This is a genomic window from Streptomyces sp. NPDC018964 (assembly GCF_044390325.1).
In the GTDB taxonomy this organism is placed as follows: Bacteria; Actinomycetota; Actinomycetes; order Streptomycetales; family Streptomycetaceae; genus Streptomyces.
In genome coordinates this window covers 1-113,119 of the sequence record NZ_JBIRYZ010000027.1, presented here as the reverse complement: position 1 = coordinate 113,119, position 113,119 = coordinate 1, and the positions used below count along the sequence as shown (strand labels likewise).

Below are 113,119 nucleotides of genomic sequence, written 5' to 3'. Positions count from 1 at the left end.
GCCGAGCACGCCCCCGCGGGGGAGGACGCGGAGCTGGCGTGGAACCCGGAGTTCCTGCGCGAGGGCTTCGCCGTGCGGGACACGCTGCACCCGGACCGGATCGTGGTGGGGGTGCGCGGCGAGCGGGCGGAGAAGGTGCTGCGGGAGGTGTACGCCACACCGGTCGGGGAGGGCTCGCCGTTCGTGGTGACGGACTTCGCGACCGCGGAGCTGGTGAAGACCTCCGCGAACTCCTTCCTGGCCACGAAGATCTCGTTCATCAACGCGATGGCCGAGGTGTGCGAGGCCGCGGACGGCGACGTCGCCAAGCTGGCGGAGGCGATCGGCTACGACGACCGGATCGGCGCGAAGTTCCTGCGGGCCGGGATCGGTTTCGGCGGCGGCTGCCTGCCGAAGGACATCCGGGCGTTCATGGCGCGCGCCGGTGAGCTGGGCGCGGACCAGGCGCTGACGTTCCTGCGGGAGATCGACTCGATCAACATGCGTCAGCGCGGCCGGATGGTGGAGCTGACCCGGCAGGCGCTGGGCGGCGGGTCGTTCCTGGGCAAGCGGGTGGCGGTGCTGGGCGCGACCTTCAAGCCGGACTCGGACGACGTCCGGGACTCGCCGGCGCTGAACGTGGCCGGGCAGATCCACCTGCAGGGCGGCCAGGTCACGGTGTACGACCCGAAGGGCATGGACAACGCCCGTGGCCTCTTCCCGACCCTGGGGTACGCCGACTCGGCGCTGGAGGCGGTGCGCGGGGCGGACGTCGTGCTGCACCTGACGGAGTGGCGGGAGTTCCGCGAGCTGGACACGGCGGCGCTGGGCGAGGTGGCGGCCCAGCGGCTGGTCCTCGACGGGCGCAACGCGCTCGACCCGGAGGTGTGGCGGCGGGCCGGCTGGCGCTACCGCGCGATGGGACGTCCCACCGCCTGACGGCACGGGTGACGCCGGTTCGGCCGAGGCTCAGTCGGCCGAACCGGCGTCCTGCCGCATTCTGCCCCACCGGGCGCGGGCGCGGTGCGGCTACGCGCCCTTCCCGGCGCGGTTCACTGCGGCACGGCAATACCCTGCAGGGGCGCGGGGCCGTATTGACGTGCGGCTACCGCCGCGTGGGCGCGACCAGCCACGACGGCGCGGCAGACGACCGACGGCACACCCCCGGCGGGGCGTCTAAGCACCCTTCGCCCGGTAGCGCCGCATCTTCGCGCGGGCCCCGCACACCTGCATGGAGCACCAGCGGCCGCGTCCGGCGGGGCTGCGGTCGTAGTACGCCCAGTGGCAGTCGGCGGCCTCGCACGCCTTCAGCCGGCTCCAGGTGCCCGCCGTGACCGCTTCCGCGACGGCGGCGGCCACGCGGGAGAGCAGGGGGCCGTCGTCGACGGGGGCGAGTGCGGCGGAGCCGTCCGCCGGGTCGACCGTGACCACCAGGGGCGCCCGGGCCAGCAGCTCGCCGAGCGGGGTGACCGCGCGGTGCGGCGGGTGCCCGGCGTGGGCGAGCAGGGTGGCGCGCAGGGACTCGCGCAGTTCGCGGGCGGAGGCGGCGGTGTCCTCGGTGAGCCCGAAGGGAGCACGGCCGTCCGCCGTGTCCAGCGCGTCGGCGCCCGACTCGACGTCCAGCGTGTTGACCAGGGCCTGGACCAGGGCCAGCCTCCCGGGCGGGGCCGCTCTCTCGCTCATGCCTGGACCGTACCTCCCGTTATTCCCTTGCGACGTTACCGCCCATGGGGCAGCATGCGGTAACGGATACCGGTTGACCGGATCTACCGGTAACAACAAGGAGGAAGTCATGTCCGTTGCCAAGGTGGGCGCCGTCGTCCTGGACTGTCCGGATCCGCGCGCGCTGGCCGGTTTCTACGCCGGGATCGTGGGCGGCACGGTGGTGGACGAGGGCGACTGGGTGGACCTGAAGGTGGACGGCGGCCCGGTCCTCGCCTTCCAGGCGTCCCCGGGGTACGTACCGCCGCGGTGGCCGTCGGACGACGGTTCGCAGCAGTTCCACCTGGACCTGACGGTCGAGGACCTGGACGCGGCCGAGAAGGAGGTGCTGGCGCTGGGCGCGAGGCCGCTGGACGCCGACGACCACTCGCGGACCTTTCGGGTTTACGCGGATCCGGCCGGGCACCCGTTCTGCCTCTGCGCCTGCTGACCCGCTGAACCCTGGAGGACCCATGGCCCCCGTGGCCCGTCTGCGTTCCGTCGTTCTCGACTGCTCCGACCCGCGTGAACTGGCCGTCTTCTACGCGGCCGTCGGCGGCGGCACGCCCGTGGAGGAGGACCCGGACTGGGTGGTGCTGCAGATCCCCGCGGGGCCCCGGCTCGCCTTCCAGCGGGCGCCGGGGTACGCCCCGCCGCAGTGGCCGCGCGCCGACCACGACTCCCAGCAGTTCCACCTCGACTTCGACGCCGGCGGGACCTGGGAGGAGATCGACGCGGCCGAGGCGAAGGTGCTGGCGCTGGGGGCCCGGGTGCTGGACCGGGAGGACTACGAGAGCAAGGGCTTCCGGGTGTACGCCGATCCGGCAGGGCATCCGTTCTGCCTCTGCCGAATCGAACAGCCCTGACCTGAGGGCCCTGGCCGCTCAGCCGTCCAGGGAGGCCAGGGTGGCGTTGGACGGGGCGCGGGTTTCTTGGAGGTGCCGGGCCACGTCCTCCGCGGCGCCCAGGACCCGTACCGCGTTCTTCCACGTGAGCTTGGCCAGGTCGGCCTTCGACCAGCCGCGGTCGAGGAGTTCGGCGATCAGGTTCGGGTAGCCGGAGACGTCGTTCAAGCCGTCGGGGGTGAAGGCCGTGCCGTCGTAGTCGCCGCCGATGCCGAGGTGGTCGACGCCGGCGACCTCGCGCATGTGGTCGAGGTGGTCGGCCACGGTGGAGACGGTGGCGACCGGGCGCGGGTGGGACTCCTCGAAGGCGCGGTGCACCTTCATCCCCTCGGCGGTGGTGTCGAGGTGGTGGAAGCCGTGGGCGCGCATGTTCTCGTCGGCCGCGGCCGTCCAGTCGACGGCCGCCTGGAGCACGAACTTCGGCACGAACGTCACCATCGCGACACCGCCGTTGGCGGGCAGCCGCTCCAGCACGTCGTCGGGGATGTTGCGCGGGTGGTCGCAGACCGCGCGGGCGGAGGAGTGCGAGAAGATCACCGGCGCCGAGGTGGCGTCCAGCGCGTCCCGCATGGTCGTGGCGGCGACGTGGGAGAGGTCGACCAGCATGCCGAGCCGGTTCATCTCCCGCACCACCTCGCGGCCGAAGGCCGACAGGCCGCCCACGGCGGGCTCGTCGGTCGCCGAGTCCGCCCACGCCACGTTGAAGTTGTGGGTGAGGGTCAGATAGCGCACGCCCAGGCCGTACAGCCCGCGGAGCGTACCGAGGGAGTCGGCGATGGAGTGGCCGCCCTCCGCCCCCATGAGGGAGGCGATACGGCCCTGGCTCCGCGCGGCCTCCATGTCCGCGGCGGTCAGCGCGGGCGCCAGCTCCCGCGGGTGACGGTCCAGCAACTGCCGTACGCAGTCGATCTGTTCCAGCGTGGCCGGTACCGGGTCGGGCTGGTCCGCGCGGACGTACACCGACCAGAACTGCGCGCCGACCCCGCCCGCGCGCAGCCGGGGGAGGTCGGTGTGCAGGTGGGCGGACTGGTCGTCGGCGATGTCGCGGGCGCCGAGGTCGTAGCGGACCTGTTCGCGCAGCGCCCACGGCAGGTCGTTGTGCCCGTCGACGACGGGGAACTCGCGCAGCAGCTCCCGGGCCCGGTCCAGCGAGGTCATCCGCGTCACTTCCCGAAGCCGAAGCCGGCGGCGGAGCCCTCGGCCCTGGCGCGCAGCCGCTTGCCCTTCTCGGTGGCCTGGTCGTTGAGCTCCTGCTGGAACTCCCGCATGCGGCCGAGGAGTTCCTCGTCGTGGGCGGCGAGCATACGGGCCGCGAGCAGGCCCGCGTTGCGCGCCCCGGCGACGGAGACGGTGGCCACGGGCACGCCGGCCGGCATCTGCACGATGGACAGCAGGGAGTCCATGCCGTCGAGGTACTTCAGCGGCACGGGCACGCCGATGACGGGCAGCGGGGTGACCGAGGCGAGCATGCCGGGCAGGTGGGCGGCTCCGCCCGCACCCGCGATGATCACCTTGAGTCCCCGGTCCGCGGCCTGCTCGCCGTACGCGATCATCTCGCGGGGCATGCGGTGCGCGGAGACCACGTCGACCTCGTAGGCGATCTCGAACTCGTCGAGGGCCTTGGCCGCCGCTTCCATGACGGGCCAGTCGGAGTCCGACCCCATGACGATGCCGACAACAGGGCTCATTCGGTGATCGTGCCTCTCAGGTAGCCGGCTGCGTGACGGGCGCGCTCCAGCACGTCGTCCAGGTCGTCGCCGTAGGTGTTGACGTGGCCCACCTTGCGGCCGGGCTTCACGTCCTTGCCGTACATGTGGATCTTCAGCTGGGGGTCGCGGGCCATGCAGTGCAGGTACGCGGAGTACATGTCCGGGTAGTCGCCGCCGAGGACGTTGACCATGACCGTCCACTTCGCGCGCGGGCGGGGGTCGCCGAGCGGGAGGTCGAGGACGGCGCGGACGTGGTTGGCGAACTGCGAGGTGATCGCGCCGTCCTGGCTCCAGTGGCCGGAGTTGTGCGGGCGCATCGCGAGCTCGTTGACGAGGACGCGGCCGTCGCGGGTCTGGAACAGCTCCACCGCGAGGTGGCCGACGACGCCCAGCTCCTTGGCGATGTTCAGCGCCATCTCCTCGGCCTTCAGGGCGAGGGCCTCGTCGAGGTCGGGGGCGGGCGCGACGACCGTGTCGCAGACGCCGTCGACCTGCCGCGACTCCACGACCGGGTAGGCGACGGCCTGCCCGTGCGGGGAGCGGACCACGTTGGCGGCCAGCTCGCGCACGAAGTCGACCTTCTCCTCGGCGAGGACGGCGACACCGGCCTTGAACGGCTCGGCGGCCTCCTCGACGGAGCCGACGACCCACACGCCCTTGCCGTCGTAGCCGCCGCGGACCGTCTTGAGGACGACGGGGAAGCCCTCGCCCTCCGCGGCGAACGCGGCCACGTCCTCGGGGTCGGCGACGATGCGGTGCCGCGGGCACGGCACCCCGATCGCGTCGAGCTTCGCGCGCATCACGCCCTTGTCCTGGGCGTGCACCAGCGCGTCGGGGCCCGGCCGGACGGGGATGCCGTCCGCCTCCAGGGCCCTGAGGTGCTCGGTGGGCACGTGCTCGTGGTCGAAGGTGATCACGTCGCAGCCGCGCGCGAACGCGCGCAGCGTCTCCAGGTCGCGGTAGTCGCCGACGACGACGTCGCCGACGACCTGCGCCGCGGAATCCTGCGGAGTGTCACTGAGGAGCTTGAACCTGATGCCGAGCGGGATGCCCGCCTCGTGTGTCATACGAGCGAGCTGGCCACCGCCGACCATGCCGACTACCGGGAACGTCACGCCCCCAGGGTATCGGCCGAGCCACCGTGGCCGGTTTACGGGCCTCTTCCCGGACGGTTCCGGCCGGTCCACGGCCGCGGTCTCCGTCCGCAGGAAGATCGCGAGGACGGGTGGTTAGCATGGTCTGGTTGACGCCGAACGACGGACGGGGGCCAGCACGACCATGGGACGCGGTTCCTCCGGGCCTCCGGCCACGGCCCCGGCACCGGCCCCGCGCGGCACCGTGCGGGAGCGGATCGACCGGCTGGTCCGCGAGGTCGTGAAGTTCGGTGCGGTCGGCGGAGTGGGTCTGCTGGTCAATCTCCTCGTGTTCAACCTGGTCCGGCAGGTGACGGACCTCCAGGTGGTGCGGGCGAGCGTCATCGCCACCGTCGTGGCGATCATCTTCAACTACGTCGGCTTCCGCTACTTCGCCTACCGGGAGCGCGACAAGTCCCGGCGCACCCGGGAGATGACGCTGTTCCTGCTGTTCAGCGCGGTCGGCCTGGTGATCGAGAACGGCGTGCTGTACACGGCCACGTACGGTTTCGGCTGGGACAGCCCGCTGCAGAGCAACATCTTCAAGTTCTTCGGCATCGGCGTGGCGACCCTGTTCCGCTTCTGGTCGTACCGCACCTGGGTGTTCCGCGCGCTGCCGGTCCGGGAGCCGGTGGCGCGGGGCGGCGCGTCCGCCGACGGCTCCCGTACGACGCAGCGCGTGCCGTAGCCGTATCCGGCCATAGTCGGCCGTGGCCGTCAGCGCACCGTCTGGCGGGGCTCGTCGTCCGGGGACCTCTGCGGTGGCGTGCGGGAGAGGAACAGGCCGAAGACGGCCGGGCTGGCCTGGAGCATCTCCAGCCGGCCGCCGTCCGCCTCCGCCAGGTCGCGGGCGACGGCGAGGCCGATGCCGGTGGAGTTGCGGCCGCTGATCGCCCGTTCGAAGATCCGCGCCCCCAGGTCGGCGGGAATGCCCGGTCCCTCGTCGGTGACCTCGACGACGACCTGGTTGCCGGTGACCCGGGTGCGCAGGGCGACCGTGCCGCCCCCGTGCATCAGCGAGTTCTCGATCAGCGCCGCCAGCACCTGGGCGACCGCGCCCGGCGTGCCCACCGCCCGCAGCTGCCGCTTGCCCGAGGTGACGATCGCGCGGCCCGCGCTGCGGTAGGCGGGGCGCCACTCGGCGAGCTGCTGCTGGATCACCTCGTCGAGGTCGAAGGTGACCGCGGAGCCGGTGCGCGGGTCGCGGGAGTTGGTCAGCAGCCGCTCCACCACGTCCGTCAGCCGCTCCACCTGCGTCAGCGCGATCGTGGCCTCCTCCTTCACCGTGTCCGGGTCGTCGGTGAGGGTGATCTCCTCCAGGCGCATGGACAGCGCGGTGAGGGGGGTGCGCAGCTGGTGGGAGGCGTCGGCGGCGAGGCGCCGCTCGGCGGTCAGCATGCGGGCGATGCGCTCGGCGGAGTGGTCCAGCACGTCCGCGACCCGGTCCAGCTCGGGAACGCCGTAGCGGCGGTGGCGGGGGCGGGGGTCGCCGGAGCCGAGGCGTTCGGCGGTCTCCGCGAGGTCGGTCAGCGGGGAGGCGAGCCGGTTGGCCTGGCGCACCGCCAGCAGCACCGCCGCGACCACCGCGAGCAGCGCCACCAGGACGATGATCAGCAGCGTGCGGCCGACCTCCCGGGTCACCGAGGAGCGCGGCTCCTGGACGGTGACCGTCTCGCCCTCCTCACCGGGTTCCGTGGCGCTGATGACGTCGCCGTCCGGCTCGGTGCCGACCTCGATGGGCGGTTTGCCGGGGATCTTGATGACGGCGTACCGGTCCTCGGTGATCTGGTCGCTGATGATCTCGGCGGTGACCTTGTCCTCGACGAGCAGCCGGCTGTCGACGATGCTGGCCAGCCGGACCGCCTCGGACTCCACCCGCTCCTTGGCGCTCTCGCTGATGGTGCGGGTCTCGACGATCACCAGGGAGACGCCGAAGACGGCGATCACGACGAGCACCACGGCGAGCGTGGACTGGATCAGGCGGCGGCGCATGTCCTCTTACCCAAGACGGAAGACCCCACGGGGTTGCGGCCGGCTCTTCCGGCTCCTCTGGTTCTTCTGGTTCTTCTTCTGACTCTTCTGGCTCTTCTTCTAGCTCTTCTCGAAGCGGAAGCCCACGCCGCGCACGGTCGCGATGTAGCGGGGGTTGGCGGCGTCGTCGCCCAGCTTCTTGCGCAGCCAGGAGATGTGCATGTCGAGGGTCTTGGTGGAGGACCACCAGGTGGTGTCCCAGACCTCGCGCATCAACTGGTCGCGGGTGACGACCCGGCCCGCGTCCCGCACCAGGACCCGCAGCAGGTCGAACTCCTTCGCGGTGAGCTGGAGCTCCTCGTCGCCCATCCAGGCCCGGTGCGACTCGACGTCGATGCGCACCCCGTGGGTGGCGGGCGGCTGCTGGGGGTCGGCGGAACCGCGCCGCAGCAGGGCCCGGACCCGGGCCAGCAGCTCGGCGAGCCGGAACGGCTTGGTGACGTAGTCGTCGGCGCCCGCGTCCAGGCCGACGACCGTGTCCACCTCGTCGGCGCGCGCGGTCAGAATCAGCAGGGGAACCGTGTGCCCCCCGGCGCGGAGCCGGCGGGCGACCTCGAGGCCGTCCATGCCGGGCAGTCCGAGGTCCAGCACCACCAGGTCGACGCCGCCCTGCATGCCGGCTTCGAGCGCGGTGGGTCCGTCCTCGCGCACCTCGACTTCGTATCCCTCCCGGCGCAGGGCGCGGGCCAGCGGCTCCGAGATGGACGCGTCGTCCTCGGCGAGCAGTACACGGGTCATGCAGTGATGGTAATCCCGCCGCCACGGGGCCCGGGGTGTGATCGCGAGCGCTGCCCCTCACCTCTCTCACACCCGTTTCTCACCCGCGGCGGTCACGATTCGCGCCTGCGGGTGTGAGGTGTGAACCTTGAAGAGACCTTCGAATGGGTGATCGCGGTTCCGGTAGAACCTGTGATCCGTGTCTCAAGTCCTTCCATATCCGGCACTGTCCTGCCGTATGGTGAATCAACGCCTGTTGCACCACGGGGACCTTTGGCGCAGTCGACGCCGAGGGTCTCTTCTGTGTGCGGGCCGGCCTGTGCGCCGGCCCCGGAAGGAATGACCTGTGGCCGGGCCCCGTCGCGCGCAGACGCACGGCGGGGCGTGGATCCCGGTGGTCGCCGTCCGCCGTTCCGAGACCTGGAGCGGCCCTCCCCCGGGCGTGGGGCGGACGGTACGGCCCCGCCGGTGCCGGCCGCCCCCCACCGGGCGCGTACACGCTCGCGCGACGCGTCCCGACCAGCAAGGAACGACCATGGCGTCCAGCCTGACGAAGGACTCGGTCACTCCGGGAACCCCCGGCTCCGAGAAGACCTTCTTCGGCCACCCCCGCGGACTGGCCACTCTCTTCATGACCGAGATGTGGGAGCGGTTCTCCTACTACGGCATGAGGGCTCTGCTCCCGCTGTACCTCGTCGCGCCGGGCGGTCTGGGGCTGAGCGCGGGCACCGCGACCGCGATCTACTCGGTGTACCTCTCGCTGGTGTACCTGCTCACGATGCCGGGCGGCTGGTTCGGCGACCGCGTCTGGGGTCCCCGCAAGACCGTCGCCGTCGCCGGCGGCGTCATCATGCTGGGCCACCTGACGCTGGCCCTGCCGTCCTCCGGCACCTTCTACGCGGGGCTCGGCCTGGTCGCCATCGGTTCCGGTCTGCTGAAGGCCAACATCTCCACGATGGTCGGCCAGCTCTACCAGGGCCCGGACGACCCGCGCCGGGACGGCGGCTTCACCGTCTTCTACATGGGCATCAACCTGGGTGCCTTCGCCGCGCCGCTGATCATCGGCACCATCGGCGAGAACGTGAACTGGCACCTGGGCTTCGCGCTCGCCGCGCTGGGCATGGGTCTCGGTGTGGCGCAGTTCCTGATGGGCAGCCGCCACCTGGACGCGCGTTCCGGTGTCGTCCCGAAGCCGCTGTCGGCCGAGGAGAAGTCCGCGACGCTGCGCAAGGCCGCGTTCTGGGCGGGCATCGCCGTCGTCGCGTACGCCGTCATCGGCCTCACCGGCAACTACACCCTGAACTGGGTCCTGGTCCCGCTGACGCTGCTCGGCGTGATCGTCCCGGTGATGGTGATCGTCCGGATCAAGCGCGACAAGGACCTGGACCGCGCCGAGCAGTCGAAGATGTCCGCGTACATCTGGTTCTTCGTCGCCGCCGCGATCTTCTGGATGATCTACGACCAGGGCGGCTCGACCCTGTCGATCTTCGCCGACTCGTCGGCCGAGAACAGCGTCCTCGGCTGGGACTTCCCGGTCTCCTGGTACCAGTCGGTCAACCCGGTCCTGATCATGGCGCTGGCCCCGGTCTTCGCCTGGATCTGGCTGGCGCTGAACCGGCGCGGCAAGGAGCCGAGCACGATCGTGAAGTTCGCGTCCGGTCTGGCGCTGGTCGGCGTGTCCTTCTTCCTCTTCCTGGCCCCGCTGTCGATCGCCGAGGGCGGCCACAAGGCCGCGGCGCTGTGGCTGGTGGCGATCTACTTCACGCAGACCGTCGGTGAGCTGCTGCTCTCCCCGGTCGGCCTGTCGGTCACCACGAAGATGGCGCCCGCGAAGTACGCCTCGCAGATGATGGGCGTCTGGTTCCTGGCCGTCACCGCCGGTGACGCCACGACCGGTCTGCTCTCCCTCGCCGGCGTCGACCTGAACAAGGCGGGCATCGTCGCGATGGAGGCGACCCTCGCGGTGGTCGCCGGTGTCGCGGTGTGGATGTACCGCAACAAGGTCAAGGCCCTCATGGGCGACGTGCGCTGAGCCTTCCCCCACGGCTCGGTACGAAGGGCCCGCATCCGGTGGATGCGGGCCCTTCGGGCGTCCGTGGGAGGGGCGGGGCGTGTACGGCCACTTGCTTCGCTCCGCCCCGCCGCCCCTTCCCGGAGGGGCCGGATATCGGCCTCTCCGGCGTTCGAGGAGCGGGGTCCGGGGCGGAGCACCGGATTCGGGACGGGAAGGGGCGGCGGGGGCGAGGAAACCCCCGGGCCGGAACCGGCGTGGGCCGGTGCCGGACTCCGGCCGCGGCGGCGGCCCGGAGGGGCTACGCGGGTGCCCCGAGTTCCGCCCAGACCGTCTTGCCCGCGACGTCCGGGGCCCGTACGACCCCCCAGTCCAGGCAGAGCCGCTGCACGATGAACATGCCGTGGCCACCGGGGCGGCCCGCCCGGTGCGGGGTGCGCGGGGCCGGCTGGCCCGCGCCCCGGTCGGTGACCTCGATCCGGATCACCTTCTTGTCGCAGGTGATGGCCAGACGGTCCGGCCCCTCGGCGTGCAGGCAGGCGTTGGTGACCAGCTCGGAGACGACGAGCAGGACGTCCTCCGCGGCGGCCCGCCGGTCGGCGGTGGCGGCGGGCAGCCAGCCCCACGCGTACAGCGCCTGGCGGGTGAAGTCACGGGCGAGCGGTACGACGCCGCTCTCGCCGTCGAAGCTCAGCCGGCGGACCTGGCCGCCGTCGCCCGACGGCCCGGAGGACCCCGACGGCCCGGAGGACCCCGGTGACGCGGTGGGCACGGCGACGCCCCGGTCGGACGCGCCCTCCACCGGCGCGCCGCCCCCGGGCGGCGCGGAAGCGCCGCCGGGCTCCGGACCGCGGTCGCCCGGCGAATAGGGCCGGGTGGTGCTCATCAGCGCTTCACCTCACCGTGTCACCAGTTCACGATTCAAAAGTTTCCGTACTCGATCGGTCACGCGCGGACGGCGCGTCCGGTTCCCGACACCCCCGCCACCACCGCGTCCCGCACGTTCAGGGTGTCTCCTGCCCGGGCGGGCCGAGGGGACACCCCCGTATTCGTACGAAAGGGCTCGACGGAGGCGCCCCACCGATGGCGGGGGCGGCGCGAGGGCCCAGCCGGGCCTGCCCGCGCGCGTCACGCGGAATCGTCGGCCAGTGCCGCCTCGAGAGTGTCGTGGACCGCGAACACCGCGTCCGCTCCCGTGATCTCGAAGACGCGCGCGACGACGGGCTGCATCCCCACGAGATGCACCCCGCCCCCGGCCGCCTCGGCCTTCAACCGGGCGCCGAGCAGCACGTTCAGCCCCGTGGAGTCACAGAACTCCAGCCGGGAGCAGTCAATGACAAGCCGCTTGAATCCCTTGGCGAGGCAGTCCTCCAGTGGCTCCCGCAACAGATCGGCGGTGTGGTGATCCAACTCACCCGCCGGAGTCACGACGGCACTGGGGCCCTCTTCCCGCACCTCGACCAGAAGCCGGCCAGACTGTGCGCTGCCGACCGTCCCGCGGTCCATGCCGTCTCTCTCTCCCGACGTCGTGGCTGCCTACTGACGTCCTCGAACATTACGCCTTATGGCCACGCTTCAACAGCCGAACAATCGCACGTAAACAGACATATGTGAACATAACGCACTTGCGATCGGCTCAGGAAAGCGGGTAGGGCTAGTAAGAACACGTAACCGACACGGCCGGCTTTGGAGGCGCCGCACACCGCAGTGCACGTATCGGCTTCGGCAGCCATATGCCGAGAACGATGGAGGACATCATGTCACCCCGGCTCGACGCATCGCGTACCCCGAAAGCGACGTCGACACTCCCTCCGGAACATCTGGATCCCATCGAGCAGGACGACGCGGACGTCGTCCCGGACGACCTACTCGCCGGACTTCCGGAGATCCCCCCGTACGACGAGGTGGGTCCGGTCGACGCGCGGGCTCTGTCCAAGACCCTCTTCGAGCGCCTGGAGTCGCTGGAGGAAGGCACCCACGAGTATTCGTACGTACGCAACACGCTCGTCGAGCTGAACCTCGCCCTGGTCAAGTTCGCGGCCTCCCGCTTCCGTTCGCGCAGCGAGCCGATGGAGGACATCGTCCAGGTCGGCACCATCGGCCTGATCAAGGCGATCGACCGCTTCGAGATGTCGCGCGGCGTGGAGTTCCCCACCTTCGCGATGCCCACCATCATCGGCGAGATCAAGCGCTTCTTCCGCGACACCTCGTGGTCCGTGCGCGTACCGCGCCGGCTGCAGGAGCTCCGGCTCGACCTGGCCAAGGCCGGTGACGAGCTGGCCCAGCAGCTGGACCGGGCGCCGACGGTGGCCGAGTTGGCCGAGCGGCTGGGCATCAGCGACGACGAGGTCGTCGAGGGCATGGCGGCGTCGAACGCCTACACCGCCTCCTCGCTGGACGCCCAGCCGGAGGAGGACGACTCCGAGGGCGCCCTGGCGGACCGGATCGGGTACGAGGACCACGGTCTCGAAGGCATCGAGTACATCGAGTCGTTGAAGCCGCTGATCGCCGAACTGCCGCCGCGGGACCGGAAGATCCTCTCCCTGCGCTTCGTCGCGGGCATGACCCAGTCGGAGATCGGCGAGGAACTGGGCATCTCCCAGATGCACGTCTCCCGCCTGCTGTCCCGGACGCTGGTGAAGCTGCGCAAGGGGCTCACGGTCGAGGAGTGATCCTCACCGGGTGACGCTCGTCCTCCAGGGGGCGGTCCGGAGCCGGGCCGCCCCCTCCGGGGTGCCCGGGGAGCGTCAGGCCGCTCCCGCCCCGCGCACGCCCCGTCGCCACACCTCCGCGACCAGCGGCACACCGGGCCGGTAGGCGAGGTGGACGTGACTCGGCGCGTCGAGGAGGACGAGGTCCGCATACGCGCCCGGGGTCAGGCGTCCGACGTCGGTGCGGCGCAGGGCCGCCGCGCCGCCCGCCGTGGCCGACCAGACCGCCTCGTCCGGCGTCATCCCCATGTCCCGCACCGCGAGCGCGACGCAGAAGGGGACGGAGGACGTGAAGGACGAACCGGGGTTGCAGTCGGTGGACAGCGCGACCGTGACCCCCGCGTCCAGCAGCCGGCGGGCGTCCGGCCACGCGGCGCGGGTGGAGAACTCGGCGCCGGGGAGCAGGGTGGCGACCGTGCGGCTGTTCGCGAGGGCGTCCACGTCGGCGTCGGTGAGGTGGGTGCAGTGGTCGGCGCTGGCCGCGTCGAGCTCGACGGCGAGCCGGACGCCGGGGCCGTACGACAACTGGTTGGCGTGGACGCGCGGGTGCAGGCCCCTCGCCTTTCCGGCGGTGAGGATCGCGCGGGCCTGGTCGCCGTCGAAGGCGCCCTCCTCGCAGAAGACGTCGATCCAGCGGGCGTGCGGCGCGCAGGCGTCCAGCATCTCACCGGTGACCAGGGCGACGTATCCGGCCGGGTCATCGGCGTACTCGGGCGCGACGACGTGGGCGCCGAGGTAGGTGACCTCGTCGGTGTGGCGGGCGGCCAGGCGCAGGGCGCGGGCCTCGTCCTCGACGGTCAGGCCATAGCCGGACTTGGTCTCGAAGGTCGTGGTGCCCTGGCGGAGCGCCTCGTCGAGGAGACGGGTGAGGTTCGCCTCCAGTTCCGCGTCGCCGGCGGCGCGGGTGGCGGCGACGGTGGTGCGGATGCCGCCCGCGCCGTACGGGCGGCCGGACATCCGGGCGTTGAACTCCTCGGTGCGGTCGCCCGCGAAGACCAGGTGGGAGTGGGAGTCGACGAAGCCCGGCAGGACCGTCCGGCCCCCGGCGTCGACCCGGTTGTCAGTGGCGGGTGCTTTGCTTGATTCACCGGTCCACACGACGCGGTCGCCCTCGATGACGACGGCCGCGTCCCGGACCAGGCCGAGGGGAGAGGTGTCACCGAGGGAGGGGTCGTTGGTGACCAGCGTGGCGATGTCGCTGATGACGGTGCTGCTCATGATGGCGTCCTCATGGGTGGTCGTCAGGCGCGCAGTGCTTCGACGGCCCGCGCGAGGGCTCCGGGCACATCGGGTACGAGCGTGTGCGTCCCGTCGCGTACGACGTGCCGGCCCGCGACGACCGTGTGCCGTACGTCCGCTGCCGTCGCGGCGAATACGGCCGTCTCGGCGCCGAGTCCGGGCGGCGGCCCCGCTGTTCTGACCGAGTCGAGGGCGATCGTGACGAGGTCTGCGCGCGCACCGGCCTCGATGCGGCCGGTGTCGTCCCAGCCGAGGGCGGCGTGGCCGTCGACGGTGGCGGCCCGCAGCAGCGCGGCAGCCGTCCAGTGGCCGCGGGTGCGGGTGCGCAGCCGCTCGTCGAGCTCCATCGCGCGTGCCTCTTCGAACAGGTCGATCACGGCGTGGCTGTCGGAGCCGAGACAGAGCGGGGAGCCCTCGTTCTGCAGGGCGGCGGCGGGTCCGATGCCGTCGGCGAGGTCGCGTTCGGTGGTCGGGCACATGCAGGTGCCGGTGCCGCTGCCGCCGATGAGGGCGATGTCCTCGGCGGTGAGGTGGGTGTTGTGGACGCCGGTGGTGCGCGGTCCGAGGACGCCGTGCACGGCCAGGAGCTGCGTCGGGGTGCGGCCGTGAGCCTCCCGGCAGGCGTCGTTCTCGGCGGTCTGCTCGGACAGGTGCACATGGAGCGGGGCCCGCCGCTCCTCGGCCCACCGTGCCACGGTCGCCAACTGCTCCGCCGGTACGGCCCGGACGGAGTGGATCGCCGCCCCGATCCGTGCGTGATCCCGTTCCTTGAGAGCTGAACAGCGTGTGGCCCAGGCGTCCGCGTCGCCGTCGGAGAAGCGGAGCTGGTGGGTGGTGGGCGGCTGTCCGAAGCCGGAGGAGAGATAGGCGGTGTCGAGGAGGGTGATGCGGATCCCGGCTTCGGCGGCGGCCTCGATCAGCGCCTCGCCCATGGCGTTGGGGTCGGCGTAGGGCGTGCCGCCGGGGGCGTGGTGGACGTAGTGGAACTCGCCGACGGTGGTGATGCCGGCCAGCGCCATCTCGGCGTAGGTCGCGCGGGCGAGGGCGTGGTACGTGTCCGGGGTGAGCCGGCCGGCCGTGGCGTACATGACCTCGCGCCAGGTCCAGAAGGTCCCGGACCCCACCTGGACGGTGGAGCGCAGGGCGCGGTGGAAGGCGTGGCTGTGGGCGTCGGCCAGTCCGGGGAGGGTCAGTCCGCGCAGGACCTCGGCACCGGGCGGCGGGGCGGGGGTGTCCGGGCGGACGACGGTGATGCGGCCGTCCGCCCGGACCTCGACGGTCACGCCCGGCTCGACGTGGGTGCCGAGCCAGGCGTGTTCCAGCCAGTAGGTCCGCGGGGTGGCAGTCACGTGCGGGCCAGTCCTTCCAGTACGTCGGCGAGGGCGAGGACCCCGGCCACGCAGTCGTCCTCGGTGGCGGACTCGGCCGGGGAGTGCGAGACGCCGGTGGGGTTGCGCACGAACAGCATGGCGGTCGGGGCGCGTCCGGAGAGGATTCCGGCGTCGTGTCCGGCGCCGGTGCCGAGGACGGGCACCTTGAGGTCCGTGGCGCCGCCCAGGATGCGGGCGAGTTCGTCGCGCAGGGCGTGGTCGAACTCGACGACGGGGGTGAAGGACTCGCGTTCGACGTCGAGGGTGACGCCGTGTTCCCGCGCGTGGGCGCGGGCGGCCTCCCGTACGGCCTCGACCACGGTGTCCAGGCTCTCCTGGTCGGCGGCGCGGGAGTCGAGCCAGCCGCGCACCAGGGAGGGGATGGCGTTGACGCCGTTCGGCTCGACGGCGATCTTGCCGAAGGTGGCCACGGCACCGGCGAGTTCCGCCTCCCGGCGGGCGGCGAGGACGGTTTCCGCGTACGGCAGCACGGGGTCGCGCCGGTCGGCGAGCCGGGTGGTGCCGGCGTGGTTGGCCTCGCCCCGGAAGTCGAACCGCCAGCGGCCGTGCGGCCAGATGGCGGACGCGATGCCGATGCGGTCGCCGGACAGGTCGAGGGCGCGCCCCTGTTCGACGTGGAGCTCCACGAAGGCACCGATGCGGGCGAGCCGTTCGGGGTCGGCGCCGAGGGCGTCGGGGTCGTGTCCGGCGGCCTCCATGGCCCGTGGGAGCGTGATGCCGTCCGCGTCGGTGAGCCGGTGGGCCTGCTCGACGGTGAGCACGCCCGCGGTGAGCCGGGAGCCGACACAGGCGAGCCCGAACCGCGCCCCCTCCTCGTCGCCGAAGTTGACGATGCCGAGGGGCTTGGTGAACCGCGTTCCCCTACGGCGCAGTTCGTCGAGGGCGGCGAAGGCGGACACGACCCCGAGGGGCCCGTCGAAGGCCCCACCGTCGGGTACGGAGTCCAGGTGCGACCCGGTGACGACGGCGTCCCCGTCGGCCGGGTCCCCGAGCCAGGCCCACTGGTTCCCGTTCCGGTCGACCTCGTAGGCCAGCCCGCGGCTGCGCGCCTGCGCCTCGAACCAGTCCCGGCAGTCGGCGTCGGCCCCACTCCAGGCGAACCGCCGGTAGCCCCCGGAAGCGGCATGGCGCCCGATGGGCCACAGCTGAGCCCACATCTCATGAAAGGAAACCCCACCGAACCCCGAACCAGCCCCAGCCCACACACCGCCGACCCGCCCAGGCCGCTCAGGCTGTGGGCAGTCGTTCCGCAGGGCGGAACGGGTGGGCACAGCCGGACCCGCGGGCGGCGACGACGCGCCCGCCCCCACCGAGGAGTCGCCGCCGCTCACGCCGGGTCACCCTCACGCATCGGCACGCGCACGCCCCGCTCGTCGGCCACCGACTCCGCGATGTCGTACCCGGCGTCCACGTGCCGGATGACGCCCATGCCGGGGTCGTTGGTCAGCACCCGCCGGATCTTCTCTCCCGCCAGCGCGGTCCCGTCGGCGACCGTCACCTGCCCCGCGTGGATCGACCGCCCCATCCCCACACCCCCACCGTGGTGGAGGGACACCCACGACGCCCCCGAAGCCACGTTCACCATCGCGTTCAGCAGCGGCCAGTCGGCGATGGCGTCGGACCCGTCCAGCATCGCCTCGGTCTCCCGGTAGGGAGAAGCCACCGAACCGCAGTCGAGATGGTCCCGCCCGATCACGATCGGGGCGGCCAGCTCCCCGCTCGCGACCATGTCGTTGAAGCGCTCGCCGGCCCTGTCCCGCTCCCCGTACCCCAGCCAGCAGATACGCGCGGGCAGCCCCTGGAAGCGCACCCGCTCCCCCGCCATCCTGATCCACCGGGCCAGGGACTCGTTCTCCGGGAAGAGGTCGAGGACCGCCTTGTCGGTCCTGGCGATGTCGGCGGGGTCACCCGACAGCGCGGCCCACCGGAAGGGTCCCTTGCCCTCGCAGAACAGCGGCCGGATGTACGCCGGGACGAACCCCGGGAAGGCGAACGCGCGGTCGTACCCGGCGAGCCGCGCCTCGCCGCGGAGGGAGTTGCCGTAGTCGAACACCTCGGCGCCGGCGTCCTGGAAGCCGACCATCGCCTCGACGTGCCGGGCCATGGACTCGCGGGCCCGGGTGGTGAAACCGGCCGGGTCCTTCGCGGCGGCGTCCGCCATGTCCTCGAAGGCGACGCCCACCGGCAGGTACGCCAGCGGGTCGTGGGCGGAGGTCTGGTCGGTGACGATGTCGACGGGCGCGCCCATGGCGAGCAGCCGCGGCACCAGCTCGGCGGCGTTGCCGAGGACTCCGACGGAAAGGGGGCGGCGGGCGTCGCGGGCCTCGACGGCCAGCCGCAGGGCGTGGTCGAGCGAGTCCGCCTTCACGTCCAGGTACCGGTGCTCGATGCGGCGTTCGATCGCACGGGGGTCGCAGTCGACACAGATCACGACGCCGTCGTTCATGGTGACGGCCAGCGGCTGGGCGCCGCCCATCCCGCCGAGTCCGGCGGTGAGCGTGATGGTCCCGGCGAGGGTGCCGCCGAACCTCTTCGCGGCGACGGCGGCGAAGGTCTCGTAGGTGCCCTGGAGGATGCCCTGGGTGCCGATGTAGATCCAGGAACCGGCGGTCATCTGCCCGTACATGGTCAGGCCGAGGGCCTCCAGGCGGCGGAACTCCTCCCAGGTGGCCCAGTCGCCGACGAGGTTGGAGTTGGCGATCAGGACCCGCGGTGCCCACTCGTGGGTCTGCATGACGCCGACCGGGCGGCCGGACTGGACGAGCATCGTCTCGTCCTGCTTGAGGGTCCTCAGCGTGCGGACCATGGCGTCGAAGGAGCGCCAGTCGCGGGCCGCCTTCCCCGTGCCGCCGTAGACGACGAGCTTGTCGGGGTGCTCGGCGACCTCCGGGTCGAGGTTGTTCTGCAGCATCCGCAGGGCGGCTTCCTGCTGCCAGCCCAGGGCGCTCGGTTCGGTGCCGCGCGGTGCTCGGACAGTGCGGGGTCCGGACATGGTCTGCCTCCTGTGCTGCCGTACTGCGGACGATCGCTACAGATATTCACATGTTCATGCCCTGAATAGAACTAGTCAAGACGGGGACGGGGCGGCGCGGCCGGGCGGGGGATGTTCGGCTGGAGGCATGCGCTCGGACACGGGGAACGCGGACGGGACGGAGGACGTGGTGGCCCACGACGACGGCCGGACGGACGAGGTGGACGCGTACGCCGAGGAACGGGCGGACGAGGTGGACGCGTACGCCGAGGAACGGGCGGCCCGGCGGGACGCCGCGGTGCGGGCCGCCGTGGAGCAGGGGCTGCTCGACGCCGGCACCCCCTTGGTGGCCCTGCTCGACGTGACCGGCGTCCGGAAGTCGGCGGCCGGGCTGCGGGCGGCGTTCGAGGCGGTGACGGCGCCCGGCACGCCCGCGCGGGAGCACGACACGAACCGCCCCCAGGGGCGCGGGGCGTATGGGGTGGGCGGCCCTGATGAGGCTTGCCCATGGGAACCGCCCCCAGGGCGCGGAGCGTATCCGCGTGCGGCTCCGCCGCGCGGGCGCGGCCGGCTCCCGGCGCGCCCGCGCGGGACCACCGTGCTCAGGCCGGCACGGCGACCCTGCGGCGGGAGCCGCCCGGCGCCGCGTCACCCGCCGCGACACCGGTCGTCCGGTACCCCTTGACCGCCTTGCCCGCAGGCCGCCCCGCTCCCGAGCCGAGCCAGTCGACGCGTACCCACAGCAGGACCTCGTCGGCCCGCTCCAGGCGCCCGATCCAGGCCGCCTTCAGCCACAGGCCCGCGCCGCACCCGGCGAGCAGCAGACCACCGGCCGCGGGTACCGCGAACGCCGTGCCCAGCGCGGCGAGGAAGGCGAGCAGCAGCCACCAGCGGTGCCCGCGACGCCAGTTGCGGACGGTCACCGCCCGGTCCTGGAGCACGTCGTGCCGACCCGCCCGGGCCGCCGACCGGGCCAGTGCGCGGTACCGTCCCCGCCGCCCGTACGCCACGACGGCCGCCGCCACGAGGAACAGCGCGGCACCCGCCAGTACCCCGATCCGGCGCCCGGTCAGTCCCGGCACCAGTGCCCCGGCGCCCGCCGCGACGACTCCCAGCCACCACAGTGGCGCGGCCCCCGCCCGTACGACGACCGCCACCCGGGCCAGCCCTTGTCCTCCACGTGTCATGTCCGGCCTCCCGTCTCTCACTCCAGTGGGAGACGGGAGGGTAGCGGAACAAGGTGAGACGAGTCTGAGAACACGGGCGGGTACCGCCACCGCCGTCGCGCGGGCCGTCAGTCCACGAACAGCCCGCGCGCCGCCGCCTTCGCGTCGAACTCCTCCAGCCGTGCCTGCGCGTCGGGCAGGTCGTCGCACATCGCCTCCAGCAGCACCCGACCCAGCAGCATCGGCGCGCACGCCGTGTCGAAGGCCAGCCCGGTGCCGACGGCGGCGGGCAGCAGCAGGTCGGACACCTTGGCGACCGGCGCGAACGGGGAGTCGGCGACGGTGACCACGGTCAGCCCCGCCTCCTTGGCACGGTCGAGGGCGTCGACGACCTCGCGGGGGTGCCGGGGCAGCGCGAAGCACAGCAGGGCGCTCGCCCCGGCCCGCGCGGCGGCGTCGATCCGGTCGTGGAGCATCGTGCCGCCCTCGTTGAGCAGCCGGACGTCCGTGTGGACCTTGGCGGCGAAGTAGGCGAACCCGTGCGCCTGGGCCGCCGCGGCCCGCAGTCCCAGCACGGGCAGCGGCCGGCTTCCGGCCAGCACCCGGCCCGCCCGCCGCACCGGTCCGGGGTCGGCCAGCACCTCCGCCAGGTGCCGCAGGTTCTCGATCTCGGCCTCGACGGCCTGCTGGTACGCGTTGTACGAGCCGGATTCCGGTGCCGGTTCGGCGGGGGCGACCTCGCGCAGGTGCCGCCGCAGGGCGGGGTAGCCGTCGAAGCCGAGGGCGACGGCGAACCGGGTCACGGACGGCTGGCTGACCCCGGCCAGTTCGGCCAGCTCCACGCTGGACAGGAACGGCACCTCGGCGGCGCGCCGCACCATGCTGTGCGCGATGCGCCGCTGGGTCGGCGTCAGCCGGTGCCCCTCGAAGAGCGCCTGGAGGCGCGCGGCGGGGCTCTCGGTGCCGCTCATGACCTGACTCTCCCTCGACCCCTCGACCTATTCACCCGTCGAAATCCCTGCATACCGTTATACAGGGGCTCGTGGGGCCGCGCCGCCCGCGCGTCGTGAGAGGCGGGGATCGCACTCTGTGTCCGTTCCGGCGACAGATCCGGAACTCGACGATTTTGTTACGAAGTCGCCACGTCCCGAACCGGCCGGATAGCGTAACTCATCGAACAGTAGAGCGCCTTGAGACGGAGGCGACCCATGTGGCACCCGACGGAGGACTGGTACAGGCGTGGACGCGCGAAGTCGTGGGCAGGCGGACGGGACCGATCCCGCCGACCAGTGGGTGCTCAACCCGGAGACCGGTGAATACGAACTGCGGCTGAACGATTCAGCGGAGCAGCCGAGAACGCCCCGCCCCCGCAGTGCCCCCCGCACCGGTCCCGCCCCCACCGCCCCCACCGCGCCCGCCCGCGTCCCCGGCCAGCGCGGTCGCCGCGCCGCGCCCGCCGCGGAGGACACGCCCGGCCCCGGCAGCCGCAAGCGCAAGCAGAGGAGGAGCGGCAGGAAGAAGACGCTGATGTGGACGGGGGGCGTCCTCGGCCTGGTCCTCGTGGGCGGTTCGGCGTTCGCGTACTACTGGTACGACCGCCTCTACGGCAACATCGACACCGTCGACATCGGTGACGTGGGCAGTGACGAGGCCGTGGCGGACGGGCCGGTCAACCTCCTGATCATCGGCAACGACGTCCGCACCGGCGAGGGCAACGAGGCCTACGGCAACCGGACCAACGTCACCGGCCACGCCGACACCACGCTCCTCTTCCACGTGTCCGAGGACCGCACCAACGCGACCGTGATGAGCATCCCCCGCGACCTGATGATCGACATCCCGGACTGCGAGTCCAAGCAGTCCGACGGTTCCGTCAAGAAGATCCCCGGTTCGACGGTCCCCACCAAGTTCAACGAGTCCTACGGTGTCGACGGCCGAGATCCGGGCTGCACCATGCTCACCGTCGAGGAGATCACCGGCCTCGAGCTCGACCACTTCATGATGTTCGACTTCAACGCGGTCAAGACGCTGTCCACCGCGGTCGGCGGCGTCAAGGTGTGCCTGGACAAGCCCATCAAGGACCTGGACGGCGGCTCCGGACTCGATCTGCCGGCCGGGGAGAGCACCATCCAGGGCGAGGACGCGCTCTCCTTCCTCCGCAACCGGCACGGTCTGAAGAACGAGAGCGACCTGGACCGGATCGAGATGCAGCAGAAGTTCGTCGCGTCGATGCTCCGGCAGCTCAAGGAGGACACGCTGGACAGCCCGTCGAAGATGCTCGACGTCGCCGACGCGGCCACCAAGTCCCTCACCGTGGACAAGGGCATAGGCAGCCCCAGCAAGCTGCTCGCCCTCGCCAAGGAACTCGGCAAGATCGATCTGAAGAACATCACCATGATGACCATGCCGGTGAAGGACAACCCGGACGAGCCCACGCCCGTCACCGTCGTGCCGGATCCGGACAAGGCCCCGAAGGTCTTCAGCATGCTGCAGAGCGACGTCTCCTTCACCGAGGTGAAGAAGAAGGAGAAGGACGCCAAGAACAAGCAGGCCAAGCTGCTGGAGGGCACGCGGGCGGAGGCGTCCGAGATCCGCGTCGACGTCCTCAACGGCGGCGGCCCGGCCGGCGCCGCGCAGGACACCCTGAACTGGCTGCAGACCAGCCAGGGCGTGGCCGGATCCTCCAACAAGGGCAACGCCCCGGCCGACGTCGACAAGACCCGGCTGGAGTACGCCCCGAACCAGGCCGACCAGGCCCGCAAGCTCGCCGACCTGATGGGCCTGCCCGCCTCGGCCATGAAGCCCGGCACGACGGACGCCGACGCGACGACCTCGATGACGCTCACCCTCGGCCCAGACTTCACGAAGGCCGGCGTCTCCATCGCCCCGCCGAAGAAGGTCGACGTCGAGCAGTCCCGGGCCGACGAGAAGATGTGCGAGAAGTAGCGGCGCGGCGAACCCGAGACCGAGTGGGGGGTTACCCCCAGTGCCACCGGACTTCCGCCTCCCTACCGTGGGACGCATGACCGGAATGGACGCGCGGGACACCGAGCTGAAGAAGGAACTCCACGCCTCCCTGCAGGCCCGCAGGGAGCTGGGCGAGGAGTACGAGTCCGCGCTGGTCGACTCGTTCCTGGAGAAGGTCGACCAGCGTATCGACGGTGAGGTGGAACGCCGGATGCGCCGGCGGTCCGCCGAGCGGCAGATGACGGCGGCCCGGGACTCGCGGTCGCCGAGGGCCACGGACACCTGGGGCGAGCGCTTCGGCTTCGGGATCGTCTCGCTGGTCCTGGCGGTGCCGCTGTCCGCCATCGGCGGGAGCCTGGGCCATCTGCCCGGTCTGGTGGCCGCCTGGCTGGGCATCGTCGGCGTCAACGTCGTCCAGGCCGCCCGGACCAATCCGGGCCTGTTCGGCCGCCGCAGGGCCTCCCGCGACGACGACTGGGCGGACTGAGACCGTCTGCGCGGGGACCGCCGCACCCCCGTCGCCGGGGGGCGGGACGACGGCGGTCCCCGCGGGGGACGCGCACCCGTTGAGGCAGGCTGCGCGTCCGAGGCGTCCGTGGAGGTCCGGGAGCCGCTCCGGAGGTCCTTCGACGCCGTTCGGTCGCCGGCCGGAACGGGGAGCCGCTCCCGTTCCGCCGACACCCACCAATCTGCCGGACCCGTGTTAAGCGAGTGCTGCGCGGACGTGACACGCTCGTACCACTTCCGCGAAGTCCACGAAGATCATCATCGCGTCGGCACCCCGCCGTTCACGGCGGGTCCACCGTCACTTCACCCGACGGACCGTCACTTCACCCGACGGGCTGTCACTTCGTCCGACGGTCCGTCACTTCCCCGTCTTGGCGAGGAAGGACAGCAGGTCCTGGCGGCTGACCACACCGGTCGGCTTGCCCTCGACGAGGACGATCGCCGCGTCCGCCTCGCCGAGCACGGCCATCAGGTCCGCGACGGGTTCGCCGGAGCCGACCTGCGGCAGCGGCGCGGACATGTGCTTCTCCAGCGGGTCGTCCAGCGAGGCGCTCTTGCTGAACAGCGCGTCCAGCAGCTCCCGCTCCACCACCGAGCCGACGACCTCGGCGGCCATCACGTCCGGGTGGCCGGCGCCCGGCTTGACCACCGGCATCTGCGAGACGCCGTACTCGCGCAGCACCTCGATGGCCTGGCCGATCGTCTCGTCGGGGTGCATGTGGACGAGGGAGGGGATGTGGCCGCCCTCCTTGTCGTTCAGGACGTCGGCGACGCGGGCGCTGGGACCGGCGTCCTCCAGGAAGCCGTAGTCGGCCATCCACTCGTCGTTGAAGATCTTGCTGAGGTAGCCGCGGCCGCTGTCCGGCAGCAGGACGACGACCACGTCGTCCTCGCCGAGCCGCGAGGCCACCTCGAGCGCCGCCACGACCGCCATGCCGCAGGAGCCGCCGACCAGCAGGCCCTCCTCCTTGGCCAGGCGCCGGGTCATCTGGAAGGAGTCCTTGTCGGAGACGGCGACGATCTCGTCCGCGACGTCACGGTCGTACGCGGTCGGCCAGAAGTCCTCGCCGACGCCCTCCACCAGGTACGGCCGCCCGGAGCCGCCGGAGTACACCGAGCCCTCGGGGTCGGCGCCGATCACCTTCACCCGGCCCTCGCTGGCCTCCTTCAGGTAGCGCCCGGTCCCGGAGATGGTGCCGCCGGTGCCGACGCCGGCCACGAAGTGGGTGATCTTCCCTTCCGTCTGCTCCCACAGCTCCGGGCCGGTGGAGTGGTAGTGGGAGAGCGGGTTGTGGGGGTTGGAGTACTGGTCCGGCTTCCAGGCCCCCGGCGTCTCGCGGACCAGCCGGTCGGAGACGTTGTAGTAGGAGTCGGGATGCTCGGGCGCCACGGCGGTCGGGCAGACGACGACCTCGGCGCCGTAGGCCCGCAGCACGTTGATCTTGTCCGTGGACACCTTGTCCGGGCAGACGAAGATGCACTTGTAGCCCTTCTGCTGGGCCACGATGGCGAGCCCGACCCCGGTGTTGCCGCTGGTCGGCTCGACGATGGTGCCGCCGGGCTCGAGCTCCCCACTCCGCTCCGCCGCCTCGATCATGCGCAGGGCGATGCGGTCCTTCACGGAGCCGCCCGGGTTGAAGTACTCCACCTTGGCCAGGACGGTGGCCCTGATGCCCTTGGTCACGCTGTTGAGCCGCACCAGCGGGGTGTTGCCGACGAGGCTGATCATCGAGTCGTGGAATTGCACCGTTGTCTCCGGATGCTGCAAAAGGTGTGGTCGTAGTGGTGATGCCAGCCTAGGCCCTCGCCGGTCCGAACCCGGCCGGGTCGTTCACCCGGCGTGAGGATTGGACCACGGTCCGTACGGGGCAAGCACTGGGTGTACGGGGTTCGAGGAGGTGGCGGCGAGGCATGACGGGCTTGTCGAGGGCGAGGGTGGCCCGGCGGATCGCGGCCGGCGCGGCGTACGGCGGCGGGGGAATCGGTCTGGCCGGGGCGGCCACCGTGGGACTCCTGATGGCCGAGGCCCAGCTGGCGCGGCGCCGCGTGGGCAACGGTACGACTCCTCACGTGCCGAACGCGGACGGGCTGTACGGGGCGGCGTACACGGTGCCGGGCGAACCGGCGCTGCGGCTGACGATGCTGGGCGACTCCACGGCGGCCGGGCAGGGCGTGCGCCGGGCCGGGCAGACGCCGGGCGCGCTGCTGGCGTCGGGCGTCGCGGCGCTCGCGGAACGTCCGGTGGGGCTGAGCACGGTCGCGGTGCCCGGGGCCTGTTCCGACGACCTGGACCGGCAGGTGACGCGGGCGCTGGCGGATCCGTCCCGGGTGCCGGACGTCTGCGTGATCATGGTCGGCGCCAATGACGTCACCCACCGCATGCCGCCCACCCAGTCCGTGCGCCACCTGTCCTCGGCGGTACGACGACTGCGGACGGCCGGTGCGGAGGTGGTCGTCGGCACCTGCCCCGACCTCGGCACGATCGAGCCGGTGTGGCAGCCGCTGCGCTGGCTGGCCCGCCGGGCCTCGCGGCAACTGGCGGCGGCGCAGACGATCGGGGCCGTCGAGCAGGGCGGGCGCACGGTGTCGCTGGGCGATCTGCTGGGGCCCGAGTTCGCGGCGAACCCGCGCGAGCTGTTCGGGCCGGACAGCTACCACCCCTCGGCGGAGGGGTACGCCACCGCCGCGATGGCGGTGCTGCCGACGGTGTGCGCGGCGCTGGGGCTGTGGCCGGCGGAGGAGGAACGTCCGGACGCCGCCCGCCGCGAGGGGTTCCTGCCGGTGGCCCGGGCGGCGGCGGAGGCGGCGTCGGAGGCGGGCACGGAGGTCACCGCGGCGATGCCGGCGGGCACGCGGGGGCCTTGGGCCCTCATGAAACGCCGTCGGCGCCGCAGGGTCACGGAGGCGGAGCCGGAACCTTCGACCCAGCCGTCGTGACACCGGGCGCCTGCGGCGGGCATTCGTGCCGCACCCCCGCAGCTGCGGGCAGTCGTGCCGCTGGGGCGGCACGGGTGGGCGCAGCGGCACCCGGCAAGCGCCGGCGAGCGAACCCACTCCCGGCCCGCACCAGTCACGGTGCCGGTGCGGAACGGGGGGAGTCGCGCAGCTCGGCGCCAACGGGGTGCCGTCGCGCCCACCCTCCCCCACTCTCGGCTTCGCTCGAGCGGGGGGACCCCCATCGCCCTGCGGCACGACTGCCCGCGGCGAGCGGAGCGCACGGCACGGATGCCCGCGGCGAGCGGGGCGTGCGACGCGGCTGCCCGCGAGGAGCGGGGTGTGCGACGTGGTTGGCTATGGGCACGCCGCACACCCAAGCAAGCGCTTAGACAGTTGCGGTCCATGTCACATCGCGTCAGTCGTGACCCCGCCCATACGTCCGGGTAACTTCCCAAGAAGTCCCGCACCAACCGACTGGTATGCCCTCCCGCCGCCCCTCACCTCTGGAGCCGTGATGCCCGAAGCCGTGATCGTCTCTGCCGCCCGCTCCCCCATCGGCCGCGCCTTCAAGGGCTCCCTGAAGGACCTGCGCCCGGACGACCTGACCGCCACGATCGTCCAGGCCGCCCTCGCCAAGGTCCCCGAGCTGGACCCGAAGGACATCGACGACCTGATGCTCGGCTGCGGCCTCCCCGGCGGCGAGCAGGGCAACAACCTCGGCCGCGTGGTCGCCGTGCAGATGGGGATGGACCACCTCCCCGGCTGCACCATCACCCGCTACTGCTCGTCCTCGCTGCAGACCTCCCGCATGGCCCTGCACGCCATCAAGGCCGGCGAGGGCGACGTGTTCATCTCGGCCGGCGTCGAGACCGTCTCCCGCTTCGCCAAGGGCAACTCCGACAGCCTCCCGGACACCCACAACCCGCTGTTCGCCGAGGCCGAGGCCCGGACCGCCGCCGTCGCCGAGTCGGAGGGCTCCAGCTGGCACGACCCGCGCGAGGACGGCCTGGTGCCCGACCCGTACATCGCGATGGGCCAGACCGCGGAGAACCTGGCCCGGCTCAAGGGCGTCACCCGCCAGGACATGGACGAGTTCGGCGTCCGCTCGCAGAACCTCGCCGAGGAGGCCATCAAGAACGGCTTCTGGGAGCGCGAGATCACCCCGGTGACGCTCCCCGACGGCACGGTCGTGAGCAAGGACGACGGCCCCCGCGCCGGCGTCACCATGGAGGGCGTCGCGGGCCTGAAGCCGGTCTTCCGCCCCGACGGCCTGGTCACCGCCGGCAACTGCTGCCCGCTCAACGACGGCGCCGCCGCGCTCGTCATCATGAGCGACACCAAGGCCCGCGAGCTCGGCCTCACCCCGCTCGCCCGGATCGTCTCCACCGGCGTCTCCGGCCTCTCCCCCGAGATCATGGGCCTCGGCCCGGTCGAGGCGAGCAAGCAGGCGCTGGGCCGCGCCGGCCTCACCATCGACGACATCGACCTGGTCGAGATCAACGAGGCGTTCGCCGCCCAGGTGATCCCCTCCTACCGCGACCTCGGCATCCCGCTGGAGAAGCTGAACGTCAACGGCGGCGCCATCGCCGTCGGTCACCCCTTCGGCATGACCGGCGCCCGCATCACCGGCACGCTGATCAACTCCCTCCAGTTCCACGACAAGCAGTTCGGCCTGGAGACGATGTGCGTCGGCGGCGGCCAGGGCATGGCGATGGTCATCGAGCGCCTCAGCTGAACCCCGCACCACGGGCGCACCGTAGCCGTCGCGGTACGGTCGGTGAGGCCAGGGCCAGGGCCACCGGGAGCTCCGGGGGCCCGGATCGTTTCGTGATCCAATCTCCCCCAGGATGTGACCTATCTCCCTCGCAGGAGGGATTCGCGCAGGTCAGGACCGGACCCCTTTCGGGCTCACCCTCAAAGACCTGTCCGTTTCGTGACGTTACGCACTGACAGACGGTTAGTCCGCCCTTCAAGCTGATGTAGGAAGTCGGGGGTCGACTTTGAACCGGGAGTACGTCAGTGAGCGCCATGCCGATCGCCCTGCTGATCACCACGGCCGCCACCGGCGCCGTGGGCGTCGCCGTCCTGCGCAGCATCATGGTGCTGCGCCGACAGGTCGCGGCCCTGCACACCGCGCTGGCCGAGAACGGCGCCGCGGCCGCGCGCGCGCACGTTCCTCCCGCCCGCACGGCCGGCACCGACGAGATACGCGCCGCCGTGGCGGAGGCGCTCGCCGAGGAGCGGGAGCGCGAGCTCGCCGAGGCACGGGCCTTCTGGGCCGCCCAGGAGGCGCGTGACACGTCCGACGCGCCGTCCCTGCTGGGTCTGGCCGACAGTGAGCTGTTCCTGCCCCGGCAGGCCGATTTCGCGGGTCTGGAGCCGGTGGGCGAGCCGGGCGCGGAGGCCGAGGAGTACTCCGGGGACTCCCCGGAGCTGGCCGCGGCCCGCCGCCGTCACCCCTCGCACCCGGACTTCGTGCCGAACCCCTCGCCGGGCGTGAACGACCACGAGCGCACGGTGGCCGCCCTGGAGGAGCTGGCCGCCGACCGGACCGAGCTGACCGACGTCCGTCCGGGACCGCTGGGCACCCTCGACGTCTACGTCTTCGCCGACGGGACGACGCTGTGCATGACGCCGGGCCACCGCGAGACCGCGGAGCGCCTGGCAGCGGCCCTGCGCGCGGGCGAGACCCCGTTCCTGCTGGGCGGTTCCGGCATCTCGGGGGCGTACACGCTGACGTTCTCCTGCGGTGAGGAGAACATCTACATCCTGGCGGACCGCGTCATCGCGTCCCTCTGACTCCGGGCCGGCTCCGGCCGGCTCCGGGCCGGCTAGACCCCGGCGCGCTCGCGCGCCTCCTCCACCAGTCGTACGGCCTCCCGTACCTCGTCCTCGTTCTTCAGTACGAGCGCCAGGTCGTGGCCGGCGACGGTGATCTGGTCGGCGGCGGCGAACATGCCCGCGTCGGGCATCTCGCGCGGCTCGGTGCCCGGCTCCTCGACGAGCTGGGTGCGCCGCGCCAACTCCCTGGCCAGGGCGAGCGCCTCGGCGGCCCCGCCCCGCTGCAGCCTGCTCTGCGGCGCGGCCCGCAGGCGGTCGGCGAAATGATCCACGGCACGGGTGAAGGGCGTCGTATCAACCACGCGGCGAGCGTACGCGGCGCGGCGGGACTGTTGCCAACGGGCGAACGCTCAGGCACGGTGACCTGAAGGACCGGCTCACACCCCATGCGTCCGGAGGCGCCGATGTCCCAAGTCTTCTCCGCCGAGACCCACCGCAACATGCTCGCCCGCATCCCCCACTGCACCGGTCGTGAGATCTCCGACTGGCTGCGCACCGTCGAGGAGGGCCCGTCGCTCTTCCGCTTCGAGGAGAAGGTCAGCTGGCTCCGGCACGAGTACGACCTGGCGTACGGCCACGCCAAGGCGATCGTCCACGAGTACGACCTGAGGAGGGCCGCGCGCAAACTGCTCTGACGCGCGCCGGTACGGCGAAGGGCCCCGGGTGGGAACCCGGGGCCCTTCGCCGTACGAGCGGTGAGCGTCGTCAGTCGCTGCTGTTGAGGATCGAGATGAGCCGCAGGAACTCCATGTAGATCCACACCAGCGTCAGCGTGAGGCCGAAGGCGGCGAGCCAGGCCTCCTCGCGCGGGGCACCGTAGGCGATGCCGTCCTCGACCTGCTTGAAGTCCAGGGCGAGGAAGCAGGCACCGAGGATGATGCCGATGACGCCGAAGACGACGCCGAGCGCGCCGCTGCGGAAGCCGAGGCCGTCACCGCCGCCGAAGACCGCGAACAGCAGGTTCACGGCCATCAGCAGGATGAAGCCGAGCGCGGCCGCCATCACGAAGCCGTAGAAGCGGCGGTTGACGCGGATCCAGCCGGCCTTGTAGGCCACCAGCACACCGGCGAAGACCGCCATGGTGCCGATCACGGCCTGCATGGCCGCGCCGTCGGCGATGCGGTTGTCGACGATGTTGGAGATGACGCCGAGGAAGACACCCTCGAACGCGGCGTACGTCAGGATCAGCGCGGGCGTGGGCTTGCGCTTGAAGGACTGCACCAGCGCCAGGACCATGCCGATCAGCGCGGCGCCGATGCCGATGCCGTAGGACCGGTTGATGTTGGCGTCGTCGACCGGCAGCAGCGCCCAGGAGAGCGCCGCGGTGACGATGAGCACGCCGAGCGTGGTGCCCGTGCGCATGACGACGTCGTCGATGGTCATCCGGCCAGTGGTGGCCGGCGCCTGCGGCGGCGCGCCGTACTGCAGGTCCTGCTGCGCGTAGGGGTTCTGGGCGTACGGGTTGCCCGTCGGCTGCGCGTACGGGTTGGCCTGCGTGGCGACAGCGGGGCCCCCGGCCTGCGGCGCGGTGTTGAAGCCCGCGTAGCCGTTGTCGCGGCCGAACCCCCGTCGCGAGAAGACCGGGTTACTGCTCCTCATTTCACTCCTCCATGGCCACACGACGCGGCCTTGGCTCAAGAGTAATAGGTAGGCAAAGGAATGACCCTAGTGCTCAAGAAGGATCTTTCCCTCGTTGTGCTGCGCAACACGCTACGCGGCCGGGTGATTCCCTTCACTGGGCGGCACCGAACCATGACCGACCCGGTACCTCCCCGGAACCGGCAGGAGATCATCCGTTCATCTCCCCGCCGGCCGGCGACGGCACGGCGGCCCCGGCGACCGCCACCCGTGGCGGGGGAGCAGGCGTGCTCAGGTGCCGCGGGCGGCAGAGGAGGATCAGGCGGTGGCGGAGACCGAGAACTTCTCGCTCAGGACCCGTTCGATCGGGAGGCCCGCCTCCTGAGCGACCTTCTCCACCGCCTCGATCATGCCCGGAGGACCGCACACGTAGAGGTCGGGCAGTTCCCCGTGCTGTTTCCGGAGGGCTTCCAGGTCCTCCGCGAGGGCGGCCACGGGGCTGCCGGCGCGGACGTCCGCACGCTCGCAGGGCCGGCTCACGCACAGCTGTACCGAGAAGTCCGGCAGTTCTCCGCCGATCTCGGCCAGGACGTCCTCGCCGAAGATGTCGGCTTCGCCGCCCACCCCCAGATATAACCGCAGCGGGTGCGGCTCCTGGAACTCGGCCATGCGGCGGGCCATGGAGAACAGGGGCGAGACCCCCGTGCCGCCCGCGACGAACCAGCGGGGCCGCGGCCCCGTCTCGACGAGGCCGAAGGCCCCCTGGGGGCCGTGCACGGTCAGTGTGTCCCCGGTCTTCGCCGTGCGGTCCAGCCAGGTGGAGAAGTGACCCCCCTCACGCAGCCGGATGTAGAACTCCAGTTCGCCGTCCCAGTTGGGGGTGTTGGAGTAGGAGTAAGCACGGGTCTCCTCCTCCCCCGGGATCCGCAGCTGGGCGAACTGGCCCGGTTCGAACTCTGCGGTCCCGCCGTCCTCGGCGTCGACGTCCAGCCGGAGCAGGAGACGTACGACGTCGTGCGTGCACCGGTCGACGGCGGCCACGGTGGCGGAGTGCACGGAGATGGCCCCGGTCAGCACACGGGAACGCTCGTACGGCAGCGAGATCGTCAGCGGGCCGCCGGCGTAGGTGCGGCACAGCAGGGCGCCACCGGATGCCGCCCGCTCGGGGCTCAGCGCGAGTTCGCCGTGGTCGCCGAGCGTGTACTCGCCGTCGACGACCGTGGCCACGCAGGCACCGCACGTCCCCTTCCGGCACAGCGCGGGCAGCAGGTGTCCGGCGTCCGCGGCCGCGTCCAGGACGGACTGCCCCTCGGCGGCGGTCGCCTCGACGACCTCCCCGTCAAGGGTGGTCATGGTCAGCGGGTACCCGCCGGGTGCCGCGGGCGTCGGTCCGGGGGACGGCACGGCGGTCACCGGGCCGCTCCCAGCACGTCGGCGAGGTCCTGCTCGGCGCTCCGGCTGGTGCGCAGGCCGAAACGCTCGGACAGCAGGTTCCACACCGGCTCCGTGACGAACGCCGGCACGCTCGGGCCGGTGCGGACGTTGCGCAGGCCGAGATGGAGCACGGTGGCCAGGATCGCCAGCGCCTTCTGCTCGAACCAGGCGAGGACCAGGGTGAGCGGCAGGTCGTCGACCGTGCGGTCCATCGCCGTGGCCAGCGTCTCGGCGACCCGGATCGCGGAGTACGTGTCGTTGCACTGGCCGACGTCGAGCAGCCGGGGCAGGCCACCCGGTGTGGTGCCGTGGGTGAGCCTGTTGAACCGGTACTTGTTGCAGCCCAGCGTGAGGATCACGGATTCCGCCGGGGTGCTCGTGGCCAGTTCCGTGTAGTAGTCGCGGCCGGGGGCGGTGCCGTCGCAGCCGCCGATCAGGAACATGTGCCGGATGTCGCCCGACTCGATGGCGCCGACGATGTCGTCACCGATCTCCAGCAGGGCCCGGCGGCCGTAGCCGATGGTGATCTCCTTCTCCGGTTCGTCCGCCGGGAATCCGGGGGTGCCCTTGGCGGCGCGTACGACCGCCCTGAAGTCGTGGTCGTCGATGTGCCGCACCCCCGGCCAGCCGACCGGGCCGGTGGTGAAGGTACGGCTCCTGTAGGCGGGCAGCGGTTCGATCAGGCAGTTCGAGGTCATCACGATCGGTCCGGGGAACGCCGCGAAGTCCTGCTGCTGGTCCTGCCACGCGCCGCCGTAATTGCCGGCCAGGTGCTCGTACCTGTTCAGCTCCGGGTAGGAGTGGGCGGGCAGCATCTCGCCGTGGGTGTAGACCTGGATGCCGGTGCCCTCGGTCTGCCTGAGGATCTCGAGCAGTTCGTCGAAGCCGTGGCCGCTGACGAGGACGGCCTTGCCCCGGACGGCGGAGACCTTCACCTTCGTGGGGCGCGGCGTCCCGAACGTACCGGTGTTGGCGCCGTCCAGCAGCTCCATCACCTTGAGGTTGGTGGAGCCGACCGCGAGAACCCGTCGCAGCAGTTCCTCCCGGTCGCGCGGGCCGTCCGCCAGGTAGGCGAGGTGTTCCTCGATCTCGCCGTCGACCTCGTCGCTCCGGTAGTCGACGACACGGGCGTGGTGGGCGTACGCGCACACCCCCTTGAGGGCGTAGAGGACGAAGGCGCGCAGTCCCGTGACGTCGGCGCCCAGTTCCTCGGCGTCCGCCAGGATGCCGGCCTCCGCCGCCTGCAGGAGCAGGTCGTCGACCTTGGCGGCGGGCCGGAACGCGGCCGGACCGGACAGCTCGGCCGGCTCCTCCCCGGCCTCCCGGGCCGCTCGCTCGTGTGCGGCCCGGACACGGTCCCGGAGCGCGGCGCCTTCGTGGATCATCTTCACGAACCGGGTGGCGTTGAAGTTGACGTTGGTGAGGGTGGAGAACATGCCCCGGACGACGAAGGCGGCCGCCTCCCGGTCCGGTTCGACCCCCCGCTCGGCGGCGGCCCGCGCGTGCTGGGAGATGCCCTTGCAGACGTGGATCAGCAGGTCCTGCAGGGCGGCGGTGGTGGCGTCCTTGCCGCAGTTCCCCTTGACCGTGCATCCGACCGTGCCCCCGGTACGGTCCGTCTGTTCGCACTGGTAGCAGAACATGTCATGCGCCATGGGGCTGTCTCCTCTTTCGATCGCTCACGCGGCAGGCCGTGGCAGCCGGTTCCGGCGCCTGCCGACGCGATCAACTTAGGAAGCGGGCAACGGAGTTGCCTTGACGCAGGTCAATTCGGCGGGGATTTCACGGACGATAGAATCCGGAGCATGGCCCTCCGCCGGGAGTCTCCTCGCAGCCTGCTCCGCTCGATACCGCTCTTCAACCAGCTGGACGCGGAAAGTCTGACCCACCTGGCCGCCTTCACGCGGACCTTCCCGGCGGCCAAGGGGCAGGTGGTGGTGGAGGCGGGAACCCGGCCCGGAGCGTTCTACTGCCTCATCACGGGGCAGGTCCGACTGGTCGTCTCCGCGGCGTTCGGGGAGGAGAAGGTCATCTCCATCGTCTCCCCGGGCCAGACCTTCGGTGAGGCGCTCCTGTTCACCGGGGCCCCTATCCGGTCAGCGCCGTCACGCTCTGCGACTGCCTCCTGCTGTCCGTTCCCTTCGCGCCCGTGCTCGAACTCGCCCACAGCCGGACGGGGTTCGCGTTCCAGATGGCCGCCGGGCTCGCCGTCCGCCTCCAGCACTTCGTCATGGACATCGAGCAGTACGCCCTGCACAGCGGGACCGAGCGCGTCCTCGACCTGCTGCGCCGGCTCGCCGAGGAGAGCTGTCCGGCTCCTCACCCCGCCCCCGCCGTGGTCACCCTCCCCGCCTCCAAGAACGTCGTCGCGTCCCGGCTCAGCCTCAAACCCGAGACGTTCTCCCGCATCCTGCGGCGTCTGACGGACATGGGCGCGATCCGGATGAACGGCCGCACCATCGTCCTCGTCGACCTGGACGCCGCGGGCACCCCGGACCTGATCTGAGGCGCGGGCCCCGCCCTCGCACACGGCGCCCGGCACGCCGGCGGCACGGGCGGCCGAGGCCCTCTCCACGGCTCGGGCCGAGGCAGTCAGACGCCGACGAGCCCGACGAGGAACTCGCCGTTCACGGCCACGTCGTGGCCCAGGACCACGCGGTGGTGCGGCAGCGTTCCCAGCCGCCGGTCTTTCACCCGGCCGGGCGATCACCACCGGCCTGTCGCGTTGCCGGCCCCGCGGAAGGCGGCCGCCGCCTCCGCCCCGGCCCACCTCACCGGTGAACCGCTCGCTCCGCCGGTCACCGTCTCCCGCGCCTTGGGACGTCGGCGCACGCGGTGACTCATGACCACGCCGTCCGCGTTCTTCATCGGTTTCGCATACGCCATGGCGGCGAACCAGAGGCGTCGTGCGCCGACGGTGCGGTGGTGAATGCCCGCCTTTCCCGCAAGCAGGCCGTGCAAGCATGTTGGTGCCCGGAGCCGGACTTGAACCGGCACGCCCGCTCAGGGGCAGCGAGGTTTAAGCTCGCCGTGTCTGCATTCCACCATCCGGGCAGGCCATGGGCTCCGCTTCGCGGTTCCGAGCCTATCGGTGACCACCCCTCAGACATCGGCGGGGTAGGCCGATCTTGTCTTATTTTATTGCCGCCTGACTGTCTGTCAGGGCTTGTATCTCCCTGTCAGTACGCGCCAACAGCCTTGCGTGCAGCGCGTCACCGCACATACGGAATGACGGAATTTCACCTGCTCTCCCGATGAGGGAGAGCCCGGCATTCACGCCTGGGCGTGAACGGCATCCCGTGAGAGCCGCGCGGTACGCCGCCGTGCGGGGCTTCCGGGCCGTGACAGCCCCTCCGATGGGAGCCGTACAAATACGAATACATACTCTTACGTTCACCAGTTGGGGTGGTTACACCAACCGAGGGGGACAGGTGTGCCGACGGGACGGGAGGGCGGCGCAGGCGGCCACGCCCGATTCACGTACCGGTCGTGAGTGCCGGCCACGACCCGGGTGGGGCTGGAGGCAGAGTAAGGGACGGTGCCGGTGTGCGGAGCCGCCTCCCCCGGAGACAAGGACCCCGCCCGCGTGATGCTCGTCCGGGCAGGGCTGGACCCGTCTGGTGTCGAGGGCTCGGGCCGCCTTCCGGAGTGCCGCTCCGGAAGGCGGCCGGAGCCGGGAATCCGCTCCCCTCGAGGAGGAGAGCGGTCGATGTCCGGACAAGGAGGCTCCACCCGTTCCGTACGCCCCGGCTCAGGGTCCGGTGTCATCCCCAGGTATGACACCGCGCCCGGCGGTCCCTCCCGAGTCGACCCCCGGAACCGGAGCTGCGGGTGACTACACGGCGGTGAAGGGACGGAACGATGGACGACGTCCCCGAGAACACACCGTCCCGACAGGAGCGTCCATCCCGTGACCACCGCATCCCTCGCCGACCGGACCACCGCCGTGGCCGCACGCGCCACGGAGCTTTCGAAGATCTACGGCCAGGGCGAGACCCAGGTGGTCGCCCTGGACCGGGTCTCCGTCGCCTTCCAGCAGGCCGAGTTCACCGCGATCATGGGCCCCTCCGGGTCCGGCAAGTCCACGCTGATGCACTGCGTGGCCGGCCTCGACACCTTCTCCTCCGGTTCCGTGCGCATCGGTGAGACCGAGCTGGGCTCGCTGAAGGACAAGCAGCTGACGAAACTGCGCCGGGACAAGATCGGCTTCATCTTCCAGGCGTTCAACCTGCTGCCGACGCTGTCCGCGCTGGAGAACATCACCCTCCCGATGGACATCGCGGGCCGCAAGCCGGACAAGCAGTGGCTGGACACCGTGATCCAGATGGTCGGACTGTCGGAACGGCTGAGTCACCGGCCCACGCAGCTCTCCGGCGGCCAGCAGCAGCGGGTCGCGGTGGCGCGGGCGCTGGCGTCCAAGCCGGAGATCATCTTCGGTGACGAGCCCACCGGAAACCTCGACTCCCGCTCCGGCGCCGAGGTGCTGGGCTTCCTGCGCAACTCCGTGCGCGAACTGGGGCAGACGGTGGTCATGGTGACGCACGACCCGGTCGCCGCCGCCTACGCGGACCGCGTCGTCTTCCTCGCGGACGGCCGGATCGTGGACGAGATGCACGGGCCGACGGCCGACTCGGTGCTCGACCGCATGAAGCGGTTCGACGCCAAGGGCCGCACCAGCTGACCCGTCCCCGCCGCCCGCTCGCCCCCTCCCCCGTACCGTCTGGACAGAGAAGACCCATGTTCCGTACCGCCTTGCGCAACGTCTTCGCGCACAAGGCCAGGCTGTTGATGACCGTGCTCGCCGTGATGCTCGGTGTGGCGTTCGTGTCGGGCACCCTGGTCTTCGCGGACACCCTCTCCAACGCCTTCCGCAACCAGTCGGCGAAGAGCTACGACGACGTCGCCGTCGCCGTCACCTCGTACGCCGACCCGGACAACCCCGAGGAGGCGCCCGGCCTCTCCGACGAGGACCTCGACCGGATCGCCGCCGTGGACGGCGTCGCCGGGGTGTACGGCCGCGTCGAGGGCTTCGCCGGGGTCGCCGACCCCGACGGGAAGCTGATCGGCGTCGGCTGGTCCAACAAGGGCTCCAACTTCGCGCCCGGCGAGGACGGCAAGGACACCGCGTACACGTTCACCGACGGCTCCGGCCCGGTGAAGGACGACCAGATCGCCCTGGACGAGGAGTCCGCCGCCAAGGGCGAGTACGAGGTCGGCGACCGGGTGCGCGTCGCGACCAACGGCCCGGTGAAGGAGTACACCCTCAGCGGTGTGTTCACCACCGAGGACGGCGCCGTCAACGCCGGCGGCAGCCTCGTCCTCTTCGACACCGCCGTCGCCCAGAAGCAGTACCTCAAGGAGGGCTACTTCGAGGACGTCACCGTCGTCGCGGCCCCCGGCGCGGACGACGCGAAGATCCTCGCCGCGGTCGAGCCACTGCTGCCGGACACCGCGGAGGCGCGGACCGGCACGGCGCTCGCGGACGAGCAGGCCGACCAGATCGAACAGGGCATGGGCAACCTCAAGCAGGTCCTGCTCGGCTTCGCGGGCATCGCGCTCTTCGTGGGCGTCTTCCTGATCTCCAACACGTTCACGATGCTGGTCGCCCAGCGCACCAAGGAGGTCGCCCTGATGCGCGCCGTCGGCGCGTCCCGCAGGCAGATCACCCGCTCGGTGCTCGCCGAGGCCGCGCTGGTGGGTCTGGTGGCCTCCGCCGTCGGCTTCGCCCTCGGCGTCGGTCTGGCCGTCGCGCTGCGCTCCGGCATGGCCGCGTTCGGCATGAAGATGCCCGACGGTCCGCTGGTCCTGTCCGCCACGCCGGTGGTCGCGGCGTTCGCGGTGGGTGTGCTGATCACGGTGTTCGCCGCCTGGCTGCCCGGCCGCCGGGCCGCGAAGATCCCGCCGGTGGCGGCGATGAACAGCGTCCACGCGGTGGCCACCACCAAGTCGCTGGTGGTGCGCAACTCCATCGGTGCGGCGATCACCGCCCTCGGCGCGGCGGGAATCGTGGCGGGCGCCTCGACCGGCGGCGACGACGGCCGGATGTACATCGGCGCGGGCGCGTTCCTCGCCCTGATCGGCGTGATCATCCTGATCCCGCTGCTGTCCCGGCCCGTGATCGCGCTCGTCCGTCCGCTGCTCGTCGGTCCCTTCGGCGTGGCCGGCAAGCTGGCCGGCCAGAACGCGGTCCGCAACCCGCGCCGCACCGGCGCCACCGCCTCGGCGCTGGCGATCGGGCTGACGCTGGTGACCGGCCTGTCGGTGCTCGGCGTCACGGTCGGCGCCGCCATCGACAAGATGACCACGGACAACATCAAGGCCGACTACATGGTCTCGATGGCCAACGGCGGCGACCTCGACCGGTCCGCGCTGACCGCGCTGGAGAAGGCCGAGGGCGTCTCGGCTCTCTCGCCGCAGCAGGACGTCTACCTCCAGGCCGGTGACGACTACGTCTCCGCCTCCGGGATCACCCCGGGCGACATCGAGCGGGTCCTGAACGTCGACGTCGTCAGCGGCGACGCCGGCACGCTCGCCGAGGGGCGGATCGCGGTCGCCGACAAGACGGCGAAGAGCAAGGGCTGGAAGCCCGGCGACCGCATCCCCTTCACCTTCGCCGACGAGAAGAAGGCGACGCTGACGGTCGGCGCCGTCTACAAGGACAGCGAGTTCCTCTCCCCCGTCCTCGTCGACACCGCCGTGGTGGACGAGCACGAGACGAAGCCGTCCATCCGGCAGATCTTCGTGAAGGTCGACGGCGGTCAGACCGCGGCGAACGAGAAGGTCCTCGTCGACGCGCTGGGCGACAACCCCGCGATCACCGTCATGGACCGGCAGGACATCCGCGACGAGTTCGGCGGCGCCATCAACACCCTGCTGAACGTCATGTACGGCCTGCTGGCGATGGCCCTGATCATCGCGGTCCTCGGCGTCGTCAACACCCTCGCGATGTCCGTCTTCGAACGGCAGCAGGAGATCGGCATGCTGCGGGCGATCGGTCTGGACCGGCGCCGGGTGAAGCGGATGGTCCGGCTGGAGGCCGTCGTCATCTCGGTGTTCGGCGCGGTGGTCGGCATCGGTCTCGGCACGTTCCTCGGCTGGGCGATCGGCGAGACCATCGCCGAGGAGATCCCGGGGTACGCGCTGGTCCTGCCCTGGGACCGGATCGGGATCTTCGTGGTGCTGGCCGGTCTGGTGGGCGTCCTGGCCGCCCTGTGGCCGGCCCGCAACGCCGCCCGGCTGAACATGCTGAGCGCGATCAAGACCGAGTGACCTCGTCGCGACGCGGCACACCGAGGGCCGGGCTTCCCGTACGGGGAGCCCGGCCCTTCGCGTCGGGTGCGGACCGGGCTCAGCCGGGCGTGCCCCACACGCGGGCCCGCAACGGCATCCCGGAGGCGCCGGAGTCGGGGGTCCTGACGGCGAGGACCTGGTTGACGCCGATGCGGTTGCGTTCGAAGGCGAGGGCGGACGCGGCCATGTACAGCAGCCAGACGCGGGCCCGTCCCGGGCCGGCGAGCGACACCGCGCGGGTCCAGTCGGCCTCCAGGTTCGCCACCCAGCGGCGCAGGGTGAGCGCGTAGTGCTCGCGGATCGACTCGACGTCGCGCACCTCGAAACCGGAACGTTCCAGCAGGGACACCGTGGTGCCCAGCGGGGCGAGTTCGCCGTCGGGGAAGACGTAGGCGTCGATGAACGGGTCCACCCGGTACGACTCCTCGTCCCGTTGCGGGCGGCGCGCGATCTGGTGGTTCAGCAGCCGTCCGCCCGGCTTGAGGAGGCGGTGCAGGGCGGTGGCGTACTCCAGGTAGCGCTCGGAGCCGACGTGTTCGGCCATGCCGATGGAGGAGACGGCGTCGTACGGGCCGTCCGTGACGTCGCGGTAGTCCTGGACGCGGATCTCGACGCGGTCGGTCAGGCCCTCGTCGGCGACGCGCTTGCGGGCGTAGGCGGCCTGTTCGTGGGAGAGGGTGACGCCGACGACGTTCACGCCGTGGTCGCGGGCGGCGTGGACGGCCAGGGAGCCCCAGCCGCAGCCGACGTCCAGCAGGCGCTGACCGGGCTTCAGGGCGAGCTTGCGGGCGACGAGTTCGAGTTTGTCGTGCTGGGCCTGTTCGAGGGTGCCCCGCGGGGGCGGGGCGGGCCAGTAGGCGCAGGAGTACACCATGGACGGGCCGAGGACGATCTCGTAGAAGTCGTTGCCGACGTCGTAGTGGTGGCTGATGGCGCGCCGGTCGCTGTGCCTGGTGTGCAGGCCGCGGCGGGGGCGGCGGGCCTCCTCGCGGGGCGGGGCGGGCGGCAGCGGGGGGCCGGCGAGGGCGATCAGTCCGCGGGCGGCGGAGCGGAAGGCAGGGTCGCGCAGGGCCTGGGTGAGGGTACGGGCGTCCTCGCCGCGCTCCCAGACGAGGCCGGCGATCCGGTCGAGGGCGGTGTAGAGGTCGCCCTCGACGGTGAGGTCGCCGGCCACCCAGGCGCGGGCGAGGCCGAGTTCGCCCGGCTTGAGGAGCAGGTGGCGCAGGGCCCGGCGGTTGCGTACGACCAGGGTCGGGGCGTCCGGGGGGCCGGCCTGTGAGCCGTCCCAGGCGCGGACGCGGACGGGGAGGGGGGCGTTGATCAGCTGTTCGACGTGACCTTTCAGCCGCGAGGCGGCGTCCGGCATGGTGTACACCTCCGTGACGGGGAATCCCGGAATGTCCTCCTCACGTAAACACTTGAGAGGGGGCCGGCAGTCCCCGGCGCGCGTCATCTCTGGGCAAAACACCGGGTCGCGCGTGAGGGCGGGCCCCGTGGGCTCCTGGTCCGGGCCGTCCGTCGGCCCGCCGCCAGGTGCCCGGCTCGGTGCGTCGGCTCGGTGCGTCGGGAGTACCGCTGGGGCTCCGTCCGTCAGGGGACTCCGCCCCTGGCCCCCGGTGTCCTTCGCCCGTCCGCCACTCGGCTCGGGATCCGGGAACGCACCCCGCCGAGGCCGCTCTTCGGAACTCGGGCGGGGCCCGTGAGTCCGGGGTGGAGCGCCGGTGGGGTCCGGGTCAAAGCCCGGGCGGGGCCGGTGGCAGAGCCCGGGCGGGGCCGGTGGCAGAGCCCCGGGACAGGCTTTCGCCCACCGGGGCGGACGAGCCGGGACCGGGGCCCGGGGCCCGGGGCGAGCCCCGGGGACACTTCTCACCCCACCGAGTCGGACAGGCGAGCCGGCACCGGGACTCGAGGCGACGTCCCAGGGGTGGCCTTTCGGCTCGGCGAGTCGGGCGGCCCCGTCGGCCCCGTCGCCCCCACGGGAACGCCGAAGGGGCCGCCCGCACCACGGATGGCGGGCGGCCCCTTCAGAGGGTGACCGGAGGTCAGGAAGCCTTGGCCTCGGTCTTCTTCGGTTCCTGCTGGGCGGCGGCCGGAGCCGGCGCCGGCTTCGCGGCCTCGTAGAACTCGTCGCGCGGCGACTCGATCGCGCCCAGGGACACGACCTCGCGCTTGAGGAACATGCCGAGGGTCCAGTCGGCGAAGACGCGGATCTTGCGGTTCCAGGTCGGCATCGCCATGCCGTGGTAGCCACGGTGCATGTACCAGGCGAGCCGGCCCTTGAGCTTGATCTTCATCTTGCCCATGACGATCATCGCCACGCCCTTGTGCAGGCCGAGGCCCGCCACCGCGCCCTTGTTGGCGTGGCTGTACTCCTTCTGCGGGAAGCCCCGCATGCCGGAGACCACGTTGTCGCCGAGGACCTTGGCCTGGCGCAGCGCGTGCTGGGCGTTCGGCGGGCACCAGGCGTTCTCGTTGCCGGCCTTGCGGCCCACGAGGTCCGGGACCTGGGCGTTGTCGCCCGCGGCCCAGATGTAGTCGGTGCCCTTGACCTGGAGGGTCGGCTCGGTGTCGACGTGACCGCGCGGGCCCAGCGGCAGGCCGAAGCGGGACAGCACCGGGTTGGGCTTGACGCCCGCCGTCCACACGATCGTGTTGGAGTCGACCTCGAGGCCGTTCTTCAGCACCACGTGGCCGTCGACGCAGGAGTCCATCGACGTGGACAGGTAGACCTCGACGCCGCGGCCCTCGAGGTGCTCCTTGCCGTACGCGCCGAGCTTGGGACCGACCTCGGGGAGGATCTTGTCGGCGGCGTCGACGAGGATGAAGCGCATGTCCTCGCGGGACACGTTCTTGTAGTACTTGGCCGCGTCCCGGGCCATGTCCTCGACCTCACCGATGGTCTCCGCGCCGGCGAAGCCGCCGCCCACGAAGACGAAGGTGAGTGCCTTGCGCCGGATCTCCTCGTCCGTGGTGGAGTCGGCCTTGTCGAGCTGTTCGAGGACGTGGTTGCGCAGGCCGATGGCCTCCTCGATGCCCTTCATGCCGATGCCCTGCTCGGCGAGGCCGGGGATCGGGAAGGTGCGGGAGACCGCGCCCATCGCGATGACCAGGTAGTCGAAGGGCAGCTCGTACGCCTCGCCGACCAGCGGCGCGACGGTGGCGACCTTGCGGTCCTGGTCGATGGTGGTGACCCGGCCGGTGAGGACCTCCGCCTTGGGAAGCACGCGCCGCAGGGGTACGACGACGTGCCGGGGGGAGATGCTGCCGGCGGCGGCTTCGGGGAGGAAGGGCTGGTAGGTCATGTACGACCGCGGGTCGACGACGGTGACGGTCGCCTCGCCGTAACGCATCTTCTTCTGGATGCGCCGAGCTGCGTACAGGCCTACGTACCCACCGCCTACTACGAGGATCCTGGGACGCTCCGTGGTGCTCATGCCATCGAGTATCCACCCGCTTCAGGGGGGTACCTCGTGCGCCCCTTCACAAGCTTAGAGAGGGCCTGTGTTACCATCTCGCGCTTCTTGATCCAGATCACAGCGCGAAACGGGAACCGGAACCCCGCGCGGGACGTTGTCAATGCCGCGTGAGCTGCCTCTCTGCCGGTCGAGCGGCGCCGTGAGGCCGGCCGTCGAACCCGTACGATGGCCCCTGGCGGGACACCTGCCATCACCTTCTGAACATGTTCAAAGGGGTGTTGAGGGCCCGAATGGGTCAACCGGGTTCAGTTCTTCGTTCTCCCGGGGCCAATTCCTTGTGAAGAACTTCACGAACTTTCCCGGCGGGGCCCCGCCGAGGGGCCCCGAAGGGTCCCCGGGCGCCGCTCAAACGCTGCCCCGACCGCTCAGTGGAGTGCTGCTGACCAGTGACGAAGAGGGCTGGGCGACGGACCAGGCGATGCCGTCGAGGGTTGCTCACGCATGCGACTCCGTGCTCGTGTACACGGAAGCGCGTACACTGACGTCATGACCGAGAACACAGTGACCGTACGGGAAGCCCGCGCGCACCTCGCGGACCACATCAATCGGGCCGAGGAAGGCGTTCCGACGGTCATCACGCGCAACGGCGCTCCGGTGGCGGCCGTGGTGCCGATCGCGGACTTCGAAGCGCTGGAGGAAGCGGCCGACGTGATGTTGGCGCGCGAAGCCGAGGCAGTCCTGGCCCAGGGTGGTTCCACCGTAACGATGGCGGAACTACTGGCGGATCTGTTCACCGAGCATGACGGCGAGGCGGCGTGAAGTACGCCTTCCGGTTCACCACGGCGGCGCAGCGGCAGCTCCGGGCCATCAGCCGGCCCGACGCCATGCGCATCCTGACTGCGCTCACCGCACTCGGCGACGACCCGTACCGCGAGGACGCCGACGTCAAGAAACTCACCGGCCCGTCAGGGCTCTACCGGCTCCGGGTCGGAAGCTACCGGGTCGCCTACCAGATCAACGACGGTGAACTCGTCATCCTCGTCGTCAAAGTGGGCGACCGGCGGGACGTCTACCGCAACCTGTAGTACGTGGCAAACGCCACCGCCGTCACCAACCGAGGAGTGCCGCTGAACGCTATGGGGCGTCCTCTGCCGCTTTGATCGCGATGCCGTCAAGGATGTCGTGCTCCGAGACCACGACCTCCTCCGCGCCGATCCGCTCCATGATCGCCAGGAGGACCAGGGCCCCTGCGCCGATCACGTCGACCCGGCCCGGGTGCATGGAGGGCACCGCCGCGCGCTCGGCGTGGGTGGAGCGCAGCAGCCACTCGGTGATCTCACGGACGCGGTCGCGGGAGACGCGGGAGTGGTGGATGGCCTCGGAGTCGTACTCGGGGAGGTCCTGGGCGATCGCCGACACGGTCGTGACCGAGCCCGCCAGGCCGACCAGGGTGTGCGCCTCGCGCAGCGGGACCGTCTCCTCGGCGTGGTCGAGGGCGGCCTCGATGTCGGCGCGCATCGCCGCGACCTGCTCCTCGGTCGGCGGGTCCGTCACGGCCCCGTCCCGCACCAGGTGCCGCTCGGTCATCCGTACGCAGCCGACGTCCACGGAGCGGGCGGCGCGGACGTGGTCGTCACCGATGACGAACTCGGTCGAGCCGCCGCCGATGTCCACGACCAGGAACGGGCGGTGCAGGTCGGTCCGGCCCGTCAGCTCCCTGGTGGCCCCGGTGAAGGAGAACTCGGCCTCCTGGTCACCGGTGATGACCTCGGGCTCCACGCCCAGGATGTCCACCACCCCGCGCACGAACTCGTCGCGGTTCTCGGCGTCACGGGAGGCGGAGGTGGCGACGAAGCGCAGGTGCTCCGCGCCGTGCTCCTTGATGGCCTCCGCGTACTCGCGGCAGGCGGCGAACGTCCGCTCCAGCGCCTCGGGCGCCAGCCGGCCCGTACGGTCGACACCCTGCCCGAGCCGTACGATCGTCATACGGCGGTCCAGGTCCGTCAGTTCGCCCGTGTCCGGGTCCACGTCGGCCACCAGCAGCCGGATGGAGTTCGTACCGCAGTCGATGGCGGCGACCCGGGTCACCGGCCGTCCTCCTTCTCGGGCAGCGTCACGCAGGCTCCCTTGCGCCACCATTCGGGCAGCATCGCCAGCGCCTCGTCGCCCAGCGGGTTGACGCCGGGTCCGGCGGCCAGCGAGTGGGCGACCAGCACGTGCAGGCACTTCACCCGGTCGGGCATGCCGCCCGCGCTGGGGAAGTTCTTGAGCTCCTCGATCTCGTCGCGGCGCCGGATGTAGTCCTCGTGCGCCGCGCGGTACGCGGCCGCCAGCTCGGGGTCGGTGGCCAGCCGCTCCGTCATCTCCTTCATCACGCCGTTCGCCTCCAGCGTCCCGATCGCGGAGTTCGCCTTCGGGCAGGTGAGGTAGTAGAGCGTCGGGAAGGGGGTGCCGTCGGGCAGCCTCGGCGCGGTCTCCACGACGTCCGGCTGTCCGCAGGGGCAGCGGTGCGCGATGGCGCGCAGCCCGCGCGGGGGCCGCCCGAGCTGCTGCTTGAAGGCCTCGACGTCCGCGTCGGTGGGCTCGGTGCGGGGGGTCGTGGGCGGGGGCGTTTCCATACCTGTCTTTCCGGGGCTTTCCATGGAGGAGGTCACTGGCCTGCGGCGTCGGCCTTGTCGACGCCGTCCCAGACGTTCGCGTACCAGGGGCGGTCGGCGGCTTCGAGATCCGTGCGGGACTGCTTCGCCGCACCCGGGTCGATGACGATGTAGCCGGTCTCGCCGGGCATGACGTAGTGCAGCCGCCTGCGGATCTCCTGCTCGGCGTACGCGTCGTCCTGCCAGCGCGCCTTCATGTCGCGCAGCCGTTCGACCCGCTGGCGGGTCTCGTCCTGCTCCTGCTGGAGGTCGGCGATGTCCGCGCGCTGGGAGACGTACTGCCGCATGGGATAGGCGAGGGCGACGATCAGGGAGCAGACCACCAGGGCGAGCAGCGCGGCCCGGCCGGTCAGCCGGGAGCGGCGTGCCTGGCGCTTGGTCTGCGAACGGTAGACCCGGGCGGCGGTCTGCTCACCGATCAGCCGGATCCTGGTCGCGGTGGAGAAACGGTCCCGGTCCTTGACCGCCATGGTTCCGCCTCTCGTTCACCGTCCTACGCGCGTACGTCCCCGCACACGGTACGGGACCGGGTGCGGGGACGTACGTACGACGCCGCCTCTTACGGGGCGACTCAGTCCTTGCTGTGCCTACTGGTTCGCAGAGCGAAACCGGGGGAAGGCCGAGCGGCCGGCGTACACCGCCGCGTCGTCGAGGATCTCCTCGATGCGCAGGAGCTGGTTGTACTTGGCGACGCGCTCGGAGCGGGCCGGGGCGCCGGTCTTGATCTGGCCGCAGTTGGTGGCGACGGCCAGGTCGGCGATGGTGACGTCCTCGGTCTCGCCGGAGCGGTGGGACATCATGCACTTGAAGCCGTTGCGCTGGGCCAGCTCGACGGCGTCCAGGGTCTCGGTCAGCGAGCCGATCTGGTTGACCTTGACCAGCAGGGCGTTGGCGGCGCCCTCCTCGATGCCGCGGGCGAGGCGCTCGGGGTTGGTGACGAACAGGTCGTCGCCGACGAGCTGGACCTTGTCACCGAGCTTGGCGGTGATGGTCTTCCAGCCCTCCCAGTCGTCCTCGAACAGCGGGTCCTCGATGGAGACGAGCGGGTACGCGTCGACGAGCTCCGCGTAGTACTCGGTCATCTCGGCCGCCGAGCGCTCCTTGCCCTCGAAGGTGTAGACGCCGTCCTTGTAGAACTCGGAGGCGGCCACGTCGAGCGCGAGGGCGATCTGCTCGCCGGGGGTGTAGCCGGCCTCCTTGATCGCCTCGAGGATGAGGTCGAGGGCCTCGCGGTTGGAGCCGAGGTTCGGGGCGAAGCCGCCCTCGTCGCCGAGGCCGGTGGCCAGGCCCTTGCCCTTCAGGACCTTCTTCAGGGTGTGGTAGACCTCGGCGCCCCAGCGCAGGGCCTCGGAGAAGGACTCCGCGCCGATCGGGGCGATCATGAACTCCTGGATGTCCACGTTGGAGTCGGCGTGCGAGCCGCCGTTCAGGATGTTCATCATCGGCACCGGCAGCAGGTGCGCGTTGGGGCCGCCCAGGTAGCGGAAGAGCGGCAGGTCGCTGGCCTCGGAGGCGGCGTGGGCGACGGCGAGCGAGACGCCGAGGATGGCGTTGGCGCCCAGCGAGCCCTTGTTGTCGGTGGCGTCCAGGTCGAACATCGCCTGGTCGATCAGGCGCTGCTCGGTGGCGTCGTAGCCGACGAGCTCCGGGCCGATCTGCTCGATGACGGCCAGGACGGCCTTCTCGACGCCCTTGCCCAGGTAACGGCCTGCATCGCCGTCACGGAGTTCGATGGCCTCGAAGGCGCCGGTGGAGGCGCCGGACGGGACGGCGGCACGACCCGTGCTGCCGTCGTCGAGGCCGACCTCGACCTCGACCGTGGGGTTGCCTCGGGAGTCCAGGATTTCCCGGGCTACGACGACGTCGATGGACGGCACGAGCATCTCCTTCTTGGATGTGACGCGGGTGGGCAGGACCCCGGAGGGTCTTGCGAGTCCGAGCCTAACCGGCTCCGGGCGATCGGCCATCCGGCCGCCCGTCCCATGGACAGAACCGAGAGTAAATTGTTTCCGAACGGAACAAAGCCGTTTCCGGAAACCCGGTCACAAAAACCCCGCCCCGGCGCGTACGGGGGAAGACGCACCGGGGCGGGGAGCAGTGGGGCAGCCGCTCACTTCAGGTGCAGCTGCTGGCCCGGGTAGATGAGGTCGGCGTCGTCGACGATGTCGTCGTTCAGCTCGAACAGCTCGGCCCAGCCGCCCTCGACGTCGTGCTCGGCGGCGATGGAGCTGAGGGTGTCGCCCTTGACGACCTTGTACTCGCCGTCGCCCTTCTCGACCTTCTGGCCGGTCGGGGTGGTGACGGTCTTCTCCTCGGCCTTCGGCTCGGCCTTCTTCTCGGCCCGCTGCTCGGTCTTCTGCTCGGCGGCCGGGCGCTCGGCGGAGCGGGAGGCCTTCCGCTCGGCCTCACGGGTCCCGGTGGAACCGGTGTCCTGGCCCTGCGAGGAGTCGTTCGAGGAGGAGCCGGCGTAGGAGGCGTTGGACAGGCCCGTGCCGCAGACCGGCCAGGCGCCCTTGCCCTGGCCCGCGAGGACCTTCTCGGCGATCTCGATCTGCTGGGCCTTGCTGGCCCGGTCGGCGGTGGAGGCGTACTGCGTGCCGCCGTACGCGGCCCAGGTGGAGGCGGAGAACTGCAGACCGCCGTAGTAACCGTTGCCGGTGTTGATGGACCAGTTGCCGCCGGACTCGCACTGGGCGACGGCGTCCCACTCGGAGGCGGTGGCGGCGGAGGCGCTGCCGGCCGCCATCAGCGGGGCGGCGACGGCGGCGGAGGTGACACCGGCGACGGCGATCGCGCGGGTGGCCTTGGACGGACGGCGGTGCTTGCCCTTGCCGGAAAACAGCATGGTGGATCCCCTCACCGACGCCTACGAGGTGAGCTGTCGGGTTCGGGCCGGTTGAGTTGCCCGGCCACGCCCCTCGCGGGACGCGGCTCCACCCCAAGCCCGATCCGGTGTCAACCACCGGAAGGGGCGCTTACCTTGGTTCCCCCGCTCCTGCCTGCGGCGCATGACGCGACGACTGTTCCCGTGCTGCCACTGGCAGGATTCGGCGTGGCGGCAGCCGGGGCCCGCGGTGGCGAGCGGTCACGACCGTAGACACGCGGTCCGCGGAATTTCAAAGACGATCAGGGCTTCTGAGACCTATCTCTCACAGCCTTTAAACCGGACATTCACCGCGAAACATGACGTCAACTGCCGCCGGACCGACGCCCCTTCGCGCATCACTTCTCGTCCGGTTCGACCCCGACCTCGAGCTCCTGGCCCGGCATGATGAGGTCCGGGTCGGCGCCGACGACCTGCTTGTTCTCGGCGTAGAGCGACCGCCATCCACCGCCCAGCTCAAGGGAGTCGGCGATGGACGAGAGACTGTCGCCGGTGCGCACGGTGTACGAACCGTCGGCGGCATCGCGGGAGGCGTCGGTGCCGCGCGAGGCATGCCGGCCGGACGATTCCGACGTACGGCCCTCCGCCTCACCCTCCTCGGCGGTGACGCCGCGGTGGCGGCCGGCGCCGGTGCCTTCGGTGTCGGTGACTTCGGAAGAGCCGGTGGTCTGCCCGGACTTGTCCGACTCGTCACTCTTGGGAGTGACCGAGGCGGAGGGGGAGGTGCCGGATCCACCGTCGGAGCCGGTGTCCGAATCCGCGCCCGAGCCGCTCGACTTGCCGGACTTGGCCGATTCGCCGGCGGCACCCTCGCCGTCCTCCGCCCCCTCGGCGCCGGTCGACGGGCCGGACGTGGCCGACGGGGAGGACGAAGCGGACGAATCACCGGAGTCCGATGATCCGGACGAGGCGGAGGAACCGGAAGAGCCGGACGCGTCCGAGGCCGGGTTCTCCGCCACACCCGTGTCGATGTCGGCCGACGCCGAGTCCTGGTCGAGACCCGCCGTCAGTCCGCAGGTGCGCCACGCGCCGACCCCCTGGTCGGCGAGGATTCTCTCGGCCACGGCTATCTGCTGGCCGCGGCTGGCCTGGTCGGGGCTGGTCGCGTAGTCCAGGCCGCCGTAGCTCTCCCAGTCGTCCTGGGTCAACTGCAGGCCGCCGTAGTAGCCGTTGCCGGTGTTCTGGCTCCACGAGCCGCCGCTCTCGCATTCGGCGACCCGGTCCCAGGTCGCACCGTCGGCCGCGCTGGCGCTGCCGGCCCCGAGGAGCGGGATCGCGATGGCGGAGCCGGTCACTCCGGCCGCGACGAGGAGAGCCGGAGCCTGACGGGGACGACGGTGCCGACCGTTTCCGGAGAGCATGCGGAAACCTTTCGCGAGACAGCAATGACCGGCGCGGCGAGTGGAACTCGATGTGCCGCACTTGATGGGTGAACGTATCCGCAGACGATCACTTGTCACAAGTTCATGCCGCGCAGATCACGTGAAGATCACAGAGTTGAGGGCGTGTCATGTTTGCGCTGGCCCGCCCGGGGGCACGGCGGACGGCGGCCCGGTCCGTCACTTCCGCGGAGGGGTGAACTCCACCGGGAGCGTGCGCAGTCCGCGCATGATGAGCCCGCCCCGCCAGCGGAGTTCGGCCGGTTCCACCGCGAGCCGCAGGTCCGGCAGACGCGTCAGCAGGGTGGCGAGCGCGGTCCGGCCCTCCAGACGGGCCAGCGGAGCGCCCAGGCAGTAGTGGATGCCGTGGCCGTACCCCAGGTGCTGGTTGTCGCGCCGGCCGAGGTCGAGCACGTCCGGGTCGGCGAACCGCTCCGGGTCCCGGTCCGCGGCGGCGAGCACGACGAGGACGGGGTCGCCGGCCGCGATGCGCTGTCCGCCGATGGCGACCGGCTCGGTGGCGAACCGCCAGGTGGCGAGTTCCACGGGGCCGTCGTACCGCAGGAGTTCCTCGACGCCGGTCTCCAGCAGCCCGTGCTCCCCGGCGGCGAGGGCCCGCTGCAGGCGGTCGCGCTGTCCGGGGTGGGTGAGCAGGGCGTAGGTGCCGTTGCCGATGAGGTTGACGGTGGTCTCGAAACCGGCGAACAGCAGGATGAACGCCATGGCGGCGGCCTCGTTCTCGGTGAGGTGCTCACCGTGGTCGGAGGCGCGGATGAGGCCGGAGATGAGGTCCTCGCCGGGGGCGGGTTCGGCGGGGAGCGCCTCGCGCTTGCGGTGGATCAGCTCGGCGAGGTAGCCGCGCATCTTCTTCACGGACCGGGCGACCCCGCCGCGCGGCCCTCCGCCGTGGCGGATCATCATGCCCGCCCAGTCCCGGAAGTCGTCCTGGTCCTCGCGCGGGACGCCGAGCAGGTCACAGATGGTGTAGATGGGGAGGGGGAAGGCGAACTCGTGGATGAGGTCGGCGGAGCCGCGGTCCGCGAACCGGTCGATGAGCCCGTCGGTGAGCTCCTGCACGCGGGGCGCGAACTCGGCGACCCGGCGCGGGGTGAACGCCTTGCTGACCAGCCGGCGCAGCCGGGTGTGGTCCGGCGGGTCGATGTTCAGCAGATGCGTCATCAGCTCCGCCTGGCGCTCCCCGGGAATACCGGTCCTGCCCCTGGCGTGCGCGGGCTCGTCGTGGTGCGCGGGGTTCTTGGACAGCCGGTTGTCGGCGAGGATCTGCTTGGCGTCGGCGTACCGGGTGACCAGCCAGGCCTCCACCCCGCTGGGCAGCCGGGTGCGGTGCACGGGGGCGTGCTCGCGCAGCCAGGCGTAGGCGGGGTACGGGTCGCTCGCGAACTCCCAGGTGAACAGTTCGGGGGCGGCAGGGGCGGCAGGGGCGGTGGCGGAGGGGGTGCGGCGGGGCTCGGCTTGCTCGGTCACCCCCCGACCGTATCCGTCCTTCCTTCACGGCCGCGTCCGCGTCTCCGCCTCCCGGATCGCGTCCCGGTAGGCCCGTGCCGCCGCGCGCAGGGCCGCCTCCGGGTCCACGCCTTCCGCCTCGGCGCGCACCGCCAGCGCCAGCAGTTCGTAGCCGGGGCCCTCGACGCGGGGCAGCGGGACGTCCAGGCCGGCCGTGCGCACCCGGGAGGCCAGCTTGGCGGCGAGGGCCAGGCCGGGCTGGCCGAGCGGGACTCCCTCGGTGACGGAGGTGCGCTGCTTCTCCACCGCCTTGGTGCGCAGCCAGTGGGCCTTGACCTCCTCGGGGGTGGTCGCGGTCTCGTCCCCGAAGACGTGCGGGTGGCGGTGGATGAGCTTGGTGACGATCGTCCCGGCCACGTCGTCGATGGAGAACGGGGCGTCGGGGTCCTCCTCGGCGATCCGGGCGTGGAAGACGACCTGGAGCAGGACGTCGCCCAGTTCCTCGCGCAGGTCCTCCCGGTCACCGTCCTCGATGGCCTCGACGAGTTCGTACGCCTCCTCGATGGCGTACTTCGCCAGGCCCTTGTGGGTCCGCCGGGACGACCACGGGCACTCGGCGCGGATCTGGTCCATGACCTGGACGAGGTCGAGCAGGCGGGCGCCGGGCAGGTCGTAGGAGGCGGGCAGCAGTTCCAGTTCGGGCATGGCGACGCGACCGGAGCCGGCCAGCCGTGCCAGTCCGTCGGTGAGGGCGGGCTCCCCTTCGCCGGTCGCCACGACGACCACCGTGCGCCCGCCCGCGCAGGCGGCGACCAGTTCCTCGGCGGTGGGAGCCGACTCGTCGACCCGTATCCCCGCCTCACGCAGGTACGGCAGCTGCGGGTGCGCGCCGTCCGCGCACAGCACGCGGTCGGCGGCGTGCAGCGTCTGCCAGGCCGGCCAGGACAGCAGGCCGGGGGCGACGCGGTGGCTGGTGGTGAGCAGGACGACGCGGCCGGGGTCGGGGGCCCGGCCGGCGGCGGTTTCGGGACTCGTGGCGTTCACCCCCCGAACGTAACGCACGGCGCCGGACGCCCCAGGAGTTGTCCACAGGGGGCGGCGCCTCACGGTGGTGCCGTCACGTCGTCCGGGGCGCTCCCGCCGCCACCTCCCGTACCCACGGCGGCCTCGCGTCGGCGCGGCTACCCTTCTCGACGTGCCCGGTGCCGTGGCGCGGGCCGAGGCCGACGACGGGTTTCCTCGACGTCTCCGGCGGGGCCTTGCGGAAGGCGGGCCGGCGGGCGCCCGGCGGTTCCCCGCGACCACCGCCCGGCTGTCCGTCCCTGTCCCTGTCCCCCACCGGATCCGGAGTCGAATCAGCTGATGGACATGTCCTCCCGGGAGATCCGCATCCCCCTCGGCGAGGCCGTCGCCGTGCTGCGGGACCTGAACGAGTTCGTCGTCTCCCTCGACCGGCTCGGATCCCGCCAGGCGTCCGGAACCACCGACGAGTACGCCGTCGGCCGGTTCGTCGCCGACTGGGACGTCGCTCGGCGACTGGCACGCGCCCGGCACGTCATCAGCGCCGCGCTGGACGCACAACTGAGCGAGGAGGACAACGCCGAGATCGACGCCTTGTGCGACCGGGGCCGCTTCTACGGTTCGGAGGCGCGGCCGGTCCCTCCCCCGAGCAGTCCGGCTGAGACCGCCGCGGGGTGATCGCGCCGACGGCGTCCGCGTGGGCGCGGTCCTCGCGGGGTGAGGGACCGCGCGCGAAAGGCCGCGCACCGTGCACGCGGTCACCAGGGCGGCCACGACCGCGGGGATCGGCCCGATCGGCCCCCTGCGGCTCAGCGCGGGAGCCGCAGCAGAAGGGCGGTCAGCTCCTCGGGGAACTCGTCCATGTGCCGCTCCGCGGTGAACCGCACGGTGCAGGCCGCCGACACCAGTTCCGTGTCCGAGTACCCGCCGTCCTCGAGCATGCCGGCGGCCATGCCGAGCGGCACGACGAAGTCGGCCTCGGCTTGTGACGACATCTCCTCGGCAAGGCCGGACTCGTCCTCGGCGAGCACCAGGTCCACGATCCGGCGGAGCACCTCCGCCACGGCCGGCAGGTCCGCCTCCCGCACGATGCCGGCCATGTCGTCGTACTCCGCGAACCCGAACCGGTTCACCCGCTGATACCCCACGCTCCCCTCATGCCCTTCCCGCCCGTGCTTTCGGTGATCCGGTCGTCCCGTTCACGATCCGCCTCTCCGTCAGCGCACCACCACACCGCGCACGGCGAGGCGTAGTTCCCGGAACAGGTCGCGCAACTCGCTCGGCATGGCGGAGGAGACGTCCGCGCCCACTTCCAGCAGAAGCCGGACGCCGGCCCGGAACTCCTTGTCGCCGACGGGCTCGTCCAGCATCCCCGCCACCTCGGTCGACGGTGTGACGATGGAGACCTCCACCTCTTCGGGGAGGCTGTCGAGGTAGCCGTCGTCCTCGGTGAGCACGAGATCCACGATGCGGCGAGCGGCTTCCCTGACAGGCTGCGCACCCGTCCCCGACGGCAAGGTCGTCCCGCCTCCTCCGAGCAGTCGACGGCCATCGGGTCGAGCCGTGGCCGGCATGTCCCCGGATGTCCACGTCCTCGACGGGTTTCCCAGGGGGCGTGTTTCACCCCGTCGGCAGCCCCCGAGTCGTCCAGGGGCGCGGGTCAGAGGGTCTGCGGCATCCCGGTCGCCGTGACGTCCCGTACCCACGGCGTCTTCGCGTCGACCCGGCTGCTCTTCTCGACGTCCCAGCTGCCATAACGCGGGTTGAGGTCGACGTCGAGTTCCTCGCTCGCCTTCGACAGCGCCTGCCAGAACTCGGGCCGGCCCGGGTCGGTGCCGAGCCGCTGGGCGAGCTTCTGGGCCTGCACCTGGAGGCGGAGGTTGGCGTCGAGGCGCCGCGGCGGAACGCCGTACTGCTGCAGCCAGGCCGCCTCCAGCGCCTTCGCGCCGCCGGCCTGCTGCTCCAGACCGGACCGCATCCGCTGGACCTCGCGGTCCGTGACCGTCACGCCGGCGTCCCGCGCGGCGCGCTCCAGCACCCGGTCCAGGACCATGCCGTGCAGGGTGTCGCGGGTGAGGCTGCCGGTGCGGGCGATGGCCTGCTGGTACTGGGCGTCGTCCGGTACGGCCGCCCGCTGGGCCGCGCGGACCTCGCCGACCCTGTTCTCCAGCTGCGACACGGTGATCCGCTCGCCGCCGACGACGGCTGCCGCACCGGGGTGCGCGTCGTTGCCGCAGGCGGTGAGCAGGGGCGCCGCTGCGGCGATCGCGGCGGTGAGGAGGAGCGCGGTGCGACGGCGGCGGTGCAAGGAGACCTCCTGAGGAGAGCTTGTGCGGCGGTGCACAAAGTCTTGCGGTGATCGATGGTAGGCATCGGCCAAGCTCTGGCCAACCCATTCGACCAACGATTCACGGCGACTTCCGGCACCGGCGTCCGCCCCGTACGGCGCAGCGGCCCGCTATCCGCGCACCTGTCCCAGCCACTGCAGCGTCCGCCGGATGTCGGCGGCCAGCGGGTGCCCCGGTCCCTGCACGCGCTCCACGTCGTGCAGCAGCCGCACCAGCGTGTCGTGCGCGGCGGCCCGGTCGCCCAGGGCCAGCAACAGATGGCCGATGCGGCGGCGGACGTCGTGGGCGAGCTGCGGATCGCCGGCCGCCACGTACTGGTTCTCGTAGTACGCCAGTAGCGCCCGGTACTCGGCGAGCGCCGCCGCGGGTTCGCCGAGCTGCTCCAGGCACTGGGCGGCCTCGTAGCGGTGGCGCAGGGACTGCGGGTCGGCCTGGCCGGCCTCGGCGGCGCGTTCGTCGGCGAGGCGGCGCAGTTCGGGCAGGGCGCGCCGGTACTGGCCGTCGTCCAGGAGCGTGGCCGCGTACTGCTTGCGCAGGGTGCGCACGACCGGGGAGTGCTCGCCGTGCTGCTCGGCGGCGACGGGCAGGATCGAGCCGAGGATGTCGACGGCCTGGGTGATGCGGCCCTCGCCGAGCAGCCGCTTCACCTCGTCCACGGCGGCGGCGACGTCGGCCTTCTCCGCCACGGGCGCGGGCGGCGCGGCGGGGGCCGGCTGGGGGGCGGGGGTGCGGGCGCGGTCCGGCCAGGGGGCGTGCGGGCGCAGGAAGGGGCGGGTGGGGTCCAGGGGCGCGCCGGTGGGCATGCCCCGCGCGGGCAGCAGCCGCGCCAGGTCCTCGTAGACCTCCTGCGCGGAGTCCGGGCGGTGCTGCGGGTCCTTGGCGAGCAGCCGCAGCACCAGGGTCTCCAGGGCCTCGGGGACCTCCGGGCGGATCCGGCGCACGGGCACCGGCGGCTCGTACAGGTGCCGGTGCAGCACCCCGAGCGCCGTGGAGCCCGCGAACGGCACGTCGCCGCTGAGCAGCTCGTGCATCAGCACTCCGAGCGCGTACAGGTCCGTGTACGGGCCGACCGCGCCGCCCATCGCCTGCTCGGGCGCCATGTAGGCGGGTGAGCCGATGGGCGAACCGGTGTGCGTCAGCCGGGTGGTGTCGCTGTCCATGACGGAGGCGACGCCGAGGTCGAGCACGGTGACGGTGCCGTCCTGCTTCACCATCACGTTGCGCGGCTTGAGGTCGCGGTGGACGATCGGCACGGCGTGCACGGCGCTCAGCACGGCGCACAGCTGCGCGGCCACCGCGACCGTCCACTGCCACGGGTACGGGTCGTGTTCGGCGAGGTGGTCGCCGAGGTCGGCGCCGTCGACGTACTGCATGACGAGGAACAGCTCCTCGCCCTCGCTGCCCGCGTCGTGCACGGTGACCAGGCCGGGGTGGTCGACCTGGGCGGTGACCCGGCACTCGCGCACGAAGCGGCGGCGCAGTTCGTCGGCCTCGTGTCCGGCCACCTTGTCCGGGCGCAGCAGTTTCACCGCCACGCGCCGGTCCAGCCGTTTGTCGTAGGCCGTCCAGACCTGTCCCATGCCGCCCTGTCCGATGAGCGTGGACAGTTCGTAGCGGCCGGCGACGACACGTCCCGTCGTCACGCTCACCTTCCGCCTTCGTGGTTGCCCTGCTGCCCGTCCTGGCGGCGCAGGTAGTCGCTGAGTTCGTCCAGCTCGGCGCGGACCTGGTCGATCCGGGCCGGCGGTACGGGGTGCTGCGACGACTGCGGCGGCGGTACGGGGGTGGGGGGCACCGGGGTGTGCGGTACCGGGGTGTGGGGGACCTGGGGCTGCGGCACCGGCGTGGGCGCGTACGGCGAGCCCTGCTGCGGGTAGCCGTAGGGGCCCTGCCCGGCGCCCTGGCCGAGCATCGTCGTGGCGTGGGGGGACGGCGGCATCTGGCCCGCGTACGGGTGCGGCCGCCGGTGCAGGCGGATGTCCACGACCAGGTAGTACGCGGCCGAGACCGCGCCGAGGATCAGGACGACGGCCAGGGCCACGTCGGTCCGGGGGTCCGACTCCGGCAGCGAACCGATCACCGACAGGCAGGCTATCGACAGCGGGATGCTCACCCAGGCCGCCACCCAGTCGAGCAGCCGTCCCCTCAGGAACGCGATCCGGAACAACGGCACGCAGGCCAGCAGGCCGCAGCAGAGGACTCCGGCGGCGGCGTACAGCACGCGCTGCGTGATGACCATTGCCGCGCTGGGGGTGGGCGGCGCCGCGCCGTGGCCGTACATGACTGCTCCTGCAGGTGTGCCGGTGGGAACTCGGAGTCCGAGCGTATAGGCCGATGACGACAACCGGTCCCGGGATGTACCGAACCGTTGTCGTACGAGACGTCCTGAAAGCGTGCCGGGGGTGTTCCGTGGTCGGTCGGGGACGTCCGGTGCGGCTCGGGTGGGGGCGTTCCGTGAGCCCGGCCGGAGGCGTCCCGTGAGCCCGGTCGGGGGCCTTCCGTGGCTCAGTCGGGGGCGATCGTCCCGTCGGCCAGGCCGTCGTACATCCCGCGGACGAACTGCTCGCCGAGCCGGCTCGCCTGCCTGAGCGCCCGCTCGAACTCGTCCAGGGCCCGGAACCGGGCGCCGTAGCGCCGCTGTTCGGCCGGTGCGAGCCGGGGCAGTCGCAGCCGGCGCACGTCGAGCCGGGTGGCGGTGGACGCGTGGCTGCTGGCCTGGCGCTGGTTGGCAGTGCCGCGCAGGAACCCGGCAAGGAACCAGGCGTCGAGCACCTCCGGGTCGGGGCGCAGCAGCACGAGGTTGCGGCCCAGGACGGCCCCGGCGGTCGTGTCGTCGATCACCCGCGCGACGGTGCCCCCGCCGAGCACGGGCACGACGACGTCACCGGGTTCGGTGAGCACCGCTTCCCCGTCGCTCTCCGGGAGCATGCCGGAGGGGCCGGTTCCGGAGAGTACGTCGTGGTCGGTGAGGGCGGGCACGCGCGCGTGGCCGCCGTTTCCGCCCGTACGCATCACCAGGGCGCCCCCGCGCGCCAGTTCACCGACGGTGGTGAGGGGCGGGCGCCCGGCGGCGGGCGGCGCGGGGTCGGCGGGCGGCGGGGTGAGGCCGGTGGCCAGACGCAGCGTCCCGTCGAGCCGTTCGCGTACGTCGGCGAGCCGGCCGGCACCGTCCGCGGCGGCCGGGGGCGGGAGGTGGCGGGCCGGGGCGAGGTCGACGTCGTCGTCGAGGAGTTCGATGACGGGCACGGAGCGGGCCAGTCCCGGCCGTTCGTCGAGCCGGCCGGCCCCGTCGAAGGCGCGCCAGGCGTCGAGGACCGCCTCCCGCATCCCCGGCCAGTCGGGCCCGCCGCGCCCCTCACCGGCGAACCTCCCGGCGTCGGCGAACAGCACCTCCGGCTGGACGGGCGCCCGTTCGGGCCGGCGCAGCACCCACAGGTGCAGCGGGATGCCGTACGGGGGTGCCGCGCCGGCCGGCAGCGCGACGACGGCGCGCAGCGCGCCCCGGCGCAGCAGGTCGGCTCTGATCCGGCGCCCGGAGCGGCGGGACGCGGCCGCGGGCGGCATCAGCAGCACGGCGGTGCCGCCGTCCCGCAGCCGGGCGAGCGCGTGCTGCACCCAGGCCAGCTCGGACTCGGTGCGGGCCGGGAAGCCGTACTCCCAGCGCGGGTCGTAGGCGAGTTCGTCGTGCCCCCAGTCGCGCTCGTTGAACGGCGGGTGGCACAGGACGGCGTCGGCCCGCAGCTCCGGGTGGGTGTCGGCGCGCAGGGTGTCGCCTGCGGCGGTGCGCACGGGGGCGCGGGTGTGCAGGGCGAGGCGGAGCGCGGCGAGGGCGGCGAGTTCGGGGGCGCTGTCCTGGCCGTACAGCCGCCGGCCGGGGCCGTTGCCGACGGAGCGCAGCAGGGCGCCGGTGCCGCAGGCCGGGTCGAGGACGGTGCGGGCGGGGCCGGCCAGGGCGGCCATGAGGGCGGCGAGATCGGCGGGGGTGGGGGTGTACTGGCGCGGGTTGGCGTCGAGGTGCCGGCCGAGGAGGAACTCGAAGGTGTGCCGGGCGCCGAGTTCGGCGGCGAGTCCGGCGACGGAACGGAGGAGGGGCGCGGAGGGGAGCAGTTGGGGGGCGGCAGGGGGTTCGAGGGCTTTTCGGGCGGCCGGGCCGGCGGAAGCGGCGAGGCTGTGAACAGTGTCCGGGGTGTTCACATACGAGCCGTCCACCTCGCCGAGCCGTGATGTGAGCACCTGCTCCAGCGCTCCGGGCAGCAGCGCGGCGAGTCGCTCGTCGGAGCCGGAACTCACCTCCAGCCAGACCGGGGAGCGGTCGTGGATGAGGAGCAGGACGCAGCCGGCGTGGGTGAGGGCGGTGACCGGTCCGGCGGGGTGACCGGTGAGCTGCTGCCAGACGCGTTCCCTCAGCGGGACCTCGGCGAGCTTGCTGTGCCTGCGCAGCCAGCCCTCGACCTCGGCCAGCGCGAACGAGGGGCTGGTCTCGGTGCCGCCGACCGGGCCGGGGAAGTCGGCGTGCCGCCGGCGCCAGTTGCTGACGGCGGCGCGGCCGACACCGGCCAGTCGTGCGATCCCGGTGGCGGTCACTTCTGTCGCGTCGTCCTGCATGCCCGGCACCCCGCCCCGTTTCCCTCTGCTCCGTGTGCCGGCAAGCATACCGACGCGATCAAGGCCCAGTATTCACAAGAGTGGACGCCGCCACCACCGTGAACTGCGTTGACTCTATTCACACGATCTGTTCTCATTGACCCCGCGAACGAGCGACCGCCGAGGGGGCGGTGGCCGCGTTGGGAGGGACACAGCCATGGGAATGAAGAGCAAGATCGCGCTGGGCGCCGTCGTGGGCATCGTCATCATCGGTGCCGCCTCGGCGAACTCCGGTGACTCGGAAGGCGGTTCCGGCGGCAAGGGCACCTCGGTCTCCGCGGAGCAGCGGTCCGGCGACACGACGTCGGACGGCGCGTCGGACGCGAAGCCCGCCGAGGACGAGGGCACCGAGAAGGCGTCCCAGGCCGAACAGTTCAAGGCGTTCGTGCGGAAGAACGGGACGCCGCAGGAGAAGGAGGCGCTCTCGCACGTCACCAAGGTGCAGGGCGCGGACGAGCAGAACGACATCCTCGACGCCGCCGAGGTCTACACCGACTTCACCGGCGGGCTCATGGGCGAGGGCACGGGCCCCGCCAAGCTCATCGCCTCCGCGTTCGCCGACTGGAAGCAGAGCGACAACGGCCTCGTCACCGTGTACGGCGCCGACGGCGAGATCATCGGCAACGGCAACTTCTAGGCCCTCCGGGAGCCCACCACGCGCCGCACCGCACACGCCGGCCGTGGCGGCGAGATCACCGAAAAGGCCTTCACGACTCCGACCGGGGCACCGCCCCTGCGGACGTCCCGGACCTCCACTCCCCGAGCCGCCCCGCCCGGCGGCTCACCGCGGTACCGCTCAGCCGCCGCACTGCTCCAGCATCGTCCGCCGGTCGGCCGACGTCACCGGCATCTCGTACTTGAGGGCGACCTGAGCGAAGCGGACCGCGTAGGCGCACCGCACGCCCTTGCTCGGCGGGAGCCAGGACGCCGGGCCGGAGTCCCCCTTGGCCGAGTTGGCCCGGCCCTCGACCGGTATCAGATTGAGGGTGTCGTTCGCCAGCCGCTCCCGCTTGTCCTCGGACCAGCGCGAGGAGCCCATCTGCCAGCTGTAGGAGAGCGGCACGACGTGGTCGATCTGCACCTCGGCGGCCTCCTGCTTGCGCCACTCGATGGTCGTGCCGGTGTACGGGTCGTCCAGCGTCATGGCGACCACCACGCAGTCGGACCCGGAACGGAAACGCACGTCCCGCCCGTCCCGCTGGAGCAGATCGTTCCGCGTGTCGCAGCCGTTCCTCGCCAGTGGCACTCCGTCGGCCGTGTCCATCCAGGCGTAGCCGAACTCGTCCCGGTCGTAGCCCGTCTTCGGTCCGCGGCCCTTGGTCGCCACCTTCGTGATGAGGGCGACGGCCTCGGCCCGGTCCGGCTCGCCGGTCACGGGCGCGAGGCCCGGTTCGGTGCCGTCGGGGTTGTCCAACGGGCTGACGGCGCGCCCGCCGCCGTCTCCGGTGCCGGCCGGGGAGTCCGCGTCCCGGGCTCCCTCGCAGCCGGCGAGGAGAGCCACCGCGGCGATCACCACCGGTCCCGTGCGCCGGGCCCGTGCGCCCCACCCCTTGTCTCGCGTCACCGCGCCCTCCCTTGCTCTTCCGAATTCCTGCCCTGGCGGGGGCGAGCCGATCCGGGACTCACCGTAACGAGTGAGAGGTCCAGACCAATCCTGCGCCATGCGGACATGCGCCGCAAAGCGCGCGTATCGTCGGTTCCGAGTACCCTCCGGAGGGAGTTCCCGCATGGGCATCCTCGACAAGTTCAAGAGCAACAAGGCGGCACGCGGCAAGGCCAAGCACGCCTCGGACGCCGCGGAACGGAAGATGAACGAGAGGACCGGCGGCAAGTACGAGCAGCGGATCGACACCGCGCAGCAGCAGGCCGAACGCCGGCTCGGCATGGACCGCGACCGTCCCGACCAGCCGTAGGGCCTCGCGCACCCGTCAGGGCCGTCCACGGCGACCTCACGCCGCGGACGGCCCCTCCCGTACGGGTCAGGAACCCAGGACCGACGTCAGGAACTCCCCGACCCAGCCCAGCAGGTCCCGCCCGACCAGCGGCTTGCCGCCCACCTTCGCGGTCTTCGGGCGCGGCACCAGCACCTGGTGCGCGGCCGCCTTGATGACCGTGCCGGGGTACAGGCGCTTCAGGCGCAGTTCCTGGGACTCGCGCAACTCCACCGGCGCGAAGCGGACGTTGGTGCCCTGGAGCACGATCTCGCCGACGCCGCACGCGCGGGCCAGCATCCGCAGACCCGCCACCAGCAGCAGGTTCTCCACCGGCTCCGGCAGCTTGCCGTAGCGGTCGACGAGTTCCTCGCGCACGGCCTTGATGTCGTCCTCCGAGTTCGCGGAGGCGATCGCCCGGTACGCCTGGAGGCGCAGCCGCTCGCCGGGCGCGTAGTCGTGCGGGACGTGCGCGTCGACGGGCAGCTCGATCTTGACCTCGAGCGGCGGCTCCTCCTCGATCCCGCCGGTCTCCAGCTGGCGCCGGTAGTCCGCGACCGCCTCGCCCACCATCCGCACGTACAGGTCGAAGCCGACGCCCGCGATGTGACCGGACTGCTCGCCGCCGAGGAGGTTTCCGGCGCCGCGGATCTCCAGGTCCTTCATCGCCACGTACATGCCCGCACCCATCTCGGTGTGCTGGGCGATCGTGGCGAGCCGCTCGTGCGCGGTCTCCGTCAGCGGCTTCTCCGGCGGGTACAGGAAGTAGGCGTACCCGCGCTCCCGGCCGCGCCCCACCCGGCCGCGCAGCTGGTGGAGCTGGCTGAGGCCGAAGTTGTCGCCGCGCTCCACGATGAGGGTGTTGGCGTTGGAGATGTCGATGCCGGACTCGACGATCGTCGTCGACACCAGCACGTCGAACTTCTTCTCCCAGAAGTCGACGACGACCCGCTCCAGCGCCGACTCCGACATCTGGCCGTGCGCGGTGGCGATCCGCGCCTCGGGCACGATCTCGCGCAGCCGGGCCGCCGCGCGGTCGATGGACTCGACCCGGTTGTGGATGTAAAAGACCTGGCCCTCGCGCAGCAGCTCGCGGCGGATCGCGGCGCCGATCTGCTTCTGCTCGTACGGGCCGACGAAGGTGAGCACCGGGTGGCGCTCCTCCGGCGGGGTGGTGATCGTCGACATCTCGCGGATGCCGGTGACCGCCATCTCCAGGGTGCGCGGGATCGGCGTGGCGGACATGGTCAGCACGTCGACGTTGGCGCGCAGCTTCTTCAGCTGCTCCTTGTGCTCGACGCCGAAGCGCTGCTCCTCGTCGACGATGACCAGGCCCAGGTCCTTGAACTTGGTCTCCGAGGAGAACAGGCGGTGGGTGCCGATGACGACGTCCACCGATCCCTCGCGCAGGCCCTCCAGCGTCGCCTTCGCCTCCGTGTCCGTCTGGAAGCGGGACAGCGCCTTCACGTTCACCGGGAACTGCGCGTACCGCTCGCTGAACGTCCCGAAGTGCTGCTGCACCAGCAGCGTGGTGGGGACGAGCACGGCGACCTGCTTGCCGTCCTGCACGGCCTTGAACGCGGCCCGCACCGCGATCTCCGTCTTGCCGTAGCCGACGTCGCCGCAGATCAGGCGGTCCATGGGGACCGACTTCTCCATGTCCTCCTTGACCTCGGCGATGGTGGTGAGCTGGTCGGGCGTCTCCGCGTACGGGAAGGCGTCCTCCAGCTCGCGCTGCCACGGCGTGTCGGGCCCGAAGGGGTGCCCGGGGGCCGCCATCCGCGCGCTGTACAGCTTGATCAGGTCGGCGGCGATCTCCTTGACCGCCTTCTTGGCGCGCGCCTTGGTCTTGGTCCAGTCGGCGCCGCCCAGGCGGTGCAGGGTGGGGGCCTCGCCGCCGACGTACTTGGTGATCTGCTCCAGCTGGTCGGTGGGGATGTAGAGCCGGTCGCCGGGCTGGCCGCGCTTGGCGGGGGCGTACTCCACGACCAGGTACTCGCGGGTGGCGCCCTGCACGGTGCGCTGCACCATCTCGATGTAGCGGCCCACGCCGTGCTGCTCGTGGACGATGTGGTCGCCCGCCTCCAGGGTGAGCGGGTCGATGGTCTTGCGGCGCCGGGCCGGCATCCGGGCGCCCTCGCGGCCGGAGGCCTTCTGGCCGGTCAGGTCGGTCTCGGTGAGCACGGCGAGCCTGAGCGCCGGGTCGACGAAGCCGTGGTCGACGCAGCCGCAGGCGACGTGCACGACGGACGGGGTGATCTCGCCGAGGTCCGCGTCGAGGCGGGCGGCGATGCCCTCGCCGCCGAGCACCTCGACCGTGCGGGCGGCCGGGCCGTGGCCCTCGGTGACGAACACCGTGCGCCAGCCGTCGGCGAGCCAGCCCTTGGTGTCGGCGAGGGCTCTGGCGGTGTCGCCGCGGTAGGTCTCGGGGGCGTGCATGCCGAGCTTGAGGGTGTCCGGGGCGCCCGCCGCGTCAGCGGCAGACGTCAGCGCCTCGTCGGCGGCGAACGGCGACACCGACCACCACATCATGTCCAGCTCACGGGCCCGGTCGCGGACGTCCGCGATGGACCACAGGGAGGCCGCGCCGACGTCGATGGGCGCCTCCCCGCCGCCGGCGGTGGCCGCCCAGGACGCCTGCAGGAACTCCTGGCTCGTCGCCACCAGGTCGGCGGCCCGGGTCCGCACCCGCTCGGGGTCGCAGACGACGGCCATGGCGCCCTTGGGCAGCACGTCCAGCAGCAGCTCCATGTCGTCGACGAGGACGGGCGCCAGGGACTCCATGCCCTCCACCGCGATCCCCTCGGCGATCTTCCCGAGGAGCTCCCCCAGCTCCGGATGCTGCTCGGCAAGGACCCGCGCGCGCTCCCGCACGTCCTCGGTGAGCAGCAGCTCGCGGCAGGGCGGGGCCCACAGGCCGTGCTCGGCGACCTCCAGGGAGCGCTGGTCGGCGACCTTGAAGTAGCGGATCTCCTCGACGTCGTCGCCCCAGAACTCCACCCGCAGGGGGTGCTCCTCGGTCGGCGGGAACACGTCGAGGATGCCGCCCCGTACGGCGAACTCGCCGCGCTTCTCGACCAGTTCCACGCGCGCGTACGCGGCGGCGGCGAGGGCTTCGACAATCTCGTTCAGATCGGCGTTCTGCCCGGTGCGCAGGGAGACCGGCTCCAGGTCGCCCAGGCCCTTGACCTGGGGCTGGAGCACCGAGCGCACGGGGGCGACGACGACGGAGACCGGGCCGGTCTCGGGGTCGTCGGGGCGGGGGTGGGCCAGGCGGCGCAGCACGGCCAGGCGGCGGCCGACGGTGTCGCTGCGGGGGCTGAGCCGCTCGTGCGGCAGCGTCTCCCAGGACGGGTACTCCACGACGCCCTCGGGCGGGAGCAGGGAACGCAGGGCCGCCGCCAGGTCCTCCGCCTCGCGTCCCGTGGCCGTCACCGCCAGTACGGGGCGGCCGGTGTCGCGGGCCAGGGCGGCGACGGTGAGGGGGCGGGCCGCGGGCGGGCCGACCAGGTCGACGTGCATGCGGTTGCCGTCCGTGGCGGCCGCGATCGCTTCCGCGAGAGCGGTGTCCTTGACTACGGCGTCGAGCAGACCGTGCAGGCTCATTCGGGGCGCTTTCCGTCCGGGGGTGTGCAACACGTCGGGCCCGACGCGCGCGGCGGGCCGGGGTTGTCCAGCGTACGTCGCCGGAGACCCCCGGTGCCCGGGCTGTGGACAACGTCCACCGACCGGTGGGCGGCGCCGGTGCCCGGCCTCCCCAAGGGGTTTCCGCCCCCTGGACTTCCGTTCGACCCCGGACGGGCCTCGCCCCCGGACACCGGCCGGGCCGAACGGAACGACCCGGCGCCGGGGCGGGCCCCCCGGGCGGGCCCGCGCCGGGGGGTTGCCCCGCCCCCCCCCGATTGGGGGGGGAGTGGGGGGGGGGTGGGGTCAGGGAGTTCATGCGGGCCCCCCCGGAACCCCCCCCGCCCCCCCGCGCGCCCCCCCCCCCCCCGCCCCGGGGCGGCCCCCCCCCCCCCCCCCCGGCGGCCCCCCCCCCCCGCCCCCCCCCCCGGCGCCGGGTGTTTCCCCCGCAACCCCCGTATGCGGTGGCTAGTCGGTGGCGATGGCGTTCAGGACGTTCATGCGGCCCGCCCGGAAGGCCGGGACCAGGGCGGCGAACAGGCCCACGAAGGCCGAGCCGATGAAGACGCCGGTGATCGTCGGCCACGGGATCTCGAGGACCTTCAGGCCCTCCAGGGCGAGCAACTGCTGCGCGGTCGCGCCCCAGCCCATGCCCAGTCCGAGGCCCAGCAGGGCACCGAAGAGGGCGATCACGACCGACTCCATGCGGATCATGCGGCGCAGCTGCCGGCGCGAGAGGCCGATGGCCCGCATCAGGCCGATCTCCCGGGTCCGCTCCACCACCGACAGGGCCAGGGTGTTCACCACACCGAGGACCGCCACGACGATCGCCAGGGCCAGCAGACCGTAGATCATGTTCAGCAGCTGGCCTATCTGGTCCTTCAGCGCCTCCTTGTAGTCGGTCTGGTCGCGCACCGTGTACTGCGGGTAGTCGTGCAGCGCGTCCTTGAGCGCCGTGTACGCGGCGTCGGTCCGCCCGTCCTTCGCCGAGGCGAAGAGCAGCATGTCCAGCGGCATCTTCTCGGCCGGCACGTACGTGGCGAGCGTGTCGATGGACGTGTACATCGCGCCCGCGTCGATGACGGCCTCACTGCTGGTGATGGCCCGGACCGTCAGCGTGCCCGTCTCGCCGTCCTTGAACGCGATCTCGATCTTCGAGCCGATCTTGATGCCGTGGTCCTTCGCGAAGTCCTCGTGGACGGACATCGAGTCGGGCCTGTAGGCGTCGCCGAGCTTCCCGGCAACCGTCTCGATCCGCAGGTCGGTCGCGTACGTCGGATCGGCCGCCGTGATCGCCGTGTCCTTCAGCGTCTTGCCGTCGGGCGTGGTGAAGTCGGCCTCGGTCCACTTGTACTCGGTGACCCGGTCCACCCCGGGCGACTTCTTCACGGCCTCGACGGCCTGCGGGGTGATCAACTGGCCGGTGTCGGACTGGATGATGAAGTCCGTGCCGACGCTCTTGTCGAGCTCGTCGGTGGCGGAGGCGACCATGGAGGAGCCGACCACGGACAGGCACGCCACCAGCGCCAGACCGATCATCAGCGCGGCGCCCGTCGCGCCGGTGCGACGCGGGTTGCGCAGGGCGTTGCGCTCGGCCATGCGGCCCACGGGACCGAAGGCCCGCAGCAGGATCGCGCCGAGGACCCGCACCACACCGCTCGCCAGCACCGGTCCGATGACGACGAAGCCGATCAGGGAGAGCACCACGCCCAGGCCCAGCCACAGGGAGCCGTCGGTGGCCTTGTCGGCCGTCCCCGCCAGGTAGAGGCAGGCCCCGCCGGCGCCGGTGAGGACCAGGCCGATCCCGCCGCGTATCCAGCCGGCCTTGGCGTCCGCCGGGGTGCCGGCGTCGCGCAGCGCGGCCATCGGGGAGATCTTCCCCGCCCGCCGGGCGGGCAGGTAGGCGGCGAGCACGGTGACGACGACGCCGAGGAGCAGTCCGAGCACCGGGGTCGTCCAGGCCACCGTGAGGTCGTCCGTGGACAGGTCCATGCCCATCATGCCCATGAGCTTCATCAGACCGACCGCGAGCCCCACGCCCGCGCCGACTCCGAGGACCGAGCCGAGGACGCCGAGCAGCAGCGCCTCGACCAGCACCGAGCGGTTGACCTGCCTGCGGGACGAGCCGATCGCCCGCATCAGGCCGATCTCCCGGGTGCGCTGGGCGACCAGCATGGAGAAGGTGTTGATGATCAGGAAGATGCCGACGAGGAAGGCGATCCCGGCGAAGCCGAGCATGGCGTACCTCATGACGCTCATGAAGTCCTCGACGTCCTTCTGGTTGGCCTCCGCGGTCTCCTCCGCGGTCTGCACCTTGTAGGCGCCGCCGAGCTCGGCCGCGACGTCCTTCTTCAGCTGCTCGTCGCTGACGCCGGCCGCCGCGGTGACGTTGACGTTGGTGTAGACGCCGCTCTCGCCGACCAGGGTCCGCTGCGCGGTCTTCGTGTCCAGGTAGAAGATCGCGGCACCGGGGTTGGTGACGGTGAAGTCGGCGATGCCGGAGATCTTCGCGGTGTGCGTGCCGACCACGGTGATCACGCCGATCTCGTCACCGAGCTTCAGGTCGTGCTTGTCGGCGGTGTCGGCGTCGACCATGATCTGGTCCGCGCCCTCGGGCGCCGCACCCTCGGTGATCTTCATGGTGCGGGCGTCGTTGCCGTTCCAGCTGCCGACGATGGTCGGGCCGCCGCTGGTCGGCGAGAGGCTGTCCTTGTCGGCGTCGACGACGGTCACCGAGGTGGAGAACACCGTGCCCTCGGCCGACTTCACGCCGTCCGCGCCCTTGACCTCGTCGAGCACGGAGGCCGGTATCACCGGCGGCTTGCCGTTGTCCGCGGTCGTCTCACCGCTGTCGGAGGCACCCTTGGCGCTCACCGTGACGTCCGACGACGTGGCCGCGAACAGCTTGTCGAACGTCGTGTTCATGGTGTCCGTGAACACCAGCGTGCCGCACACGAACGCCACCGACAGCAGCACCGCCACCGCCGACAGCGCCATGCGCCCCTTGTGCGCGAAGAAGTTGCGCATCGAGGTCTTCAGGACGGTCATGACGTACGCCCCCGGGCGTCGAAGTCCTTCATCCGGTCCAGGACCTGATCGGCCGTCGGCTGGTGCATCTCGTCGACGATGCGACCGTCGGCCAGATACAGCACCCGGTCCGCGTAGGAGGCGGCCACCGGGTCGTGGGTGACCATCACGATGGTCTGGCCCAGCTCGTCCACCGAGCGGCGCAGGAAGCCGAGCACCTCGGCACCGGCGCGGGAGTCGAGGTTCCCGGTCGGCTCGTCACCGAAGATGATCTCCGGCCGGGCCGCCAGCGCCCGCGCCACCGCGACCCGCTGCTGCTGGCCGCCGGACAGCTGCGTCGGCCGGTGCTTCAGCCGCTCCGCGAGCCCGACGGTCTCCACCACCCGGTCCAGCCACGCCTTGTCGGGCTTGCGGCCGGCGATGTCCATGGGAAGCGTGATGTTCTCGATCGCGTTCAGTGTCGGCAGCAGGTTGAACGCCTGGAAGATGAACCCGATCCGGTCCCGGCGCAGCCGCGTGAGCTTCTTGTCCTTCAGACCGGTTATCTCGGTCTCGTCCAAGTGGATCTGCCCGGACGTCACGGTGTCGAGCCCGGCGAGGCAGTGCATCAACGTGGACTTGCCGGACCCCGAAGGGCCCATGATCGCGGTGAACTGGCCGCGGGCGATGTCCACGTCGACGTGATCGAGGGCGACGACACGGGTCTCGCCCGACCCGTACGCCTTCACGACCTGCCGCGCCCGCGCGGCAACGGCCGTACTCCCTCCCGCCACCCGGCCGCCACCCCTCATCGAGGCGCTTCGCGCCGCACCTTCTGAATCGCCCCCGTGCCCGGGAATGGTCACAGCCGATGTCACGGTAAGTCTCCTATATCGGTCAGCAAGTGAAAGCGGTGCCCCGTCGCCCGCCCGTCGTACCCGGCGGCCGCTCCGTGCGTGTTCGTGCGACGTGATTCAGTCTGACGGCCGGCAGGGGCCCCGCGCCCTGGTGTTCAGCGCAGTCTTGTACTGAGGAAAACCCCACCCCCGCCGGTGCGGTGCGCCGCCCCCCAGCGGCGTAAAGCCAGGTTAAGGAAGACCCCCGCCCCGTCTCGTCCTCCGCCGGTACGAACCCTCCCCGACCCGTAGTACGGAGGTACCCCTAAGGGCTCTCCTCCGGCGGGTGGACACCGTCTCAGGGTCGGCTCATCCCACCGGCCCATCCGCATCCGCCCTCCCGCGACGCGCGGGTCGGGTGCGAAGCTGTCCGGCGGCGAACACGTGCAAGGGGCAAGCAGCGAGGAAGGAACTCCGGGTGGACGGCACCAGACCGGTGACACGCGACAGCGGACGATCCGCCGCGACCGGACGGCGCGGCGCCGTCGTCGCCGCGCTGATGCTCGCGATGGCCCTGGCGGCACTCGACTCCACCATCGTGTCCACCGCCGTCCCGCAGATCGTCGGCGACCTGGGCGGCTTCTCCTACTTCTCCTGGCTCTTCTCCGGCTACCTGCTGGCCGTCACGGTCACCCTCCCCGTCTACGGCAAGCTCTCCGACACCTTCGGCCGCAAACCGGTCCTCGTCGCGGGCGCCGCCCTGTTCCTGCTGGGCTCGCTGCTGTGCGCCACCGCCTGGAACATGGCCGCGCTCGTCGCGTTCCGCGTCGTGCAGGGCCTGGGCGGCGGCGCCCTCCAGGGCACGGTGCAGACCCTCGCCGCCGACCTGTACCCGCTCGAGGAACGCCCGAAGATCCAGGCCCGCCTCTCCACCGTGTGGGCCCTCTCCGCGGTGACTGGCCCCGGCATCGGCGGACTGCTCGCCTCCTACGCCGACTGGCGCTGGATCTTCCTCGTCAACCTGCCCGTCGGGGCGGTGGCGTTGTGGCTGATCGTGCGTCACCTCCACGAGCCGTCACGGGAGAAAGCCCGCCACGCGCGCGTGGACTGGGCGGGCGCGACCGCGATCTTCGCCTGCGGGGGCGTCCTGCTCACCGCGCTCGTCCAGGGCGGAGTCGCCTGGCCGTGGCTGTCCGCACCGTCACTCGCCCTGTTCGCGGCGGGAGCCGCGCTCCTGGCGGCCGTGGTCGTCGCGGAACACCGCGCGGCGGAACCGATCATCCCCGGCTGGGTGTGGCGCCGCCGCACGATCGCCGCCGTCAACCTGGCCTTCGGCGCCCTGGGCCTGCTGATGGTGGCCCCCACGGTCTTCCTGCCCACCTACGCCCAGTCCGTCCTCGGCCTCTCCCCGGTGGCCGCCGGATTCGTCCTCTCCGTGTGGACGCTGACCTGGCCGGTGTCGGCCGCCCTCAGCCAGCACGTGTACCGCCGCATCGGCTTCCGCGACACCGCGATGCTCGGCATCGGCACGGCCGCGGCCGTCCTCCTCGCGTTCACCTTCCTCCCCTATCCCGGCGAGGCGTGGCAGCCGACCCTGCTGATGCTGCTGCTGGGCGCGGCCCTCGGCCTGTTCCAGCTGCCCCTGATCATCGGGGTGCAGTCGTCGGTGGAATGGGAGGAACGCGGCACGGCGACCGGGTCGATCCTCTTCTGCCGGCAGACCGGCCAGACCGTCGGCGCGGCCCTCTTCGGCGCGGTCGCCAACGGCGTCCTGGCCACACGCCTCGGCGGCGCGCACGACCTGGACTCCGTCACCCGCGCCCTGGACGCGGGCACCGTCCCCGAGGCGACCCGCCGGGCCGTCGCGGACGCCGTGCACGCGGTCTACCTCGGCGCGGCGGGCGCGGCGGCACTGGCGTTCCTGTTCCTGCTGGTCCTCGCACCGCGCACGTTCCCTGTGCTCAAGGACTGAACGGGCCCCGCACCCCGAACGCCCCCTTCCGCACCCAGCCGCGGCACAGGACCCCCACCCGGAGCCGGATCACTCCACGGTCCGCCCCGTCAGCGCGCTGAGGCCCGCGCACACCTGGTCCAGCTGCGCCTGTACGTCCTCCCGCCTCCCGGCGTGCTCACGCAGCACCCGCTCGGTCTCCCGCGCGACACCCTCCGCGCGGACACACGCCTCGGCCAGCAGCTCCGCCGCCCGCTCCCGCGCCTCCTCCGCGCAGCGCCGCGCCGACTCCTCCGCGTCGGCGAAGACCTGCCGCGCCTCGGCCAGCACCCCCTCGGCACGCTCCTCCGCCTCCGCGTTCCTGGCCTCCAGCGCGGCCACCCGCGCGGCCTCCTCCCGGGCCACCGCCTCCAGCCGCTCCGCCTGCGCCCCGGCCGCCTCGGCCAGCACCGCCGAGGTACGCTCCCGCATCTCCCGCAGCACCACCAGCGTCTGCGCGCGCCGCTCCTTCACCTCGGCCCGGGCCTCGGCCCGGATCCGGTCGGCCTCCGCGCGGGCCGCCAGCAGCACCTCCCCCGCGTGTTCATCGGCCTCGGCGCGTACGGCCTCGGCGTGCGCCCGCGCGGCCTCCCGCACGCCGGCCGCGTCGTCCTCCGCCAGGTCCGTCACGTCCCGCACGTACTGCCGCGCCGTCTGCCGTACGTCCGCCGCCTCCTCCCCGGCCAGCTCGAACAGCCGCCGCGCGCTCTGCCCGAGCGACTCGTACGTCTGCGGCGCCAGCCCCGCCACCCGCACCCGCAGCAGCTCCAGCTCCTCCTCCATCTCCCGGGCGAGGACGGTGAGCCGCGCGGCCCGCTCCCAGGCGGCGTCACGATCACCCGAGAGGGCCTCGACGAACGCGATCACCTGCAAGGGACGGTAACCACGCCCCCGTACGAGCTCGAAGCCCTGCGACGACACCGATGCGCTGCTCACCCTGGAACCCCTCTCCACCGACGGACACGAAGCCCAGCACGAAAGACCGAGCACGAAATGGGATGAATCGCGCACATCTTGGTGGATGACACGGAAGTGTTCATAACGCGACACTCCGCGAGGAGGGCACGCAAAAGCCGGGCCCGGTCGTCCTGACGACCGGGCCCGGCTCCCCACCTCACACGGGGTTCAACCGCGACGGATCACAACAACCCGTCCCACATCTGCTCCAGCAGCACCGACCACCAGCTCTCCGGCGAACCCAGCGCCGCCGGGTCCAGCGCGGCCAGCTGCGCCTGGAAGTCCACCGTCCAGCGGCCCGCCTGCTCCTGGTTCAGCCCGAACCGCAGCCGCCACATCCGGCCCAGCAGCGCCAGACAGCGCGCGAACTCCGGCAGACCGGTGTTCACGAACTGCGGCGGCACCGGCACACCACCCGGCCCGGCCTCCACCGGCACCGCGACGATGTTCGCCGTGCCGTACTGCACACAGATCGCCTTGCCGAAGTCACTGCCCATCACCAGGTACGAACCCGCGTCCGAGGCCGGCTGCACACCCCGCTCCGCCGCCAGCTCCGCCAGCGTCGGCACCGGCCGTCCCGGCTGCGCCTGCGCCCAGAAGAACGGACCCATGTCCAGCGGCAGCCCTGCCACCACCAGGGTGTGCGCCACGACCGGCGGCACACCCTGCCGGGACACCGCCGCCTGCTCGAACCGGAACACACCCGGCCCGAACGCCCCCGCCAGCTCCTGCGCGACCGCCTCCGGCGGAACCGGCGGCACGGGCTGCACCGGCGGAATCGGCGCACGCACCGGCGCGGGACGCGCCGGACCGTCCGCCACCTGGTGCAACTCCCCCTGATGGGCCAGCAACTGCCCCATGCCCTGCTGCCGGCTCGCGTGATCCGTGCCGTACGGGGCGATGGACGTGATCCGCGCCTGCGGCCACTGCTCACGGATCATCCGCGCACAGTACGCACCCGGCAGCTCGCACGACTCCAGCTCGGTGTGCAGCTCCAGCACCTGGTCCGGCGGCACGTTCATGGCGCGCAGCTCGTGGAAGATCTGCCACTCCGGGTGCGGCGTACCCGGCGCCGAACGCCGTATCAACTGCTGCTCGCTGCCGTCCTGCGCGCGGTAGCGCAGCACGGCCTGGTAGCCGGGGCCGACGGTCGGCCGGCCGGCGGGCGGCTGCGGATAGCCGTACGCCGGCGGCCGCCCCGGCACGGGAACCCCGGGCGCGGGCACACCGGGGGGCATCCCGCCGGGCACGCCCGGGGGCGCCGGGGGCGGAGGCGCACCGGGCCCGGCCACCGGCGGCGCGGCCAGCACGGTCTCCGCGTGATGCACGGGCCCGCGCCCGCCCCCGGCCGTACCGGGAGCACCGGGCGGAACCGGCGGCGGAGGAGCACCCGGAACACCGGGGGGACTGGGGGGACCGGGGGGCCCCGGAGGCTGAGGCGCGCCAGGAGCACCAGGCGGCTGAGGAGCGCCGGGAGCACCCGGAACGCCGGGAGGCCCCGGAGGCTGGGGCGCGCCGGGACCGCCCGGGCCCGTGCCGCCCGGGCCCGCGAGCATCGTCGCCGCGTGGTGGACACCACCGGGCGGCGGAGGCGGGGCCGGCGTCCCGGGCGGCGGGGTCGAACCACCCGGCGTGCCCGGCCCGTCGGGGCCGAGCGGCGGCACCATCTGCGTCGGCACGTACCCGCCCGCCGGAGCGGACGGCGGCGCGGGCGTACCCCCCGGACGCGCACCCGGGGCCCCCGGGGCACCCGGAGGAGGCGGCGGGGCCACCGCGCCCGAGCCGCGCCGCGGAGGCGGAGTCGCCTTGCTGGTCGCGGCGTCCGCGATGTCCCCGGCGTTCGGCGCGAGCGGCCGCTCCGGCACACCCGGACCAGCCGACGGAGGCGGAGGCGCAGGCGTGGACGCAGGCGCACCACCGGGCCCGTACGGCGCACCCCCCTGCGTGGGCGGCGGCGCACCCGGCACCCCCTGCGGCGCACCGGAATCCCCGACCACCGGCGCGACAGCCGTCGGCGGAAGCCCGCTGCCACCCGACATCAGCGCCGTCTTCGCCTCCGGCGGAGCCACGGGCGGCGGAACGTCGTCACCGGACTCGCTCAGCTGCGGCGCGAACACGGTCTCCGGCAACGGAACGGAACGGTCCTCACCGGCATCGGCATTGGTGTCCGTACCGGCCCACGGAGTCGCCCCCGCCGGCACACCCGCCCCCGCGGGAGAACCACTCCCCCCGGCAACGGGCCACGCGGCACCACTCCCCGCCCCCGAAGCAGACCCCGCGGACACCTCCGAACCCGAACCCGAACCACCGACCGAAGCCGAACCCGTATCCGAACCACCGGCCGAACCCGCGGACGCACCCGCCCCCGAACCCTCCCCCCGCCTGTCCGGAATCCCCAGCCGGTCCGCCGCCTCCTGCAACCACTCCGGCGGACTCAACAAGAACGACGTCTGATTCAGATCCACCCGCGCCGCAGGCGCCGGCACCGGCTCGGACGCCGAACCGTCACGGCCGTACTCCTCCTCGTACCGGCGGATCACCTCACCCACCGGCAACGCCGGCCACAACGTCGCCTCACCACTGTCACGGGCGATCACCAGCCGCTGCGCACCCCCGTCCGAACGGGGCCCGTCCGCACGGTCCTCCGCCCACACCACGAACCCGAGGCCGAACTCCCGCACCCGCACCTCACGGTGCTGATACGCCGGCACCTCCCCGTTGACCCACTCCTCCGCACGCTCCTGCGCCTGCGCGAACGTCACCATCGCCGAAGCTCACTCCCCCGCGGAAGAAACCGGAACGGCACGCGCGAACCCACCGTCCACCATCAGATTCGCCACCGTCTCCAGCTCCGGCGGAGACCCCGCCAACCGGGACAGGAACACATCGAAATCGTCCCCGCACGGCAACAACAACCGCTCCACCCGCTCAGCAGGCGGCCACGACGGATCCACGTCCCGCGCGTCGTCGTACGCACAGAACCACACCGACCCCTGCCGCTCACCCCGCACCTTCACGGCCAGCAGACCACCCTGCACGAAAGCGACGCACAGATAGTCCTTGGTCAGATGATCACGCAGACACTTGTTCACATACACGAGGTCATTGACCGCCGCCTCGTCCCGCACCGTGAAGAACGGCTGGTCCACCAGCAGCCCCAGCTCCGCGTCCAACGCCGTCCCCACCGGCGCACAACCACCCGCCGCCTTCAAGAACGACCGGTACGCACCCGGCAACCGGTACCCGAGATCCTCCTCCACCCCCAGGACCTGCGACTCCGTCACCGCCACACCCGACTTCGGCAACCCGAAATGCGCCGGCCGCGTCTCCTGCAACGGCCGCGTACCCCGCTTGCCGTGGTCCACCGTCGACGTCGCCACCCCACCGTGATGCCGCAGCAACGCCTTCACCTCGACCGGCACCAACTCCAGCCGCCGCGACCCCACCACGTGATGCCACGTCCACCCGTGCGGCGTCGCCACCGCCGGCACCGTGTCCCACAACTCATGACCACTCGCCGCCAACGCCGCGTTCGCCGACACGTAGTCCGTCAACCGCAACTCGTCGACACCGAAACCCCCCGGCGGCTCCGCCACCTCCGCGGCCGCACGCGCATAGGGCGAGAAATCCGGATAACCACGCTCATCCACCCGCACCCCCCGCGGGTGACGCGCCGCCCGCACCGGATCCGGGAAGTGCACGACCTGCCCGGCATAAGCCGCGTTCGGCGGCGCGGCCCGTCCCCCGGCCTGGCGGCCGGGAGGCACACCCAGCCCGAGCCGACCTGTCGTCATCGCGGTTGCCCCCTGCGGCACTCTGACGCCCCGCACCGCCCGCCTCCGGACCACCACGGAACGTATTCGACTGTCACGTCTGTCTCGACTGCTTACCGCCACGACCCCCACGGCGCCCGCACACCCAACCGCACGGATCACCGCATGGACCGCGGTTGCCGACAGCCTATGCGGTACGACGACACCGGTCACCGGCGCCGGCCATCCACCCCTCCACTTCCGTGACCAGCCGTCACCCTCCCGTGACAGCCCGCCCAAACCCGGGCGTGTCGCCCCGCCCCAGCTTCCGCATCAGCCACGCCATTTGGCACCCTGTGACCTCCGGGGGGATGCTCGGGAGGGGATGATGATCATGAACGTGACGCAGACGGGGCCACACAGCGGCCCCACCGGCAACCCTCGCTCCGGCGACCCCCGCATCGGCTGGAGCGCCACCGACACCCCCCACACCCCCACCCTCCACCACCGCCGCGACGGCATCCTGCCCACCATCGCGGCCGCCCTCTCCGTCCGCGGCGCCACCCTCACCTGCACCGCCGCCCGCGGCGACACACCCCCCACCCTCCACCCCCTCGTCCAGGACTTCCTCGACACCCTCACCAGCGACCAACGCGACCGCTTCACCGGCCGCTGCGCCGAAACCATCCTCATCTCCCGGCACATCACCACCGCCGACAGCGCCCGCAGCAAACGCGCCGCACGCAAACCCATGACCAACGGCGAAGCCCGCAAAAGCCTCAAGAACGCCAAACTCACCACCCGACGCATCCGCGAGGACGGCGACCCCCTCCACGGCGCCTACGCCACCCCCTGCCGCGCCTGCACCGCACTCACCGCCCACTTCGGCATCCGCATGATCGACCCCGCCACCACCAACTGACCCGGCCCCGACCCCGCACCACCCACGACCCCGACACACGAAAAGCAGATGCACACCGACCGCACCTCCACCACCCGCTTCGCCGTACCCGTCGACGCAGCCCTACGCGCCGCCGGCTGGCAACCCGGACGCTGGGACATCAAACAAGCGGAAATCTGGGCCGACACCCTCCGCGACCACACCTCACCCGCAGGACACCGCCACACCGTCTTCCCCGCAGCCGTCGAAGCCTGGGCCGAATTCGGCGGACTCCACCTGACCCCCAACGGCCCCGGCCGCCAGATCGCCCCCGCCACCCTGCACCTCGACCCCCTCCACGGCCTCCACCTCGCCCGCACCCTCGGCGACCTCGGCCGCGCCCTCGACACCGAGGTCTGCCCCCTCGGCGCCGAAACCGACACCCAAGCCCTCCTCGCCATCGACGCCCACGGCCGCGTCTACGCCCTCGACCACACCGGCGACTGGTACCTCGGCCCCGACATCGACCACGCCCTCACCACCCTCGTCTCCGGCATACAGCCCACCCGCCTCACCACCGGCTGAACACCACGAGACGACGACCGCACTACGACGCCGGAATCACCGCCGACACCCGAAAACCCCCCGCATCCGTCGGCCCCGACACGAACACCCCACCCAACGCCGACACCCGCTCCTTCATCCCCACCAGACCATTCCCCCCCGACGGCAACCCCGCCGACCCCGCCGCCTCCACCTCCGGCGGCGGCTCGTTCTCCACCTGCATCGCGATCTCCGACACCCGGTACGCCAGACGCACATACGTCTTCGCACCCGCCGCATGCTTGTGCACGTTCGTCAACGCCTCCTGCACCACCCGGTACGCCGTCGACTCCACCTCCCGCGCACACGACCGCGCCTCCCCCACCACCGACAGATCCACCACCATCCCCGCAGCCGCAGACTGCCCCACCAACTCCTCGATCTCCGACAGACACGGCCCCTCCCCCTCCTCCACCGCACGAGACGCCGCAGCCGCCGCGGCCACCCCCACCGCCGCCAACGGCACCGACGCCCGCTCCCGCCGCTGCCCCCCGTCCCCACCCGAGCGCAGCACCCCGAGCATCTCCCGCAACTCCGTCAACGCCTGCCGCCCCATGTCCCCCACCAGAGCAGCGTTCCGCACGGCCTTCTCAGGATCCTTCCGCGCCACCGCCTGCAACGCCGCCGCATGCACCACCATCAGACTCACCCGGTGCGCCACCACGTCATGCATCTCACGGGCGATCCGCGTCCGCTCCTCACCCCGCGCCCACTCCGCCCGCTCCTCAGCCCGCTCCGCCAGCAACTGGAGCTCCCGCTCCAGACTGTCCGCCCGCTCCCGCAGACTCTCCATCAACCGCCGCCGCGCCCCCACGTACAGACCCAGCAGCAACGGCGGCGCCGTCACCCCGATCGCCGTCGTGATCGACGCGAACGGAACGATCCAGTCCTCGACCTCCAGGTCCCCCCGCGCCAGGTTCTGCCGCATCCGCACGAACATCACGACGAGCACACCCACCGACTGCATGCCGGCCAGCGACGCGATGATCCGCCGCGGCACCTCGGACGCGGCCAGCGAATACAGGCCCACGACACCCATCAGGAAACCCATCGCCGCCGGCGTCACCGCGATCGCCACCAGCACCACCGCGATCGGCCACTTCCGCCGCACCAGCAGCACGGAACCGGCGAGCACACCGAAAACGGCCCCCACACCGGCCGGAATCCCCGCCTCCCACGCGAACGGGATCCCCTCCAGCCCGCACTCCACCGCGGACACCACCGCGAGCCCCGCATCCAGCACGGCACTACGCCGCCTGTCCCACCACCACGGCCCTCCCCGGGCCGCCACACGCTCTTCCCCCGTCGTGGTCATGCGTCCAGCCTACGGGCGCACAGCGCCGCTTTTCCGGCGAGTTTCCACGCCCGGATCACACCACACAGGGTGACCGTTCGGATGCGGTACGGCCCGAAATCACTCGAACTGCTGAATCGGACACCGTTCGAGGGGGGAATCAACCATTCCGCCCGGACGGTATGCGTGTGACACATGCACCCGGCAAATACGCCGACTTCGAAGGCCTGCGGGAGCGGGCGGTGGCGCTGCGACGGGCGGGACTGAGCCGACGCCAGATCCGCGACCGGCTCCACGTCGACAACAACGACATCCTCAACCGCCTCCTCCAGGGCGAGCCGGCCCCGGAATGGACGAAACGGCCGAACGCGAAGGACGACCTACGGGAGAAGGCGAGGGAGCTCCGGCTCCAGGGCTGGACGTACGACCAGATCCAGGTCGAACTGGGCTGCTCCAAGAGCTCGATCTCACTGTGGGTACGGGATCTGCCGAAGCCGGAGCGGAAACGAAGCCGCGAGGAAGCCTCGGCGATCGCGAGACGCGGCTGGGAAGCCACGCTCCGGTTGCGCGAGGAGGAGCGGCAGCGCACCAAGGAGGCTGCCGCGAGCGAGATCGGCACGCTGACCGAGCGTGAACTGTTCATTGCCGGCGTGGCCCTCTATTGGGCCGAGGGCGCGAAGGACAAGCCGTACGCCAGGCGCGAGAACGTGCAGTTCGTCAACAGCGATCCCGGCGTAATCCGTATCTACCTCACCTGGCTGGACCTGCTGGGAGTGGAGCGCAGTCGTTTGCGCTACAGAGTCATGATCCACGAGACGGCCGACATCGAGGGCGCCGAGAGCTACTGGGCCGACCTGCCGGGCGTCGATGTCCCACTGCTCCAGAAAACGACCCTCAAGAAGCACAACCCCAAGACCGTCCGCAAGAACGTCGGCGACGGCTATCGCGGCTGCCTCGTGATCACCGTTCTGCAAGGTGCCGAGCTGTACCGTCGCATCGAAGGCTGGTGGTACGGCATAGTAGGGGCTGCCACTGCAGCCGATCTAGCAAATCGGACATAGCGGTAATCCCGGGTCGTCTAAGGGCAAGACGTCAGATTTTGGCTCTGATCATGGGGGTTCGAGTCCTCCCCCGGGAGCACACGCTCAAGTTCGGGTCCTGACCGGTCACCGGTCAGGACCCGCTCTCATGTCCCCCCGAAACCACCCCGGTATCCTGCGGATGTCACCCCCCTCCCCATCACAGCCGAAGGGCATCCCGTGAGCACCAGTCGCCCGGCAGCCGTCGTCGTTCTCGCAGCGGGTGAGGGCACCCGTATGAAGTCGGCCACACCGAAGGTCCTGCACGACATCTGTGGCCGTTCCCTGGTGGGCCATGTGCTCGCCGCAGCCGGCGAGCTGGAGCCGGAGCACCTGGTCGTCGTCGTGGGTCACGCCCGCGAGAAGGTGGCCGCGCATCTCGCCGAGGTCGCCCCGGACGTGCGTACCGCCGTGCAGGCGGAGCAGAACGGCACCGGGCACGCCGTGCGGATGGGGCTGGAGGAGCTGGGCGGTTCCGTGGACGGGACGGTGGTCGTCGTGTGCGGTGACACCCCGTTGCTGACGGGTGGGACGCTGCGGCGGTTGTCGGCCACGCACTCCGCCGACGGCAACGCGGTGACGGTGCTGACGGCCGAGGTGCCGGACGCGACCGGTTACGGGCGGATCGTGCGGGACGGCAGCGGTGCGGTCACGGCGATCGTGGAGCACAAGGACGCGTCCGAGGCGCAGCGGGCGATCCGTGAGATCAATTCGGGTGTGTTCGCGTTCGACGGGGCGTTGTTGGCGGACGCGTTGAAGAGGGTGCGGACGGACAACAGTCAGGGTGAGGAGTACCTGACGGATGTACTCGGGATTCTGCGTGAGGCGGGGCATCGGGTGGGTGCGTCGGTGGCGGGGGATCACCGTGAGATCGCGGGGATCAACAACCGGGTGCAGCTCTCCGAGGCGCGGCGGATTCTCAACGACCGGCTGTTGACGGCCGCCATGCTGTCCGGGGTGACGGTGATCGATCCGGCCACGACGTGGGTCGATGTCACGGTGACGTTCGAGCAGGACGTGGTGGTTCACCCGGGGACGCAGTTGCACGGGGCCACGCATCTCGCCGAGGGATGCGAAGTGGGGCCGAACTCGCGGTTGACGGACACGCGGGTGGGTGCGGGTGCGCGGGTGGACAACGCGGTGGCGGTGGGTGCCGAGGTGGGTCCTGAGGCGAATGTGGGGCCGTACGCGTATCTGCGGCCGGGGTCGCGGTTGGCGCGCAAGGCGAAGATCGGTACGTATGTGGAGACGAAGAACGCGTCGATCGGTGAGGGGACGAAGGTTCCGCATCTGTCGTATGTGGGGGATGCGACGATCGGCGAGTTCTCGAACATCGGTGCGGCGAGCGTGTTCGTCAATTACGACGGGCAGGACAAACATCACACGACGGTCGGGTCGCACTGCAAGACGGGTTCGGACAACATGTTTGTGGCGCCTGTCACGATCGGGGACGGTGCTTACACGGCTGCCGGGTCGGTGATCACGAAGGATGTGCCGCCGGGTTCGCTGGCTGTGGCCCGTGGTCAGCAGCGGAACATCGAGGGTTGGGTGGCTCGTAAGCGTCCGGGGAGTGCTGCCGCGAAGGCGGCGGAGGCGGCGTCCCGGGAGTCGGCCGGTGAGGACTGACCGGATTCGGTCCTCTCGAACAGGGCGTACCGTGATAAGTGCACTTCCGCACCGCCATCAGCTGCGACACCTCTGAGGAGATTGTGCTGTGACCGGGATCAAGACGACCGGCGAGAAGAAGATGATGTTCTTCTCCGGCCGCGCCCACCCCGAGCTTGCCGAGGAGGTCGCCCAACAGCTGGATGTCGGGGTCGTGCCGACGAAGGCGTTCGACTTCGCCAATGGTGAGATCTATGTGCGGTATCAGGAGTCGGCTCGTGGTGCCGATTGTTTCCTGATCCAGAGCCACACTGCTCCGATCAACAAGTGGATCATGGAGCAGTTGATCATGATCGACGCGTTGAAGCGTGCGTCGGCCAGGTCCATCACGGTGATCGTGCCGTTCTACGGTTACGCGCGGCAGGACAAGAAGCACCGGGGTCGTGAACCGATCTCGGCGCGTCTGATCGCGGATCTGATGAAGACGGCGGGTGCGGACCGGTTGCTGGCCGTGGATCTGCACACGGATCAGATCCAGGGTTTCTTCGACGGGCCCGTCGATCACCTCTTCGCGCTGCCGCTCCTCGCGGACTACGTGGGGGCGAAGGTGGACCGTTCGAAGCTGACGGTGGTGTCTCCGGACGCGGGCCGGGTGCGGGTGGCGGACCGTTGGTGCGATCGGCTGGGTGCGCCGCTGGCGATCGTGCACAAGCGGCGTGACAAGGACGTGGCGAATCAGGTCACCGTGCACGAGGTCGTGGGTGACGTGAAGGGCCGTATCTGTGTCCTCGTGGACGACATGATCGACACGGGTGGCACGATCTGTGCCGCGGCGGACGCGTTGTTCGCGCACGGTGCGGAGGACGTGATCGTGACGGCGACGCACGGTGTGCTGTCGGGTCCGGCGGCGGACCGGTTGAAGAACTCGCGGGTGAGTGAGTTCGTGTTCACGAACACGCTGCCGACGCCGGGTGAGCTGGGTGAGTCCCTGGACAAGATCAAGGTGTTGTCGATCGCGCCGACGATCGCGCGTGCGGTGCGTGAGGTGTTCCGGGACGGTTCGGTGACGAGCCTGTTCGACGAGCAGTAGGCGTGTGCGGTAGATCCGCGCAGGCTGTGCAGTAAGGGTTCTGCACCGGGTCTCCCGATGATCGTTTTGGGTGCGGCCTCCTGGTCCGAGTAGACTGTCCAAGTTGCTCGGCGAGGGAGGCCGTTCCGCTTTTCCGAGGCGGTTTCGGTGGTCCGTTATCGACGCGCTCTTCGTAGCAGGCCGTTCGTGGCCGGGTGACCACGTCCGTTTCTGACTTCGAGGAGTGACCATGTCCGAGGTGAAGATCTCCGCCGCGACGCGCACCGAGTTCGGCAAGGGTGCCGCGCGCCGTATCCGTCGTGACAACAAGGTTCCGGGTGTGCTGTACGGGCACGGTTCGGAGCCGCTGCACCTGACCCTTCCGGGCCACGAGCTGCTGCTCGCGCTGCGTACGCCGAACGTGCTGATCGCGCTGGACATCGACGGTACGTCGAACGAGCTGGCGATCCCGAAGGCCGTGCAGCGCGATCCGCTGAAGGGCTTCCTGGAGCACGTGGACCTGCTGCTGGTGAAGCGCGGCGAGAAGGTCCAGGTCGAGATCCCGGTGCAGACCGAGGGTGAGCTGGCCCCGGGTGGCAACCTGCTGGAGCACGTGCTGGCCGCGCTGCCGGTCGAGGCCGAGGCCACGCACATCCCGGAGAGCGTGAGCGTCTCCGTGGAGGGTCTGGAGGCCGGTGCCTCCGTCCTCGCCAAGGACATCGAGCTTCCGAACGGTGTGAAGCTGGCCGTCGAGGAGGACGCGGTGGTCCTCCAGGTGCTGGCCGCGCAGGCGGAGGAGGCGTCCGCCGAGGGTGCCGAGGGTGAGGGCGCAGAGGCCGCCGAGGCCTGATCCTCGTTCCGATTCGTCGTTTCGTCGGCCGCTGTTCCCGTACGGGGCAGCGGCCGACGCGTATGAGGACGCGTATGAAGGAGACATGGACGTGACGACGGATGCGGCGGCCGGTGCGGCGGGTCCCTGGCTGATCGTGGGGCTGGGCAATCCGGGGCCGGAGTACGCGATGAACCGCCACAACGTGGGGTTCATGGTGGTGGATCTGCTGGCGGAGCGGATGGGGGGCCGGTTCAAGCGGGCCGGCAAGGCTCAGGCGCAGGTGGTGGAGGGCCGGATCGGTCCGCCGGGGCCGGCGGGCAGGCGGGTGGTGCTGGCGAAGCCGATGTCGTACATGAATCTGTCGGGCGGGCCGGTGAACGCGCTGCGGGAGTTCTACAAGGTGCCGGCGGAGCGGGTGGTCGCGGTCCATGACGAGCTGGACATCGACTACGGGACGCTGCGGCTGAAGCTGGGGGGCGGGGACAACGGTCACAACGGGCTGAAGTCGCTGACGAAGGCGTTCGGGCGGGAGTACCACCGGGCGCGGTTCGGGATCGGGCGGCCGCCGGGGCGGATGCAGGTGGCGGACTTCGTGCTGAAGGACTTCTCGTCGGCGGAGCGCAAGGAGCTGGACTACTTCGTGGACCGGGCGGCGGACGCAGTGGAGTGTCTGGTGATCGAGGGGCTGGAGCGGGCGCAGGGGACGTACAACTCGTGACGTGCCGCTGGGGGGTGCGTCGGTCGGCTCGTCCCCTGCCGGGTTCGTCGGAGCCCACAGGAGTTGACCGAACGCAAGGTCATGGCCAAGGATCTCGGCCATGTCTCGCGCTGCCCGCTCCTCCCGTGGCTCCTCCGTCCTGCGGTTCGGCCGGTTCGCGGCGATGGGTACGGTCGTCGCGCTGATCCTGATCGCGGGTGTGTGGGCGTCGTGGGGTACGGCGCAGCACGCGATGCTGACGAAGGGGCGTGAGCGCGGCACGGTGACGGTGGCGCGGTGCGGCGCGGCGACGTGTACGGGGTCGTACGCGCCGCTGTCGCCGGGGTCGCAGCCGCGTGCGGAGGTCGTGCTGGAGGGCTCGGTGGCCGTGGTGGAGGGGCGGACGTACACGGTGGTGCTGAAGCCGGGCGGTACGGACGCCGTGCGTGCGGGCCCGGCCGGGGTCCTCTACGCGTGGGTTCCGCTGGGCGGCGCGCTGCTGCTGGCGTCGGTGGTCGTGGCCGGCGGTCTGCTGCGGACGCGGGTGGCGTGGGTGATGGCGCTGTCGGGGGCGGCGCTGCTGACGGCGGCCTTCCTGGCCGTGTAGGACGGAGCCGCGCGGGACGAGAACAAAAAAGTGCCCCCGGCCGTACGAGGACGGAGGGGTGCCCCCGGCCGTACGAGGCCGGGGGCACCCCTTTTCGTCGTGTCGGGTCAGCCGGTGTTGCGCAGTCCGGCCGCGACGCCGTTGACGGTGAGGAGCAGGGCGCGGGAGAGGAGCGGGTCGGGTTCCTCGCCGGCGCCGGCGGCGTCGCGCTGGCGCTTGAGGAGGGCCACCTGGAGGTAGGAGATCGGGTCCAGGTAGGCGTCGCGGATGGTGAAGGTCTGCTTGAGGACGGGGTCGGCGTCGAGGAGTTCCTGTTCGCCGGTGACGCGCAGGACCTCGGTGACGGTGAGTTCGTGTTCGGCCTTGATGGCGTCGAAGACGTGCTTGAGCTCGTCGGGGACGAGGGTGTCGACGTAGTGCTGGGCGATGCGCAGGTCGGTCTTGGCGAGGGTCATCTCGACGTTGGAGATGAAGTTGCGGAAGAAGTGCCACTGCTGGTGCATCTCGTCGAGGACGGTGTCGAGGCCGGCCTCGCGCAGGGCCTTGAGGCCGGAGCCGACGCCGTACCAGCCGGGGACGATCTGCCGGGACTGGGTCCAGCCGAAGACCCAGGGGATGGCGCGCAGTCCGTCGAGGGAGACGCCGGAGCCGGGTCGGCGGGAGGGCCGTGAGCCCAGGTGGAGGTCGGCGAGCTGGTCGACAGGCGTGGAGGCCAGGAAGTACGTCGGCAGGTCGGGGTCCTCGACGAGCTTGCGGTAGGCGGTGTGGGCGGCGTCGGAGACGACGTCCATGGCGGCGTCCCAGCGGGCGAGGGCCTCGTCGGACTGGCGGGGGGCGGTGTGCAGGGCGGACGCCTGGAGGGTGGCGGCGACGGAGAGTTCGAGGTTCTCGCGGGCGAGGGCGGGGATGAGGTACTTGTCGGAGATGACCTCGCCCTGTTCGGTGACCTTGATCTCGCCTTCGAGGGTGCCCCAGGGCTGGGCGAGGATGGCGTCGTGGGTGGGGCCGCCGCCGCGGCCGACGGTGCCGCCGCGGCCGTGGAAGAGGCGCAGGCGTACGCCGTAGCGGTGGGCGACGTCGCGCAGGCGGCGCTGGGCGCGGTGGATCTCCCACTGGCTGGTGGTGATGCCGCCGAACTTGGAGGAGTCGGAGTAGCCGAGCATGACCTCCTGGACGTCGCCGCGCAGGGAGACGAGGCGCCGGTAGGAGGGGTCGGCGAGCATGTCCTCGAGGATGGTGTCGGCGGCCTTGAGCTCGTCGGTGGTCTCCAGGAGGGGGACGATGCCGATCTTCGCCCAGCCTGCGTGGAGGTCGATGAGTCCGGCCTCGCGGGCGAGGACGGCGGCGGCGAAGACGTCGTCGGCGCCCTGGCACATGGAGATGATGTAGGACTCGACGACCTCGGGTCCGAAGACCTCCAGGGCCCGCTTGACGGTCTGGAAGACGCCGAGGGTCTTCTCTCCGGCGGCGTCGACGGGTGCCGGGGTGGGGGCGAGGGGGCGGCGTGACCTGAGTTCCTTGGCGAGGAGCTTGGAGCGGTAGTCGCGGGGCATGTCGGCGTAGCGCCAGGATTCCTCGCCGAGCCGGTCGAAGAGCTGGCCGAGGGCGTGGTGGTGGGCGTCGGCGTGTTCGCGGACGTCCATGGTGGCGAGCTGGAGGCCGAAGGCGGCGAGGGTGCGGATGGTGCGGGCGAGGCGGCCGTCGGCGAAGAGGCCGCCGCGGTGTTCGCGCAGGGAGGCCTGGATGACGCGGAGGTCGGCGAGGAGTTCGCCGGTGCCGAGGTAGTCGCGGCCGGTCTCGTGGGGGGTGCCCTTGGCGAGGCGGAGCTTGGTGTTCTCCAGCTTCTGGCGGATGCAGGTGGCCTTGAGCCGGTAGGGCTCCTCGGCGTTGAGGCGCTTGTAGCGGGGGCTGATCTCGGGGAGGGCGTCGAGGTCGGCCTGGAGGGAGGCGAGCAGTTCGTCCGTGGCGCCGGTGTAGCGGATGGAGTTGGAGAGGAGGCCGCGCAGTTCGTCGATCATCTCCAGGGCGTCGTTGATGCCGTGTTCGTGCTGGAGGATGAGGACGTCCCAGGTGACCTGGGGGGTGACGTTGGGGTTGCCGTCGCGGTCGCCGCCGATCCAGGTGCCGAAGGTGAGGGGGCGGGTGTCGTCGGGGAGGTGGACGCCGACGCGTTCCAGTTCGGCGGTGAGGTCCTCCAGGACGTCGCCGACGGCGCCGGCGTGGAGTTCGTCGAGGTAGTAGATGGCGTTGCGGGCCTCGTCGGCGGGTTCGGGGCGGACCACGCGCAGTTCGTCGGTCTGCCAGACGAGGTCGATGTTCTCGGCGAGGCGGGTGTCGAGGCGGCGCCGGTCGGAGGCGATGACCGGGGTGTCGAGGAGGGCGGCGATCCGGCGGAGCTTGTTGAGGACGGAGCGGCGGGCGGCCTCGGTGGGGTGGGCGGTGAAGACGGGCCGGATGTTGAGGTTGCGGACCGTTTCGCGCAGGTGCTCGGGGTCGGCGTCCTTGAGGCGGTCGGCGGTGCGGGAGAGCAGTCCGCCCTCGGCTGCGCGGCGGGCGCGCAGTTCGCGGCCGCGGTGCACCTGCTCGGTGACGTTGGCGAGGTGGAAGTAGGTGGAGAACGCGCGGACCAGCTTGGCCGCGGTCTGCAGTTCGGTGCCCCGCAGCAGCTCGGCGGCGGCCTCGCCGTCCTCACGGGTGAGTCGGCGCACCTTCTCGACGAGGTCGAGCAGTTCCGGGCCCTCCTGCCGGACCAGGGTCTCGCCCAGGAGGTCGCCCAGTCGGCGGATGTCGGCGCGCAGCTCGCTGCTCGTCGTGGTGGTCTGGTCGTCGGCACTGCTCACAGGTGCGGCTCCTTGCAGTGTTGAAGCTCGTCTGGGAGGGAACCCGGACGGTGTCCCGCGCGGCGTGCGCCGCTTGCGGGCCGTACGTCCGGGAAGAAATCAGAGCGGACCGCGCTGTCCGACCGACTTCAAGGATAGGTGTCGTCCCGGACGCGCGGGCTGACGGGCTCTTGCCGCCGGGCGACGCACTGTCATACTTACGTTGCCGTAGGTTACGGGAGCGTAGGTATACAGTGCGTCTCCGGCGGCCCGGCACCCACCCTCAATCCACATACCCCACAGGGGACACGCATGACCTCAGGCTCCGACGTGCTGCACGAAGCTCCAGAACAACCCGGGTCCGACGACGCGGCGCCCTCCGCCACGCTGGGCGGTGAGCGCAAGCGCTCCATCGAGCAGATCACGTTGCTGCTCTTCATCATCGTTCCCTTCCTGGCGCTGGTGGCGGCGGTGCCGCTGGCGTGGGGGTGGGGGGTGAGCTGGCTGGACCTCGGTCTGCTGGTCTTCTTCTACTTCCTCGGCTGCCACGGCATCACCATCGGTTTCCACCGTCACTTCACCCACGGTTCGTTCAAGGCGAAGCGGCCGCTGAAGGTCGCGCTGGCGATCGCCGGGTCGATGGCGGTGGAGGGGCCGCTGGTGCGGTGGGTGGCCGATCACCGCAAGCACCACAAGTTCTCCGACGCGGAGGGCGACCCGCATTCGCCGTGGCGGTACGGGGAGACGGTCCCGGCGTTGATGAAGGGCCTGTGGTGGGCGCACATCGGCTGGATGTTCGACGAGGAGCAGACGCCGCAGGACAAGTACGCGCCGGACCTGATCAAGGACCGGACGCTGCGGGCGATCTCCCGGCAGTTCGTCCTGTGGACGGCGTTGTCGCTGGCGCTGCCCGCGCTGATCGGCGGTCTGGTCACGATGTCGTGGTGGGGTGCGTTCACCGGGTTCTTCTGGGGGTCGCTCGTACGGGTGGCGTTGCTGCACCACGTGACGTGGTCGATCAACTCGATCTGTCACGCGGTCGGCAAGCGTCCCTTCAGGTCGCGGGACCGTTCGGGCAACGTGTGGTGGCTGGCGGTGCTGTCCTGCGGTGAGTCCTGGCACAACCTGCACCACGCCGACCCGACTTCGGCGCGGCACGGTGTGGAGCGCGGGCAGCTGGACTCCTCCGCCCGGCTGATCCGCTGGTTCGAGCAGCTGGGCTGGGCGTACGACGTGCGGTGGCCGTCACGCTCGCGTATCGATTCGCGCCGTAACACCCCGGAAGGCGGCGCCCGGCAGGGGACGGAGTCCGTCGAGGCGGCATGATGGTCGCCGTGGCGACCGACTCCAGCAGCACCCCGAGCAATGACAAGCCGCGGCGTGTGCGTCGCACCCGGATGACCGGTGCGGAGCGCCGCCAGCAGTTGCTGGAGATCGGCCGCACCCTGTTCGCGGCGAAGGGCTTCGAGGCCACGTCGGTGGAGGAGATCGCGGCGAAGGCCGGGGTCTCCAAACCGGTGGTGTACGAGCACTTCGGCGGCAAGGAGGGCCTGTACGCGGTGGTGGTGGACCGTGAGATGCGGCGCCTGCTGGACATGGTGACGGGCTCGCTGACGGCCGGTCATCCCCGTGAGCTGTGCGAGCAGGCCGCGTTCGCGCTCCTGGACTACATCGAGGAGTACACGGACGGTTTCCGCATCCTGGTCCGTGACTCCCCCATCCCCCAGTCGACGGGTTCCTTCGCCTCGCTGATCTCGGACATCGCCACCCAGGTGGAGGACATCCTGGGCCGCGAGTTCAAGAGCCGTGGCTTCGACCCCAAGCTGGCCCCGCTGTACGCGCAGGCGCTGGTCGGGATGGTGGCGCTGACGGGTCAGTGGTGGCTGGACGTGCGCAAGCCGAAGAAGGCGGAGGTGGCGGCCCACCTGGTCAACCTGGCCTGGCACGGGCTGGACGGGCTGGAGCCGAAGCCTCGGCTGATAGGTCACCGGAAGAGCTGAATCCGGGCCGGCCGGGCTGCGCGGCCGACCGGTTGTGCGGGACGGTGCCCGCATGGTCGAGATGGCCGTCGACGAGGCCGCTCCCCGGCTGGAGGAGCTGGTCCGCTGGGTGGCCGGCGGCCGCGAGCCCGTCGCCCTCACGGATGAGGGCCGGGTGATGGCCCTCCTCGTCGCTCCCCGGGTGATCGAGGATCTGGAGGGCGCCCTGGCCGCCGCCGGTGGTCATGCGCGTGGCGCGGGCGCCCCGGCCGACGGTTCCAGGAACTCCAGCCGGTTGCCCACCGGGTCCTCGGAGTAGAAGCGCCTGCGTCCCGGGAGGTTGTCGTCCCAGGTGACGGGGGCGCCGTGGGCGGCCAGGCGGGCGGCGTACGCCTCGATGCCGGTCACCTCCAGGCCGGGGTGGGCTTTCCTCGCGGGCCGGAAGCCGTCCTCGATGCCCAGGTGGAGCCGTACGTCTCCGGCCTCGAACCAGCAGCCGCCGCGGGCGGCCAGGGCGGCCGGCTTCGGCACCTCGGTCATGCCGAGGACATCCACGTAGTAGGCGCGCAGCCGTTCCTCGGAGCCGGGCGGGGCGGCGAGCTGTACGTGGTCGACGGCGGTGAGCATCACGCCTCCTTGACGGCGACCGCGAAGACGCGGCGGAAGGGGAACGGGGTGCCGTGCGGGCCGGTCGGGTAGGCGGCGCGCAGGGCGGTGCGGTACTCGGTGACGAAGGCGTCACGTGCCTCCGGGTCGTCGGCGAGGGCGGTGAGGACGGGGCGCAGGCCCGTGCCCTTGACCCAGTCGAGGACCGGATCCTCCCCTTTCAGCAGATGGACGTACGTGGTCTCCCAGGCGTCGGTCGTGCAGCCGAGGGCGGTCAGGTGCTCCAGGTAGGCCTCGGGGCGGAGCACGGCGTCGTCGTGGCGCAGGACGCCGGCCAGGCGCCTCCGCCAGCGCGGGGAGGCGGCCAGTTCACGCATCAGTACGTGGCTGGGGGCGTCGAAGTTGCCGGGCACCTGGAAGGCGAAGGTGCCGCCGGGAGTGAGCCCTTCGATCCAGTCGCGGAACCGCTCCACGTGCCCCGGAACCCATTGCAGCGTGGCGTTGCTGACGATCAGGTCGTGCGGCCCGTCCGGTACCCAGGTGCGGACGTCGGCGTGGGCGAAGCGGAGACCGCCGCCCTCGTGGTCGGCGCGGGCCTTGTCGAGCATCTCGGGAGAGTTGTCGTAGCCGGTGATGCGGGCGGTGGGCCGGCGTTCGGCGAGGAGGGCCGTGACGTTGCCGGCGCCGCAGCCGAGGTCGGCGATGCGGGGCGGGTCCCCGGGGAGTTCCGGGATCCGGGCGAGCAGGTCGGTGAAGGGCCGGGTGCGGTGACCGGCGTGGCGCAGGTACTGGGCGGGGTCCCAGACGGGGGTCGCTGCGGACATGGGGCCTCCCGATGGTCGGCGGACGGGTACCCAGCGTCACCCACCCCCACTCTCGACGTCAAGATGCTTGACATCAAGAGACTTCACATCGACACAACCACTACACTGACCGCCATGGAGGACGAGGTCGATCGGCTGGTCGCAGCGTGGCGCCGGGAGCGCCCGGACCTCGACGTGGAACCGCTCGAGGTGCTCAGCCGGGTGAGCAGACTGGCCCGGCACCTGGACCGGGCGCGCCGGCTCGCCTTCGCCGAGCACGGCCTGGAGTCCTGGGAGTTCGACGTGCTGACCGCGCTGCGCCGCGCGGGCGTCCCGTACCAGCTCTCGCCGGGGCAGCTCCTCACGCAGACGCTCGTCACCTCGGGCACGATGACCAACCGCATCGACCGCCTCACCAAGAAGGGCCTGGTGGAGCGGCTGCCCGACCCCAGTGACCGGCGCGGTGTCCTGGTCCGGCTCACGGGCGAGGGCCGTGACCGCGCCGACCAGGCACTGGCCGGGCTGCTGGCGCAGGAGCGGGCGATCCTCTCCGAACTCACCAGCTCCCAGCGCGGCGAACTGGCCGGTCTGCTACGCCAGTTGACCGCCCCGTTCGACAACATTCCCGGTTAGGTCGACGGGTCCGACGCCCGCCCGCCGGGCGAGGGCCACCGCGGCGAGGGTGGAGTGCACCCCCAGTTTCCCGAGGACGTTCTGCATGTGGGTCCGTACGGTGTGCGGGGACAGGTACAGGCGCTCGGCGACCGCCTTGCGCCCCAGTCCCGCGACCATGCACCGCAGCACCTCCCGCTCGCGCGGGGTGAGGGACTCCACGAGCCGTTCGCTCTCGGTGCGGTGCCGCCGGGCGGCGGTCAGCTCCCGCAGCACACCCGTCAGCAGCGCGGGCGGCAGATGCGTCTCGTCGCGCAGCACCCCCCGGATGACGGTGAGCAGCCGGCTCAGCGAGCAGTCCTTGGCCACCCATCCGGAGGCTCCCGCCTGCAGGGCGAGCGCGGCCCGGGCCGGGTCGTCCTTCTCGGCGAGGACGACGAGCCGTACCTGCGGCTGCGCCGAACGCACCCCGGTGACCAGCGTTATCCCGTCGACGAGGCCGTCCTCGTCACCGGCCTGCACGGGCACGGCCGGCCGGCCTCCCGGCACCTTGCCGCCCAGGTCGGCGTCGACGAGCAGCACGTCGAACCGCCGTCCCTCGGCGGCCGCCCGCTCCAGGCAGCGCAGCGCGGCCGGGCCGCTGCCCGCCGCGGACACGTCGACGTCCGGCTCCGCGGCCAGGGCCGCGGCCAGCGACTCGGCGAAGATGCGGTGGTCGTCGACGACCAGGACTCGAATACGAACCACGAAACCCCCTTCCCCGAGCTCCTCCCGGAGCAGGGGACTACCCCATCGTCGGAGGACGACACCGGCGCGGGTACGACGCCGAAGCCCTTGTCACTTCACTGACCGGACGTGGGACGGGCCGCCGCAGCCGCACGGCCGCCGCCGCGCGACCACCGCCGCCCCCACCTCGGACGCCGTACCCGACCGTCTCGCCCCCTGAACGGCGCCGGCCCCCACCGGCGCTGCTCATCAGGGTACGGGCGAGGGCCGGGAGCGGAAGGTTATTTGCAGAACTGGCGGCCTTGCGCGTTTATGGTGAGCCGCATGTTTCGTCTTGAGACAGAAGTCGACAAGGCCCGACGTGATCTGCTCCGCAGGCGGCTGAGGGACACGAACACCGCGGCCTCACCGGTCCTGCGGGCACTGCGCGGAACCCCGGACGAACGCGAAGCGCCTTTGCACGTGTGGGCGCTGGATGCGAACGGCGAACTGGCCGGCGGGCTGGTCGGCCACACCTGGACGGCGTGGCTGCACGTGACCTACCTCTGGGTCGACGCCCGTCACCGGGGGGCGGGCCTGGGCTCCGGCCTCCTCGCGGAGGCGGAACGCGTCGCCGCCGCCGAACGCGCCTGCACGGCCTCCCGCGTGGAGACCTGGGACTTCCAGGCCCCCGGCTTCTACCGGAAGCACGGCTACGAGGTGGTGTGCGTGATCCCCGACTACCCGCCGGGGATCACGGAGTACACCCTGACGAAGCGGCTGGGCCGACCAGGCCGCTGACCGGGCCCTACCGCTGTTCCTCGCCCAGCCCCATGTCCTTGGCGCTGTACCGGGGCAGGCCGGTGGTGTCGATCGTCCGGTCCCCCAGGCCTGTGGAGACGGTCACCGGCTTGCCGTACGGGAGATGCAGCCGGTTCTCGTAAGCAGGCCTGCCTTCCGTCCTTCCGATGTCCCACTGGCAGGTCCAGGTGTCCGCAAAAACATTGCCGCCATCGCCACCGGTGGAACCGGCCTCGTTTCGAGGGAGAAACACCGATGAGAATGAGGAATACGATCGCTGTGGCAGCGGTCTTGTTACTGACCGGATGCGGATCCGGCAACCCCGATTCCTCCCCCGAGGAGCAGGAGGTCACGATCTTCAGGACTGAGGCGGATTCCAGCTACAGGTGCTCATCGGCGCCCACGACCAGGCCCATTTCAGCGTGACTACGCCTTGCGTGGAGAAATCCGAAGTGTCCGCCCCGACCGGCCCACCCAACGGTCCCGACTACTCACAGCAGGAAGTTCCAGCTCCGAATGTCCATTCGGACTTCTGGTCGTCCAACGATCCCCTCCCTTCGTCGTCTCCGAGTCGGGCGTGACGAGAAAGTCGAGGTGACGGTTGGGCGTTCCTCGGACGGGAACACGCCCTGACGGCCTCGCGCCTGCGGGTACCGTGACACAGACACCGTGAAAGGAGCCGCAACGCCATGACCACGAACCCGGCCGACTCCGAACCGTCCCGACTCCCCCCCCCCATGCGCACCATCGGTGAGCTGCGTGCCGCCCTCGTCATGGGCTACGGCTTCCCCGGTGACGCCGATGACTTCGAAGCCGAGCTGGCCCGTGAGATCAGCCATGCCGACCCCGCCGACCTCTCCGGTGTCGTCCGTCTGGTCGAGGAGTTCCGCGGCCGGATCGTGGCCCGGCAGGACCCGGTCTTCGACACTGCCGTCGCTGCGGCTATTGCTGAGATCCGAACGGCCCGCGGGACTGCCCGGTGACCGACGGACAGCCGCAGTCGGCCATCGCCGAGGTCACACAAGAGGCCCGGGCCCACTGCCAGAACATCGGTGCGGGAGCCCTCGAAGCCGTCGAGTCCCTCCGTGCCGAACCGGAGAAGAATCCGATGCTCGGCCGACGAGCCCGCAGCGCTGTCGGAAGCATGCAGCTCTACACCACGCGACTCGAAGGCACGGACGCCCGTCCGACTCTCACCGTCACCTACGTCTACGACGCCCCTCCACCCGAACCCGGCCTGGTTCGCATCGCCCTCGTGTCACCCGTACGCTTCGCGGGCGGCGGCACCGGGCGCTGACCGGTGCCGCCGTCCGGCGTCAGCGCACCCGGCGCGCGCCCGCCGCCGGGACCGCCTCGAAGACGCGGGGGGCGGTGAAGCCGGCCGCCGTGAAGGCCTCCTCCACCGCCTTGGTGATCGTCGGGACGTCGGCCTCCTCCGCCAGGACGATGGCCGAGCCGCCGAAGCCGCCGCCGGTCATGCGGGCGCCGAGGGCGCCCGCGCCCACCGCCGTCTCCACCACCAGGTCGAGTTCGGGGCAGGAGACGCGGAAGTCGTCGCGCAGGGAGGCGTGGCCCTCGACCAGGACGGGCCCGATGGCACGGGTGTCGCCCGACTCCAGCAGGGAGACGACCCGTTCGACCCGCTCGTCCTCCGTCACCACGTGGCGGACCAGCCGGCGGACCTCCTCCTCGTCGCCGAGCCGCTCCAGCGCCGCGTCCAGTTCCCCGTACGGCAGGTCCCGCAGCGCGTCGACGCCCAGCAGGGCCGCGCCCTTCTCGCAGCCGGCGCGGCGCTTGCCGTACTCGCCCTCGCTGTGGCTGTGCTTGACCTGGGTGTCGACGACGAGCAGGCGCATGCCCTCGGCGGCCAGGTCGAAGGGGATCTGGCGCTGGGAGAGGTCACGGGTGTCGAGGAACAGGGCGTGGCCTGCCTCGCAGCAGGCGGACGCCGTCTGGTCCATGATGCCGACGGGGGCGCCGACGTAGACGTTCTCGGCGCGCTGGGACAGGCGGGCCAGCTGCCAGCCGCGCAGGCCGAGGCCGAACAGGTCGTTCAGGGCGAGCCCGACGACGACCTCCAGGGCCGCCGAGGACGACAGGCCCGCGCCCGCCGGGACGGTCGAGGCGAGGTGGATGTCGGCGCCGGTGACGGCGTGTCCGGCCTCGCGCAGCGCCCACACCACGCCCGCCGGGTAGGCGGTCCACCGCTTGTCGGACTCGGGGGTCAGTGCGTCCACCGTCAGTTCCACGACGGGCCCGTCCACGTCGGCGGAGTGCAGCCGCAGGACGCCGTCGTCGCGCCGGGACACCGCCGCGACCGCGGTGTGCGGCAGGGCGAACGGCATGACGAAGCCGTCGTTGTAGTCGGTGTGCTCGCCGATGAGGTTGACCCGGCCCGGTGCCGCCCACACCCCGTCCGGCGCGGCCCCGTACAGCTCCTCGAACCGCTCGGCGACGGCCCCCGCGACGGCCTCGCTGGACTCGCTCATGTCCTGACCCCTGCCCCTTCGTGACGTTCTACTCGGCCTGCTCGGCCTGCTGCGCGCGCTGCTGCGCGAACTCCCACGCGTCCGCGACGATCCCCGCGAGGTCGGCGCGCGACGGGTTCCAGCCCAGTTTCTCGCGGGCGGTGCCGGCCGACGCGACCAGGACCGCCGGGTCGCCGTCCCGGCGGGGGGCCACGACCTCGGGGATCGGGTGGCCGGTGACCTGGCGGACCGTCTCGACGACCTCGCGGACGGAGAAGCCGTTGCCGTTGCCGAGGTTGCAGATCAGGTGCTCGCCGGGCGCGGCGGCCCGCAGCGCGAGCAGGTGGGCCTCGGCCAGGTCGGCGACGTGGATGTAGTCGCGCACGCAGGTGCCGTCGGGCGTCGGGTAGTCGTCGCCGTAGACGGAGATCGCGTCGCGCCGCCCCTGGGCCACCTGCAGCACGAGCGGGATGAGGTGCGACTCGGGGTCGTGCCGCTCGCCGTACCGCCCGTAGGCGCCGGCCACGTTGAAGTAGCGCAGGGAGACCGCGCCCAGGCCGTGGGCGGCCGCCTCGCCGGTGATCATGTGGTCGACGGCGAGCTTGGAGGCGCCGTAGGGGTTGGTGGGGCGGGTGGGCGCGGTCTCGACGATCGGGACCTGCTCGGGCTCGCCGTACGTCGCCGCCGTGGAGGAGAACACGAGCCGGCGCACTCCCGCCTCGCGCATCGCGCCGAGCAGCGCCATGGTGCCGCCGACGTTGTTGTCCCAGTACTTCTCCGGTTTCACCACCGACTCGCCGACCTGGGAGAACGCGGCGAAGTGCAGGACGCCGTCGTAGGAGGAATCCAGCCATTTGGCGGCGTCGCGGATGTCGCCCTCGATGAACGACGCATCCGCGGGAACACCTTCCCGGAACCCGGTGGAGAGGTTGTCGAGCACGACGACCTCGTGGCCGGCCTCCAGCAGATGCTGGGCGACGACGCTGCCGACGTAACCGGCCCCGCCCGTCACCAGGTACTTCCCGCTCATGAACTCGCTACCTCTCGCAGTCGCTCGGCCGCGCGCTCCGGCGGCACGTCGTTGATGAAGACGTTCATGCCGGACTCGGAGCCCGCGAGGAACTTCAGCTTGCCGGATGTGCGGCGGATGGTGAAAAGCTCGAGGTGGAGCGCGAAGTCGTCGCGCGTGACGCCCTCGAAGTCCTCCAGCTGCCCGAACGGGGCCTGGTGCCAGGCCGCGATGTACGGCGTCGGAGGCTCGCCTTCCCCGAAGATCCGGTCGAAGCGCTTCAAGAGTTCCAGATACACCTGGGGGAACTCTGTGCGCGCCGCCTCGTCCAGTCCGAGCAGGTCGGGCACCCGGCGCTTGGGGTAGAGGTGGACCTCGTAGGGCCAGTGCGCCGCGTACGGCACGAAGGCCACCCAGTGTTCACCCTCAAGGACGATCCGTTCGTCGGCCCGTTCCCGCTCCAGCACGGCGTCGAAGAGGTTCTCGCCGCCCGTCGCCTCCTTGTGTGCGGCCACTTGGCGCAGCATCAGGGCGGTGCGGGGGGTGGTGAAGGGGTAGGCGTAGATCTGCCCGTGCGGGTGCTGGAGGGTGACACCGATCTCGGCCCCCCGGTTCTCGAAGCAGAAGACCTGTTCGACGGAGGGCAGATGCGACAGCTCGGAGGTCCGGTCGGTCCAGGCGTCGAGCACCAGCCGCGCCTGTCGCTCGTCCAGGCCGGCGAAGGACGAGTGGTGGTCGGAGGTGAAGCAGACGACCTCGCACCGGCCCGAGTCCCCGGCCAGCGAGGGGAAGCGGTTCTCGAAGACGACCACGTCGTACGACGAGTCCGGGATCTCGCTCAGCCGGTCCCCCACGGAGGGGCAGAGCGGACACTCGTCGGCCGGCGGGTGGTACGTACGCCCCTGACGGTGCGAGGCGACGGCGACGGAGTCGCCCAGCAGCGCGTCGCGGCGGATCTCGGAGGTGGTGACGGTGGCGTCCAGCGGACGGCGGTCGACGGCGTCGCGGACGGTGTCGTCGGCCAGGTCGTAGTAGATGAGCTCGCGGCCGTCGGCCAGCCGGGTCGAGGTCTTCTTCACTGCCGTACTCCTCTACACCCGCCAATCACCCAACACAATCAAACATAACACATCACAACCCATCAGCAAGCCCCACTCATCACAATCAAACAAAGAACGTCACGGGAAGTGTTCAATCACTGAACACGGAGGCATGGGTTCCGCACCGGATCAGTTCGCGAACGAAGCGAGTGTGTATGCAAACCCCCACATACTTGGCGGCAGAGCTTCGACTCCCCACCAACTGGCTGGACTACACGATCCTCGGGATCTACTTCGTCGTCGTGCTGGGCATCGGCCTCGCCGCCCGCCGCTCCGTCAGGACCAGCCTCGACTTCTTCCTCTCCGGCCGCTCCCTGCCCGCCTGGGTCACCGGTCTGGCCTTCATCGCGGCCAACCTCGGCGCCACCGAGATCCTCGGCATGGCGGCCAACAGCGCCCAGTACGGCGTCTACACGACCCACTGGTACTGGATCGGCGCCATCCCCGCGATGGTCTTCCTGGGCCTGGTGATGATGCCGTTCTACTACGGCAGCAAGGTCCGCTCGGTCCCCGAGTTCCTGCTGCTGCGCTTCGACAAGGCGGCCCACCTGCTCAGCTCGATCCTCTTCGCGGCCGCGGCCATCCTGATCGCCGGCGTCAACCTGTACGCCCTCGCGATCGTCGTCGAGGCCCTCCTCGGCTGGCCGCAATGGGTGGCGATCGTCGTCGCCGGCTTCTTCGTCCTGGCCTACATCACCCTCGGCGGCCTGTCCTCGGCGATCTACAACGAGGTCCTGCAGTTCTTCGTCATCCTCGCCGCGCTCATCCCCATCACCGTGCTCGGCCTGAAGAGCGTCGGCGGCTGGGACGGCCTGTCCGACTCCCTCACCGCGTCGCGCGGCGACGACTTCATGACCGCCTGGGGCGGCACCGGCATCGGCAGCGACAACCCGCTCGGCGCCAACTGGCTGACCATCGTCCTCGGCCTCGGCTTCGTCCTCTCCTTCGGCTACTGGACGACGAACTTCGCCGAGGTGCAGCGCGCCCTGTCCGCCAGGAACCTCTCGGCCGCCCAGCGCACCCCGCTCATCGCCGCGTTCCCGAAGATCTTCATCGTGTTCCTGGTGATGATCCCGGGTCTGGTCGCCGCCGTGATGGTCCCGCGGATCGGCACGAACGGCTCGGACCTGCAGTACAACGACGCGATCCCGTACCTGATGCAGCAGCTCCTGCCCAACGGCGTCCTGGGCATCGCCGTCACCGGCCTGCTGGCCGCGTTCATGGCCGGCATGGCGGCCAACGTCTCCTCCTTCAACACCGTCTTCACCACCGACATCTGGGCGAAGTACGTGGTGAAGCACCGCGAGGACGAGTACTACGTCCGCTTCGGCCGCCTGATCACCGCGGTCGGCGTCCTCGCCTCCATCGGCACGGCGTTCCTGGCCAGCTCCTTCTCCAACATCATGAGCTACCTCCAGACGCTGTTCTCCTTCTTCAACGTGCCGATGTTCGTGGTCTTCATCATCGGCATGTTCTGGAGGCGGGCGTCCATGAAGTCCGGCTTCTGGGGCCTGATCGCCGGCACCACCGCCGCGATGATCAACTACTTCGTCATCTACAAGCAGGGCATCATCGACATCCCCTCCGACCAGGGCGCCAACTTCGTCTCCGCGATCGCCGGCTTCGTCGCGGGCGCGGTGGTCATGGTCGCCGTGTCGCTCTTCACCGCGCCCAAGCCCGCCGACGAGCTCCAGGGCCTGGTCTACGGCACGCGCTCGCCCGGCATGGCGGAGCCGCCCGCCGAGGGCGACGACGCGTGGTACCGCAAGCCCGCGCTGCTGGGCTGGGGTGCGGTGATCCTGGCCGCCGCCTGCTACATCCCGTTCTCGTTCTGACCGCGGGAGGATGGAGAGACCATGTCCGAGCACTTTTCCGAGCGTGAGCTCCAGCAGGAGGTCTCCGAACTGGAGACCAAGTCCGCCACGGCCGCGCGGTTGTTCGACATCCGGCGGATCATCGGCGGGCTGTTCGTCGTGTACGGCGTGATCGTCACGATCGCGGGGTTCACCGCGTCCGACGCGGACATCGACAAGGCCCAGGGGGTCAACATCAACCTCTGGACGGGGCTGGGGATGCTGATCCTGGGCCTGCTGTTCCTCCTCTGGCTGAAGCTCAGGCCGACGGCTCCGCCGCCGCCGGATGCCGTTCCGGGGGAACGGGAGGGGTAAGGGGCCGTACGGGGTCGTGTGGGTGCCCTGTGCTGTTGGCGCGGGGCCGGCTGGGGGTGGGTCTGCGCGACCCGGCGCGGTACGGGGGCCCGCACTGCTGTGGGCCGGGGCGGGGTCAGCACAGTCCGGCGCTTGCGGGGTGCCCCGCGTTGGGGTGGGCCGGGGGGTGTTCGCGCGGCCCGGCGCTCACGGGGTGCCTCCCCCACTCTCGGCTTCTCCCCCACTCTCGACTCCGCTCGAGCGGGGGGACCCCCATCGCCCTGGGGGTACCTCCCAGGCCCTTGAGGCACTGGGGGAGGCACGACTGCCCGCGGGAACGGCGGCATGCGGCGCGGCTGCCCGCGGCTGACACGGGGAGTGGCGGTGGTAGTGGCCGTCAGGCGCGTACGGCGGGAAGGGGACGGGGCGGGGGTGGCCGCCCGCAGTGGCCAGCGCGTCCGCACCCCGCACCCCTTCCAAGTGACGCGATCCGCGCCGGTCCGAGGACGGACACCCCGACACGGCCACGACCCACCCACCGACCATGGGCGCTACACCCGCCCCCACCGGACCGAACGATGCGCCGCAGGCACCCCACCCACCGGGGCGAACAGCCGCGCCGCAGGCACCCCACCCGCCAGGCCGAACGCCGCGCCGTGGGGCCTAAGCGTCGCCCCCCACCGGCCCCACCCGGTCCAGCAGCCCCGTCCGGGCGGCCAGGGCCGCCGCCTCCAGGCGGGAGCCCACGCCCAGTTTCATCAGGACCCGCTGGACATGCGTCCGGGCCGTGGACGGCGCGATGCCCATGCCCGCCGCGATCAGCCGGGTGTCCTCCCCGTCGGAGACCCGCACCAGCACCTCCACCTCCCGAGGCGTCAGCATCTGCAACAACCGCGCACCCTCGTCATCCGGCTGAGCCGCGGGATTCAGCAGCTCCCCGAACGCCCCCTGCAACAACTGCGGCGCCACGGCAGCCTCCCCCGCCCGCGCCTTCATGATCGCCCGCTCGACCCCCTCGATGCGCTCGTCGTGCCGCACGTACCCCGACGCCCCCGCCGCGAACGCCGCCGCGATCCCCCGCGGCGACGGCACCGGCCCCAGCACGAGCACCGCCACCTGCGGCCGCTCCCGCTTGATCTTCACCACCGGATCGAACACCCCCGCCTCCGCCGGCGCCGCCGTCCCCAGCAGGCACACCTCGGGCGCCCTGCTGATCACCAGGTCCGCCGCCCCGGCGGCCGGCGCCGCAGCCGCCAGCACCCGGTGCCCCCGCAGCTTCAACGCCGAGGCCAACGCCTCGGCGAGCAATCGGTGGTCGTCGACCACCATCAGCCGCACTCCCATCGAACAACCAACCCCCCATAACAACGCACCCCGAGATGCCCCCGGAAGCTACACGTTTGTTCGACGCCGCGCTCCCCCTACCGGCGAGAATCGCCCCGGATCACCGAAATTCTCGCATTCGACGGCGATGGGCGCAGGATGCGCGATACGCCCGCGGCCCCGTCCCTGACCAGGGACGGGGCCGCGAGAAACAAGAAACCGAATGATCAGCTCGTACCGAAAGCGATCACCAGATATTCCTTGTCGTCCGAGGACGACGAGAAGTCGCTCGCGTACGCACCGGACATGTACAGACCGCCCTGCGAGAACAGGATCTCCGCGTACTCCGGCGACATCCGCGTCTCCACGTCCCGCACGGCCTCCGTCGCCGGGTTCTCCATCAGCGTCGTCTGCTTGAAGGTCCCCCCGTCGATGCTGACGATCTGCCCGCCCTTGTCGTACGGCGGACGCTTGTACGCCAGGATGTTGCCGCCGTCCATCCGCAGCGGGGTGATCGTGTAGCCGTCACCCGCGTCGGCACGCTGTCCGGTCTGCTTGCCGGTCGCCAGGTCGAAGGCGACGACCTCGTTGGTCTGGATGTACGACTCCCCGCCGCCCTCGTGCTCCTCGGTCGCGATGTACAGCCTGTCCTCGCCGACCGCCAGCCCGCTGCACTTCTCGATCTTGTAGATGGCGTCGCAGCGGGCCGCGTACTCCTCGCCCGGCGCGGAGATGCGGGTGCGCAGCTTGCCGGTCTTGTTGTCGATGGAGAAGAAGTCCGAGATGCCGCTGCCGTCACCCGCGGAGTCACCGACGTCGGCGGCCACGACCAGCGGGTCGGTGGAGACGACGGCGGCGTACTCGATGCCCTCGTCCATCTTGTACTCGGTGATCACCTTCCCGGTCTTCGGGTCGATGGTCTGGATGTGCAGCTGCCGCTGCTCGTACGTGCCGCACTTGCGCACCGCGACGAGCTTCTCACCGCCGCCGTACCCGGAGTCGTAGCAGGAGTCGGACGTCTTGGGCGCCCACAGCTGCTTGCCGGAGGCGACCTCCCAGGCGGCGCCGCCGCTGGTGCTGCCCGCCGCGACGGTGCCGCCGCTGATGGTGACGTTGTTGAAGCTGATCGGCATGGTGCCGGACTTGGCGCTCTTGGCCCACACCTGCTTGCCGGCCTCGAGGTCGATCACCGCGACCTGCGTGCAGGACTGCGGATCCGTCTTGGTCGGCATGGCGGGCTTGAAGATGATCGCCGTCTTGTTGTCCTCGGTGACGCGGCCGCTGCCCTCGCAGACCGGTCCGGGCAGGTCGACCGTCCACTTCTCGGTGCCCTTGGCGCGGTCGTAACCGACGACCTCGGCGATCCCGCTCTTGGCGTACACCGTGTCGGTCAGCCAGGAACCGGAGGTGGAGATGCTCGTGGTGCCCTTGGGGACCTTGGGCGCGGGCACCTGGAACAGCACCTTGGAACCGGTGTCGGCCGGTGCCTTCTCCTGGGCCTCGGAGGAGGTGCCCCCGGTCCCCCCGGTACCGCCGTTCTTCTCGTCCTTGCCGCCGGTGCCACCGGAGGTCGCGGTGGTGTTCTTGTCGTCGTCCTTGGCGGACGAGGACGCGTACCAGACACCGCCGCCGACGATCAGGGCGATGACCACGACCGCCGAGACGATGATGGCGGCCTGCGCGTTGAACTTCTTCCCGCCACCCCCCGGCTGCGGCTGCATCGGCATGGTCGGCGGCTGCGGATACCCGTACCCGGGCTGACCGTAACCGGGTTGCCCGTAGCCGGGCTGTCCGTAACCGGGCTGTCCGTAACCGGGCTGCCCGTACGTCCCCGGCTGCTGCTGCCCCGGATACCCGTACCCGGCGGCGGTCGGCGGCTGCTGCGGATACCCGTACCCGGGCCCCTGCGGAGCCGCCGGCGGCGTGACCGGAGGCTGCGGGGCGGCCGGAGTGGCCGGAGTCTGCGGAGTGGCCGGGGTCTGCGGATACCCGTATCCGGGCTCCGGGGCCTTGTTGAGGTCGGGCCCACCCGGGGCGGGCGGCTGCTGAGGCGGCCCGAACCCCGGCTGCTGCGGCGGCTGGTTGGGCGGCGGAGGCGGCTGGGTCATGACGTGAGCACCTCGGAGAAGGGGACGGCGAACGACGGACGGCGGACGGCGGACGGCGGGAGGCGGGAGGGAGAAGAGCCGCGACCTCACTTGCCGTAGGCGAGCATCAGCTTCTCCTTCGACTCGTCATTGCCGGTCAGCCGCGTGGTCGAGAGGTAGAAGCGTCCGTCGACCCAGTCGATCGACTTGCTGAAGAAGCTGTTCTCGATGTCCGCGACACCCTGCGGGTTCCGCAGCAGCACGGCCGGCTTGTGGTCGCCGCCGCCGACGGGGATCGCCACGACCTGCCCGCCCGCGTCGTACGACGGTCCGACGTAGGCGATGAGCTTGCCGCCCTCGACCTTGACGGGCTGCATGGACTCGTCGGCCGGGGACTTGACCCGCCAGCGCTCCTTGCCGTCGTCGAGGCTGACGGCGACGATCTCGTTGGCCCCGGTGGTCGCCTCGGTGGGCAGGTAGAGGGTGTCCTCGTCGACGACGACGCCCTCGCAGCCCTGGAGGTCACGCGCGAGGACGGCCCAGCCGCAGCCGGGGGCGAAGTCCTCGTCGACGGTGACCTCGGAGCGGAACTTGCCGCTGCCGCCGGTGAAGGCGGATATGTTCCACGCCTTCTTGTCCTCGTTGGTGCTGTAGACGACCACCGGGTCGACGGAGTAGGCGCGCTCGACGCGCCACCCCTTGTCGAACTTCTGGGTCCACTTCACCTTGCCCGACTTCGGGTCGAGCTCCCGGAGTTCGTCGTGCTCGTCGGTGCCGCCGGCGCCGCAGGACGCGACCTGGAGGAGGCGCTCACCGCCCGCGAAGGCGGCGGGGAAGCAGGGGGCGTCGCCGTACTTCTTCGCGTCGAACAGCTTCTTGCCGCTGGTCACGTCGTACGCCGTGCCGGACTGCGAGCGGCCCACCATCAGCGTGTCGCCGGTGAGGGTCAGCTCGATGGAGAGCACGGAGTCGAACAGGGCGCCGTCGGGGACCTCCTGCTTCCAGCCCTTCTCGCCGGTATTGAGGTCGACGAGCTGCAGCTGGTTGCACTCGGCGCTGTCGCTCTTGCCGCTCTTGTAAGCGATGACGACCTTGTCGTCGGCCGTCTTGCCCTGGGTGACCGCGCAGATCTGCTGCGGGAAGGTGATGGTGTCCCAGGTGGGGTTGCCGTCACCGACGTTGTAGGCGGAGAGCTCCTTGTAGGCGGCCTTCACGGCCGTCTTGTCGGTGACCCACATACCGGGGGCGTCGGCGCCGGAACCGGGCGCGTCGGGCGCCTCCTTGTACCAGAGCACCTTGGCCTCACCGGCCTGGCGGCCCTCGTTGAGGTTCTCCGGGTCCTCGCCGCCGTCGCCGCTGCCGTCGCCCGGGTTGACCGGGGCGCCGGACGAGCCGCCCGGCTCGGGGTCGTCGGTCTGCTTGGCGACGGGCTTCTCGTCCTTCTCGCCGTCGCCGCCGGAGACGGCCCACACGGTGCCGCCGATCACCAGCAGCGCGGCGACCGCGGCACCGATGACCATGACGGGCTTGCCCTTGAAGGGGTTGCGGGAGCCGGACCCGCCGGGCGGCGGCGTGCCGGGCGCCCCGGGGAACTGCGGCTGCGTCGGGTACCCGTACCCGGGCTGTCCGTAGGGCCCCGGCTGCCGCGGCGGGCCGTAGGGCCCGGAGGCGTACGGTCCGGAGTTGTACGGCCTCGGCTGCTGCGGAGGCTGCTGCGGGTACCCGTACCCGGGCTGCGGCGGACCCTGCGGAGGCGTCTGCGGAGCCCCGAAGCCACCTCCCGGCGGCGGATCCTGCGGCGCTCCGAAGCCACCCTGCGGCGGCTGGTTCGGCGGCTGAGTCATCAGCGCGTTCCCCCTTACATCACTGATTTTTAGCCACGCCCTGAGGTACGCGATGAACCCAGAGTCGTATTCAGACGTTTCTCAGACTGGCCCCTTTGTATCACCCGGCACCGACACGCCACCGGGCCGCGTCCTCCCCTGTTCCCAAGGGAGGACCGGCCCGTGATGCCCCCGTTACGCGCCTTCACGCCCCCTTCACGCCACCCGCGCCCCCTGCGCGCGGAGGGGAGGACGGCTCACGCGTCCTCCGCCAGTTCCAGCCAACGCAGTTCCAGTTCCTCCCGCTGTCCGGCCAGTTCCCTCAGCTCGGCGTCGAGTTCGGCGACCTTCGCGAAGTCGGTGGCCTGTTCGGCGAGGGCGGCGTGCAGCCTGGTCTCCTTCTCGGAGATCTTGTCGAGCTGGCGCTCGATCTTCTGGAGTTCCTTCTTGGCGGCGCGCTGGTCGGCGGCGCTCTTCTCCGGGGCGGAACCCTGGACCGCCGCGGCCGGGACGGCGGCCACCGAGGCGGCGGCGGCCTCCTCCATCCGCTTGCGGCGCTCCAGGTACTCGTCGATCCCGCGCGGCAGCATCCGCAGGGTGCCGTCGCCGAGGAGGGCGAACACGCGGTCGGTGGTGCGCTCGACGAAGAACCGGTCGTGGGAGATGACGATCATCGAGCCGGGCCAGCCGTCGAGGACGTCCTCGAGCTGGGTGAGGGTCTCGATGTCGAGGTCGTTGGTGGGCTCGTCGAGGAAGAGGACGTTGGGCTCGTCCATCAGCAGCCGCAGCAGCTGCAGCCGCCGCCGCTCACCGCCCGACAGGTCCCCGACCGGCGTCCACTGCTTCTCCTTGCTGAACCCGAACGTCTCGCACAGCTGCCCGGCGGTCATCTCGCGTCCCTTGCCGAGGTCGACGCGCTCGCGCACCTGCTGCACGGCCTGGAGCACCCGCCAGGTGGGGTCGAGTTCGGCGACCTCCTGGGAGAGGTAGGCGAGCTTGACCGTCTTGCCGACCTTGACCCGACCGCCCGCGGGCTGCGTCTCCCCCTCGCTCCGGGCCGCCTCGGCGAGCGCCCGCAGCAGGGACGTCTTGCCCGCCCCGTTGACCCCGACCAGACCGATGCGGTCCCCGGGCCCGAGCTGCCAGGTGACGTGCTTGAGCAGCACCTTGGGCCCGGCCTGGACGGTGACGTCCTCCAGGTCGAACACGGTCTTGCCGAGCCGGGAGGAGGCGAACTTCATCAGCTCGCTGCTGTCGCGCGGCGGCGGAACGTCCTTGATCAGCTCGTTCGCGGCCTCGACCCGGAACCGCGGCTTGGAAGTGCGCGCGGGGGCGCCGCGCCGCAGCCAGGCCAGCTCCTTGCGGACCAGGTTCTGCCGTTTGGCCTCCTCGGTGGCGGCGATCCGTTCGCGCTCCGCGCGGGCGAAGACGTAGTCGGAGTAGCCGCCCTCGTACTCGTACACGTCACCGCGCTGCACGTCCCACATGCGGGTGCAGACCTGGTCGAGGAACCAGCGGTCGTGGGTGACGCAGACGAGCGCGGACCGGCGGTTCCGCAGGTGCTCGGCGAGCCAGGCGATGCCCTCGACGTCGAGGTGGTTGGTCGGCTCGTCGAGGACGATCAGGTCCTGTTCCTCAATGAGCAGCTTGGCGAGCGCGATCCGGCGCCGCTCACCACCGGACAGCGGCCCGATGACGGTGTCGAGGCCCTTGGGGAACCCTGGCAGGTCCAGTCCGCCGAACAGTCCGGTCAGTACGTCCCTGACCTTGGCGTTGCCGGCCCACTCGTGGTCGGCCAGGTCGCCGATGACCTCGTGCCGGACGGTGGCGGCGGGGTCGAGGGAGTCGTGCTGGGTGAGCACCCCGAGCCGCAGCCCGCCGGAGTGCGTCACGCGCCCGGTGTCGGCCTCCTCCAGCTTGGCCAGCATCCGGATGAGGGTGGTCTTGCCGTCCCCGTTGCGCCCCACGACCCCGATCCGGTCCCCCTCGGAGACGCCGAGGGAAATGCCGTCGAGCAGCGCGCGCGTCCCGTACACCTTGCCGACGTTCTCGACATTGACCAGATTGACGGCCATTACTCTCCTGCCCGGTGGATCGATCAGCTTTCCAGCGTATGCCCTGTGGGGACGGGGCCGGGACGCGAGGAGGCAGTCACTCTTTGTGATGACGTGATCGGAAACGGACGGCTACCGTGGAGGGCAGGCAGCAGGATCCCGTCCATGGGAGGAACCATGACCGCCGAGTCCGTAGAGCACCGCCGCCACTGGGAGGTGCCGCCTGTGGACGGCTACACCGTGGACGACCTGTTCACACTGCCCGATCTCCCGCCGCACACCGAGTTGATCGACGGGAGTCTCATCACCGTGAGTCCGCAGCGCAATTTCCACGCAGACGTGATCGACCTGCTGGTCAGTGGCCTGCGGCGAAGCGTGCCGAAAAATTACAGGGTCAGACGGGAGATGACCATCGTCCTGGACCGGCGCAACGGGCCGGAGCCCGACGTGAGTGTGGTCTTCGCCGATGCGGTCCGTGGCCCGGACCAGACGAGCTACCAGGCCCAGGACGTGGTGCTGGCCATCGAGGTCGTGTCGCCGGACTCGGAGTCCCGCGACCGTACGACCAAGCCGCACAAGTACGGCAACGCGGGCATCCCTCATTTCTGGCGGGTCGAGCGTGACGGGATCGGCCGCAAGCCGCTCATCCACGTGTATGAACTGGATCCGCTCACTCGTGCCTACGTGCACATGGGCATGCACCGCGACCGCATCAAGGTCGACAAGCCCTACTCCATCGACATCGACCTGACTGCCGTCGACGAGCTCTGAGGGCCGGGCGCTTCAGACAACCGTTGCCCCTGGCACCGGCCCTGACGCCGTACGTACGTCGCGGCACGTGCCGGAGGCTCGCAGCGCCCCCGCGACGGCCTCGGCCGCCTCCGCGTCCCGCGCCAGGAACGCCGTCGTCGGCCCCGAGCCCGAGACCAGGGCGGCCCGCGCACCGGCCGAGCGGCCCGCCGCGAGGGTGTCGGCCAGCTCCGGGAACAGGGAGAGGGCCGCCGGCTGAAGATCGTTGGTGACGGCGGCGGCGAGCGCCTCCGCGTCCCCCTTCGCCAGGGCGCCGATCAGTTCCCGCGACGCGACGGGCTCCGGGATCTCCCGCCCTTCCCCCAGCCGGTCGAACTCCCGGAACACCGCCGGTGTGGACAGCCCCCGCGAGGCCATCGCGAACACCCAGTGGAAGGTCCCCCCGACCTCCAGCTCCGTCAGCTTCTCCCCGCGCCCGGTACCGAGCGCCGCCCCTCCCACCAGGCTGAACGGCACGTCGCTGCCCAGCTCGGCGCAGATGTCGAGGAGTTCCTCGCGCGAGGCGCCCGTCCCCCACAGCGCGTCGCACGCCAGCAGGGCGCCCGCGCCGTCCGCGCTGCCGCCGGCCATGCCCCCGGCGACGGGGATGTCCTTGGCGATGTGGAGGTGGACGTCGGCGTCCCGGCCGTACCGCTCGGCGAGCGCCAGGGCGGCGCGGGCGGCGAGGTTGGTGCGGTCGAGGGGGACCTGGGCGGCGTCGGGGCCGGTGCAGGTGATGCGCGGTCCGTCGGCGGACGGGGTGGCGGTGACCTCGTCGTACAGGCCCACCGCGAGGAAGACGTTGGCGAGGTCGTGGAAGCCGTCGGGGCGGGCCGCGCCGACCGCGAGCTGGACGTTGACCTTGGCGGGGACGCGGACGGTGACGCTCACTGCTGGCCCTGCTCCTTGTTCTCGGCGATGCGCGCGAACTCCTCGACGGTCAGGGACTCCCCGCGCGCCTGCGGCGACACCCCCGCCGCGACCAGGGCGGCCTCGGCCGCGGCCGCCGAACCCGCCCACCCGGCGAGCGCGGCCCGCAGCGTCTTGCGGCGCTGGGCGAAGGCGGCGTCGACGACGGCGAACACCTCGCGCCGGGAGGCGGTGGTCTTCAGCGGTTCCGCGCGGCGGACCAGCGAGACCAGCCCGCTGTCGACGTTGGGCGCGGGCCAGAAGACGTTCCGTCCGATGGCGCCGGCCCGCTTGACCTCCGCGTACCAGTTGGCCTTGACCGAGGGCACGCCGTACACCTTCGAGCCGGGGGCGGCGGCGAGCCGGTCGGCGACCTCCGACTGGACCATGACGAGGGTGCGCTCGATGCTCGGGAAGGTCTCCAGCATGTGCAGCAGCACCGGGACGGCCACGTTGTACGGCAGGTTCGCGACCAGCGCGGTCGGGGCGGGTCCGGGCAGTTCGGTGACGTGCATCGCGTCGGAGTGGACCAGCGCGAACCGCTCGGCCCGCCCGGGCGTGCGGGCGGCGACGGTGGCGGGCAGCGCGGCGGCCAGGACGTCGTCGATCTCGACGGCGGTGACCCGGTCGGCGGCCTCGAGGAGCGCCAGGGTGAGCGAGCCGAGCCCCGGGCCGACCTCGACGACCACGTCGTCGGGGCGGACCCCGGCGGTGCGCACGATACGGCGGACCGTGTTGGCGTCGATGACGAAGTTCTGGCCGCGCTGCTTGGTGGGCCGTACGCCGAGGGCGGCCGCCAGTTCACGGACGTCGGCGGGGCCCAGGAGGGCGTCGGGGGTGGGGCTGGTCACGGGACAAGGGTACGGGGCGCGACGACCGGGCAGGTCACGCCTGTGGACAACCGAAGGCGCGGGCCGTGTTCGCCCCGAGGGCGGTGGCGAGGGTGTCCTCGTCGACGCCCCGGACGGCCGCCATCGCGCGTACGGTCACCGGCACCAGGTAGGGGGCGTTGGGACGGCCCCGGTAGGGCGCCGGGGTCAGGAACGGCGCGTCGGTCTCCACCAGGACCAGCTCCAGCGGGGCCACGGCGAGCGCGTCCCGCAGGTTCTGCGCGTTCTTGAAGGTGACGTTGCCGGCGAAGGACATGTAGTACCCGGCGCCCGCGCAGATCTCCGCCATCTCGGCGTCCCCGGAGTAGCAGTGGAAGACGGTGCGTTCGGGGGCGCCCTCCTCCTTCAGTACGCGCAGGACGTCGGCGTGGGCGTCGCGGTCGTGGATGACGAGGGTCTTGCCGTGCCGCTTGGCGATCTCGATGTGGGCGCGGAAGGACCGCTCCTGTGCCTCCTTGCCCTCGAGGCCGGTGCGGAAGTAGTCGAGGCCGGTCTCGCCGACGCCCTTGACCTGGGGCAGCGCGGCCAGCCGGTCGATCTCGGCGAGCGCCTCGTCCAGCGCCGCGTCACCGCCGGGCTGCCTGGCGCCCTGCCGGGACCAGCCGTCGGGGTCCCCGTGGACGATGCGCGGCGCCTCGTTGGGGTGCAGCGCGACCGTCGCGTGGACGGCGTCGTACGCCGCCGCCGTCTCGGCCGCCCACCGGGACCCCTCGAGGTCGCAGCCGACCTGCACCACGGTCGTCACCCCCACCGACGCGGCCTTGGCGAGGGCGTCCTCCACCGTGCCGGACTGCATGTCGAGGTGGGTGTGCGAGTCCGCGACCGGCACCCGCAGGGGTTCCGGGAGCGGCGGGGCGGCGTTCTTGTCGGGGGCGTTCGCAGGCATGCCCCCGATCCTACGGAAGCGGCGCCGACGTCAGCTCGGCGTCGTGCGCGCAGGCGACCCGGCCCGCCGCCAGGATGCGCACCACGTGACCGTCGCAGTTCCGGCACGTCGGCCGGTTCAGCGGGGAGGGGACGACTTGGCCGTCCACCACGTACATGACGAACTCGTGGCCGTCGGCGTCGGTGTGGTGCTCTATCTCGTACGACTGTTCCCAGCCGTGTCCGCAGTGCATGCAGGCGAAGGAATACGACTCGACGACGACGGTGGTGGCACCCGCGCGCAGCGCGGCCTGCCCGGTTATCTCGGTCATCCCGGCTCCTGTCGGTCCGCTGGGGGAGAGCGGATCCGCCCCCGAATCTAAGTGGACTACTCCACTGCCGCGCGCACAGGAGGGCCGACCGAGTATTGGCGGCGATTTGGCGTCCCCTTGCCCGAGCGCCTCACGGACGGTGCCGGAGCTTTGCCTTCCGCCGAACCGCTTTACCCGTCCGTGGGGCGCCCGCTCACCGGAGGAGCGGCCTGCTCAGAGACCGTTTCGCGCCCCCTGAGCCGTTCACGCCCCCGCGTTCTTCGCGGCCACCACCGCGTCGAACACCTGCCGCTTGGGAAGCCCCGCCTCCACGGCCACCGCCGCGATCGCCTCCTTGCGCCGCTCCCCGGCGTCCTCCCGCACCCGCACCCGCCGCACCAGCTCGGCGTCGTCGATCTCCTCGGCCCCCTTCTCGGGCGCCCCCTCGACCACCACCGTGATCTCCCCGCGCACGCCCTCCGCCGCCCACGCGGCCAGCTCCGCCAGCGGGCCCCGCTTGACCTCCTCGTACGTCTTGGTCAGCTCCCGGCACACGGCGGCCCGCCGCTCCCCGCCGAACACCTCGGCCATCGCGGCGAGGGTGTCGTCGAGGCGGTGCGGGGCCTCGAAGTAGACGAGGGTGCGCCGCTCGTCGGCGACCTCGCGCAGCCGTCCCAGCCGCTCGCCGGCCTTCCGGGGCAGGAACCCCTCGAAGCAGAACCTGTCCACGGGCAGCCCGGACAGGGCGAGCGCGGTGAGCACCGCGGACGGCCCCGGCACCGCGGTGACCCTGACGTCCCGCTCGACGGCCGCGGCGACCAGCCGGTACCCGGGGTCGGACACGGACGGCATCCCGGCGTCCGTCACCAGCAGCACGCGCGCGCCGCCCGCCAGTTCCTCGACCAGCTCGGGCGTGCGGGCGGACTCGTTGCCCTCGAAGTACGACACGATCCGCCCCCTGGGGGTGACGCCGAGCGCCTGGGTGAGGCGCCGCAGCCGCCGCGTGTCCTCGGCGGCGACGACGTCGGCGCCCGCCAGTTCCTCCGCGAGCCGGGGCGGGGCGTCGGAGACGTCGCCGATGGGGGTGCCTGCGAGTACGAGGGTTCCGGTCACTCCCCCATCCTCCCAGGGCGGGACGGAGCCGGGGCATACCGGCCATGCGCGGGACTCACACAGCCCCGTTCCCTACGATGGCGCGGTGACCAGTACCGCGTCCTCCACGGACACCCTGCAGGACCAGGCACCGCACGAGGAGCGGCCGTCGTGGCGGCAGCGGCTGCGCCGTTTCGGCTACCCGGCGCCGGGCCCGGCCAGAGGCGGCGCCCGCACGGCGGATGTCCGCGGGGGTGACGTCCGCGACCGCCTGGTGCCGCCGTACACGGAGCCGTCGAAGCGGCTGTGGGACACGCTCGGGGTGCCACCGGTCCTCGCGGAGCGCGTCACCCGCTGGTCGGGGTGGGGCGGCCCGCTCCTGGTCACACTGCTGGCGGGCGTGCTCCGGTTCTGGAACCTGGGCAGCCCGAAGGCGGTGATATTCGACGAGACGTACTACGCCAAGGACGCGTGGGCGCTGGTCCATCGCGGGTTCGAGGTCAACTGGGACAAGAACGTCAACGAGCTGATCCTCTCGGGCGGTCCCGTCCCCGTCCCGACGGACGCGGCCTACGTCGTGCATCCGCCGGTCGGCAAGTACGTGATCGGGCTGGGCGAGCTGATCTTCGGCTTCGACCCGTTCGGCTGGCGGTTCATGACGGCGCTGCTCGGCACGCTCTCCGTGCTGATGCTGTGCCGGATCGGCCGGCGCCTGTTCCGCTCCACGTTCCTCGGCTGTCTCGCGGGCTCGCTGATGGCGGTGGACGGGCTGCACTTCGTGATGAGCCGGACCTCGCTGCTCGACGGCGTGCTGATGTTCTTCGTGCTGGCGGCGTTCGGCTGCCTGGTGGTCGACCGGGACCGGGCGCGCGAGCGGCTCGCCGCCGCGCTGCCCGTGGACGCCGACGGCCGGGTCCGCCCGGACGCGCACGTCGCCGAGCACACCCGGATCGGCTTCCGCCCCTGGCGGCTGGCGGCGGGCCTGATGCTGGGTCTGGCGATCGGCACCAAGTGGAACGGCCTCTACATCACGGCCGCGTTCTGCGTGATGGCGGTGCTGTGGGACGTCGGCGCGCGCAAGGTCGCCGGCGCGCACCGGCCCCGCCTCGCGGTCCTGCGGCGCGACCTGGGCTGGGCGTTCCTGTCGACCGTGCCGGTGGCCGTGGTCACCTACTTCGCCTCCTGGATCGGCTGGATCCTCTCCCCGGCCGACGGCACCGGCGGCTACTACCGCGACTGGGCGGCCAAGGACGGCAAGGACAGCGACTGGTCGTGGCTGCTGCCCGACTGGTGGCGCAGCCTGTGGCACTACGAGAACCAGGTCTACGACTTCCACGTGGGCCTGTCCTCGCCGCACACCTACGAGTCCAACCCGTGGAGCTGGATCGTCACCGGCCGTCCGGTCTCCTACTTCTACGAGTCCCCGGCCCCCGGCACGGACGGCTGCCCGGTGGACGCGGGTGAGAAGTGCGCCCAGGAGGTGCTGGCCCTCGGCACCCCGATGCTGTGGTGGACGGCCTGCTTCGCGATCCTGTACGTCCTGTGGCGCTGGCTGTTCCGCCGCGACTGGCGGGCCGGCGCGATCGCCTGCGGCATCGCGGCCGGTTACGCGCCCTGGTTCCTGTACCAGGAGCGCACGATCTTCTTCTTCTACGCCGTCGTCTTCCTCCCCTTCCTCTGCCTGGCCGTGGCGATGCTCCTGGGCGCCCTCGTCGGCCCGCCCCGCTCCACCGACACCCGCCGCGTCGCGGGCGCGACGGCGGCGGGCGTACTGACCCTGCTGATCGTTTGGAACTTCATCTACTTCTGGCCCATCTACACCGGCACCACGATCCCGATCGACGACTGGCGGGCGCGGATGTGGCTGGACACGTGGGTCTAGCTGGACAGACTGGTCTTGCGGGTACGACAGCACGCCGTGCCCGCAAGGTTGTTGTCGGTCGTTCGTGGTCGCCGCTGGTCCTCCTCGGACGGCCCGGAGACGGCCCAGTTCCACGCGTAGGCAGATTCTGAGCTTCCCCCGCTGTGCGGGAGGTGCTGACTAGTGCCGCATCAGGCAACATTCGCCTCGTAGTTAGGGACGTGGTTCACGCCGTGGGTCCCTCGGTGTCTGCCAGAATCGGCGGATGCTGAGCA

The 113,119-nt window shown here is 71.5% G+C and carries 99 protein-coding genes, 2 tRNA genes, 2 pseudogenes and 1 riboswitch (1 of these 104 cut by a window edge); of the genes and pseudogenes, 42 read left to right on the top strand and 61 right to left on the bottom strand.

The features are described from left to right. A protein-coding gene (locus tag ACH5AO_RS32050) for a UDP-glucose dehydrogenase family protein (protein ID WP_398930817.1) crosses the window boundary here: on the top strand, nt 1–918 show its 3' portion. Its footprint begins 426 nt before the window's first position; only the last 918 of its 1,344 coding nucleotides appear in the window; its start codon lies off the left edge, out of view; it ends in the stop codon at nt 916–918. A gap of 237 nt (nt 919–1,155) precedes the next feature. Here the strand turns inward: ACH5AO_RS32050 and ACH5AO_RS32045 are convergent, their stop codons facing one another. Continuing rightward, a complete protein-coding gene (locus tag ACH5AO_RS32045; protein WP_398930815.1) occupies nt 1,156–1,662 on the bottom strand; it encodes a CGNR zinc finger domain-containing protein in 507 nt (168 codons plus the stop codon). 109 nt (nt 1,663–1,771) lie between these two features. Between ACH5AO_RS32045 and ACH5AO_RS32040 the strand changes: the two genes are divergently transcribed. Together ACH5AO_RS32040 and ACH5AO_RS32035 are read left to right on the top strand one after the other, a co-directional pair. Further along, on the top strand, nt 1,772–2,131 hold the full coding sequence (locus ACH5AO_RS32040; protein ID WP_398930813.1) for a VOC family protein: 360 nt from the start codon (nt 1,772–1,774) through the stop codon (nt 2,129–2,131). A gap of 22 nt (nt 2,132–2,153) precedes the next feature. Further along, a complete protein-coding gene (locus ACH5AO_RS32035; protein WP_398930810.1) occupies nt 2,154–2,546 on the top strand; it encodes a VOC family protein in 393 nt (130 codons plus the stop codon). An 18-nt stretch (nt 2,547–2,564) separates the two neighbouring features. Here the strand turns inward: ACH5AO_RS32035 and ACH5AO_RS32030 are convergent, their stop codons facing one another. From ACH5AO_RS32030 to ACH5AO_RS32020, 3 genes are read right to left on the bottom strand one after another with little or no spacing between them, the layout of a single operon-like run. After that, nucleotides 2,565–3,743, bottom strand: coding sequence for a dipeptidase (locus ACH5AO_RS32030; RefSeq protein ID WP_398930808.1), 1,179 nt, complete (start codon nt 3,741–3,743; stop codon nt 2,565–2,567). 5 nt (nt 3,744–3,748) lie between these two features. Continuing rightward, entirely contained in the window at nt 3,749–4,273 is a 525-nt protein-coding gene (gene purE, locus ACH5AO_RS32025) for a 5-(carboxyamino)imidazole ribonucleotide mutase (protein WP_398930806.1), read from the bottom strand. Beyond that, nucleotides 4,270–5,409: a 5-(carboxyamino)imidazole ribonucleotide synthase gene (locus ACH5AO_RS32020; RefSeq protein WP_398930804.1), complete on the bottom strand. Its 1,140-nt coding sequence runs from the start codon at nt 5,407–5,409 to the stop codon at nt 4,270–4,272. The genes purE and ACH5AO_RS32020 overlap by 4 nt, the downstream gene beginning before the upstream one ends. Before the next feature lie 163 nt (nt 5,410–5,572). On the opposite strand from ACH5AO_RS32020, the gene ACH5AO_RS32015 reads away from it, so the two are divergent. Further along, nucleotides 5,573–6,115, top strand: coding sequence for a GtrA family protein (locus ACH5AO_RS32015; protein WP_398930801.1), 543 nt, complete (start codon nt 5,573–5,575; stop codon nt 6,113–6,115). 29 nt (nt 6,116–6,144) lie between these two features. Here ACH5AO_RS32015 and ACH5AO_RS32010 read toward each other — a convergent pair whose 3' ends face one another. Together ACH5AO_RS32010 and ACH5AO_RS32005 are read right to left on the bottom strand one after the other, a co-directional pair. Then, nucleotides 6,145–7,419, bottom strand: coding sequence for an ATP-binding protein (locus ACH5AO_RS32010; protein ID WP_398930799.1), 1,275 nt, complete (start codon nt 7,417–7,419; stop codon nt 6,145–6,147). Between the two features lie 99 nt (nt 7,420–7,518). Then, nucleotides 7,519–8,196, bottom strand: a complete 678-nt coding sequence (locus ACH5AO_RS32005; RefSeq protein ID WP_398930797.1) for a response regulator transcription factor — start codon at nt 8,194–8,196, stop codon at nt 7,519–7,521. Nucleotides 8,197–8,710: 514 nt separating this feature from the next. On the opposite strand from ACH5AO_RS32005, the gene ACH5AO_RS32000 reads away from it, so the two are divergent. Next, complete coding sequence (locus tag ACH5AO_RS32000; RefSeq protein ID WP_398930795.1) at nt 8,711–10,207, top strand: oligopeptide:H+ symporter; 1,497 nt, start codon at nt 8,711–8,713, stop codon at nt 10,205–10,207. 280 nt (nt 10,208–10,487) lie between these two features. On the opposite strand, the gene ACH5AO_RS31995 is transcribed toward ACH5AO_RS32000, so the two are convergent. Both ACH5AO_RS31995 and ACH5AO_RS31990 read right to left on the bottom strand, forming a co-directional pair. Next, on the bottom strand, nt 10,488–11,072 hold the full coding sequence (locus ACH5AO_RS31995; RefSeq protein ID WP_398930793.1) for an ATP-binding protein: 585 nt from the start codon (nt 11,070–11,072) through the stop codon (nt 10,488–10,490). A gap of 242 nt (nt 11,073–11,314) precedes the next feature. Then, nucleotides 11,315–11,692, bottom strand: a complete 378-nt coding sequence (locus ACH5AO_RS31990) for an STAS domain-containing protein (RefSeq protein WP_030821652.1) — start codon at nt 11,690–11,692, stop codon at nt 11,315–11,317. Between the two features lie 251 nt (nt 11,693–11,943). Between ACH5AO_RS31990 and ACH5AO_RS31985 the strand changes: the two genes are divergently transcribed. Continuing rightward, on the top strand, nt 11,944–12,858 hold the full coding sequence (locus ACH5AO_RS31985) for an RNA polymerase sigma factor SigF (RefSeq protein WP_398930790.1): 915 nt from the start codon (nt 11,944–11,946) through the stop codon (nt 12,856–12,858). A 75-nt stretch (nt 12,859–12,933) separates the two neighbouring features. Here ACH5AO_RS31985 and hutI read toward each other — a convergent pair whose 3' ends face one another. From hutI to ACH5AO_RS31950, 7 genes are all read right to left on the bottom strand, one after another. Further along, the gene (gene hutI / locus ACH5AO_RS31980; RefSeq protein WP_398930788.1) at nt 12,934–14,115 is read right to left on the bottom strand and encodes an imidazolonepropionase; all 1,182 of its coding nucleotides are present in this window, start codon (nt 14,113–14,115) and stop codon (nt 12,934–12,936) included. A 23-nt stretch (nt 14,116–14,138) separates the two neighbouring features. Then, nucleotides 14,139–15,485, bottom strand: a complete 1,347-nt coding sequence (locus ACH5AO_RS31975) for a formimidoylglutamate deiminase (RefSeq protein ID WP_398930786.1) — start codon at nt 15,483–15,485, stop codon at nt 14,139–14,141. Next, a complete protein-coding gene (locus tag ACH5AO_RS31970) occupies nt 15,482–16,684 on the bottom strand; it encodes an allantoate amidohydrolase (RefSeq protein ID WP_398930784.1) in 1,203 nt (400 codons plus the stop codon). The genes ACH5AO_RS31975 and ACH5AO_RS31970 overlap by 4 nt, the downstream gene beginning before the upstream one ends. A gap of 170 nt (nt 16,685–16,854) precedes the next feature. Then, nucleotides 16,855–18,519, bottom strand: a complete 1,665-nt coding sequence (gene hutU, locus ACH5AO_RS31965; RefSeq protein WP_398930782.1) for a urocanate hydratase — start codon at nt 18,517–18,519, stop codon at nt 16,855–16,857. Nucleotides 18,520–18,594: 75 nt separating this feature from the next. Then, nucleotides 18,595–18,948 carry a hypothetical protein gene (locus tag ACH5AO_RS31960; protein ID WP_398930780.1) on the bottom strand — a complete coding sequence of 118 codons (354 nt, stop codon included), beginning with the start codon at nt 18,946–18,948 and terminating at the stop codon, nt 18,595–18,597. A gap of 152 nt (nt 18,949–19,100) precedes the next feature. Then, nucleotides 19,101–19,685, bottom strand: a complete 585-nt coding sequence (locus ACH5AO_RS31955) for a hypothetical protein (RefSeq protein ID WP_398930778.1) — start codon at nt 19,683–19,685, stop codon at nt 19,101–19,103. A 107-nt stretch (nt 19,686–19,792) separates the two neighbouring features. Continuing rightward, nucleotides 19,793–20,635, bottom strand: a complete 843-nt coding sequence (locus ACH5AO_RS31950; protein WP_398930776.1) for a MurR/RpiR family transcriptional regulator — start codon at nt 20,633–20,635, stop codon at nt 19,793–19,795. Nucleotides 20,636–20,903: 268 nt separating this feature from the next. Here ACH5AO_RS31950 and ACH5AO_RS31945 point away from each other — a divergent pair, with 268 nt between their 5' ends. Beyond that, nucleotides 20,904–22,610, top strand: coding sequence for an LCP family protein (locus ACH5AO_RS31945; protein ID WP_398930774.1), 1,707 nt, complete (start codon nt 20,904–20,906; stop codon nt 22,608–22,610). Between the two features lie 85 nt (nt 22,611–22,695). Beyond that, nucleotides 22,696–23,118, top strand: a complete 423-nt coding sequence (locus ACH5AO_RS31940; protein ID WP_398930827.1) for a hypothetical protein — start codon at nt 22,696–22,698, stop codon at nt 23,116–23,118. Between the two features lie 378 nt (nt 23,119–23,496). Here the strand turns inward: ACH5AO_RS31940 and ACH5AO_RS31935 are convergent, their stop codons facing one another. Beyond that, nucleotides 23,497–24,885 (bottom strand): cystathionine beta-synthase, encoded by a 1,389-nt coding sequence (locus ACH5AO_RS31935; RefSeq protein WP_398930772.1) that lies wholly within the window; start codon nt 24,883–24,885, stop codon nt 23,497–23,499. 164 nt (nt 24,886–25,049) lie between these two features. On the opposite strand from ACH5AO_RS31935, the gene ACH5AO_RS31930 reads away from it, so the two are divergent. The 3 genes from ACH5AO_RS31930 to ACH5AO_RS31920 all read left to right on the top strand — a co-directional run bounded on the left by ACH5AO_RS31930 (nt 25,050) and on the right by ACH5AO_RS31920 (nt 28,874). Next, nucleotides 25,050–26,075: an SGNH/GDSL hydrolase family protein gene (locus tag ACH5AO_RS31930; RefSeq protein ID WP_398930770.1), complete on the top strand. Its 1,026-nt coding sequence runs from the start codon at nt 25,050–25,052 to the stop codon at nt 26,073–26,075. 514 nt (nt 26,076–26,589) lie between these two features. After that, entirely contained in the window at nt 26,590–27,810 is a 1,221-nt protein-coding gene (locus ACH5AO_RS31925) for an acetyl-CoA C-acetyltransferase (protein ID WP_398930768.1), read from the top strand. A gap of 284 nt (nt 27,811–28,094) precedes the next feature. Then, nucleotides 28,095–28,874, top strand: coding sequence for a hypothetical protein (locus ACH5AO_RS31920; RefSeq protein ID WP_398930766.1), 780 nt, complete (start codon nt 28,095–28,097; stop codon nt 28,872–28,874). 32 nt (nt 28,875–28,906) lie between these two features. Here ACH5AO_RS31920 and ACH5AO_RS31915 read toward each other — a convergent pair whose 3' ends face one another. After that, complete coding sequence (locus ACH5AO_RS31915) at nt 28,907–29,218, bottom strand: hypothetical protein (protein ID WP_217129830.1); 312 nt, start codon at nt 29,216–29,218, stop codon at nt 28,907–28,909. A gap of 102 nt (nt 29,219–29,320) precedes the next feature. Between ACH5AO_RS31915 and ACH5AO_RS31910 the strand changes: the two genes are divergently transcribed. Next, nucleotides 29,321–29,551 (top strand): DUF4287 domain-containing protein, encoded by a 231-nt coding sequence (locus ACH5AO_RS31910; protein WP_037939887.1) that lies wholly within the window; start codon nt 29,321–29,323, stop codon nt 29,549–29,551. A 70-nt stretch (nt 29,552–29,621) separates the two neighbouring features. Here ACH5AO_RS31910 and ACH5AO_RS31905 read toward each other — a convergent pair whose 3' ends face one another. The 3 genes from ACH5AO_RS31905 to hcp all read right to left on the bottom strand — a co-directional run bounded on the left by ACH5AO_RS31905 (nt 29,622) and on the right by hcp (nt 33,583). Next, complete coding sequence (locus ACH5AO_RS31905; RefSeq protein ID WP_398930764.1) at nt 29,622–30,515, bottom strand: Bax inhibitor-1/YccA family protein; 894 nt, start codon at nt 30,513–30,515, stop codon at nt 29,622–29,624. A gap of 297 nt (nt 30,516–30,812) precedes the next feature. After that, a complete protein-coding gene (locus tag ACH5AO_RS31900) occupies nt 30,813–31,847 on the bottom strand; it encodes a 2Fe-2S iron-sulfur cluster-binding protein (RefSeq protein WP_398930762.1) in 1,035 nt (344 codons plus the stop codon). A 56-nt stretch (nt 31,848–31,903) separates the two neighbouring features. Next, a complete protein-coding gene (gene hcp, locus ACH5AO_RS31895) occupies nt 31,904–33,583 on the bottom strand; it encodes a hydroxylamine reductase (protein ID WP_398930760.1) in 1,680 nt (559 codons plus the stop codon). Between hcp and ACH5AO_RS31890 the strand changes: the two are divergent. Both ACH5AO_RS31890 and ACH5AO_RS31885 read left to right on the top strand, forming a co-directional pair. Next, nucleotides 33,575–34,042: pseudogene (locus ACH5AO_RS31890) on the top strand (cyclic nucleotide-binding domain-containing protein); the annotation flags it as partial. The gene hcp and the pseudogene ACH5AO_RS31890 overlap by 9 nt on opposite strands. Before the next feature lie 35 nt (nt 34,043–34,077). Then, entirely contained in the window at nt 34,078–34,434 is a 357-nt protein-coding gene (locus tag ACH5AO_RS31885; RefSeq protein WP_398930758.1) for a Crp/Fnr family transcriptional regulator, read from the top strand. 461 nt (nt 34,435–34,895) lie between these two features. Here the strand turns inward: ACH5AO_RS31885 and ACH5AO_RS31880 are convergent. Then, nucleotides 34,896–34,982, bottom strand: a tRNA-Leu gene (locus ACH5AO_RS31880). A gap of 856 nt (nt 34,983–35,838) precedes the next feature. On the opposite strand from ACH5AO_RS31880, the gene ACH5AO_RS31875 reads away from it, so the two are divergent. Then, the gene (locus ACH5AO_RS31875; protein ID WP_398930756.1) at nt 35,839–36,609 is read left to right on the top strand and encodes an ABC transporter ATP-binding protein; all 771 of its coding nucleotides are present in this window, start codon (nt 35,839–35,841) and stop codon (nt 36,607–36,609) included. Nucleotides 36,610–36,665: 56 nt separating this feature from the next. Next, entirely contained in the window at nt 36,666–39,197 is a 2,532-nt protein-coding gene (locus ACH5AO_RS31870; protein WP_398930754.1) for an ABC transporter permease, read from the top strand. Between the two features lie 79 nt (nt 39,198–39,276). Here ACH5AO_RS31870 and ACH5AO_RS31865 read toward each other — a convergent pair whose 3' ends face one another. Together ACH5AO_RS31865 and ACH5AO_RS31860 are read right to left on the bottom strand one after the other, a co-directional pair. Continuing rightward, nucleotides 39,277–40,584, bottom strand: coding sequence for a class I SAM-dependent methyltransferase (locus tag ACH5AO_RS31865; RefSeq protein WP_398930752.1), 1,308 nt, complete (start codon nt 40,582–40,584; stop codon nt 39,277–39,279). A 676-nt stretch (nt 40,585–41,260) separates the two neighbouring features. Beyond that, nucleotides 41,261–42,652: an NAD(P)/FAD-dependent oxidoreductase gene (locus ACH5AO_RS31860; protein ID WP_398930749.1), complete on the bottom strand. Its 1,392-nt coding sequence runs from the start codon at nt 42,650–42,652 to the stop codon at nt 41,261–41,263. A 528-nt stretch (nt 42,653–43,180) separates the two neighbouring features. Between ACH5AO_RS31860 and ACH5AO_RS31855 the strand changes: the two genes are divergently transcribed. Then, nucleotides 43,181–43,453, top strand: a complete 273-nt coding sequence (locus tag ACH5AO_RS31855) for a type II toxin-antitoxin system Phd/YefM family antitoxin (RefSeq protein WP_398930747.1) — start codon at nt 43,181–43,183, stop codon at nt 43,451–43,453. Next, nucleotides 43,450–43,719, top strand: a complete 270-nt coding sequence (locus tag ACH5AO_RS31850) for a type II toxin-antitoxin system RelE/ParE family toxin (protein ID WP_199210820.1) — start codon at nt 43,450–43,452, stop codon at nt 43,717–43,719. The genes ACH5AO_RS31855 and ACH5AO_RS31850 overlap by 4 nt, the downstream gene beginning before the upstream one ends. A gap of 49 nt (nt 43,720–43,768) precedes the next feature. Here the strand turns inward: ACH5AO_RS31850 and ACH5AO_RS31845 are convergent, their stop codons facing one another. From ACH5AO_RS31845 to ACH5AO_RS31810, 8 genes are all read right to left on the bottom strand, one after another. Further along, the gene (locus ACH5AO_RS31845; RefSeq protein WP_398930745.1) at nt 43,769–44,722 is read right to left on the bottom strand and encodes an exopolyphosphatase; all 954 of its coding nucleotides are present in this window, start codon (nt 44,720–44,722) and stop codon (nt 43,769–43,771) included. Beyond that, the gene (locus ACH5AO_RS31840; RefSeq protein ID WP_391792211.1) at nt 44,719–45,252 is read right to left on the bottom strand and encodes a DUF501 domain-containing protein; all 534 of its coding nucleotides are present in this window, start codon (nt 45,250–45,252) and stop codon (nt 44,719–44,721) included. The genes ACH5AO_RS31845 and ACH5AO_RS31840 overlap by 4 nt, the downstream gene beginning before the upstream one ends. Nucleotides 45,253–45,284: 32 nt before the next feature. Then, nucleotides 45,285–45,761, bottom strand: coding sequence for a septum formation initiator family protein (locus tag ACH5AO_RS31835; protein WP_398930743.1), 477 nt, complete (start codon nt 45,759–45,761; stop codon nt 45,285–45,287). 117 nt (nt 45,762–45,878) lie between these two features. After that, entirely contained in the window at nt 45,879–47,168 is a 1,290-nt protein-coding gene (gene eno, locus ACH5AO_RS31830) for a phosphopyruvate hydratase (protein ID WP_030869977.1), read from the bottom strand. A 233-nt stretch (nt 47,169–47,401) separates the two neighbouring features. Then, nucleotides 47,402–48,136, bottom strand: a complete 735-nt coding sequence (locus ACH5AO_RS31825) for a transglycosylase family protein (RefSeq protein ID WP_398930740.1) — start codon at nt 48,134–48,136, stop codon at nt 47,402–47,404. Between the two features lie 3 nt (nt 48,137–48,139). Next, nucleotides 48,140–48,308, bottom strand: a riboswitch (cyclic di-AMP (ydaO/yuaA leader). Nucleotides 48,309–48,513: 205 nt separating this feature from the next. After that, nucleotides 48,514–49,536, bottom strand: coding sequence for a transglycosylase family protein (locus ACH5AO_RS31820; protein WP_398930738.1), 1,023 nt, complete (start codon nt 49,534–49,536; stop codon nt 48,514–48,516). A gap of 198 nt (nt 49,537–49,734) precedes the next feature. Next, a complete protein-coding gene (locus tag ACH5AO_RS31815) occupies nt 49,735–51,039 on the bottom strand; it encodes a cytochrome P450 (protein WP_398930736.1) in 1,305 nt (434 codons plus the stop codon). 24 nt (nt 51,040–51,063) lie between these two features. Further along, complete coding sequence (locus ACH5AO_RS31810; RefSeq protein WP_398930734.1) at nt 51,064–52,062, bottom strand: nucleoside triphosphate pyrophosphohydrolase; 999 nt, start codon at nt 52,060–52,062, stop codon at nt 51,064–51,066. A 318-nt stretch (nt 52,063–52,380) separates the two neighbouring features. Between ACH5AO_RS31810 and ACH5AO_RS31805 the strand changes: the two genes are divergently transcribed. Further along, complete coding sequence (locus ACH5AO_RS31805; RefSeq protein ID WP_398930732.1) at nt 52,381–52,716, top strand: hypothetical protein; 336 nt, start codon at nt 52,381–52,383, stop codon at nt 52,714–52,716. A gap of 131 nt (nt 52,717–52,847) precedes the next feature. Here ACH5AO_RS31805 and ACH5AO_RS31800 read toward each other — a convergent pair whose 3' ends face one another. The 6 genes from ACH5AO_RS31800 to ACH5AO_RS31775 all read right to left on the bottom strand — a co-directional run bounded on the left by ACH5AO_RS31800 (nt 52,848) and on the right by ACH5AO_RS31775 (nt 58,991). Further along, nucleotides 52,848–53,186 (bottom strand): hypothetical protein, encoded by a 339-nt coding sequence (locus tag ACH5AO_RS31800; RefSeq protein WP_398930730.1) that lies wholly within the window; start codon nt 53,184–53,186, stop codon nt 52,848–52,850. Between the two features lie 69 nt (nt 53,187–53,255). Beyond that, the gene (locus ACH5AO_RS31795; protein ID WP_398930728.1) at nt 53,256–53,495 is read right to left on the bottom strand and encodes a hypothetical protein; all 240 of its coding nucleotides are present in this window, start codon (nt 53,493–53,495) and stop codon (nt 53,256–53,258) included. Between the two features lie 203 nt (nt 53,496–53,698). Then, complete coding sequence (locus ACH5AO_RS31790; RefSeq protein WP_398930726.1) at nt 53,699–54,346, bottom strand: SurA N-terminal domain-containing protein; 648 nt, start codon at nt 54,344–54,346, stop codon at nt 53,699–53,701. Between the two features lie 150 nt (nt 54,347–54,496). Next, nucleotides 54,497–55,993, bottom strand: a complete 1,497-nt coding sequence (locus ACH5AO_RS31785) for a protein kinase (protein ID WP_398930825.1) — start codon at nt 55,991–55,993, stop codon at nt 54,497–54,499. A gap of 38 nt (nt 55,994–56,031) precedes the next feature. Further along, the gene (locus ACH5AO_RS31780; RefSeq protein WP_398930724.1) at nt 56,032–56,667 is read right to left on the bottom strand and encodes a hypothetical protein; all 636 of its coding nucleotides are present in this window, start codon (nt 56,665–56,667) and stop codon (nt 56,032–56,034) included. A gap of 224 nt (nt 56,668–56,891) precedes the next feature. Then, nucleotides 56,892–58,991, bottom strand: a complete 2,100-nt coding sequence (locus tag ACH5AO_RS31775) for an N-6 DNA methylase (protein WP_398930722.1) — start codon at nt 58,989–58,991, stop codon at nt 56,892–56,894. Nucleotides 58,992–59,187: 196 nt separating this feature from the next. Here ACH5AO_RS31775 and ACH5AO_RS31770 point away from each other — a divergent pair, with 196 nt between their 5' ends. After that, on the top strand, nt 59,188–59,667 hold the full coding sequence (locus ACH5AO_RS31770) for a hypothetical protein (protein WP_398930720.1): 480 nt from the start codon (nt 59,188–59,190) through the stop codon (nt 59,665–59,667). 159 nt (nt 59,668–59,826) lie between these two features. On the opposite strand, the gene ACH5AO_RS31765 is transcribed toward ACH5AO_RS31770, so the two are convergent. Next, nucleotides 59,827–60,594 (bottom strand): HNH endonuclease family protein, encoded by a 768-nt coding sequence (locus ACH5AO_RS31765; protein ID WP_398930718.1) that lies wholly within the window; start codon nt 60,592–60,594, stop codon nt 59,827–59,829. A 163-nt stretch (nt 60,595–60,757) separates the two neighbouring features. On the opposite strand from ACH5AO_RS31765, the gene ACH5AO_RS31760 reads away from it, so the two are divergent. Beyond that, complete coding sequence (locus ACH5AO_RS31760; RefSeq protein WP_398930716.1) at nt 60,758–60,943, top strand: antitoxin; 186 nt, start codon at nt 60,758–60,760, stop codon at nt 60,941–60,943. Between the two features lie 66 nt (nt 60,944–61,009). On the opposite strand, the gene mfd is transcribed toward ACH5AO_RS31760, so the two are convergent. The 3 genes from mfd to ACH5AO_RS31745 all read right to left on the bottom strand — a co-directional run bounded on the left by mfd (nt 61,010) and on the right by ACH5AO_RS31745 (nt 68,469). Further along, entirely contained in the window at nt 61,010–64,567 is a 3,558-nt protein-coding gene (gene mfd / locus ACH5AO_RS31755; RefSeq protein ID WP_398930714.1) for a transcription-repair coupling factor, read from the bottom strand. A 486-nt stretch (nt 64,568–65,053) separates the two neighbouring features. After that, on the bottom strand, nt 65,054–67,633 hold the full coding sequence (locus tag ACH5AO_RS31750; protein ID WP_398930712.1) for an ABC transporter permease: 2,580 nt from the start codon (nt 67,631–67,633) through the stop codon (nt 65,054–65,056). Next, nucleotides 67,630–68,469 carry an ABC transporter ATP-binding protein gene (locus tag ACH5AO_RS31745; protein ID WP_398930710.1) on the bottom strand — a complete coding sequence of 280 codons (840 nt, stop codon included), beginning with the start codon at nt 68,467–68,469 and terminating at the stop codon, nt 67,630–67,632. Before ACH5AO_RS31745 ends, ACH5AO_RS31750 begins: the two co-directional genes overlap by 4 nt. A 436-nt stretch (nt 68,470–68,905) precedes the next feature. Between ACH5AO_RS31745 and ACH5AO_RS31740 the strand changes: the two genes are divergently transcribed. Then, nucleotides 68,906–70,399, top strand: coding sequence for an MFS transporter (locus tag ACH5AO_RS31740; protein WP_398930708.1), 1,494 nt, complete (start codon nt 68,906–68,908; stop codon nt 70,397–70,399). Between the two features lie 69 nt (nt 70,400–70,468). On the opposite strand, the gene ACH5AO_RS31735 is transcribed toward ACH5AO_RS31740, so the two are convergent. The 3 genes from ACH5AO_RS31735 to ACH5AO_RS31725 form a co-directional block, all read right to left on the bottom strand. After that, on the bottom strand, nt 70,469–71,353 hold the full coding sequence (locus ACH5AO_RS31735) for a cellulose-binding protein (protein WP_398930706.1): 885 nt from the start codon (nt 71,351–71,353) through the stop codon (nt 70,469–70,471). Between the two features lie 203 nt (nt 71,354–71,556). Next, nucleotides 71,557–74,139 (bottom strand): SUKH-4 family immunity protein, encoded by a 2,583-nt coding sequence (locus tag ACH5AO_RS31730; RefSeq protein ID WP_398930704.1) that lies wholly within the window; start codon nt 74,137–74,139, stop codon nt 71,557–71,559. 9 nt (nt 74,140–74,148) lie between these two features. Next, nucleotides 74,149–75,168 carry an SMI1/KNR4 family protein gene (locus ACH5AO_RS31725; protein WP_398930701.1) on the bottom strand — a complete coding sequence of 340 codons (1,020 nt, stop codon included), beginning with the start codon at nt 75,166–75,168 and terminating at the stop codon, nt 74,149–74,151. 352 nt (nt 75,169–75,520) lie between these two features. Between ACH5AO_RS31725 and ACH5AO_RS31720 the strand changes: the two genes are divergently transcribed. Both ACH5AO_RS31720 and ACH5AO_RS31715 read left to right on the top strand, forming a co-directional pair. After that, nucleotides 75,521–76,048, top strand: coding sequence for a YwqJ-related putative deaminase (locus ACH5AO_RS31720; protein ID WP_398930699.1), 528 nt, complete (start codon nt 75,521–75,523; stop codon nt 76,046–76,048). A 48-nt stretch (nt 76,049–76,096) separates the two neighbouring features. Beyond that, nucleotides 76,097–76,591, top strand: coding sequence for an SUKH-3 domain-containing protein (locus ACH5AO_RS31715; protein WP_398930697.1), 495 nt, complete (start codon nt 76,097–76,099; stop codon nt 76,589–76,591). A gap of 22 nt (nt 76,592–76,613) precedes the next feature. Here ACH5AO_RS31715 and ACH5AO_RS31710 read toward each other — a convergent pair whose 3' ends face one another. After that, on the bottom strand, nt 76,614–77,924 hold the full coding sequence (locus ACH5AO_RS31710) for a sensor histidine kinase (RefSeq protein WP_398930695.1): 1,311 nt from the start codon (nt 77,922–77,924) through the stop codon (nt 76,614–76,616). Nucleotides 77,925–78,091: 167 nt separating this feature from the next. Between ACH5AO_RS31710 and ACH5AO_RS31705 the strand changes: the two genes are divergently transcribed. The 7 genes from ACH5AO_RS31705 to ACH5AO_RS31675 all read left to right on the top strand — a co-directional run bounded on the left by ACH5AO_RS31705 (nt 78,092) and on the right by ACH5AO_RS31675 (nt 83,792). Continuing rightward, nucleotides 78,092–78,964, top strand: coding sequence for a hypothetical protein (locus ACH5AO_RS31705; protein ID WP_398930693.1), 873 nt, complete (start codon nt 78,092–78,094; stop codon nt 78,962–78,964). Between the two features lie 6 nt (nt 78,965–78,970). After that, nucleotides 78,971–79,041, top strand: a tRNA-Gln gene (locus ACH5AO_RS31700). Between the two features lie 121 nt (nt 79,042–79,162). Then, nucleotides 79,163–80,608, top strand: coding sequence for a bifunctional UDP-N-acetylglucosamine diphosphorylase/glucosamine-1-phosphate N-acetyltransferase GlmU (glmU, locus tag ACH5AO_RS31695; RefSeq protein WP_398930691.1), 1,446 nt, complete (start codon nt 79,163–79,165; stop codon nt 80,606–80,608). 88 nt (nt 80,609–80,696) lie between these two features. Continuing rightward, the gene (locus ACH5AO_RS31690) at nt 80,697–81,677 is read left to right on the top strand and encodes a ribose-phosphate diphosphokinase (RefSeq protein WP_398930689.1); all 981 of its coding nucleotides are present in this window, start codon (nt 80,697–80,699) and stop codon (nt 81,675–81,677) included. A gap of 229 nt (nt 81,678–81,906) precedes the next feature. After that, nucleotides 81,907–82,506 carry a 50S ribosomal protein L25/general stress protein Ctc gene (locus tag ACH5AO_RS31685; RefSeq protein ID WP_398930687.1) on the top strand — a complete coding sequence of 200 codons (600 nt, stop codon included), beginning with the start codon at nt 81,907–81,909 and terminating at the stop codon, nt 82,504–82,506. 85 nt (nt 82,507–82,591) lie between these two features. Continuing rightward, the gene (pth, locus tag ACH5AO_RS31680; RefSeq protein WP_398930685.1) at nt 82,592–83,206 is read left to right on the top strand and encodes an aminoacyl-tRNA hydrolase; all 615 of its coding nucleotides are present in this window, start codon (nt 82,592–82,594) and stop codon (nt 83,204–83,206) included. A gap of 100 nt (nt 83,207–83,306) precedes the next feature. Continuing rightward, nucleotides 83,307–83,792: a hypothetical protein gene (locus ACH5AO_RS31675; protein WP_398930683.1), complete on the top strand. Its 486-nt coding sequence runs from the start codon at nt 83,307–83,309 to the stop codon at nt 83,790–83,792. Between the two features lie 107 nt (nt 83,793–83,899). Here the strand turns inward: ACH5AO_RS31675 and ppc are convergent, their stop codons facing one another. Continuing rightward, a complete protein-coding gene (gene ppc, locus ACH5AO_RS31670) occupies nt 83,900–86,632 on the bottom strand; it encodes a phosphoenolpyruvate carboxylase (RefSeq protein ID WP_398930681.1) in 2,733 nt (910 codons plus the stop codon). Nucleotides 86,633–86,923: 291 nt separating this feature from the next. Between ppc and ACH5AO_RS31665 the strand changes: the two genes are divergently transcribed. From ACH5AO_RS31665 to ACH5AO_RS31655, 3 genes are read left to right on the top strand one after another with little or no spacing between them, the layout of a single operon-like run. Next, nucleotides 86,924–87,937 (top strand): acyl-CoA desaturase, encoded by a 1,014-nt coding sequence (locus tag ACH5AO_RS31665; RefSeq protein ID WP_398930679.1) that lies wholly within the window; start codon nt 86,924–86,926, stop codon nt 87,935–87,937. Next, nucleotides 87,934–88,611, top strand: coding sequence for a TetR family transcriptional regulator (locus ACH5AO_RS31660; protein ID WP_398930676.1), 678 nt, complete (start codon nt 87,934–87,936; stop codon nt 88,609–88,611). Before ACH5AO_RS31665 ends, ACH5AO_RS31660 begins: the two co-directional genes overlap by 4 nt. Before the next feature lie 52 nt (nt 88,612–88,663). Beyond that, complete coding sequence (locus tag ACH5AO_RS31655) at nt 88,664–88,909, top strand: type II toxin-antitoxin system prevent-host-death family antitoxin (RefSeq protein ID WP_398930674.1); 246 nt, start codon at nt 88,664–88,666, stop codon at nt 88,907–88,909. Here ACH5AO_RS31655 and ACH5AO_RS31650 read toward each other — a convergent pair. Continuing rightward, nucleotides 88,834–89,217 (bottom strand): VOC family protein, encoded by a 384-nt coding sequence (locus ACH5AO_RS31650; RefSeq protein WP_398930672.1) that lies wholly within the window; start codon nt 89,215–89,217, stop codon nt 88,834–88,836. The two genes, ACH5AO_RS31655 and ACH5AO_RS31650, sit on opposite strands and share 76 nt — an antisense overlap. Beyond that, nucleotides 89,217–90,020 carry a trans-aconitate 2-methyltransferase gene (locus ACH5AO_RS31645; protein WP_398930670.1) on the bottom strand — a complete coding sequence of 268 codons (804 nt, stop codon included), beginning with the start codon at nt 90,018–90,020 and terminating at the stop codon, nt 89,217–89,219. The genes ACH5AO_RS31650 and ACH5AO_RS31645 overlap by 1 nt, the downstream gene beginning before the upstream one ends. Before the next feature lie 114 nt (nt 90,021–90,134). On the opposite strand from ACH5AO_RS31645, the gene ACH5AO_RS31640 reads away from it, so the two are divergent. Next, a complete protein-coding gene (locus ACH5AO_RS31640) occupies nt 90,135–90,632 on the top strand; it encodes a MarR family winged helix-turn-helix transcriptional regulator (protein WP_398930668.1) in 498 nt (165 codons plus the stop codon). Here ACH5AO_RS31640 and ACH5AO_RS31635 read toward each other — a convergent pair. Continuing rightward, nucleotides 90,591–91,358, bottom strand: coding sequence for a LuxR C-terminal-related transcriptional regulator (locus tag ACH5AO_RS31635; protein WP_398930666.1), 768 nt, complete (start codon nt 91,356–91,358; stop codon nt 90,591–90,593). The two genes, ACH5AO_RS31640 and ACH5AO_RS31635, sit on opposite strands and share 42 nt — an antisense overlap. A gap of 291 nt (nt 91,359–91,649) precedes the next feature. Here ACH5AO_RS31635 and ACH5AO_RS31630 point away from each other — a divergent pair, with 291 nt between their 5' ends. The 3 genes from ACH5AO_RS31630 (at nt 91,650) to ACH5AO_RS31620 (ending at nt 93,414) form a co-directional block, all read left to right on the top strand. Further along, a complete protein-coding gene (locus ACH5AO_RS31630) occupies nt 91,650–92,117 on the top strand; it encodes a GNAT family N-acetyltransferase (protein WP_398930664.1) in 468 nt (155 codons plus the stop codon). 689 nt (nt 92,118–92,806) lie between these two features. Next, the gene (locus tag ACH5AO_RS31625) at nt 92,807–93,100 is read left to right on the top strand and encodes a hypothetical protein (RefSeq protein WP_398930662.1); all 294 of its coding nucleotides are present in this window, start codon (nt 92,807–92,809) and stop codon (nt 93,098–93,100) included. After that, nucleotides 93,097–93,414, top strand: coding sequence for a hypothetical protein (locus ACH5AO_RS31620; RefSeq protein WP_398930660.1), 318 nt, complete (start codon nt 93,097–93,099; stop codon nt 93,412–93,414). Before ACH5AO_RS31625 ends, ACH5AO_RS31620 begins: the two co-directional genes overlap by 4 nt. Before the next feature lie 19 nt (nt 93,415–93,433). Here the strand turns inward: ACH5AO_RS31620 and galK are convergent, their stop codons facing one another. The 3 genes from galK to galT are packed head-to-tail and all read right to left on the bottom strand — an operon-like array spanning nt 93,434 to nt 96,673. Next, the gene (gene galK / locus ACH5AO_RS31615) at nt 93,434–94,606 is read right to left on the bottom strand and encodes a galactokinase (protein ID WP_398930658.1); all 1,173 of its coding nucleotides are present in this window, start codon (nt 94,604–94,606) and stop codon (nt 93,434–93,436) included. A 28-nt stretch (nt 94,607–94,634) separates the two neighbouring features. Then, nucleotides 94,635–95,615, bottom strand: coding sequence for a UDP-glucose 4-epimerase GalE (gene galE / locus ACH5AO_RS31610; RefSeq protein ID WP_398930655.1), 981 nt, complete (start codon nt 95,613–95,615; stop codon nt 94,635–94,637). After that, the gene (galT, locus tag ACH5AO_RS31605) at nt 95,612–96,673 is read right to left on the bottom strand and encodes a galactose-1-phosphate uridylyltransferase (protein WP_398930653.1); all 1,062 of its coding nucleotides are present in this window, start codon (nt 96,671–96,673) and stop codon (nt 95,612–95,614) included. Before galT ends, galE begins: the two co-directional genes overlap by 4 nt. 176 nt (nt 96,674–96,849) lie before the next feature. Between galT and ACH5AO_RS31600 the strand changes: the two genes are divergently transcribed. Together ACH5AO_RS31600 and ACH5AO_RS31595 are read left to right on the top strand one after the other, a co-directional pair. Next, nucleotides 96,850–98,529 carry a sodium:solute symporter family protein gene (locus ACH5AO_RS31600; RefSeq protein ID WP_398930651.1) on the top strand — a complete coding sequence of 560 codons (1,680 nt, stop codon included), beginning with the start codon at nt 96,850–96,852 and terminating at the stop codon, nt 98,527–98,529. 21 nt (nt 98,530–98,550) lie between these two features. Then, complete coding sequence (locus ACH5AO_RS31595; RefSeq protein WP_398930649.1) at nt 98,551–98,862, top strand: hypothetical protein; 312 nt, start codon at nt 98,551–98,553, stop codon at nt 98,860–98,862. Nucleotides 98,863–99,504: 642 nt separating this feature from the next. Here ACH5AO_RS31595 and ACH5AO_RS31590 read toward each other — a convergent pair. The 4 genes from ACH5AO_RS31590 to ACH5AO_RS31575 all read right to left on the bottom strand — a co-directional run bounded on the left by ACH5AO_RS31590 (nt 99,505) and on the right by ACH5AO_RS31575 (nt 106,149). Then, a complete protein-coding gene (locus ACH5AO_RS31590) occupies nt 99,505–100,185 on the bottom strand; it encodes a LuxR C-terminal-related transcriptional regulator (RefSeq protein ID WP_398930647.1) in 681 nt (226 codons plus the stop codon). A gap of 206 nt (nt 100,186–100,391) precedes the next feature. Next, complete coding sequence (locus ACH5AO_RS31585; RefSeq protein ID WP_398930645.1) at nt 100,392–102,272, bottom strand: PQQ-binding-like beta-propeller repeat protein; 1,881 nt, start codon at nt 102,270–102,272, stop codon at nt 100,392–100,394. Nucleotides 102,273–102,358: 86 nt separating this feature from the next. Then, the gene (locus tag ACH5AO_RS31580; RefSeq protein WP_398930643.1) at nt 102,359–104,095 is read right to left on the bottom strand and encodes a PQQ-binding-like beta-propeller repeat protein; all 1,737 of its coding nucleotides are present in this window, start codon (nt 104,093–104,095) and stop codon (nt 102,359–102,361) included. 236 nt (nt 104,096–104,331) lie between these two features. Beyond that, on the bottom strand, nt 104,332–106,149 hold the full coding sequence (locus ACH5AO_RS31575) for an ABC-F family ATP-binding cassette domain-containing protein (protein WP_398930640.1): 1,818 nt from the start codon (nt 106,147–106,149) through the stop codon (nt 104,332–104,334). A 156-nt stretch (nt 106,150–106,305) separates the two neighbouring features. On the opposite strand from ACH5AO_RS31575, the gene ACH5AO_RS31570 reads away from it, so the two are divergent. Further along, nucleotides 106,306–106,899 carry a Uma2 family endonuclease gene (locus ACH5AO_RS31570; RefSeq protein WP_398930638.1) on the top strand — a complete coding sequence of 198 codons (594 nt, stop codon included), beginning with the start codon at nt 106,306–106,308 and terminating at the stop codon, nt 106,897–106,899. Between the two features lie 12 nt (nt 106,900–106,911). Here ACH5AO_RS31570 and ACH5AO_RS31565 read toward each other — a convergent pair whose 3' ends face one another. From ACH5AO_RS31565 to rsmI, 5 genes and pseudogenes are all read right to left on the bottom strand, one after another. After that, complete coding sequence (locus ACH5AO_RS31565) at nt 106,912–107,808, bottom strand: 4-(cytidine 5'-diphospho)-2-C-methyl-D-erythritol kinase (RefSeq protein WP_398930636.1); 897 nt, start codon at nt 107,806–107,808, stop codon at nt 106,912–106,914. Further along, on the bottom strand, nt 107,805–108,677 hold the full coding sequence (gene rsmA / locus ACH5AO_RS31560) for a 16S rRNA (adenine(1518)-N(6)/adenine(1519)-N(6))-dimethyltransferase RsmA (RefSeq protein WP_030870299.1): 873 nt from the start codon (nt 108,675–108,677) through the stop codon (nt 107,805–107,807). Before rsmA ends, ACH5AO_RS31565 begins: the two co-directional genes overlap by 4 nt. A 34-nt stretch (nt 108,678–108,711) precedes the next feature. Next, the gene (locus tag ACH5AO_RS31555; RefSeq protein WP_398930634.1) at nt 108,712–109,602 is read right to left on the bottom strand and encodes a TatD family hydrolase; all 891 of its coding nucleotides are present in this window, start codon (nt 109,600–109,602) and stop codon (nt 108,712–108,714) included. A gap of 37 nt (nt 109,603–109,639) precedes the next feature. After that, a pseudogene (locus ACH5AO_RS31550) lies at nt 109,640–109,912 on the bottom strand (hypothetical protein); the annotation flags it as partial. A gap of 243 nt (nt 109,913–110,155) precedes the next feature. Beyond that, a complete protein-coding gene (gene rsmI / locus ACH5AO_RS31545) occupies nt 110,156–111,004 on the bottom strand; it encodes a 16S rRNA (cytidine(1402)-2'-O)-methyltransferase (protein ID WP_398930632.1) in 849 nt (282 codons plus the stop codon). A gap of 85 nt (nt 111,005–111,089) precedes the next feature. On the opposite strand from rsmI, the gene ACH5AO_RS31540 reads away from it, so the two are divergent. Further along, nucleotides 111,090–112,865 (top strand): dolichyl-phosphate-mannose--protein mannosyltransferase, encoded by a 1,776-nt coding sequence (locus ACH5AO_RS31540; protein ID WP_398930630.1) that lies wholly within the window; start codon nt 111,090–111,092, stop codon nt 112,863–112,865. The last annotated feature ends 254 nt before the right edge of the window (nt 112,866–113,119 follow it).

Excerpts from the sequence above, each read along its gene's own strand:
- ACH5AO_RS31715 (WP_398930697.1), top strand. The coding sequence starts at position 76,097 with ATGCACACCGACCGCACCTCCACCACCCGCTTCGCCGTACCCGTCGAC.
- ACH5AO_RS31825 (WP_398930740.1), bottom strand. The coding sequence starts at position 48,136 with ATGCTGTTTTCCGGCAAGGGCAAGCACCGCCGTCCGTCCAAGGCCACC.
- ACH5AO_RS31955 (WP_398930778.1), bottom strand. The coding sequence starts at position 19,685 with ATGACACGTGGAGGACAAGGGCTGGCCCGGGTGGCGGTCGTCGTACGG.
- ACH5AO_RS31645 (WP_398930670.1), bottom strand. The coding sequence starts at position 90,020 with ATGTCCGCAGCGACCCCCGTCTGGGACCCCGCCCAGTACCTGCGCCAC.
- ACH5AO_RS31585 (WP_398930645.1), bottom strand. The coding sequence starts at position 102,272 with ATGACCCAGCCGCCTCCGCCGCCCAACCAGCCGCCGCAGCAGCCGGGG.
- ACH5AO_RS31650 (WP_398930672.1), bottom strand. The coding sequence starts at position 89,217 with ATGCTCACCGCCGTCGACCACGTACAGCTCGCCGCCCCGCCCGGCTCC.
- pth (WP_398930685.1), top strand. The coding sequence starts at position 82,592 with ATGGACGTGACGACGGATGCGGCGGCCGGTGCGGCGGGTCCCTGGCTG.
- hutU (WP_398930782.1), bottom strand. The coding sequence starts at position 18,519 with ATGTCCGGACCCCGCACTGTCCGAGCACCGCGCGGCACCGAACCGAGC.
- ACH5AO_RS31625 (WP_398930662.1), top strand. The coding sequence starts at position 92,807 with ATGACCACGAACCCGGCCGACTCCGAACCGTCCCGACTCCCCCCCCCC.
- ACH5AO_RS31720 (WP_398930699.1), top strand. The coding sequence starts at position 75,521 with ATGAACGTGACGCAGACGGGGCCACACAGCGGCCCCACCGGCAACCCT.
- ACH5AO_RS31710 (WP_398930695.1), bottom strand. The coding sequence starts at position 77,924 with ATGACCACGACGGGGGAAGAGCGTGTGGCGGCCCGGGGAGGGCCGTGG.
- ACH5AO_RS31990 (WP_030821652.1), bottom strand. The coding sequence starts at position 11,692 with ATGGACCGCGGGACGGTCGGCAGCGCACAGTCTGGCCGGCTTCTGGTC.
- ACH5AO_RS31865 (WP_398930752.1), bottom strand. The coding sequence starts at position 40,584 with ATGCCGGACGCCGCCTCGCGGCTGAAAGGTCACGTCGAACAGCTGATC.
- ACH5AO_RS31655 (WP_398930674.1), top strand. The coding sequence starts at position 88,664 with ATGGTCGAGATGGCCGTCGACGAGGCCGCTCCCCGGCTGGAGGAGCTG.
- hcp (WP_398930760.1), bottom strand. The coding sequence starts at position 33,583 with ATGGCGCATGACATGTTCTGCTACCAGTGCGAACAGACGGACCGTACC.
- ACH5AO_RS31855 (WP_398930747.1), top strand. The coding sequence starts at position 43,181 with ATGACCGAGAACACAGTGACCGTACGGGAAGCCCGCGCGCACCTCGCG.
- ACH5AO_RS31760 (WP_398930716.1), top strand. The coding sequence starts at position 60,758 with ATGGGCATCCTCGACAAGTTCAAGAGCAACAAGGCGGCACGCGGCAAG.
- ACH5AO_RS31970 (WP_398930784.1), bottom strand. The coding sequence starts at position 16,684 with ATGTGGGCTCAGCTGTGGCCCATCGGGCGCCATGCCGCTTCCGGGGGC.
- ACH5AO_RS31675 (WP_398930683.1), top strand. The coding sequence starts at position 83,307 with ATGTCTCGCGCTGCCCGCTCCTCCCGTGGCTCCTCCGTCCTGCGGTTC.
- ACH5AO_RS31860 (WP_398930749.1), bottom strand. The coding sequence starts at position 42,652 with ATGAGCACCACGGAGCGTCCCAGGATCCTCGTAGTAGGCGGTGGGTAC.
- ACH5AO_RS32010 (WP_398930799.1), bottom strand. The coding sequence starts at position 7,419 with ATGCGCCGCCGCCTGATCCAGTCCACGCTCGCCGTGGTGCTCGTCGTG.
- galE (WP_398930655.1), bottom strand. The coding sequence starts at position 95,615 with ATGAGCGGGAAGTACCTGGTGACGGGCGGGGCCGGTTACGTCGGCAGC.
- ACH5AO_RS31900 (WP_398930762.1), bottom strand. The coding sequence starts at position 31,847 with ATGACCACCCTTGACGGGGAGGTCGTCGAGGCGACCGCCGCCGAGGGG.
- ACH5AO_RS31930 (WP_398930770.1), top strand. The coding sequence starts at position 25,050 with ATGACGGGCTTGTCGAGGGCGAGGGTGGCCCGGCGGATCGCGGCCGGC.
- ACH5AO_RS32040 (WP_398930813.1), top strand. The coding sequence starts at position 1,772 with ATGTCCGTTGCCAAGGTGGGCGCCGTCGTCCTGGACTGTCCGGATCCG.
- ACH5AO_RS31750 (WP_398930712.1), bottom strand. The coding sequence starts at position 67,633 with ATGACCGTCCTGAAGACCTCGATGCGCAACTTCTTCGCGCACAAGGGG.
- ACH5AO_RS32015 (WP_398930801.1), top strand. The coding sequence starts at position 5,573 with ATGGGACGCGGTTCCTCCGGGCCTCCGGCCACGGCCCCGGCACCGGCC.
- ACH5AO_RS31910 (WP_037939887.1), top strand. The coding sequence starts at position 29,321 with ATGTCCCAAGTCTTCTCCGCCGAGACCCACCGCAACATGCTCGCCCGC.
- ACH5AO_RS31570 (WP_398930638.1), top strand. The coding sequence starts at position 106,306 with ATGACCGCCGAGTCCGTAGAGCACCGCCGCCACTGGGAGGTGCCGCCT.
- ACH5AO_RS32000 (WP_398930795.1), top strand. The coding sequence starts at position 8,711 with ATGGCGTCCAGCCTGACGAAGGACTCGGTCACTCCGGGAACCCCCGGC.
- ACH5AO_RS31925 (WP_398930768.1), top strand. The coding sequence starts at position 26,590 with ATGCCCGAAGCCGTGATCGTCTCTGCCGCCCGCTCCCCCATCGGCCGC.
- ACH5AO_RS31555 (WP_398930634.1), bottom strand. The coding sequence starts at position 109,602 with ATGCCTGCGAACGCCCCCGACAAGAACGCCGCCCCGCCGCTCCCGGAA.
- ACH5AO_RS31820 (WP_398930738.1), bottom strand. The coding sequence starts at position 49,536 with ATGCTCTCCGGAAACGGTCGGCACCGTCGTCCCCGTCAGGCTCCGGCT.
- galK (WP_398930658.1), bottom strand. The coding sequence starts at position 94,606 with ATGAGCGAGTCCAGCGAGGCCGTCGCGGGGGCCGTCGCCGAGCGGTTC.
- ACH5AO_RS31630 (WP_398930664.1), top strand. The coding sequence starts at position 91,650 with ATGGTGAGCCGCATGTTTCGTCTTGAGACAGAAGTCGACAAGGCCCGA.
- ACH5AO_RS31575 (WP_398930640.1), bottom strand. The coding sequence starts at position 106,149 with ATGGCCGTCAATCTGGTCAATGTCGAGAACGTCGGCAAGGTGTACGGG.
- ACH5AO_RS31640 (WP_398930668.1), top strand. The coding sequence starts at position 90,135 with ATGGAGGACGAGGTCGATCGGCTGGTCGCAGCGTGGCGCCGGGAGCGC.
- ACH5AO_RS32045 (WP_398930815.1), bottom strand. The coding sequence starts at position 1,662 with ATGAGCGAGAGAGCGGCCCCGCCCGGGAGGCTGGCCCTGGTCCAGGCC.
- ACH5AO_RS31685 (WP_398930687.1), top strand. The coding sequence starts at position 81,907 with ATGTCCGAGGTGAAGATCTCCGCCGCGACGCGCACCGAGTTCGGCAAG.
- ACH5AO_RS32005 (WP_398930797.1), bottom strand. The coding sequence starts at position 8,196 with ATGACCCGTGTACTGCTCGCCGAGGACGACGCGTCCATCTCGGAGCCG.
- ACH5AO_RS31835 (WP_398930743.1), bottom strand. The coding sequence starts at position 45,761 with ATGGCGGTCAAGGACCGGGACCGTTTCTCCACCGCGACCAGGATCCGG.
- ACH5AO_RS31780 (WP_398930724.1), bottom strand. The coding sequence starts at position 56,667 with ATGTACGGCCACGGCGCGGCGCCGCCCACCCCCAGCGCGGCAATGGTC.
- ACH5AO_RS31905 (WP_398930764.1), bottom strand. The coding sequence starts at position 30,515 with ATGAGGAGCAGTAACCCGGTCTTCTCGCGACGGGGGTTCGGCCGCGAC.
- ACH5AO_RS31870 (WP_398930754.1), top strand. The coding sequence starts at position 36,666 with ATGTTCCGTACCGCCTTGCGCAACGTCTTCGCGCACAAGGCCAGGCTG.
- ACH5AO_RS31660 (WP_398930676.1), top strand. The coding sequence starts at position 87,934 with ATGATGGTCGCCGTGGCGACCGACTCCAGCAGCACCCCGAGCAATGAC.
- ACH5AO_RS32030 (WP_398930808.1), bottom strand. The coding sequence starts at position 3,743 with ATGACCTCGCTGGACCGGGCCCGGGAGCTGCTGCGCGAGTTCCCCGTC.
- mfd (WP_398930714.1), bottom strand. The coding sequence starts at position 64,567 with ATGAGCCTGCACGGTCTGCTCGACGCCGTAGTCAAGGACACCGCTCTC.
- ACH5AO_RS31950 (WP_398930776.1), bottom strand. The coding sequence starts at position 20,635 with ATGAGCGGCACCGAGAGCCCCGCCGCGCGCCTCCAGGCGCTCTTCGAG.
- ACH5AO_RS31840 (WP_391792211.1), bottom strand. The coding sequence starts at position 45,252 with ATGGAAACGCCCCCGCCCACGACCCCCCGCACCGAGCCCACCGACGCG.
- ACH5AO_RS31805 (WP_398930732.1), top strand. The coding sequence starts at position 52,381 with ATGGACATGTCCTCCCGGGAGATCCGCATCCCCCTCGGCGAGGCCGTC.
- ACH5AO_RS31985 (WP_398930790.1), top strand. The coding sequence starts at position 11,944 with ATGTCACCCCGGCTCGACGCATCGCGTACCCCGAAAGCGACGTCGACA.
- hutI (WP_398930788.1), bottom strand. The coding sequence starts at position 14,115 with ATGAGCAGCACCGTCATCAGCGACATCGCCACGCTGGTCACCAACGAC.
- ACH5AO_RS31725 (WP_398930701.1), bottom strand. The coding sequence starts at position 75,168 with ATGACGACAGGTCGGCTCGGGCTGGGTGTGCCTCCCGGCCGCCAGGCC.
- ACH5AO_RS31590 (WP_398930647.1), bottom strand. The coding sequence starts at position 100,185 with ATGGGAGTGCGGCTGATGGTGGTCGACGACCACCGATTGCTCGCCGAG.
- ACH5AO_RS31600 (WP_398930651.1), top strand. The coding sequence starts at position 96,850 with ATGCAAACCCCCACATACTTGGCGGCAGAGCTTCGACTCCCCACCAAC.
- ACH5AO_RS31940 (WP_398930827.1), top strand. The coding sequence starts at position 22,696 with ATGGACGCGCGGGACACCGAGCTGAAGAAGGAACTCCACGCCTCCCTG.
- ACH5AO_RS31730 (WP_398930704.1), bottom strand. The coding sequence starts at position 74,139 with ATGGTGACGTTCGCGCAGGCGCAGGAGCGTGCGGAGGAGTGGGTCAAC.
- ACH5AO_RS31775 (WP_398930722.1), bottom strand. The coding sequence starts at position 58,991 with ATGCAGGACGACGCGACAGAAGTGACCGCCACCGGGATCGCACGACTG.
- ACH5AO_RS31995 (WP_398930793.1), bottom strand. The coding sequence starts at position 11,072 with ATGAGCACCACCCGGCCCTATTCGCCGGGCGACCGCGGTCCGGAGCCC.
- ACH5AO_RS31595 (WP_398930649.1), top strand. The coding sequence starts at position 98,551 with ATGTCCGAGCACTTTTCCGAGCGTGAGCTCCAGCAGGAGGTCTCCGAA.
- ACH5AO_RS31665 (WP_398930679.1), top strand. The coding sequence starts at position 86,924 with ATGACCTCAGGCTCCGACGTGCTGCACGAAGCTCCAGAACAACCCGGG.
- ACH5AO_RS31580 (WP_398930643.1), bottom strand. The coding sequence starts at position 104,095 with ATGACTCAGCCGCCGAACCAGCCGCCGCAGGGTGGCTTCGGAGCGCCG.
- ACH5AO_RS31770 (WP_398930720.1), top strand. The coding sequence starts at position 59,188 with ATGGGAATGAAGAGCAAGATCGCGCTGGGCGCCGTCGTGGGCATCGTC.
- ACH5AO_RS32035 (WP_398930810.1), top strand. The coding sequence starts at position 2,154 with ATGGCCCCCGTGGCCCGTCTGCGTTCCGTCGTTCTCGACTGCTCCGAC.
- purE (WP_398930806.1), bottom strand. The coding sequence starts at position 4,273 with ATGAGCCCTGTTGTCGGCATCGTCATGGGGTCGGACTCCGACTGGCCC.